Origin of the sequence: Achromobacter pulmonis (assembly GCF_902859765.1) — a bacterium.
In the GTDB taxonomy this organism is placed as follows: domain Bacteria; phylum Pseudomonadota; class Gammaproteobacteria; order Burkholderiales; family Burkholderiaceae_B; genus Achromobacter; species Achromobacter pulmonis.
The window spans coordinates 113,705-206,554 of record NZ_CADIJV010000006.1; the positions used below are offsets into that span (position 1 = coordinate 113,705).

92 protein-coding genes and 1 pseudogene (1 of these 93 running past the window's edge) are annotated in these 92,850 nt (G+C 66.1%); 65 read left to right on the forward strand and 28 right to left on the reverse strand.

What is annotated here, in order from left to right; genetic code table 11:
- Positions 1–135, forward strand: the final stretch of a protein-coding gene (locus tag HV701_RS07850) for a hypothetical protein (RefSeq protein ID WP_175132510.1). Its footprint begins 210 nt before the window's first position; only the last 135 of its 345 coding nucleotides appear in the window; its start codon lies off the left edge, out of view; it ends in the stop codon at positions 133–135.
- Positions 136–390: 255 nt separating this feature from the next.
- Entirely contained in the window at positions 391–1,674 is a 1,284-nt protein-coding gene (locus tag HV701_RS07855; RefSeq protein WP_175132511.1) for a TIGR03862 family flavoprotein, read from the forward strand.
- A 6-nt stretch (positions 1,675–1,680) separates the two neighbouring features.
- Here the strand turns inward: HV701_RS07855 and HV701_RS07860 are convergent, their stop codons facing one another.
- Positions 1,681–2,082: a hypothetical protein gene (locus tag HV701_RS07860; RefSeq protein ID WP_175132512.1), complete on the reverse strand. Its 402-nt coding sequence runs from the start codon at positions 2,080–2,082 to the stop codon at positions 1,681–1,683.
- Between the two features lie 53 nt (positions 2,083–2,135).
- Positions 2,136–2,495, reverse strand: a complete 360-nt coding sequence (locus HV701_RS07865) for a hypothetical protein (protein ID WP_175132513.1) — start codon at positions 2,493–2,495, stop codon at positions 2,136–2,138.
- Between the two features lie 146 nt (positions 2,496–2,641).
- Between HV701_RS07865 and HV701_RS07870 the strand changes: the two genes are divergently transcribed.
- The 5 genes from HV701_RS07870 to HV701_RS07890 all read left to right on the forward strand — a co-directional run bounded on the left by HV701_RS07870 (position 2,642) and on the right by HV701_RS07890 (position 6,680).
- On the forward strand, positions 2,642–2,773 hold the full coding sequence (locus tag HV701_RS07870; protein WP_006388387.1) for an entericidin A/B family lipoprotein: 132 nt from the start codon (positions 2,642–2,644) through the stop codon (positions 2,771–2,773).
- A gap of 128 nt (positions 2,774–2,901) precedes the next feature.
- Positions 2,902–3,327 carry a BPTD_2524 family lipoprotein gene (locus tag HV701_RS07875; RefSeq protein WP_175132514.1) on the forward strand — a complete coding sequence of 142 codons (426 nt, stop codon included), beginning with the start codon at positions 2,902–2,904 and terminating at the stop codon, positions 3,325–3,327.
- Positions 3,328–3,329: 2 nt separating this feature from the next.
- Positions 3,330–3,743 carry a hypothetical protein gene (locus HV701_RS07880; RefSeq protein ID WP_175132515.1) on the forward strand — a complete coding sequence of 138 codons (414 nt, stop codon included), beginning with the start codon at positions 3,330–3,332 and terminating at the stop codon, positions 3,741–3,743.
- 100 nt (positions 3,744–3,843) lie between these two features.
- Positions 3,844–5,136 (forward strand): aspartate carbamoyltransferase, encoded by a 1,293-nt coding sequence (locus HV701_RS07885; RefSeq protein WP_175132516.1) that lies wholly within the window; start codon positions 3,844–3,846, stop codon positions 5,134–5,136.
- A 131-nt stretch (positions 5,137–5,267) separates the two neighbouring features.
- Positions 5,268–6,680, forward strand: coding sequence for a diguanylate cyclase (locus HV701_RS07890; RefSeq protein ID WP_175132517.1), 1,413 nt, complete (start codon positions 5,268–5,270; stop codon positions 6,678–6,680).
- A gap of 67 nt (positions 6,681–6,747) precedes the next feature.
- Here the strand turns inward: HV701_RS07890 and HV701_RS07895 are convergent, their stop codons facing one another.
- The gene (locus tag HV701_RS07895; protein WP_175132518.1) at positions 6,748–7,647 is read right to left on the reverse strand and encodes a recombination-associated protein RdgC; all 900 of its coding nucleotides are present in this window, start codon (positions 7,645–7,647) and stop codon (positions 6,748–6,750) included.
- 151 nt (positions 7,648–7,798) lie between these two features.
- Between HV701_RS07895 and HV701_RS07900 the strand changes: the two genes are divergently transcribed.
- Positions 7,799–8,008, forward strand: coding sequence for a hypothetical protein (locus HV701_RS07900; RefSeq protein WP_175132519.1), 210 nt, complete (start codon positions 7,799–7,801; stop codon positions 8,006–8,008).
- 374 nt (positions 8,009–8,382) lie between these two features.
- Here HV701_RS07900 and HV701_RS07905 read toward each other — a convergent pair whose 3' ends face one another.
- The 3 genes from HV701_RS07905 to HV701_RS07915 all read right to left on the reverse strand — a co-directional run bounded on the left by HV701_RS07905 (position 8,383) and on the right by HV701_RS07915 (position 12,514).
- Complete coding sequence (locus HV701_RS07905) at positions 8,383–10,044, reverse strand: MFS transporter (RefSeq protein WP_419761624.1); 1,662 nt, start codon at positions 10,042–10,044, stop codon at positions 8,383–8,385.
- A 288-nt stretch (positions 10,045–10,332) separates the two neighbouring features.
- Complete coding sequence (locus HV701_RS07910; RefSeq protein ID WP_175132590.1) at positions 10,333–11,709, reverse strand: sensor histidine kinase N-terminal domain-containing protein; 1,377 nt, start codon at positions 11,707–11,709, stop codon at positions 10,333–10,335.
- Between the two features lie 115 nt (positions 11,710–11,824).
- Entirely contained in the window at positions 11,825–12,514 is a 690-nt protein-coding gene (locus tag HV701_RS07915; protein ID WP_006393745.1) for a response regulator transcription factor, read from the reverse strand.
- Between the two features lie 362 nt (positions 12,515–12,876).
- Here HV701_RS07915 and recA point away from each other — a divergent pair, with 362 nt between their 5' ends.
- Positions 12,877–13,941, forward strand: coding sequence for a recombinase RecA (gene recA / locus HV701_RS07920; protein WP_175132521.1), 1,065 nt, complete (start codon positions 12,877–12,879; stop codon positions 13,939–13,941).
- Between the two features lie 104 nt (positions 13,942–14,045).
- Positions 14,046–14,663 carry a recombination regulator RecX gene (recX, locus tag HV701_RS07925; protein WP_175132522.1) on the forward strand — a complete coding sequence of 206 codons (618 nt, stop codon included), beginning with the start codon at positions 14,046–14,048 and terminating at the stop codon, positions 14,661–14,663.
- Between the two features lie 59 nt (positions 14,664–14,722).
- Here the strand turns inward: recX and HV701_RS07930 are convergent, their stop codons facing one another.
- Complete coding sequence (locus tag HV701_RS07930) at positions 14,723–15,640, reverse strand: LysR family transcriptional regulator (protein ID WP_175132523.1); 918 nt, start codon at positions 15,638–15,640, stop codon at positions 14,723–14,725.
- Between the two features lie 206 nt (positions 15,641–15,846).
- On the opposite strand from HV701_RS07930, the gene metE reads away from it, so the two are divergent.
- The 13 genes from metE (at position 15,847) to ppa (ending at position 32,277) form a co-directional block, all read left to right on the forward strand.
- Entirely contained in the window at positions 15,847–18,144 is a 2,298-nt protein-coding gene (gene metE, locus HV701_RS07935; RefSeq protein ID WP_175132524.1) for a 5-methyltetrahydropteroyltriglutamate--homocysteine S-methyltransferase, read from the forward strand.
- Positions 18,145–18,334: 190 nt separating this feature from the next.
- Positions 18,335–22,306 carry a Pls/PosA family non-ribosomal peptide synthetase gene (locus tag HV701_RS07940; RefSeq protein WP_175132525.1) on the forward strand — a complete coding sequence of 1,324 codons (3,972 nt, stop codon included), beginning with the start codon at positions 18,335–18,337 and terminating at the stop codon, positions 22,304–22,306.
- 133 nt (positions 22,307–22,439) lie between these two features.
- Positions 22,440–23,042, forward strand: a complete 603-nt coding sequence (locus tag HV701_RS07945) for a DUF2889 domain-containing protein (protein ID WP_175132526.1) — start codon at positions 22,440–22,442, stop codon at positions 23,040–23,042.
- A gap of 10 nt (positions 23,043–23,052) precedes the next feature.
- A complete protein-coding gene (sucC, locus tag HV701_RS07950) occupies positions 23,053–24,213 on the forward strand; it encodes an ADP-forming succinate--CoA ligase subunit beta (RefSeq protein WP_175132527.1) in 1,161 nt (386 codons plus the stop codon).
- Between the two features lie 105 nt (positions 24,214–24,318).
- Positions 24,319–25,200, forward strand: a complete 882-nt coding sequence (sucD, locus tag HV701_RS07955) for a succinate--CoA ligase subunit alpha (RefSeq protein WP_006388410.1) — start codon at positions 24,319–24,321, stop codon at positions 25,198–25,200.
- 257 nt (positions 25,201–25,457) lie between these two features.
- The gene (locus HV701_RS07960) at positions 25,458–26,156 is read left to right on the forward strand and encodes a TerC family protein (protein WP_175132528.1); all 699 of its coding nucleotides are present in this window, start codon (positions 25,458–25,460) and stop codon (positions 26,154–26,156) included.
- Between the two features lie 116 nt (positions 26,157–26,272).
- A complete protein-coding gene (locus HV701_RS07965) occupies positions 26,273–26,992 on the forward strand; it encodes a TerC family protein (protein ID WP_175132591.1) in 720 nt (239 codons plus the stop codon).
- Positions 26,979–27,101 (forward strand): hypothetical protein, encoded by a 123-nt coding sequence (locus tag HV701_RS26945; RefSeq protein WP_049072475.1) that lies wholly within the window; start codon positions 26,979–26,981, stop codon positions 27,099–27,101. The genes HV701_RS07965 and HV701_RS26945 overlap by 14 nt, the downstream gene beginning before the upstream one ends.
- A gap of 9 nt (positions 27,102–27,110) precedes the next feature.
- The gene (hemC, locus tag HV701_RS07970; RefSeq protein WP_175132529.1) at positions 27,111–28,055 is read left to right on the forward strand and encodes a hydroxymethylbilane synthase; all 945 of its coding nucleotides are present in this window, start codon (positions 27,111–27,113) and stop codon (positions 28,053–28,055) included.
- Positions 28,055–28,852: a uroporphyrinogen-III synthase gene (locus tag HV701_RS07975; protein ID WP_175132530.1), complete on the forward strand. Its 798-nt coding sequence runs from the start codon at positions 28,055–28,057 to the stop codon at positions 28,850–28,852. The genes hemC and HV701_RS07975 overlap by 1 nt, the downstream gene beginning before the upstream one ends.
- A 37-nt stretch (positions 28,853–28,889) precedes the next feature.
- Complete coding sequence (locus HV701_RS07980; protein WP_175132531.1) at positions 28,890–30,083, forward strand: uroporphyrinogen-III C-methyltransferase; 1,194 nt, start codon at positions 28,890–28,892, stop codon at positions 30,081–30,083.
- 5 nt (positions 30,084–30,088) lie between these two features.
- A complete protein-coding gene (locus tag HV701_RS07985; protein WP_175132532.1) occupies positions 30,089–31,717 on the forward strand; it encodes a heme biosynthesis HemY N-terminal domain-containing protein in 1,629 nt (542 codons plus the stop codon).
- Between the two features lie 29 nt (positions 31,718–31,746).
- Complete coding sequence (gene ppa, locus HV701_RS07990; RefSeq protein ID WP_054433335.1) at positions 31,747–32,277, forward strand: inorganic diphosphatase; 531 nt, start codon at positions 31,747–31,749, stop codon at positions 32,275–32,277.
- Here ppa and HV701_RS07995 read toward each other — a convergent pair whose 3' ends face one another.
- From HV701_RS07995 to HV701_RS08010, 4 genes are all read right to left on the reverse strand, one after another.
- Positions 32,278–33,117, reverse strand: coding sequence for an IclR family transcriptional regulator (locus HV701_RS07995; RefSeq protein WP_175132533.1), 840 nt, complete (start codon positions 33,115–33,117; stop codon positions 32,278–32,280). It abuts the gene before it with no gap.
- A gap of 14 nt (positions 33,118–33,131) precedes the next feature.
- Entirely contained in the window at positions 33,132–33,896 is a 765-nt protein-coding gene (locus HV701_RS08000) for an SDR family NAD(P)-dependent oxidoreductase (protein WP_175132534.1), read from the reverse strand.
- Positions 33,893–35,104, reverse strand: a complete 1,212-nt coding sequence (locus HV701_RS08005; protein WP_175132535.1) for an ABC transporter substrate-binding protein — start codon at positions 35,102–35,104, stop codon at positions 33,893–33,895. Before HV701_RS08005 ends, HV701_RS08000 begins: the two co-directional genes overlap by 4 nt.
- Before the next feature lie 79 nt (positions 35,105–35,183).
- Entirely contained in the window at positions 35,184–35,582 is a 399-nt protein-coding gene (locus HV701_RS08010; protein WP_049072486.1) for a cupin domain-containing protein, read from the reverse strand.
- 220 nt (positions 35,583–35,802) lie between these two features.
- Here HV701_RS08010 and HV701_RS08015 point away from each other — a divergent pair, with 220 nt between their 5' ends.
- The 7 genes from HV701_RS08015 (at position 35,803) to HV701_RS08045 (ending at position 41,190) form a co-directional block, all read left to right on the forward strand.
- Positions 35,803–36,582 (forward strand): SDR family NAD(P)-dependent oxidoreductase, encoded by a 780-nt coding sequence (locus tag HV701_RS08015; protein WP_175132536.1) that lies wholly within the window; start codon positions 35,803–35,805, stop codon positions 36,580–36,582.
- Positions 36,583–36,592: 10 nt separating this feature from the next.
- A complete protein-coding gene (locus tag HV701_RS08020) occupies positions 36,593–37,354 on the forward strand; it encodes an ABC transporter ATP-binding protein (protein WP_175132537.1) in 762 nt (253 codons plus the stop codon).
- A complete protein-coding gene (locus HV701_RS08025; RefSeq protein WP_175132538.1) occupies positions 37,354–38,046 on the forward strand; it encodes an ABC transporter ATP-binding protein in 693 nt (230 codons plus the stop codon). The genes HV701_RS08020 and HV701_RS08025 overlap by 1 nt, the downstream gene beginning before the upstream one ends.
- A gap of 13 nt (positions 38,047–38,059) precedes the next feature.
- The gene (locus tag HV701_RS08030) at positions 38,060–39,937 is read left to right on the forward strand and encodes an ABC transporter permease (protein WP_175132539.1); all 1,878 of its coding nucleotides are present in this window, start codon (positions 38,060–38,062) and stop codon (positions 39,935–39,937) included.
- Entirely contained in the window at positions 39,937–40,239 is a 303-nt protein-coding gene (locus tag HV701_RS08035; protein ID WP_175132540.1) for a Dabb family protein, read from the forward strand. Before HV701_RS08030 ends, HV701_RS08035 begins: the two co-directional genes overlap by 1 nt.
- A gap of 82 nt (positions 40,240–40,321) precedes the next feature.
- Complete coding sequence (locus HV701_RS08040; protein WP_175132541.1) at positions 40,322–41,017, forward strand: fumarylacetoacetate hydrolase family protein; 696 nt, start codon at positions 40,322–40,324, stop codon at positions 41,015–41,017.
- Between the two features lie 41 nt (positions 41,018–41,058).
- Positions 41,059–41,190, forward strand: coding sequence for an entericidin A/B family lipoprotein (locus tag HV701_RS08045; protein ID WP_006388428.1), 132 nt, complete (start codon positions 41,059–41,061; stop codon positions 41,188–41,190).
- A gap of 124 nt (positions 41,191–41,314) precedes the next feature.
- Here HV701_RS08045 and HV701_RS08050 read toward each other — a convergent pair whose 3' ends face one another.
- The 3 genes from HV701_RS08050 to HV701_RS08060 are packed head-to-tail and all read right to left on the reverse strand — an operon-like array spanning position 41,315 to position 43,996.
- Positions 41,315–43,012: a PhoH family protein gene (locus HV701_RS08050; protein WP_175132542.1), complete on the reverse strand. Its 1,698-nt coding sequence runs from the start codon at positions 43,010–43,012 to the stop codon at positions 41,315–41,317.
- Between the two features lie 58 nt (positions 43,013–43,070).
- Entirely contained in the window at positions 43,071–43,535 is a 465-nt protein-coding gene (locus tag HV701_RS08055; protein ID WP_006388430.1) for a peroxiredoxin, read from the reverse strand.
- Positions 43,535–43,996, reverse strand: coding sequence for an Mth938-like domain-containing protein (locus tag HV701_RS08060; protein ID WP_175132543.1), 462 nt, complete (start codon positions 43,994–43,996; stop codon positions 43,535–43,537). Before HV701_RS08060 ends, HV701_RS08055 begins: the two co-directional genes overlap by 1 nt.
- Before the next feature lie 234 nt (positions 43,997–44,230).
- Between HV701_RS08060 and alaC the strand changes: the two genes are divergently transcribed.
- The 4 genes from alaC to HV701_RS08080 all read left to right on the forward strand — a co-directional run bounded on the left by alaC (position 44,231) and on the right by HV701_RS08080 (position 48,790).
- On the forward strand, positions 44,231–45,415 hold the full coding sequence (gene alaC, locus HV701_RS08065) for an alanine transaminase (RefSeq protein WP_175132544.1): 1,185 nt from the start codon (positions 44,231–44,233) through the stop codon (positions 45,413–45,415).
- A 179-nt stretch (positions 45,416–45,594) separates the two neighbouring features.
- Entirely contained in the window at positions 45,595–46,899 is a 1,305-nt protein-coding gene (locus HV701_RS08070) for a homoserine dehydrogenase (protein WP_175132592.1), read from the forward strand.
- A gap of 105 nt (positions 46,900–47,004) precedes the next feature.
- On the forward strand, positions 47,005–48,414 hold the full coding sequence (gene thrC / locus HV701_RS08075; RefSeq protein ID WP_175132545.1) for a threonine synthase: 1,410 nt from the start codon (positions 47,005–47,007) through the stop codon (positions 48,412–48,414).
- Positions 48,415–48,568: 154 nt separating this feature from the next.
- Complete coding sequence (locus tag HV701_RS08080; protein ID WP_175132546.1) at positions 48,569–48,790, forward strand: YgdI/YgdR family lipoprotein; 222 nt, start codon at positions 48,569–48,571, stop codon at positions 48,788–48,790.
- Between the two features lie 63 nt (positions 48,791–48,853).
- On the opposite strand, the gene HV701_RS08085 is transcribed toward HV701_RS08080, so the two are convergent.
- The gene (locus HV701_RS08085) at positions 48,854–49,873 is read right to left on the reverse strand and encodes a class 1 fructose-bisphosphatase (RefSeq protein WP_175132547.1); all 1,020 of its coding nucleotides are present in this window, start codon (positions 49,871–49,873) and stop codon (positions 48,854–48,856) included.
- 10 nt (positions 49,874–49,883) lie between these two features.
- Positions 49,884–52,589 carry an aminopeptidase N gene (pepN, locus tag HV701_RS08090; RefSeq protein WP_175132548.1) on the reverse strand — a complete coding sequence of 902 codons (2,706 nt, stop codon included), beginning with the start codon at positions 52,587–52,589 and terminating at the stop codon, positions 49,884–49,886.
- Positions 52,590–52,739: 150 nt separating this feature from the next.
- On the opposite strand from pepN, the gene HV701_RS08095 reads away from it, so the two are divergent.
- On the forward strand, positions 52,740–53,378 hold the full coding sequence (locus tag HV701_RS08095; RefSeq protein ID WP_175132549.1) for a DUF4136 domain-containing protein: 639 nt from the start codon (positions 52,740–52,742) through the stop codon (positions 53,376–53,378).
- A gap of 86 nt (positions 53,379–53,464) precedes the next feature.
- Here the strand turns inward: HV701_RS08095 and HV701_RS08100 are convergent, their stop codons facing one another.
- Complete coding sequence (locus tag HV701_RS08100; RefSeq protein ID WP_175132550.1) at positions 53,465–53,845, reverse strand: H-NS histone family protein; 381 nt, start codon at positions 53,843–53,845, stop codon at positions 53,465–53,467.
- A 792-nt stretch (positions 53,846–54,637) separates the two neighbouring features.
- On the opposite strand from HV701_RS08100, the gene tldD reads away from it, so the two are divergent.
- From tldD to glcF, 6 genes are all read left to right on the forward strand, one after another.
- On the forward strand, positions 54,638–56,098 hold the full coding sequence (gene tldD, locus HV701_RS08105) for a metalloprotease TldD (RefSeq protein WP_175132551.1): 1,461 nt from the start codon (positions 54,638–54,640) through the stop codon (positions 56,096–56,098).
- A gap of 303 nt (positions 56,099–56,401) precedes the next feature.
- The gene (gene aroG, locus HV701_RS08110) at positions 56,402–57,475 is read left to right on the forward strand and encodes a 3-deoxy-7-phosphoheptulonate synthase AroG (RefSeq protein ID WP_175132552.1); all 1,074 of its coding nucleotides are present in this window, start codon (positions 56,402–56,404) and stop codon (positions 57,473–57,475) included.
- A 98-nt stretch (positions 57,476–57,573) separates the two neighbouring features.
- A complete protein-coding gene (locus HV701_RS08115; RefSeq protein ID WP_175132553.1) occupies positions 57,574–58,983 on the forward strand; it encodes an FAD-binding oxidoreductase in 1,410 nt (469 codons plus the stop codon).
- Between the two features lie 269 nt (positions 58,984–59,252).
- Positions 59,253–60,752: an FAD-linked oxidase C-terminal domain-containing protein gene (locus HV701_RS08120; RefSeq protein WP_175132554.1), complete on the forward strand. Its 1,500-nt coding sequence runs from the start codon at positions 59,253–59,255 to the stop codon at positions 60,750–60,752.
- A gap of 12 nt (positions 60,753–60,764) precedes the next feature.
- Positions 60,765–61,868: a glycolate oxidase subunit GlcE gene (gene glcE, locus HV701_RS08125; protein WP_175132555.1), complete on the forward strand. Its 1,104-nt coding sequence runs from the start codon at positions 60,765–60,767 to the stop codon at positions 61,866–61,868.
- Between the two features lie 5 nt (positions 61,869–61,873).
- Entirely contained in the window at positions 61,874–63,103 is a 1,230-nt protein-coding gene (gene glcF / locus HV701_RS08130) for a glycolate oxidase subunit GlcF (protein WP_175132556.1), read from the forward strand.
- Positions 63,104–63,186: 83 nt separating this feature from the next.
- Here the strand turns inward: glcF and HV701_RS08135 are convergent, their stop codons facing one another.
- The 5 genes from HV701_RS08135 to HV701_RS08155 form a co-directional block, all read right to left on the reverse strand.
- On the reverse strand, positions 63,187–64,626 hold the full coding sequence (locus HV701_RS08135; protein ID WP_175132557.1) for an NAD(P)(+) transhydrogenase (Re/Si-specific) subunit beta: 1,440 nt from the start codon (positions 64,624–64,626) through the stop codon (positions 63,187–63,189).
- Positions 64,623–64,940 carry a proton-translocating transhydrogenase family protein gene (locus tag HV701_RS08140; RefSeq protein ID WP_175132558.1) on the reverse strand — a complete coding sequence of 106 codons (318 nt, stop codon included), beginning with the start codon at positions 64,938–64,940 and terminating at the stop codon, positions 64,623–64,625. Before HV701_RS08140 ends, HV701_RS08135 begins: the two co-directional genes overlap by 4 nt.
- Positions 64,941–64,944: 4 nt before the next feature.
- Positions 64,945–66,063, reverse strand: a complete 1,119-nt coding sequence (locus HV701_RS08145) for a Re/Si-specific NAD(P)(+) transhydrogenase subunit alpha (protein WP_175132559.1) — start codon at positions 66,061–66,063, stop codon at positions 64,945–64,947.
- Positions 66,064–66,245: 182 nt separating this feature from the next.
- Positions 66,246–67,121 (reverse strand): N-formylglutamate amidohydrolase, encoded by an 876-nt coding sequence (locus HV701_RS08150; RefSeq protein ID WP_175132560.1) that lies wholly within the window; start codon positions 67,119–67,121, stop codon positions 66,246–66,248.
- A 70-nt stretch (positions 67,122–67,191) separates the two neighbouring features.
- Entirely contained in the window at positions 67,192–68,181 is a 990-nt protein-coding gene (locus tag HV701_RS08155; RefSeq protein WP_175132561.1) for a Bug family tripartite tricarboxylate transporter substrate binding protein, read from the reverse strand.
- A gap of 189 nt (positions 68,182–68,370) precedes the next feature.
- Between HV701_RS08155 and gcvA the strand changes: the two genes are divergently transcribed.
- From gcvA to HV701_RS08170, 3 genes are all read left to right on the forward strand, one after another.
- The gene (gene gcvA, locus HV701_RS08160; protein WP_175132562.1) at positions 68,371–69,291 is read left to right on the forward strand and encodes a transcriptional regulator GcvA; all 921 of its coding nucleotides are present in this window, start codon (positions 68,371–68,373) and stop codon (positions 69,289–69,291) included.
- Positions 69,292–69,303: 12 nt separating this feature from the next.
- Complete coding sequence (mnmA, locus tag HV701_RS08165) at positions 69,304–70,422, forward strand: tRNA 2-thiouridine(34) synthase MnmA (protein ID WP_175132563.1); 1,119 nt, start codon at positions 69,304–69,306, stop codon at positions 70,420–70,422.
- 136 nt (positions 70,423–70,558) lie between these two features.
- The gene (locus tag HV701_RS08170) at positions 70,559–71,377 is read left to right on the forward strand and encodes a sulfite exporter TauE/SafE family protein (RefSeq protein WP_175132564.1); all 819 of its coding nucleotides are present in this window, start codon (positions 70,559–70,561) and stop codon (positions 71,375–71,377) included.
- A 60-nt stretch (positions 71,378–71,437) separates the two neighbouring features.
- Here HV701_RS08170 and HV701_RS08175 read toward each other — a convergent pair whose 3' ends face one another.
- Entirely contained in the window at positions 71,438–72,049 is a 612-nt protein-coding gene (locus HV701_RS08175; RefSeq protein ID WP_175132565.1) for a glutathione S-transferase, read from the reverse strand.
- Between the two features lie 161 nt (positions 72,050–72,210).
- Between HV701_RS08175 and purB the strand changes: the two genes are divergently transcribed.
- Both purB and HV701_RS08185 read left to right on the forward strand, forming a co-directional pair.
- Entirely contained in the window at positions 72,211–73,587 is a 1,377-nt protein-coding gene (gene purB, locus HV701_RS08180; protein ID WP_175132566.1) for an adenylosuccinate lyase, read from the forward strand.
- Positions 73,588–73,643: 56 nt separating this feature from the next.
- A complete protein-coding gene (locus HV701_RS08185) occupies positions 73,644–74,102 on the forward strand; it encodes a c-type cytochrome (protein WP_175132567.1) in 459 nt (152 codons plus the stop codon).
- A 92-nt stretch (positions 74,103–74,194) separates the two neighbouring features.
- Here the strand turns inward: HV701_RS08185 and HV701_RS08190 are convergent, their stop codons facing one another.
- The 3 genes from HV701_RS08190 to HV701_RS08200 form a co-directional block, all read right to left on the reverse strand.
- The gene (locus HV701_RS08190) at positions 74,195–74,887 is read right to left on the reverse strand and encodes a cytochrome b/b6 domain-containing protein (protein ID WP_175132568.1); all 693 of its coding nucleotides are present in this window, start codon (positions 74,885–74,887) and stop codon (positions 74,195–74,197) included.
- A gap of 98 nt (positions 74,888–74,985) precedes the next feature.
- Positions 74,986–75,267: a hypothetical protein gene (locus tag HV701_RS08195; RefSeq protein WP_175132569.1), complete on the reverse strand. Its 282-nt coding sequence runs from the start codon at positions 75,265–75,267 to the stop codon at positions 74,986–74,988.
- Positions 75,268–76,123: 856 nt separating this feature from the next.
- Positions 76,124–76,483, reverse strand: coding sequence for a hypothetical protein (locus HV701_RS08200; protein ID WP_175132570.1), 360 nt, complete (start codon positions 76,481–76,483; stop codon positions 76,124–76,126).
- Between the two features lie 131 nt (positions 76,484–76,614).
- Between HV701_RS08200 and HV701_RS08205 the strand changes: the two genes are divergently transcribed.
- From HV701_RS08205 to HV701_RS08220, 4 genes are all read left to right on the forward strand, one after another.
- On the forward strand, positions 76,615–77,127 hold the full coding sequence (locus tag HV701_RS08205; protein ID WP_175132571.1) for a GNAT family N-acetyltransferase: 513 nt from the start codon (positions 76,615–76,617) through the stop codon (positions 77,125–77,127).
- 153 nt (positions 77,128–77,280) lie between these two features.
- Complete coding sequence (locus tag HV701_RS08210) at positions 77,281–77,985, forward strand: DUF3053 family protein (RefSeq protein WP_175132572.1); 705 nt, start codon at positions 77,281–77,283, stop codon at positions 77,983–77,985.
- A 69-nt stretch (positions 77,986–78,054) separates the two neighbouring features.
- On the forward strand, positions 78,055–79,182 hold the full coding sequence (locus HV701_RS08215) for an AI-2E family transporter (RefSeq protein WP_236754912.1): 1,128 nt from the start codon (positions 78,055–78,057) through the stop codon (positions 79,180–79,182).
- A gap of 167 nt (positions 79,183–79,349) precedes the next feature.
- Positions 79,350–79,571 (forward strand): hypothetical protein, encoded by a 222-nt coding sequence (locus tag HV701_RS08220; RefSeq protein WP_175132573.1) that lies wholly within the window; start codon positions 79,350–79,352, stop codon positions 79,569–79,571.
- 83 nt (positions 79,572–79,654) lie between these two features.
- On the opposite strand, the gene HV701_RS08225 is transcribed toward HV701_RS08220, so the two are convergent.
- Positions 79,655–80,416 carry a S24 family peptidase gene (locus tag HV701_RS08225; protein WP_175132574.1) on the reverse strand — a complete coding sequence of 254 codons (762 nt, stop codon included), beginning with the start codon at positions 80,414–80,416 and terminating at the stop codon, positions 79,655–79,657.
- A 298-nt stretch (positions 80,417–80,714) separates the two neighbouring features.
- Here HV701_RS08225 and HV701_RS08230 point away from each other — a divergent pair, with 298 nt between their 5' ends.
- From HV701_RS08230 to HV701_RS08300, 15 genes are all read left to right on the forward strand, one after another.
- Positions 80,715–81,053, forward strand: a complete 339-nt coding sequence (locus tag HV701_RS08230; RefSeq protein ID WP_236754910.1) for a hypothetical protein — start codon at positions 80,715–80,717, stop codon at positions 81,051–81,053.
- 817 nt (positions 81,054–81,870) lie between these two features.
- Positions 81,871–82,464 (forward strand): phage neck terminator protein, encoded by a 594-nt coding sequence (locus HV701_RS08235; protein WP_175132575.1) that lies wholly within the window; start codon positions 81,871–81,873, stop codon positions 82,462–82,464.
- Positions 82,465–82,474: 10 nt separating this feature from the next.
- Positions 82,475–83,950 (forward strand): DUF3383 domain-containing protein, encoded by a 1,476-nt coding sequence (locus tag HV701_RS08240; protein WP_175132576.1) that lies wholly within the window; start codon positions 82,475–82,477, stop codon positions 83,948–83,950.
- Positions 83,951–83,963: 13 nt separating this feature from the next.
- On the forward strand, positions 83,964–84,404 hold the full coding sequence (locus tag HV701_RS08245; RefSeq protein WP_169537352.1) for a tail tube family protein: 441 nt from the start codon (positions 83,964–83,966) through the stop codon (positions 84,402–84,404).
- Positions 84,405–84,407: 3 nt separating this feature from the next.
- Entirely contained in the window at positions 84,408–84,857 is a 450-nt protein-coding gene (locus tag HV701_RS08250) for a phage tail assembly chaperone (protein ID WP_175132577.1), read from the forward strand.
- 26 nt (positions 84,858–84,883) lie between these two features.
- Positions 84,884–85,042 (forward strand): DUF6889 family protein, encoded by a 159-nt coding sequence (locus HV701_RS08255; RefSeq protein WP_236754908.1) that lies wholly within the window; start codon positions 84,884–84,886, stop codon positions 85,040–85,042.
- Positions 85,035–86,711 (forward strand): phage tail tape measure protein, encoded by a 1,677-nt coding sequence (locus tag HV701_RS08260; protein WP_175132578.1) that lies wholly within the window; start codon positions 85,035–85,037, stop codon positions 86,709–86,711. The genes HV701_RS08255 and HV701_RS08260 overlap by 8 nt, the downstream gene beginning before the upstream one ends.
- Entirely contained in the window at positions 86,704–87,303 is a 600-nt protein-coding gene (locus HV701_RS08265; RefSeq protein ID WP_175132579.1) for a phage baseplate protein, read from the forward strand. The genes HV701_RS08260 and HV701_RS08265 overlap by 8 nt, the downstream gene beginning before the upstream one ends.
- 9 nt (positions 87,304–87,312) lie before the next feature.
- A complete protein-coding gene (locus HV701_RS08270; protein WP_175132580.1) occupies positions 87,313–87,612 on the forward strand; it encodes a phage baseplate plug family protein in 300 nt (99 codons plus the stop codon).
- Positions 87,613–87,631: 19 nt separating this feature from the next.
- Complete coding sequence (locus HV701_RS08275) at positions 87,632–88,642, forward strand: phage protein (RefSeq protein WP_175132581.1); 1,011 nt, start codon at positions 87,632–87,634, stop codon at positions 88,640–88,642.
- A 34-nt stretch (positions 88,643–88,676) separates the two neighbouring features.
- Positions 88,677–89,420 carry a Gp138 family membrane-puncturing spike protein gene (locus HV701_RS08280; protein WP_175132582.1) on the forward strand — a complete coding sequence of 248 codons (744 nt, stop codon included), beginning with the start codon at positions 88,677–88,679 and terminating at the stop codon, positions 89,418–89,420.
- 8 nt (positions 89,421–89,428) lie between these two features.
- On the forward strand, positions 89,429–89,782 hold the full coding sequence (locus HV701_RS08285; protein WP_175132583.1) for a contractile injection system sheath initiator: 354 nt from the start codon (positions 89,429–89,431) through the stop codon (positions 89,780–89,782).
- Positions 89,779–90,960, forward strand: a complete 1,182-nt coding sequence (locus HV701_RS08290) for a baseplate J/gp47 family protein (RefSeq protein WP_175132584.1) — start codon at positions 89,779–89,781, stop codon at positions 90,958–90,960. The genes HV701_RS08285 and HV701_RS08290 overlap by 4 nt, the downstream gene beginning before the upstream one ends.
- Position 90,961: 1 nt before the next feature.
- Positions 90,962–91,627, forward strand: a complete 666-nt coding sequence (locus HV701_RS08295; RefSeq protein ID WP_175132585.1) for a DUF2612 domain-containing protein — start codon at positions 90,962–90,964, stop codon at positions 91,625–91,627.
- A 14-nt stretch (positions 91,628–91,641) separates the two neighbouring features.
- Positions 91,642–92,628, forward strand: a complete 987-nt coding sequence (locus HV701_RS08300; protein ID WP_175132586.1) for a hypothetical protein — start codon at positions 91,642–91,644, stop codon at positions 92,626–92,628.
- 2 nt (positions 92,629–92,630) lie between these two features.
- Here the strand turns inward: HV701_RS08300 and HV701_RS08305 are convergent.
- Positions 92,631–92,850, reverse strand: a pseudogene (locus HV701_RS08305) (phage tail protein); the annotation flags it as partial.

The window sequence follows — 92,850 nt, forward strand, 5'->3', positions numbered from 1 at the left end:
CGCCGCGCGCTGGGTCAGGCCTTGGGGTCCGGGTTGCTGCGTTCGGTGGGCGTCGATGGCGAATACCAGGAATTGCGCCTGCAGCTCGATGCCGAGCCCTGGCCGGGGCCGATGCGGGCCGCCGGCAACGCCTAGCGGTTACGCCCGGCGCGCTGAGGACGGGAAGCGAGGGGGCATCGTAGTTACCCACAGCGACTGTGGACAAGCCTTGGGATAGGCGCTGCGCATCTGCCAATATCGCCGCCATATCAATGGCTTGGCGGTGGCGATGAAAAAATGCTCCCCGCGTGGCACTGGCCTGTCCGGTTGCCGCAGGGGGGGGCGGGGACGCGTGCGACAATCGCAGCCCCGCCGGCGTGTCTCGCCCCGGCTTTTCCGAATCGTGTTTCCATGTCTACGCATCCGCATCCCCTCGATGTCGCCATCAACCTGTCCGGCAAGCGCGTGGCCGTCATCGGTGGCGGGCCGGCCGGCCTGATGGCGGCCGAGGGTCTGGCTGCGCGGGGCGCGCAGGTCGATGTCTACGACGCCATGCCGTCGGTCGGCCGGAAATTCCTGATGGCCGGCCGCGGCGGCCTGAATCTGACGCATAGCGAACCTGCCGCGCCGTTCCTGGCGCGCTATGGTGAACGCGCCGCGCAGATTGCCCCCTGGTTGCGCGAACTCGACGCCAATGGCCTGCGCCTATGGGCGCAGCAACTTGGCATCGAAACCTTCGTGGGGTCGTCGGGCCGCGTCTTCCCCGCCGAGATGAAAGCGGCGCCGCTGCTGCGAGCCTGGCTGGCCCGGCTGCGCGCCGCTGGCGTGCGATTCCACATGCGTCATCGCTGGCTCGGTTGGCCGGCGGCGGTGGCGCCCAGCGCGGCCGGGTTGCGCTTCCAGGCGCCGGACGGGGGTCTGGCACGGGATGCCGACGCCGTGGTGCTGGCGCTGGGCGGGGGCAGTTGGGCCAGGCTCGGATCGGATGGCGCCTGGCTGCCGGGATTGGCCGCGCACGGCATCGCCACGGCGCCGTTGCGCGCCGCCAATTGCGGTTTCGAGGTGGGCTGGTCGGAACATTTCCGCCAGCGCCACGCTGGCCAGCCGGTCAAATCGGTCACCCTGCGCTGTGTCGGCGCGGCCGGCCCCGGGCATGCCCGCCAGGGGGAATTCGTGGTCACGGAAAGTGGCATCGAGGGCAGCCTGGTGTATGCCTTGTCGGCCGGCTTGCGCGACCGGATCGAAGCCACCGGGCACGCCATCGCCTTGCTTGACCTGGCGCCCGGCTGGAGCGGCGAAAAAGTGCTGGCGGCGGTGACCCATCCGCGTGGTGCGCGCTCGATGTCGAGCCATCTGCAGAGCCGCCTGGGGCTGACGGGCGTCAAGGCCGGTTTGTTGCGTGAGTGTGCCGGGCCCGAGGCTTTCCGCGACCCGGCGCAACTGGGGAGGCTGATCAAGGCTTTGCCGCTGCGGCTCGAGCGTCCGCGGCCCATTGATGAGGCCATCAGCACGGCGGGCGGAGTCCGCTTCGAGGCACTGACGCCGGGACTGATGGTGCGGGCGGCGCCCGGGGTATTCTGCGCGGGCGAAATGCTGGACTGGGAAGCGCCCACGGGGGGCTATCTGCTGACCGCCTGCATGGCCAGCGGCGTGGTCGCCGCGGCAGGCGTGGCGGCGTTCCTGGCGGCGCGTTGAGCGGGTTCAGGAGCCGCGGGGATACGAGGAGGAACCCTGTGGCGGGCGTGGCGCCAGGTCGTTGACCACATGGCCGACCACCGCCGGGCCATCGGGCTGCGTGGCGATGCCGATCACCCGGGTGATGGCGCTGGCTGGCATGGCGGTGCCCTGGCCGGGGTCCTGCACCAACTGCCAGATCCTGGCTTCATTGGGCAGGTCGGCGGCATGCGCACCATCCGATCCATCGAGACAATCGCAAGCGAATACCGACCAGTCAGCGGCGCTGCAGGGCAGGCCGTGCGCGGTGGCCAGTCGCGCCAAGGCCAGAGGCGCATCCGCCTGGCTGGCGGCGTGCTGGGCGGCGGCGCCCAGCGAAACGTCCAGCGACAGCAGGCGGAGGAACTCTACGACATTGTCTGTATTCATTCTGCGGTCTCCCTTTCTGGTAGAGCTGTTCTGGAGGTACGTCCGATGCCGGGTCAGCCGGGGCCTTGTCCCAGCATCGCAACCAGCGATTGCTTCAGCCGCGCCGAAAAAATGGGTACCGTATGCGAGACGCCGTCACGATCGACGCCTTCCTTGAGCTGCACCGATTGGCCAAGGAAGATATCGGGCGCGGCGGCAATGCCGTTGTATCGGGCCAGCAGGTCGTCGACCTGCTGCTGGGCATCGGCCAGCGTGCTGCTGGCGGCAAGTTGGCCGGCCGTGTGTGCCTGGAGGATGCGGTGCAGATCGTCGATGAAGAGGGCCAATGCCGCCTGCCCCCGGCATTGCGGCTGTTCCCAGCCCCAGGGCTGGGGGGAGCCGCCGTTGTTTTCCGATACGTGTTTCTTGGTCATTTCCGCATCCTAATCCATTGCCGCCAAATACGCGACAGGCGCGCACTGGGGTGGGCGATCGCGTGGCCGCTGTGCGCGCGGCTGCGCAAATCGCGGCCTTTGCGGTATGCTGGCTTCGGTTTCCACGCCTCGATAGGAGATGTCCAATGAAGAACAAAGTGATTCTCGTCATGCTGCTTTCGATCGCTGCCATGTCGGCGGGGTGCAATACCGTTGCAGGGGCCGGCAAGGACATCCAGCGCGGCGGTGAAAAGATTGAGGGCGCCGCGACCAAATAAGGGGCTTGACGTCCCACGCGCCAAGGGCGCGACCAGGGCCACGCGGAAATGTTGCGGCATTTCGGGCGTGGCCTTTTTGTGGCCGCTGGCATAATCGCGGGAGTCCGAATCCGAAGGCAGGAAGAATCATGCGCAAGTCTGTATGGGTGGGTGTCACGTTGATGGCGGTGCTGGGCGGCTGCGCCAGCACCGGTGTCTATGAGTCGGACACCGTGGTGAAAGACACCTTCATCGTGGATACCAATTACCAGGCGGCGTTCCGCCGCGCCGGCGAATATGTGCGCACCTGCCACGTCAACGTGCAGCACCCGTACCACGTGACCTATGCCTGGAAACACGTCCTGGGCGAGAAGGGCGCCCCCGACGAAGTGCAGGTCTACAAGGTGGGTGAAACCGCCAAGATCCTCGAATTGATCTCGGCTGAAGCCGATGGCCCGGCCAAGGCCAAAGTGACGGTCACGGTGCTCGGCGAAGGGCGTTGGGACGCGGCCGAGATCGCCGCCGCGCGCGCCTCGATCCAGAGTGCCACGCCGGTCTGCCGCAAGGACGGCTAGGCATGGATCCGCGCGCCCCGCAGATGCGCGCCGCCGGCCTGCCGTTTGCGTTGCTGGCGGGCGCCTTTCGCTTTCTGGGCTGGCTCAACGGCATCGCGGCGCTGGGCCTGGCGGCGTTTGCGCTGGGCATGGTGGGCGGCGATATCGCCGCCCCCGACCTGCAATTGCCTTTGTTGTTATTGCTGGCTGGCCTGCTGGCGGCCTGCCTGGGTGTCGGGTTCGCCTACGTGGCGCAGATCAGCCTGTTGCGCCAGGGCTACACCGGTCGGTCGACGCGTGGCCACTTGCCGGCGCAATGGCTGGCCCTGCTTTGCTATCTGGCCAGTGCGCTGGCGTTCTGCGCCGGTTGCTGGCTGGCGGCCGGCCAGGCCGCGACGGATCCCGCGCAACAGTTGACGACCTACGCCCGGACCTGATTTTCCAGGGAAAACCCGTGTGCGCAAAAGTGTTGGACACGCACTTGCGTTGAGAATAATATGCGCAGTGCGTATATAAACCCTCTATCCGGGACCTGTCATGACCATTTCCCAGCAAGCCTTCCTGCGCGACGCCATGCGCCGCCTGAATCTCACGCGCGATGTCTTCGCGACCCGGATCGGCGTGAAGCGCCGCGCCCTGGATACCTGGCTGCTGCCGGAGGGGTCGCAGGAATTCCGCGCGATGCCGGAAGTGGTGCAGCGTTTTGTCAGCGAAATCGTGCAGAACGGCGTCTTGCTCGAAAAATATACGCAAAGCGTACAAGAGGGCCCGCTGCGTGATCGCATCGCCGTGGAGGGCAAGCATCAGTTGCTGTCGGTCGACCAGTTCACCCGCGATTCGGTCGAGGATCTGTTCCGCGTTGCCGACATGATGCAGCCCATCGCGCGGCGCCAGAAGGTCTCGCGCGTGCTCGAAGGCGCAGTGCTCGGCAACCTGTTTTTCGAGGCCAGCACGCGTACCCGTGTCAGTTTCGGCTCGGCTTTCTGCCGCCTGGGCGGCTCGGTCTGCGACACTACCGGCTTCACGTTCTCGTCGATGGCCAAGGGTGAATCCATCTATGACACCAGCCGCGTCATGAGCGGCTATGTCGACGCCATGGTGATCCGCCATCCGGACCAGGGTTCGGTCGCTGAATTCGCGCGGGCCACCAATATCCCGGTGGTCAACGGCGGCGATGGCCCCGGCGAGCACCCCAGCCAGGCCCTGCTGGACCTGTACACGATCCTGACCGAGTTCTCGCGCCTGGGCAAGCTGCTGGACGGCGCCCACATCGCCATGGTCGGCGACCTGAAATACGGCCGTACCGTGCATTCGCTGATCAAGCTGATGGCGCTGTACAAGAACGTCAAGTTCTCGCTGGTGTCGCCCAAGGGCCTGGAAATGCCGTCCTATATCATCGAGCAGGCCAGCCGCAACGGCAATGTCATCGAGCAGAAGACCTCGCTGGCAGAGGGACTGGCGGGCGCCGACGTGATCTACGCCACGCGCGTGCAGAAAGAGCGCTTCGCCAACGAAGAGAACGAAGGCTACACGCCCGACTTCCAGATCAACCGCGCCATCATCGACGCCTACTGCGGCCCGGACACCATCGTCATGCATCCGCTGCCGCGCGACAGCCGGCCGGGCGCCAACGACTTGAGCGTGGACCTGAACCATGATCCGCGCCTGGCGATCTTCCGCCAGACCGACAACGGCATTCCCATCCGCATGGCCATCTTCGCCGTGCTGCTGGGCGTGGAAGGGCTGGTGCAGCATTCGCTGCGTGACGTGACGTGGCAGCATCCGTCGCATATCGGTCCCGATGATTCGGTGTTCCACGGTCTGGAATAAGACGTCCGCGGGACAGCGTGGCACGGCCGCCGCGAGGGCCGTCGCCAGCGATTTCAAGCATAATCCGCGCTGGTTTTTCCTGTCGCGTGTCGTTCCGAGACACGCCGTGGAATCTTCGGTCGGATGGTCTTATGTCTTCGAGCAGTCGCGCAGTTCCGTCGTCTCCTGAGCCCGCCGGGCAGGCGTGCTACCTGAGCGCGTCAAACACCCATGCCTGGCAGGCGGTCTATTCCTCGGTCGATTCGTATACCCGAGGCCAGGTGGCGGCGGTGGTGTCCGACAGCGCCGACGAATTGGTCGCCGCTTTCTATTCCACCCTGCTGGCCGATGCCGAGGCTGGCCCGCGCCTGTCACACGAGATTGTCTCCTCCCGCCTGCATCAAGGCATGAAAGGCTGGCTCAGGGGCCTGCTATGCGTGCGCGACCAGGGCGACATCGCGGCGCTGATGGCAACGCAGAAGAAGGTGGGCGAGGTGCATGCGCGCGTGCACATCCCGATCCATCTGGTGATGGCCGGCGCCCGGGTCCTGAAGAACGAGATCGCCCAGCGCCTGCGCGCCAGTGACCTGGATGGCGTGGCGGCGTCGATCGCGACCCAATACGTCTGTAATCTGTTCGATCTGGCGATCGAGCAGATGAGCCGCGCCTTCATGCGCGATATCAACCGCGGCGCCCGCAACGACGAGGCCTACCGCCTGTTCGCGTTGGGTCAGAATATCGCGACCGAGCGCGAGCGCCAGCGCGCCGCGTTGCTCGAATGGAGCCAGGCGGTACTGATCGGCCTGCACTACCGCGCACCCGAGCAAGTGTTGCCACGGCTGGCGGCCTCCGAGTTCGGCCTGTGGCTGCAGCATAAGGGTGGGGTGCTGTTCGAGAGCGCCCCGGCGCTGCGTCAGATCACCGGCGCGGTGGCGCGGCTCGACGATGTGGTGCTACCCGCCTTGCTGCAAGGCGGCCCGCAGGCCTTGCCGGACCAGGTGCGCGAACTGCAGGAACTGGTGGCGCGCATCAAGCACCTGCTCAACGGCCTGTTCGACATGGTGGCCGAGATCGAGAGCGGCAGCGACCCGCTGACCCATGTGCTGAACCGGCGCTTCCTGCCGTCGGTGGTCGGGCGCGAAATCCTGATCGCCACGCGCGAGCACACGTCGTTCTCGGTGTTGCTGTTGGATATCGATCACTTCAAGGCCATCAACGACCAGCACGGCCATTCGGGCGGGGACCAGGTATTGCGCCAGTTCGCCGAAGTGGTGCACCAGTCCTGTCGCTCCAGCGATTTCGTGTTCCGTTATGGAGGCGAGGAGTTCCTGGTGGTGCTGGTCGACACGGGGCGCGAGGCCGCGCTGGCGGTGGCCGAAAAGCTGGGCGCGGAGATCCGCCGCCACACGTTCGTGATTCCCGAGGCGGGCAGCCTGCGCATCACCGCCAGTATTGGCGTGGCGACCTTCGATGGGCATCCGGATTATGCCTACCTGATCGAACGCGCCGACAAGGCGCTGTACCAGGCCAAGCAGTCAGGCCGTGACCGCAGCGTGGCCGCCTGAGGCGGGCGCCCAGCCATGAAAAAGGCCGCCCCCTCGGGAGCGGCCCATCGGTCAGCCCGCGCGTCGATCAGATCTTCTTTTCGCCGCCCAGCGCCTCGACCAGCTCGGCCAGCATCTTGGCCAGCTCGCCGGTCATGAGCATCATGTCGGAGTCGAACTTCTCGTCGTCATTGGCGGCGACGGTATCGTTGCCTTCCTTGAGCACGTCCAGCGGCGCGACGCGCTTGACGTCCAGGCCCTCGGTCAGCACGAACGAGATACGGTCGGCCCAGGTCATGGCCAGGCGGGTGCACTGTTTGCCGGCCTGGATGTGGCGGCGCACGTCGTCGGCATCGATCGAGTGCTTGACGTAGCGGATGGCCGCGCCGCTCTCGCCCGAGGAGCGCAATTCGGTGTCCTGGTCGATGCTGAAGTTGGACGGCGCCTCGTCCTCGGCCAGCCAGCCGGTCATGGCCGACGCCGGCGACTGCGCGACGTACAGGTTCTCGAGCGGGAACGGATCCACGCACTTGGCCAGCAGGCCGATGACTTCGTCGGCCTTGGCCGAAGCGGCGGCATCGATCACCAGCCAGTGGTTCTGCGGGTCGATCCAGACGCGGGTGTCGCGGTACACGCTGAAGGCGCGTGGCAGCAGCTCGTCGGTGACGCGCTCCTTGATTTCCTTCATCTGTTTGCGGCCCGGCTTGTAGCCCTGCTGCTCTTCGATTTCCTGGGCGCGCGCCTTGGCGACCTGGTTGATGACGGTGCTGGGCAGCAGTTTTTTCTCGGCGCGCAGATTCAGCAGGATCTGCCCGCCCACGACGTGGGCCAGCCCGCCGTTTTCGCGCGGCGGCACCCAGCCCAGGCTTTGCATTTCGAGGTTGTTGCCGGCTTGGTAGGCATGCCGCGCGAGCGTTTCTTCAAGCTGCTCGCCGGTCAGCGTCCACGGCGAGGAAAGACGGTAAATCTTGAGATTCTTGAACCACATGAGCGTCGGCCAAAAGGGTTGATTCTATACGACGCGGGCCCCTTTGCCGTCGCGGCGCAATACGATGGGGCGAGGCGACACGTTCTGTCACTGACAGGGCATCGGCCTTGAGGTAACGTCCGCGACATCCCTGTGCAATAGGAGAAGAAGCATGAAGATCGTCGGCGCCATCCTGATCGTGCTGGGCGTTGCCGCCCTGGCCTACAAGGGCTTTAGCTACAAGTCCGAGGAAACCGTGTTGCAGGTCGGCTCGGTCAAGGCCACGGCCGAGACCGAGAAGTCCGTGCCGATTCCGATGTGGGCCGGGATTGCCGCGATCGTGGCGGGCGTGCTGGTCATCGGGGTCGGCATGCGCCGTTGAGGCGTCTGGCCCGGAAATCGGGAGGCGGCCGGATTCCGGCCGCTTTTTTTTGCGCCGGCACTTCCGGCCGCGCAAAAAAAGCGGCCCGGCTCAATAGAGGCCGGGCCGGTACGGGAGCACACAATACCGCGTCATAAAAGGCTCGCGGGGAACGCGGTATCGGTGTCAGAACACTAGCCCTGCAATCGCCTGGCAGGGGGATCAATCGCCGGACGATGAGGCGCAAGGCCGTAATCTGAGGCGCCAGTCTAACGGTGAGGGTCTGACAGCGTCCTGAATCAGCCTGGCCCGCGCAGGGGGCAAAAAAAAAGCTCCCGAGGGAGCTTTTGAAAGGCCGGGCAGGCGCAGCAGTCCCGCCCGGCGGGGGATGGTCGTTAGGTGTTGATGTCGTTGTCCTTGGATTCGCGCACGAACAGCGTGCCGACAACCAGGGTCATGACCGCGATGATGATCGGATACCACAGGCCATCGTAGATGTTGCCAGTGGCAGCCACCACGGCGAAGGCCACCGGGGGCAGGAAGCCGCCGAACCAGCCATTGCCGATGTGATAGGGCAGGCTCATCGAGGTGTAGCGGATGCGGGTCGGGAACATTTCGACCAGCATCGCGGCGATCGGGCCGTACACCATGGTCACGTAGATCACCAGAATGGTCAGCAGGACCACGACCATGACGTTGTTGGTCTGCGCCGGGTCGGCCTTGGCCGGATAACCGTGGCTGCGGATCGCGCTGGTCAGGGCGGTGTTCAGTTCGGCGGTCTTGGCCTTGAAGTCGGCCGGCGCCATGCCCTTGCCCTCGAACGAGGGGAACTCGTCATTGCCGATCTTGACCTTGGCGACCGAACCGGCCGGGGCCGCTTCGTTCTTGTAGTTCACCGAGTTACGGGCCATGAACGACTTGACCACGTCGCAGGAGCTGGTGAATGAAGCCGTGCCTACCGGGTTGAACTGGAACGAGCAGGTGGCCGGGTCGGCGATGACCGTGACCGGGGCGCTCGCCTGCGCTTTTTCGAGCGCGGGGTTGGCGAAGTGCGTCAGTCCCTGGAAGATCGGGAAGTAGGTCGCGGCGGCGATGAGGCAGCCCGCCATGATGATGGGTTTGCGACCGATCTTGTCCGACAGTGCGCCGAATATCACGAAGAACGGGGTGCCGATCAGCAGCGCGACCGCGATCATGATGTTGGCGGTATTGGCATCGACCTTCAGGGTCTGCGTCAGGAAGAACAGGGCATAGAACTGGCCCGTGTACCAGACCACGGCCTGGCCGGCGGTCAGGCCCAGCAGCGCCAGCAGCACGACCTTCAGGTTCTTCCATTGGCCGAACGATTCGGCGATCGGGGCCTTCGAGCCCTTGCCTTCTTCCTTCATGCGCTTGAAGGTCGGCGACTCGTTCAGTTGCAGGCGGATCCACACCGAGATGCCCAGCAGCACGACCGAGATCAGGAACGGGATGCGCCAGCCCCAAGCCTTGAAATCGTCTTCACCCATGACCGTGCGGATGCCCAGGATCACCAGCAGTGACAGGAACAGGCCGAGCGTGGCGGTGGTCTGAATCCAGGACGTATAGAAGCCACGGCGGCCGTGGGGCGCGTGCTCGGCGACGTAGGTGGCGGCGCCACCGTATTCGCCGCCCAGCGCCAGGCCTTGCAGCAGGCGCAGGAGGATCAGGATGGCGGGGGCGGCCAGGCCGATGCTGGCGTAGCTGGGCAGCACGCCCACCAGGAAGGTGGACAGGCCCATGATCACGATGGTGACCAAGAAGGTGTACTTGCGTCCGACCAGATCGCCCAGGCGGCCGAACACCAGCGCGCCGAAGGGGCGCACCGCAAAGCCGGCGGCAAACGCCAGCAGCGCGAAGATGAAGCCCGCGGTCGGGTTCACGCCGGAAAAGAAGTGCTGGGCAATGATCGCGGCCAGCGAACCGTAAAGGTAGAAGTCGTACCACTCAAACACCGTGCCCAGCGACGAGGCAAAGATGACGCGGCGTTCATCCTTGGTCATCGGGCGCGGATCCGCGGATGGACCGCGGCCTGCCATGGTAGTTGTGCTCATGATGTCTCCTCGATTTTTCTGGCCGGCGGTTTTCCGCCGTGCTTGACCCTCCGCCGGCAGCACCGACATCGAGCTATGACAAGGTTGAAACGTGAGGCTGACTAGGTTCTGACGCGATCCTTACCTGAATCTTAAAATTGCAACAAAAAGAAACTTCATTAGGGAGAGTTAGGGATAGTCCTAGGGACGGAGTGGGGAACTCATGGCGGATGGTGGCGCGTTCCTCCGGCGGCGTGTGGCCTGTGTGGGGCGCCTTGTCGATAGGAACCGGCCTTAGTCGCCGGCGGCGCCGGCGGGCTCGGCATAGAGTGGGAACACCAGGCGGATGCGGGTGCCCGGCAGGTCGGAGTGGGGCGTCGGATGATCGCTGATGAGCACGGTCGCCTGGTGTTTCTGCGCGATCTCCCGGACGATCGCCAGGCCCAGCCCGCTGCCGTCCGACAGGGTGCCCAGCACCCGGTAAAAACGGTCGAAGACGCGCTCGCGTTCTTCCGGGGCGATGCCAGGGCCGGAGTCTTCCACTTCCAGAATGCCCTGTTCGCCCTGACGCTGCACGCGCACCGTGATGTGCCCGCCCCGCGGCGTATAGCGCAAGGCGTTGTCGATCAGGTTGTTGAGCAGCTCGGCCAGCAACAGCGGGTTGCCGTTGATCTGCACCGGCGTTTCAGAGCCCTCGAAGCCCAGGTCGGTGCCGAGCGACAGCGCCAGCGGCACCCACTGCATCGCCTGCTCGTAGGCGATGGCATTGAGGTCGGTCGCGGCCAGGCCGATGGCGCTGGGGTTTTCCGCCCGCGCCAGCAGCAGCAGTTGATTCACCAGCCGGGTGGCGCGTTCGGAGCCGGTCACCAACTGGCGCAGGCTGGCCTGCATCTCTTCTGGGCTGGCATCGCGCAGCGCCAGCTCGGCCTGGGTGCGCAGCCCGGCCAGGGGCGTCTTCAGCTGATGCGCGGCGTCGGCGACGAAGCGGCGTTGCGCCTGGACGTTGGCCGAGAGGCGGTCGAGCAGGTCATTCATGGCCGCCACCAGCGGCGCAATCTCGGACGGCGCGGCGCGTTCATCGATGGGCGAGAGGTCGTCGGGCCGGCGCGCCCGCAAGCGCTGTTGCAGCGCGTTCAGCGGCGCCACGCCGCGCGACAGGCCGAACCACACCAGCAGCACGGCGATCGGCAGGACCACGAACTGCGGGATGATCACGCCCTTGATGATGTCGTTGGCCAGTTGTGTGCGCTTTTCGACCGTCTCGGCCACGATCAGCAGCGCCGGCTGCGTATTGGGCAGGTTCAGATCGACCCAGGTGAACGCGAGCCGGACGCCGAAACCACGCAGGGTGTCGTCCTGGTACTGCACTTCGCCGGGGCGCGGCTGGCCGACCGAGGCCGGCAGAGGCAGAGCGCGGTCGCCGCCCAGGTACTCGCCGCGGCTGCCCAGCGCCAGCCAGAACACGCTGTCGGTCTCATCGGCGCGCAGTACGTCGCGCGCCGCATCGGTCATGCGCAGCACCGCGCGGCCGTCCTGCGCATGGACCTGGCGCGTCAGTACATGCAGATTGTTGGCTAGCGCGCGGTCGTACGGCACGTTGGCGATGTTCTGCGCCACCACGTAGGTGATGGCGACGCTCATGGGCCACAGCAGGAACAGCGGCGCCAGCATCCAGTCGAGGATCTCGCCCAGCAGCGAACGCTGCGGCGGCGCAAAGCTGGGGCCGCGGGCCCCGGCCCGCATCACATCCAGCGCTTCCTGGTTGAGCGCCTCCGGCTGTGGCGGTTCAGCTTGCGAGGTAGGCCGCACCCTGGTCCCGTTCGAGGCAATAACCCAGGCCGCGCACCGTCACGATCTTCACGCCGCTGGGTTCGAGTTTCTTGCGCAGGCGGTGCACGTAGACTTCGATGGCGTTGGTGCTGACTTCCTCGCCCCATTCGCACAGGTGGTCGACCAATTGGGTCTTGCTGACCATGCGGCCGCTGCGCGTCAACAGGATTTCGAGCAGGCTGACCTCGCGCGCGGACAAGTCGAGCGTCTGGTCATCGACCATGGCTACGCGCCCGGTCTGGTCGAACACCAGGCGGCCATGCTTGAGCAGCGTGGCGCCGCCGCCGGCGCCGCGCCGGGTCAGAGCGCGCACCCGCGCCTCCAGTTCGGACAGGGCGAACGGCTTGGCCATGTAGTCGTCGGCGCCCAGGTCCAGCCCCTTGACGCGCTGCTCGATGCTGTCGGCGGCGGTCAGGATCAGGACGGGCAGGGCCGAATTGCGGGCCCGCAACCGGCGCAGGACCTCCAGGCCAGCCAGTTGCGGCAGGCCGAGGTCCAGGATGAGCAGGTCGAAGGCCTGGGCCGCCAGCGCCGAGTCGGCGGCCAGGCCGTCGCGCACGGCATCGACCGCATAGCCGTTGTGGCGCAACGAGCGTGACAGGCCGTCGGCCAGGATACTGTCGTCTTCCGCGATCAGGATGCGCATGGGCTATCGAAAGAAGGAGAGCTCGCCGCGCCAGCGGCGCGCGTACGCCGCCCTGGGATGGATAGCCGGGGCGGCGGGCCGGGGGGGGGGCGCAATGGGGACATAGCGCCTGTTTTTTTCCCGATTCTGTCACACGGGGCCGGGCTTGCCCACTCAGGGAATACGTGGAAAACCCTGGCACACTGTTTTTTTGTACAGTACAATCCGATGCCATAATCTGCGCTATCGCTTTCTGATCGCAGCCTGGATCCACCGCTTCGACACCGTTTCGATCAACCCCTTGCGACAACCCGCGCTGACCGGTACCCGTGCCGCGCCCCGACATCCGATACGTTACAGACTCAGACCCGACAGGACACTACATGGACGACAAAACCACCAAGGCCGCCGCTTCGGAAAAAGCCAAGGCGCTGGCCGCCGCGCTCTCGCAGATCGAAAAGCAGTTCGGCAAGGGCTCGATCATGCGCTATGGCGACAACGAGGTCTCGCACGACATCCAGGTGGTGTCCACGGGCTCGCTGGGCCTGGACATCGCGCTCGGCGTCGGCGGCCTGCCGCGTGGCCGCGTGGTGGAGATCTACGGTCCCGAATCCTCGGGCAAGACCACGCTGACCCTGCAGGTCGTGGCTGAAATGCAGAAGCTGGGCGGCACCTGCGCCTTCGTCGACGCCGAACACGCCCTCGACGTGCAATATGCCTCGAAGCTTGGCGTCAACCTGGCCGACCTGCTGATCTCGCAGCCTGATACGGGCGAGCAGGCGCTGGAAATCACCGACGCGCTGGTGCGCTCGGGGTCGGTCGACCTGATCGTGGTCGACTCGGTCGCGGCCCTGGTGCCCAAGGCCGAAATCGAAGGCGAAATGGGCGATTCGCTGCCTGGCCTGCAGGCCCGCCTGATGAGCCAGGCGCTGCGCAAGCTGACCGCCACCATCAAGAAGACCAACTGCATGGTCATCTTCATCAACCAGATCCGCATGAAGATCGGCGTGATGTTCGGCAACCCCGAAACCACCACCGGCGGCAACGCGCTCAAGTTCTACTCGTCCGTGCGCCTGGACATCCGCCGCATCGGCTCGATCAAGAAGGGCGACGAGGTCGTCGGCAACGAAACCCGCGTCAAGGTGGTCAAGAACAAGGTCGCGCCGCCGTTCAAGCAGGCCGAGTTCGACATCATGTATGGTGCCGGCATCTCGCGCGAAGGCGAAATCATCGACCTGGGCGTGGCCGCCAATGTGGTGGACAAGTCTGGCGCCTGGTACAGCTACAACGGCAATCGCATCGGCCAGGGCAAGGACAACGTCCGTGAATACCTGAAAGAGCACAAGGCACTGGCCATCGAAATCGAGAACCGGGTGCGCGAGAACCAGGGCATCGTCAGCCGCGCCGCGGAATTCGTGCCCACCGCCGAAGACGATAGCGGCGAGTAATCCCGCCACGGCATCACCGGATTGCACCGGGCCCGTCAGCCCGGCGGCCGCCAGCGGCAGGCTCCCGTTCCGGGAGACCTGCCGCTGGCACATGGAGTAAGTGCATGAGCTGGAAACCGCCCGTCACGTCCGCCGACCGCTTGCGCGCCCGCCTGGACGATGAGTTCGAGACCGTGGCCAAGCCAGAGGGCCTGCGCCGCACGTCGGACCTGCGGCGGGCCGCCGACTCCACCGCGGCCGCCGACCAGGAGCCGGCCGCGGGCCAGTCACGCACGCCCCGCAAGGGGCCGTCGCTCAAGATGCGCGCGGTCGGCTATCTGTCGCGGCGCGAGCATGCCCGCGACGAACTGGCGCGCAAACTCGCGCCCCACGCCGAAGATCCCGACGAGGTCGGGCGCGTGCTGGATGCGCTGGAAAAAGAGGGATGGCTGTCGACCGAGCGCTTTGCACAAAGCCTGGTGCATCGGCGCGCTTCGCGCCAGGGCGCGGCGCGCATCGTGCGGGAACTGCGCCAGCACGGCGTGGATGACGCCCAGGTGTCCGAATTGCGCGAACAATTGCGTGCCACGGAATACGAGCGCGCGCTCGAGGTCTGGCAGAAGCGCTTCGGGGCCAAGCCCGAGGATCGCGCCGCGTATGCCAAGCAGGCCCGTTTCCTGGCCAGCCGGGGGTTCGCGCACGACGTCATCCGCCGCATCGTGGGGGCGGGCGACGACGATTGAGCCGCCCGCGCGCCCGGCGCGGCGCCAGGGTTCAGGCGCCGGTCGCTTCGGCTTTTCGCCTATTTCGCCGACTTGATGCCGTTCAGCGTCTTGAAGCAGACGTCACGCGTCAGCGTCAGGAACTCGCCGATATACGAGGCATCGGTGTCCTCGCTGCGCACGGTGGCGTACAGGGTACGCCACACCCCCTGCGGCCCCAGGCGGCACAGCCGCAGCCAACCCTGGTTCATGTATTCGGTCAGGGCCCAGTTGGGCAGGGCCGCTACGCCGCGGTTGCTCGCCACCAATTGCGCGATGATCGGCGTCAATTCCGCCTTGCGGATGGCTGCCGGCTCGACGTCGGCGGGGTCCAGGAATGCGGTGAAGACATCCAGGCGCTGCTTGTCGACCGGATAGGTGATGAGCGTCTGGTCCGCCAATTGGTCCGGCATGATGAACTTGTTGCCGGCCAGCGGATTGGATTCGGACACGGCCAGCACCAGTTCGTATTTGAACAGCGGCAGGTACTCGACGGCATCGAGCGGTTGGGGATCGGACGTAATGACCAGGTCCAGGTCGCCGCGCACCAGCGCCGGCAGTGGGGCGAACGAAAACGCGGCCGACAGGTCCAGCGCCACGTCCGGCCATTGCGCGCGGAAGGCGTCGAGCGCCGGCATCAGCCACTGGAAGCAGGAATGGCAATCGATGGCCAGGTGCAGGCGACCGGTGCGGCCGGCGGCCAGCCGCTGCAGTTCGCGTTCGGTGGCGCGGATGCGTGGCAGGACCTCATCGGCCAGCGCCAGCACGCGCAGCCCCGCGGTGGTCAGGCGGGCCGGCCGGGTGCGGCGGTTCAGCAGCGGCGTGCCGAGCCGGGTCTCCAGGTCTCGCAATTGATGCGACAGGGCCGACTGGGTCAGGTGCAGGCGTTCGGCGGCCTCTTGCAGGCTGCCCCCTTCTCGGATGGCGGTGAGCGTTTCAAGGTGGCGGATTTCCAGCATGGGGCGACGGCTGTGAAGGTGGCGCGGCAGGCCGGGCAAGACGGCGTGCGCGGGCGCCGGGGCTGTCCCGTCCCTGGGGGCGGGCGTGGAGCTTTATTGTATGAGATTTGCTCATATTATGGATGTAGACATTGATTTTGATTCATTTTGATTTGGCGGCAGAATAGCCTTCACATGAACAAATTTTGTACAACAACGGTGTTGCCATGACTACGATTCATAATTTGGGGTTCCCCCGCATCGGTGCCCAGCGCGAATTGAAGCGCGCGGTCGAAGCCTATTGGGCCGGCAAGCAGGGCGGCGATGCGCTGGAGCAGACCGGCCGCGAATTGCGCGCCCGGCACTGGCAGGTGCAGGCCGCCGCCGGCGTCAGGTTCGTCCCCGTGGGTGATTTCGCCTGGTACGACCAGATCCTGGAATGGACCACGCTGCTGGGCGCCGTGCCCGCGCGCTTTGGCCAGAAGGACAGCGAGCCGGTCTCGCTGGATACGCTGTTCCGCATGGGCCGCGGCCGCGCCCCGTCGGGCAAGCCCGCCGCGGCCTGCGAAATGACCAAGTGGTTCGACACCAACTACCACTACATCGTGCCGGAACTGGTGCCGGGCCAGACCTTCCGCATCGCCCGTGAATCGCTTTTCGAGCAGATCCAGGAAGCCCAGGCGCTGGGCCACGCCGTCAAACCGGTGATCCCGGGCCCGCTGACCTGGCTGTTCCTGGGCAAGGGCGATGCTTTCGCCGACGGCGCCGCCGACGCGGCCAAGCTGCAACTGCTGGCCAACCTGGTGCCGGTGTACCAGGAAGTGCTGGCGCGCTTTGCCAAGCTCGGCGTTGAGTGGGTGCAGATCGACGAGCCCATCCTGGTACTGGACCTGCCGCAGGCCTGGCGCGATGCCTTCAAGCAGGTATATGCCTCGCTGTCGGCGAGCCCGGTCAAACTGCTGGCGGCCACCTATTTCGATGGGCTGAAGGACAATCTCGGCACCGCCCTGGGCCTGCCGGTGGCCGGCCTGCACGTGGATCTGGTGCGCGCCCCCGAACAGTTGGCCGGGGTGCTGGCCGGCCTGGGCGCGGACAAGGTGCTGTCCGCCGGCGTCATCAATGGCCGCAACATCTGGCGCACCGACCTGGACGCCGCCCTTGCCACGCTGGCTCCGGTCAAGCAGCAGTTGGGCGAACGCCTGTGGCTGGCGCCGTCGTGCTCGTTGCTGCATGTGCCGGTGGACCTGGCCAACGAAACCGAGCTGGACGCCGAGCTCAAGAGCTGGCTGTCGTTCGCCGCCCAGAAGCTGGAAGAATTGAGCCTGCTCGGCCGCGCCCTGGACAGCGCCACCGAGCCCGGCGTGCAGGACGGCCTGGCCAGGCAGCGTGCCGCCCTGGCCGCGCGCCGCTCGTCGACCCGCATCCACAACCCGGCCGTGGCGCAGCGCATGGCGGCGTCGGCCGGCGTTTCGCGTGACCGCGCGCCGTTCGCCGGCCGCATCGCCCGCCAGCAGGAAGAACTGGGCCTGCCGGCATTCCCCACCACCACGATCGGCTCGTTCCCGCAGACCGCCGAGATCCGCGCGCTGCGCCGCGACTGGAAGTCGGGCGCGCTGACGGACTCGGCCTACGAGAGCGCCATCCGCAAGGAAATCGAGGAGGTGATCCGCTTCCAGGAGAAGGTCGGCCTGGACGTGCTGGTGCATGGCGAGCCCGAGCGCAACGACATGGTGGAGTACTTTGGCGAGCTGCTGGCGGGCTTTGCCTTCACCAGGAACGGCTGGGTGCAGAGCTACGGCTCGCGTTGCGTCAAGCCGCCGATCATCTTCGGTGACGTGGCCCGCCCCGCGCCGATGACGGTGGGCTGGTCCTCCTACGCCCAGTCGCTGACCGACAAGCCGGTCAAGGGCATGTTGACCGGTCCGGTCACCATCCTGCAGTGGTCGTTCGTGCGCGATGACCAGCCGCGCGAACAGACCTGCCGCCAGCTGGCGCTGGCCCTGCGCGACGAAGTGGTGGACCTGGAAGCCGCCGGCATCAACGTCATCCAGATCGACGAACCGGCCATCCGCGAAGGCCTGCCGCTGCGCCGCGCCGATTGGCAGGCCTATCTGGACTGGGCGGTGGACTGCTTCCGCCTGGCCACCGCCGGCGTGCGCGACGAGACGCAGATCCATACCCACATGTGCTATTCGGAGTTCAACGACATCATCGAGTCGATCGCCGCCATGGATGCGGACGTGATCACCATCGAGACGTCGCGCTCCAACATGGAACTGCTCAAGGCGTTCGAGGACTTCCGCTACCCCAACGACATCGGCCCGGGCGTGTACGACATCCACTCGCCCAACGTGCCGGAAGTGGACTGGATGGTCGGCCTGATGCAGAAGGCGGCCGCCCGCCTGCCCAGAGAGCGCCTCTGGGTGAACCCGGATTGCGGCTTGAAGACCCGTGCCTGGCCCGAAACCGAAGCGGCGCTGATCGGCATGGTGCAAGCCGCTCGCGCGCTGCGCGAAGCCGTCTGAAACGCGGCGGCCGGCCGGGCCGCCGCACGGATGCCGCCCGGCGGTCGCGCCGCCGTGGCCGGACCAGCCCATCTCCCTCTGTGTCGCGCGCCATGCGCGGCACGGGGGTTTTTTTCGTCCGCGCCGGAACGAAATCATGCGGCACGGGTCAATAGGCGAACATCCCATTTCCCGGCGCTGCGCCGTACCTATGATTCTCCAAGGCCCCTATCGGCCGGATCTGCTGCAAGCGGAAACGTTGCCCGATATTCTGGAAGCCACGATCCTGCGGTGTCCCGCCGCCATCGCCATCCATTGGCTGGATCAATCCCTGACCTATGAAGACCTCGGACGCCGCGCCGACCTGGCCGCGCACCACCTGATCGAAGCGGGCGTGCGGCCCGGCGATATCGTTGGCCTGTGCCTGCCGCGCGGCGACGAACTGCTGGTGATGCAGGCCGCCATCGCCAAGGCCGGCGCCGCCTGGCTGCCGTTCGAGTCCGACACCCCGCCCGAGCGCATGCTGGTCTGCCTGCAGGACGCCGGTTCGCGCGGCCTGGTGGCCGGGGGAGAGGTGCGCCTGGACGGCTTGGCCACCTGGACACCCTGGGAACTGTCGGCGCCGGTCGAGGGCGCCCTGTGCCGCCGGGCGGGGCTGTCGCCCGACCATCCCGCCTATGTGATCTATACCTCGGGCTCCACCGGCAAGCCCAAGGGCGTGCCGATCAGCCAGGCCAGCATTTGCCATTTCCTGCGCAGCGAAAACGAAGTGCTGGGCGTGCGCCACGGCGACAAGGTCTACCAGGGGTTTTCGGTCGCTTTCGACATGTCGTTCGAGGAAATCTGGATCAGCTACCTGGTGGGCGCCACCTTGTGGGTGGCGCCCAAGATGCTGACCACCGACCCCGAGGCCTTGCCCGATGCCCTGGCGCGCGAGGGCGTGACGGTGTTGCACGCGGTGCCGACGCTGCTGGCGCTGTTCGCGCGTGACGTGCCGGGCCTGCGCATCGTCAACCTGGGCGGCGAGATGTGCCCGGAGTTTCTGGTGCAGCGCTGGGCCACGCCCGGCCGGCGCCTGTTCAACACCTACGGCCCGACCGAGACGACCGTGTCGGCCAGTCTGGCCGAACTGCTGCCTGGCCAACCCGTGACCATCGGCACGCCGCTGCCCAACTACGGCATGCTGATCCGCGGCGAGGACGGCGCGGTGCTGCCGCAAGGCCAGACCGGTGAGCTCTGTATCACCGGCCCGGGCGTGGCCGGCGGCTACCTGGGGCGGCCGGAACTGACGGCCGAGAAGTTCCTGGCCAATCCCCGTCCCACGGGCGAGCACGACACCCGCATGTATCGCAGCGGCGACCTGGCGCGCATCGACGAGAACGGCCAGATCCAATGCCTGGGCCGCAGCGATGATCAGGTCAAGGTGCGCGGCTTTCGTGTCGAGCTGGGCGAGATCGAGGCCGCGCTGTACCGGCAGGCTGGCGTCGGCGCGGCCGCCGTGGTGTTGCGGGATCTGGCCGGCATCGAGCAATTGGTGGCGTTCCTGACGCCGGAGGGCGATGCGCGGCTCGATCCGCACGCGCTGCGCGCGGCGCTGGCGGCCGAACTGCCCGCCTACATGATCCCGGCCCGCTTCGAGCTGGTGGCCGACGTGCCGCGCCTGACCTCGGGCAAGATCGACCGCAAGGCCCTGAAGGCGCGCGAGCTGGCTACCGCGTCCGAGCCCAGCGGCGAGGACGACACCCCGGTTTCGCCCGCCGAACACGCCTTGTTCGAGGCCTTGCGGCCCTTGTTCCCGGGCCAGCCGCTGCGGCTGGCGAGCGATTTCTTCCGCGACCTGGGCGGCCATTCGCTGCTGGCGGCGCGGCTGGTGTCCTCGCTGCGCAAACATCCACAGTTCTCGGCGCTGACCATGCACGAGCTCTACCAGCATTCGGTGCTGGGGGCGCTGGCGGCCCGGCTGGACGCGCTGGCGGCCGAATCGGCGGTCGCGGCGGCGCCCGTCCAGCAGGCGCCGATCGAGCGCGTGCCGCAATGGCGCCGCTGGGCCTGTGGCCTGGCGCAGTTGGCGGCGTTGCCGCTGCTGATCGGCGTGCGCATGCTGATCTGGCTGACGCCATTCTTCACCTATCACTATTTCACCGGCGACGAGGGCGATTCGGTGTGGCGCGCGGTGGCGCTGTCGATCGCCAGCTACCTGGCCTGCAATCTGCTCAGTTTCGGCGTGGCGGTGGTCTGCAAATGGGGCATTCTGGGCCGGCTCAAGGCGGGCCGCTATCCGCTCTACGGCTGGACTTTCTACCGCTGGTGGCTGGTCGACCGCATCTTCGACATTCCGCCGGCGCACCTGCTGGCGGGGTCGCCGTTGCAGGCCTGGTATCTGCGGGCGCTGGGCGCGCGCATCGGCCGCGATACCGCCATCAGCCGCATTTCGGTGCGCGCCCCGGACCTGCTGACGGTGGGTGACGGGGCCAGCATCGGCGCCGCCGTGAACCTGGAGAACTTCGAGGTGCGCGGCGCGCACTGGGAAGTCGGGCCCATCACGCTGGGTGAGAATGCCTACGTCGGCTCCTACGCGGTGCTGCAGGGCGACGTCGTGATCGAGGCCGACGGCCGGCTCGAGGGCCTGTCATCGCTGTCCGCCGGCTCCCGCATCCCGGCGGGCCAGATCTGGACCGGGGCGCCGGCGCGGCAGGATCCGCAGGCGCGCGCCCCGGAACTGCCGCCGCGTCCGGCGCGCGAAGACCGTTGGGCGCGCCTGGACGTGTTGGCCTACGCGGCCGGCGGCACGCTGATCGCGGCACTGTTCTTCATGCCGGTGTTCCCGAGTTTCGTGCTGATCGACTGGATCGACGCGCGCTGGCTCGACCTGATGGGCTCACGGGTCTGGTGGCCCAACGCATTCCTGGCCTATCTGCTGCTGGCGCTGCCGGCCAGTGCTCTGCTGTTGTTGCTGACGGTGCTGGTGTCCGCGATGCTGCGCTGGGCACTGTTGCCGCGCCTGGCAAGCGGCCGCTGGCCGGTCTATGGCCAGATCTACCTGCGACGCTGGCTGACCAACCAGATCCAGGAGTCCAGCCTGAGCGTGCTGCACGGCCTGTATGCTTCCCTTTATGCCGGTACCTGGTACCGGCTGCTGGGCGCCAAGGTCGGGCGGGGTACTGAAATCTCTACCGCCATGGGCATCGTGCCCGACATGCTGACGCTGGGCCGCGATAGCTTCATCGCCGACGGCGTGATGCTGGGCGACGAGGAGATCGACCGCGGCTGGATGACCATGCGGCCCACCGTGATCGGCAACCGCAGCTTTGTCGGCAACGGCGCCTATGTGCCGGATGGCTCGGTGTTGCCCGACGACGTATTGATCGGGGTGCAGAGCCGGGCGCCGGCCAACGCCCGCATGGCCAGCGGCCAGACCTGGCTGGGCAATCCGCCGCTGGCGCTGCCGGCGCGCGAGCAGGCGGCGGGTTTTCCCCCGCACCTGACCTTCCGCCCCAGCCCGGGCCGCAAGGTGGCGCGCGGCGCCGTCGAGCTGATGCGCATGATCCTGCCGCTGGCGGTGGTCATCGCGGTGGGGTACCTGACGGTCATGAAGGTCATCCCGATCGCGGCGCGCGAGGGCTTCTTGGCCGCGTTCGACGAGTTGATGCTGGCCGGCGTGCTGTACGGGGTCGGCACCTTCCTGTTCCTGGTGTTGCTCAAGTGGCTGCTGATCGGCCGCTACCGGCCGCGCGCCGAGCCCATGTGGACGCCATTCGTGTGGAAGAGCGAAGCCGTCACCAGCCTGTACGAGTCGATTGCCGTGCCCAACTTCTTCAATTTCCTGCGCGCCACACCCTGGCTGCCGCTGGCGCTGCGCTGCATGGGCGCGCGCATTGGCAAGCGCGTGTTCATGGATACCACCGATGTCACCGAGTACGACTGCGTATCAATTGGGGACGATACTGTCCTGCATGCCTGGTCGGGGCCGCAGACCCATCTGTTCGAGGACCGCGTCATGAAAATCGGGCAGGTCCGGATCGGCAACGGAGTCAACGTCGGTCCGCGCAGCACCATCCTGTACGACACCCGGGTCGAGGACGGCGCGCGGCTGGGGCCGCTGACCCTGGTGCTCAAGGGCGAGAGCATTCCGGCCGGGCAGGCCTGGATGGGCAGTCCGGCCACCCCGTGGACGCAGCAGTGAGCTGGCCGATGCCGCCGCGGGAGCGCCCGTGGCGCGCACGTTGACGGTCGGGGCAGGGCGGGCTGCGCTATACTTTGAAGGTTTTGTTGCCGCGCACCATACGCCGGCCGTCTCTGCCCCGCAGGCCCCAAGCATGCCCTTGCCACCGCCGGATTGTCCTCGCCAGCCGCTGCACACGCGTTCCATACGCGTGCAGTCGTATGCGCGCGATGACGGCAACTGGGATCTGGAAGCCGAACTCATCGACGTCAAGGCGTACGATTTTCCCAAGCGCGACGGCGAGATGTTCAAGGCGGGGCAACCCATCCACCATATGCACCTGCGCATCACCATCGATGGCGATTTCACCATCGTGGCGGCGCAGGCCGTCTATGATGCCGCTCCCTATGGCGAGCATTGCATGGCCATCGAATCCGCCTACGCTGGCCTGATCGGCATGAACCTGCTCAAGGGGTTCCGCCGCCAGGTCAAGGAGCGCTTCGGCCATGTCGAGGGCTGTACGCACATGACCGAACTGTCGCAGGTGCTTCCCACCGCGGCGGTGCAGACCATGGCCAACCGCCGGCGGCAGGAAAGCAACCCGAACCGGCGTCCATTCCAACTGGACGGCTGTCATGCGCTGAGCACCGACGGCCCGGTGGTGGCTGAGCACTACCCCAAGTGGTACACCGGGGGCAGCGCTGAGGCATCGGCCGATTCGACCTCCGATTCACCTTCTCTTTCTCATACGTCCTGACAGGTAACACATGAAAATCCACGAGTATCAAGGCAAGGAACTGCTGAAGCAATTTGGCATCCCGGTGCCGCGCGGGATCCCCGCTCTTTCCGTCGACGAGGCCGTGGCTGCCGCTGAAAAGCTGGGTGGACCGGTTTGGGTCGTCAAGGCACAAATTCACGCGGGCGGCCGCGGCAAGGGCGGCGGCGTGAAGCTGGCGCGCTCGCTGGACGACGTGCGCAAGCTCGCCTCGGAAATCCTGGGCATGCAACTGGTCACGCACCAGACCGGCCCGGAAGGCCAGAAGGTCCGCCGCCTGTACATCGAAGACGGCGCCGACATCCAGAAGGAATACTACGTGTCGCTGGTCACCGACCGCGCCACCCAGAAGGTCGCCTTCATCGCCTCCAGCGAAGGCGGCATGGACATCGAGGAAGTGGCCCACGCCACGCCCGAGAAGATCGTCACCGAATACATCGACCCGCTGACCGGCCTGTCGGCCGAACAGGCCACCAAGATCGCCAACGCGATCGGCCTGCCCGCCGACTCGACCGCCCAGGCCGTTGACGTGTTCCAGAAGCTCTACAAGTGCTACATGGACACCGATGCCTCGCTGGTCGAAATCAACCCCCTGAACCGCGACAGCAAGGGCAACATCATCGCCCTGGACGCCAAGTTCAACTTCGACTCCAACGCCCTGTTCCGTCACCCGGAAATCGTCGCCTACCGCGACCTGGACGAAGAAGATCCGGCTGAAATCGAAGCCTCGAAGTTCGACCTGGCCTACATCCAGCTCGACGGCAACATCGGCTGCCTGGTGAACGGCGCCGGCCTGGCCATGGCCACCATGGACACCATCAAGTTGTTCGGCGGCGAGCCGGCCAACTTCCTGGACGTCGGCGGCGGCGCCACGGCCGAGAAGGTCACGGAAGCCTTCAAGATCATGCTCAAGAACAAGAGCGTGAAGGCCATCCTGGTCAACATCTTCGGCGGCATCATGCGCTGCGACGTCATCGCCGAAGGCGTGATCGCCGCGTGCAAGGCCGTCAACCTGAACGTGCCGCTGGTCGTCCGCATGAAGGGCACCAACGAAGAACTCGGCAAGAAGATGCTGGCCGATTCGGGCCTGCCGATCATCAGCGCCGACACGATGGCCGAAGCCGCCACCCGCGTTGTAGCCGCCGTCAAGTAAATATATGCCCCCACGCCGCGCCCCTTCGTGGCTTGCTGCCCCCCGAGGGGGCGCTTTGCACCTTGGGGCGGCCCGGCGGTACAAAGAAAATCCAAGGATTCACAAATGTCGATTCTGATCAACAAGGACACCAAGGTCATCACCCAGGGCATCACGGGTAAGACCGGCCAGTTCCACACTCGCATGTGCCGCGAGTACGCCAATGGCAAAGCCGCCTTCGTGGCCGGCGTGAACCCCAAGAAGGCCGGTGAGGACTTCGAAGGCGTGCCGATCTTCGCGTCGGTCAAGGATGCCAAGGCCGACACCGGCGCCACCGTGTCGGTCATCTACGTGCCGCCCGCCGGCGCCGCCGCCGCCATCTGGGAAGCCGTCGAGGCCGAACTGGATCTGGTGATCTGCATCACCGAAGGCATTCCCGTCCGCGACATGCTGGAAGTCAAGAACCGCATGAAGGCCAAGGGCAGCAAGACGCTGCTGCTGGGCCCGAACTGCCCCGGCCTGATCACCCCGGACGAAATCAAGATCGGCATCATGCCCGGTCACATCCACCGCAAGGGCCGCATCGGCATCGTCAGCCGCTCGGGCACCCTGACGTACGAAGCCGTGGCGCAAGTCACCGAGCTGGGCCTGGGTCAATCCAGCGCCGTCGGTATCGGTGGCGACCCCATCAACGGCCTCAAGCACGTCGACGTCCTGAAGATGTTCAATGACGATCCCGACACCGACGCCGTCATCATGATCGGCGAAATCGGCGGTCCGGACGAAGTCAACGCTGCCCAGTGGGCCAAGGACAACATGAAGAAGCCGGTCGTCGGCTTCATCGCCGGTGTCACCGCCCCTCCCGGAAAGCGCATGGGCCACGCCGGCGCGCTGATCTCCGGCGGCGCCGACACCGCCGACGCCAAGCTGGAAGTGATGGAAGCCTGCGGCATCCGCACCACGCGCAACCCCTCCGAAATGGGCAAGCTGCTCAAGTCGGTGCTGTAAGGTTGTCTGCTTGAAGAAGGCCCGCCTTGGCGGGCCTTTTTTTTGCCCGTTTCCTGCGGCTCCTAGGGAAATCCCGTGTCCATGATGCGGCCGATAAAACATACGGAAAGCTGAACGAAACTATAATGAAAGAAATTCAGCACGTACCCTGCAAGAATGCCGTCGGGCTCGCACCAAGACGGTCAGTACGTCTTTTTGTCTTTTCCACCCATTCATTTGGTTTGTCCTAGGGGGATCACGTCCTAGGAAAGAGAGGTATGGAACTCAGTTCAGCGGCATTCTGGTTAGCGTTGCTCCAGATCATTTGGGTCAACATTCTGCTGTCGGGCGACAACGCCGTGGTCATTGCGCTGGCGGCGCGCTCGCTGCCGCCGGCGCAGCAAAAGAAAGCGATCGTGATCGGCTCGGCCGCCGCGATCATCATGCGTATCGTGCTGACGCTGGTCGCCGCCAAGCTGCTGATGTTGCCGTGGCTCAAGCTCATTGGCGCGCTGCTGCTGGTGTACATCGGCGTGACGCTGCTGTTGCCGGAAGGCGAGGAAGAGGGCGGCGGCAAGAATCATGGCAACTTGCTGACCGCGATCCGCACTATCATGATTGCCGACTTGGTCATGAGCCTGGACAACGTGGTGGCCGTGGCCGCCGCGGCGATGGGCGACACGACCCTGCTGGTGCTGGGCCTGGCGATCAGCATTCCGTTGGTCATTTTCGGCAGCACGCTGCTGCTCAAGGTCATCGAGCGCTTCCCGCTCATCGTCTGGGTGGGCGCGGCGCTGCTGGGCTTCATCGCCGGTGAATTGCTGGTGGGTGATCCGGCCTTGCAGGAACCGGTGGCGCGCATCGACGCGGCGCTGGGCGTGACGCAGCACAGCTTTGCCCTCATGACTGGGGTGCTGGGCGCGGTGTTGGTGCTGGCGATAGGTAAAGTTTTGCTGATGCGCCAGAAAGCTGACTGAAAGCTGAACTACAATAATAAGTGGTTTTGAAGTAGGCCCGCCGCGTGCCTGGCGCGCGGCGGGCTGGCCGGCACGGGGCCGGCTTTTATTTTGATAAATGCCTTCGGGGGTTCAAATTGCTTGAGTTTTTCCAGACGCTGAGTTGGGCAGCGGTATTCCAGATCATCCTCATCGACATTCTGCTCGGCGGCGACAACGCGGTGGTGATTGCGCTCGCATGTCGCAACCTGGAGCCCAAGCAGCGCATGCAGGGCATTCTGTGGGGTACGGCGGGCGCCATCCTGTTGCGCGTGGTCCTGATCGCCTTCGCCCTGACCCTGTTGTCGATCCCGTTCCTGAAGGTGGTGGGCGGCGCGCTGCTGGTGTGGATCGGCGTCAAGCTGCTGATTCCGGAGGATGACGGCCACGGCAACGTCAAGGGCGGCACATCCATCATTGCCGCCATCAAGACCATCATCATCGCCGACTTCGTGATGAGCCTGGACAACGTCATCGCCATCGCCGGCGCGGCCCAGAACGCCCACGCCGACCATCAGATCGGTCTGGTGATCTTCGGCCTGGTCGTGAGCGTGCCCATCATCATCTGGGGCAGCACGCTGGTCCTGAAACTGATCGACCGCTATCCGCTGGTGGTGACTTTTGGCGCGGCGCTGCTGGGCTGGATCGCGGGCGGCATGCTGATCACGGACGTGTTTGTCGAAAGTCAATTCGGCGTTCAGCCCACTGCGGTTAAAATCGGCGTAGAAATTTTCGGCGCCTTGCTCGTTGTTGTCCTTGGACGGTGGCTGGCAAGCCGCAAAACCGCCTCCAAGGAATCCGTACATGAGTCTGCGTAGATCCGCCGATCCCCAGCAAACCGAATCAGGCCTGAGCCTTCTGCAGGGCCTGTTCGTGCTGGCCATCCTCGGGGTCGTGGCGACGGTCATCGTCTCCAACTTCGTTTGATGGCGCGACGTGTCGCTACCGCAACGCCTGGTCATCGCGACCCGCGCCAGCCGGCTTGCCTTGTGGCAAGCCGAGCATGTGCGCGATCGGCTGCGCACGCTGTACCCGGCGTGCGCGGTTGAACTTCTCACCCTGACGACCCGCGGCGACCAGATCCTCGACCGCACCCTGTCCAAGGTCGGTGGCAAGGGGCTCTTCGTCAAGGAACTCGAAAACGCCCTGCTCGATGGCCGTGCCGATCTGGCCGTGCATTGCCTGAAGGACATGCCGGTGGATCTGCAGGCGCCGTTCGAGTTGTGCGCCGTGCTCGATCGCGCCGATCCGCGCGATGCCTTCGTCTCCAATCGTCATGCCACGCTGGCCGACCTGCCGGCCGGCGCCGTCGTGGGCACCTCCAGCCTGCGGCGCGAATCGCAGATCCGCGCGCGTCATCCGCAGTTGGTGGTCAAGCCGCTGCGCGGCAACCTCGACACCCGTCTGGCCAAGCTCGACCGCGGCGAATACGACGCCATCGTGCTGGCGGCCGCCGGTCTGTACCGGCTCGGCCTGGCCGACCGCATCCGTGGCCTGCTCGATCCGGCCGATTGCCTGCCGGCGGCCGGGCAGGGCGCGCTGACCATCGAGATCCGCGATGACCGGGACGATCTGCGCGCCTGGCTGGCGCCGCTGAACGATGCAGGCGCCACGTCGATCGCGCTGGCCGAACGCGCGGTGTCGCGCCGCCTGGGCGGCTCCTGTCAGGTGCCGCTGGCGGCCTACGCCGAAATCGAGGGCGACCGCCTGAACGTGCGCGCGCTGGTGGCCTCGCCCGACGGCACGCGCATGCTGCGCGCTGAGCGTAGCGGTCCGGTGGTCCAGGCGCAGGCGCTGGGCGAAGCGGTGGCCGCCGAGCTGTTCGATGCCGGCGCCCAGGCCATCCTCGACGAACTGTTGCAAGACGCCGCGCCCGAGTGATGGACGGGGCCGTCGCCCAAGCGCCGCGCGTGGCCGTCCTGACCCGGCCCGCCGGTCGCAATGAGGCGCTGGCCCAGCGCCTGCGCGGCGCCGGCTGGACGACCTGCGTCCTGCCGGCCCTCGAAATCCAGCCGTTGCCCGCCGCCGCCGACCTGCCGCGGCCGGCGCACTTCGACCTGGTCATATTCGTCAGCGCCAACGCTGCGCGATGCTATCTCGATCAACTGGCGCAGGCCGGCGGTCCGCAAAGCTGGCCGCCGGCCGTCGTCGCCGCCACCGTCGGCCCGGCCAGCGCCGCGGGGCTGCATGAGTTGCCGGCTTTTGGCGCGAATACAACAGTGCTGCATCCAGGCGACCAGGCCCCCAGCCACGATTCCGAGGCGCTCTGGGACGTGCTTCGCGGCTTGCCGCGTCTGCCAGCCCGCGTCTTGCTGGTGCGCGGTACGCAGGGGCGCGATTGGCTGGGCGACCAGTTGCAGGCGCATGGCGTTGCCGTGACTCGTCATGCGGCCTATGCACGCCGGCCGGCGCCGTGGGACGCGTCCGAGTTCGCGCGCCTGCGGCGGTGGGCCGGGCAGGGGGTCAAGCCCACCTGGCTCATCACCAGTGGCGAGGGCGCCGACGCCGTGCGCAACCACCTGCTGGCGGCCGGGCTGGATGCCTGGTGGGCGGATTGCGGGTTCGTGCTGACGCATCCCTCCCTGGCCGGGCGCGTGCCTGACAGCGGTTCGCAAGCAATGGTAAAAATCTGCTTGCCCAACGACGAGTCGATTTTCCAGGCTTTTGTTGCCGCTTGATTCGTTGCACCGCACGGACACCGAATACAATCGCGTCATGACAGACAAGACTCTCGCTACCGATCCGGCCGTTCAATCGGCCGCCCCGGGCGCCAGCGCCCCCGCATCGGCTCCGGCCGATGCCGTCAAGTCCCGTGCAGCCAAGCGGGGCAGTGGCCCGCTGCTGACCGCCCTCATCATCGTCATCCTGCTGGCCGTGGGCCTGGGCTATGCCCTGTGGCTGCAACGCACCCAGTTCGTGAGCGCCGGCCGTGAGGTCGCGTCGCGCCTGGAGACGCTGACGACCGATGTGGCGCAGGCGCGCAGGGACACCCGCGAGGCCCTGGCCCTGGCGCAGGCCCAGGCCGGCCGCCTGGCCGACCTCGAGCAAAGCGTGCGCGAGACCCAGAGCCAGTACAACGCCTTGCAACAGGCCTGGCAGAACTTCAACGACAGCGCCAGCGACGAGCTGCTGGCCAACGACGTCGAGCGCCTGCTGACCATCGGCAGCCAGCAACTGCGGCTGGCCGGCAACGTCTCCAATGCCATTGTCGCGCTGGAGACGGCGCAATCGCGCCTGGCCCGCGCCGACCGTCCGCGTTTCTCCAGCCTGCAGCAAGCGATCAATGGCGACCTGGACCGCCTGCGCGCCGTGTCGACGGTCGACATCCCCGCCCAATCGGCCCGCATCGAGCGTCTGACCGCGCTGGTCGGCAAGGCGCCGCTGCTGGTGCCGGACGCCGCCGCGCCGGGCATCGCGCCCGCCGGCCAGACCCGTCCGGCCACGCCCGCGCCGGCGGCGGTCGATCCGCAGGCCGCGCTGCCGGCCGATGCGCCCTGGTGGCAACGTTGGCGCGCCGAGGTGGCATCCTGGCCCGGTCGTGCCGGCGCGGCGCTGGCGCATGAGCTGGGGGGCCTGATCACCATCCAGCGCGTCGACGAACCGGCCGCGCTGCTGCTGTCGCCGGAACAGGCCGACCAGGTGCGTGGCACGCTGCGCCAGCGCCTGCTGACCGTGCAACTGGCCATGCTGATGCGCCAGCCCACGGTCTGGAAGAGCGAGCTCGACAACGTCGGCACCACGCTGGCCAAGTACTTCGACACTCGCTCTCCCGATACCGTCGCGGCCCAAAACCTGGCGCGCGAACTGGCGCAAACCGACATCGCCGTGCGCATGCCCGACGTGTCCGACAGCCTGAACGCCGTGGCCGCGCTGCGCGCCGCCGGCTTCAAGACCAGCGAGCAGGACTAAGGCCCATGCGTACCTGGTTCTGGACTCTGCTGCTCGCCGTCATCGCCGTCACCCTGGCGGTGGTGCTGCGTTCCCATTCCGGCAATGTATTGCTGCTGGTCTGGCCATGGCGCATCTCGATGTCGCTGACGTTGGCCGTGCTGCTGATCGTGGCGGCATTCGTGGTGCTGTACGTGGGCCTGCGCCTGCTGGCCTGGCTGCTTGCCATTCCCGATCGTGTGCGCGCCTGGCGCGGCAAGCGGGCCCAGGCGCGCGATCACGAACTGCTCGAACGCGGCTGGATCGGCCTGCTCGAAGGCCGTTACTCGCACGCCGAGAAAGACCTGACGCGCCTGCTGGACCAGACCAAGGTGCAGACTCGCCGCGTGCTGGCCGCCCTGTCGGCCGCCCGCGCGGCGCATGGCCTGGGCGAATTCGATCGCCGTGACCGCCTGCTGGCCACCGCCCAGGAACAGGCGGGCGCCGAGCCCGGACTGGTGGAGGCCACCGCCACGGTCTCGGCCGATATGCTCCTCGACCAGGGCCACGCCGAGCGCGCGCTGGCGGTGCTGGCGCCATTGGCCGACGGCGGCGCGCGCCATCTGCACACCATGCGCTTGCTGCTGCGCGCGCATACCGCCCTGCGCCATGACGAACAGGTCTTCACGTTGGCCCGCGGCCTGTTGCGCCGCAATGCGCTGGCCCGTGGCGAAGGTGACCACCTGATCGACGTGGCGGGCGCGGCGCGGCTGCGCGCGGGCGCCGCCAACGGCGCCTGGCGCGCCGTCTGGAAGGATCTGAGGTCCGAGGAGCGCCTGCTGCCCGAGATCGCGCTGGCGGGCGCCGCCGCGTTCGAGGCGGCGGGCGAGGCCGGCGATGCGGCCAAGGTGCTCGAGGCGGCCATCGCCGTCAAGTTCAATCCCACCCTGGTGGCCGCCTATGCCCGTTGCGATGCCGAGCAGGTTTCGCGCCGTCTGGCCAAGGCCGAGACCTGGCTGCAACAGCGTCCCACCGACCCGGACCTGCTGACTGCGCTGGGCATGCTGTGCCTGAACGGCCAGCTGTGGGGCCAGGCCGAGCGCTATCTGCTGCGCAGCCTGTCGCGTCGCAATGATGCCCAGACCCATGCGCTGCTGGGCAGCCTGTACGATCGCCTCGACCGCCCGGCCGACGCCGTGCGCCATTGGCGCCTGGCAACCGCCGCCAGCATGGCATTGCCGGTGCTGGCCGCCGACGCGGCGCTGCCGGCCGCCGACACGGGTTCTGATCCCTATCGCCTGGATGCCGAAGGCGGCTATGCGGTGGGGCTGTCCGATGGCGATGCCGAGATCGGCGGCGACTATCCCTCCCTGCCACCGGCCGTGGCGGCGTCCGCCTCGGACTACGTGCTGGATCCGGATGCCCGCGTCAGCAAGGAACAGCAGGCGCGCGCGCTGGCGCCCGAAGAAGCCCCGCTGGCCGGAGGCACGTCCGACATCGACGAGTATTTCGACAGCGCGCCGATTCCCGCGGCGGCATTCGACAACCCCGTGCCCACCTATTCAACGGCCAGCAGCCCGGCCGCGCCCAAGCCGTCGGCGCCCGCGCCGGCCACGCCGGCCGCCGTGCCGGTGCCGACCACCAAACCGCCGTTCAAGGACGACGGTTCGCTTTGATCCTCTTTTCAGACTGACAAGGTTCAATCATGAGTTATGACCGCGTGTCCCCCGGCAAGAAGCTGCCGGAAGACTTCAATGTCATCATCGAGATTCCCATGAACGCCGACCCGGTGAAGTATGAGGTCGACAAGGAATCGGGCGCGATCTTCGTCGACCGCTTCATGCTGACGGCCATGCACTATCCGTGCAACTACGGCTACATCCCGCAGACCCTGTCGGAAGACGGCGACCCCGCCGACGTGCTGGTGCTGACCCCGTTCCCGATCCAGATCGGCGCCGTGGTGCGCTGCCGCGCCATCGGCGTGCTGGAAATGGATGACGAGTCGGGTGGCGACGCCAAGCTGCTGGCCGTGCCGATCGAGAAGCTGTATCCCCCGTACCGCAACATCAAGTCCTACGAAGACCTGCCGGCCGAAGACACGGCCCGCATCCAGCACTTCTTCGAACACTACAAGGACCTGGAAAAGGGCAAGTGGGTCAAGGTCAAGGGCTGGAAGGGCGTCGACGCCGCCCACGAGGAAATCGTCAAGAGCGCCGAGCGCTACAACAAGGCCTGATCAGGCCTTGCCGCGCCGCGCCGGTGTCGCACCGGCGGGCGCTTTCTGGCGGCGCGGCCGCGACGGCATGATGCCGATCGCCGCCGCGCCGTTGTCTTGCAGGCCCTGCAGGTTCTGGGTGACCTGCGCCGCCGCGGCCTGGATGCGTTCCCGCAGCAGCGCCAGCCGCGCGGGCGGGGTGCGCGCCTGGGCGGCGATGAACACCAGGCTGCCCACCACCTTCTGGTCCGGCGTGAAGATCGCCGAGCCGATGCCCATCAATCCCGGATCGACCTCGCCGTGCGACACGCACACGCCGGCCGCGCGCAACTGCTTGAGATTGGCGCGAAAGGCATCCCAGTCTTCGCCCAGCCCGGCCTCGCGGATTTCGCTGGCGTGCCACAGCATCAGGTTGCGCAGCTGGTAGGGCGGCAGGTTGGCCAGGATGGGCTTGGCGGTGGCGCCCCGGAACATCGGGAAGGGGCGGCCACGCGCGTAGCTCGACTCGATCGAGTGGTCGGTCCAGTAGCGGTCCACGCACATCACCTTGTCGCCGTAATAGCTGCACAGCATCAAGTTGGCGTTGAGCTCGTCGCCGGTGGCGCGCATCACCTCGCGCGCCGCGCGCATCAGCGGGTCGTGCTGGCGCAGGTGCCGGTCGAGCTCGATGATGCGTGAGCCGAGCACATAGGCGCCGCCCGCGGTGGGCGCCAGCAGGCCGCTCTCGGTCAGCGACTTGAGATAGCGGTAGGCCGTGGCGCGTGAGCAATCCAGATGCGCCATGACGTCCTCCTGGAACGCGGCGGTGGTGTCGTCGCGGAAGAGATCGAGAATGGACAACATGCGATCGGGAGTGCTCATTGCTGCTGACGCGCCTAGTGAATGTGGAAGCCGCCGTTGACGTCGACCACGATGCCGGTTGAGTAGGAGGACAGGTCCGAGGCCAGGAACAGAATGGCCCGCGCCACATCGGCCGGGGTGCCGAAGCGTTGCAGCGGAATGCCCTGTTTGAGTTCTTGCTCCCAATTTTCGCCGAATTTTCCCCGTGTCATGTCGGTCTCGATGATGCCGGGGGCGACGCAGTTGGCGCGCACCCCGCGCGGCCCCAGTTCCCGCGCCAGCGCCTTGGTGAAACTGATCACCCCGCCCTTGGAGGCGGCATAGTGCGAGCCGCCCAGCAGCCCGCCGCCGCGCAGCGCCGCGGTCGAGCCCAGGTTGACGATGGCCGGGCCGCGGTCGCTCTCCAGCAGGCGTGGCAGGGCGGCGCGGGTGACGTTGTAGGTGCCGGTCAGGTTGACGTCGATCATGCGGCGGAACTCATCCTCGGGCAGTTCCCAGATGCGGGTGGCGGCGACGATGCCGGCGTTGTTCACCAGCACGTCAATGCCGCCAAGCGCCTGCGCCGCCAGGCCGACGGCCTGTTCGCAGGAGGCGGCGCTGGCGATATCGCAATACAGGTTGACGCGGCCATGGGCAAGGGTGGCGTCGCCGGTTTCGGCATAGTCGCGGTCCAGCACGGCAACGCTGGCGCCTTGCGCCAGGCATTGCGCCACGACGGCCGCGCCGATGCCACGGGGGTTGGCGCCCCCTGTGACGACGGCCCGCTTGCCGGCCAGTAGTCCGAGCGGGCCGCCGCTCATCGTTTCACCAGCGCGCAGCCGCCCTGGTCCAGCGGGCGGAATGCCTGTTCGGCGGGGATCTTGCGCACCAGCTTGTAATAGTCCCAGTCGCGCTTGGATTCCGACGGCTTCTTCACCTGGAACAGGTACAGGTCGCGCATCACGCGGCCATCCTCTCGGATGCGGCCGTTCTCGGTCATGAAGTCGTTGATGGGCGTGTCGTGCATCTTTTTGAGCACCGCCTCGGAACCATCGGTGCCGGCGGCCTTGACCGCGTTCAGGTAGTGCATGGTGGCGCTGTAGTTGCTGGCCTGCACCATCGAAGGCATGCGGCCGGTGCGTTTGAAGAAGCGTTCGGACCATTGCCGCGCCTTGTCGTCCTGGTCCCAGTAGAACGGCTCCACCAGGTTCAGCCCCTGGGCGTATTCCAGCCCGACGCTGCGCACGTCGACGATGCTCATGAACAGGGCGGCGACGCGCTGCTTGCTGCCCATGATGCCAAACTCGAAGGCCTGCTTGATGCTGTTGATGGTGTCGCCGCTGCCATTGGCCAGGCCGATCACCTGGGCCTTGGAGGCCTGCGCCTGCAGCAGGAAGGACGAGAAATCGGCGCTGGCGATGGGATGGCGCACACTGCCCACCACCTGGCCGCCGTGGGCCTTGACCACCGCCATGGCATCGCGTTCGAGCGAATGGCCGAAGGCGTAATCGGAGGTGATGAAGTACCAGCTCTTGCCGCCATCTTCCATCACGCCGTTGGCCACGCCGGTGGCGTAGGCGTAGGTGTCGTAGGTCCAGTGCATGCCGTTGGGCGAGCAGGCCTTGCCGGTCAGGTCGGCCGAGCCGGCGCTGGTGAAGATCACCACGCGCTTCATCTGCCGGGTCAGGTCCTGCACGGCCAGGGCGATGGCCGAGTTGGGTACGTCCAGGATCAGGTCGACCTGGTCATTCTCGTACCAACGTCGGGCAATGGACACGCCGATGTCGACCTTGTTCTGGTGGTCGGCGGACACCACCTCGATCGGCTTGCCCAGCACCGTGCCGCCGAAATCCTCGACGGCCATTTTCACGGCCTCGACGCCGAACTTGCCGGACAAGTCGGCCATCATGCCGGACTGGTCGCCCAGCACGCCGATCTTGACGACGTCGTCCGATACCTGGGCCTGGGCCGACAGGGCTACCGCGCCCAGCGCGCAGGCGGCCAGGCAATGCTTGAAACGGATCTTCATGGTTTTGTCTCCTCGGGGGCTTATGTCTGGGCGCGCCGCCCTGTGCCGGACGGTCGCGCGGGTCTTGCCGGGGCGATGCCTATTCCAGCGTCTGGCCGGCGTAGGCGTCGATGAACAGATTGGGTTTCAGGAAGAAGCTCAGCACCAGCGCGCCATGCGGCGCGCGCGCCACATGGCGGTTGCCGCGCGGGCGCCAGACGTAGTCTCCGGCGCGCACTTCGCCTTCGGCGTCGACGATCGAGCCTTCCAGCACATAGGTCTGCTCGACCTCGACATGCTCATGCAGCGGCAACTCGGTGCCGGGTTGCCAGCGGAACAGGGCCGTCAGCAGTCCGGACTCCTTGTCCTGCATCAGCACCTTCATGTCGATGCCTTCGACCTGTGTGGGCTTCCAGGGCAGTTCGTCAACCTTCAGGAAGCGCGATGCCAGCGGCGGCAGCGCATTGGCCGCAGGGCAGCCAGGGGTTTCGAGGGCCATGATGTCTCCTAGCCAAAACTCGTTATGGAAGAAAAGATAAAAATCTTGTTATTGAGTGTTTAAAAAGAGTCGCGTATATTGAGATTTATGTCAATCACGTTTTCCCGCGATGAAAACGGAGCGACACGGGCCGGACCAGGGCGCCGCAATCTTCGGGATACCCCCCTTCCGAAAGCCGCGGCGCCGAGAGATCCGGTGCCTATAGAACAAGGAGACAAGCTTGAATCAGGACTATCTGGGCCAGACCTTCGGGTTGGCCGGGCGCACCGCGCTGGTGACGGGCGGCGCGCGCGGGCTGGGGTATGCGATCGCCGCCGGCCTGGGCCGGGCGGGCGCGCATGTGGTGATCAATGACCTGTCGCGGGACGCCTGCGACGCCGCCTGCGCCCAATTGGCCGCGGCCGGGATCGATGCGCGCAGCGCGGTGTTCGACGTGGCCGACGGCGCCGCCGTGGCCGAGGCCATTGCGCGGCTGCAGGCCGATGGCATCGCCATCGACGTGCTGGTCAGCAATGCCGGCAATCAGAACCGCAAGCCGGTGGTCGAGATGACGCCCGCCGAATGGCAGGCGTTGCAGAACGTCCACGTCAATGGCGCCTTCCATTGCGCCCGCGCGGTGCTGCCCGCCATGGCGGCGCGCGGCTTCGGCCGCATCGTGCTGATGTCGTCGGTCGCGGGCCAGGCCACCATGCCGAACATTGCTGCCTACGCCACCGCCAAGGGCGCGATCGCCGCGTTCACGCGCGCGCTGGCGGTCGAGTATGGCGGCCAGGGCGTCACCTGCAACGCGCTCGCGCCCGGGTTCGTGCGCACCGATTTCACCCAGGGGCTGCAGGACAATCCGCAGTTCCAGTCGTTCCTGGCGACGGCGGTGCCGGTGGGGCGCTGGGCCACGCCCGAGGACGTGGCGCCCGCCGTGGTGTACCTGGCCTCGCCCGGCGCCGCATTCGTCAACGGCCACGTGCTGGCGATCGACGGCGGCCTGTTGGCCCGCATGTAGGAGGACGGTCATGAACACCCAAGCGGTTCTGTCCGCCCAGGGGCTGGTCAAGCGGTTCGGCGGCTTCAACGCCGTCGACGGCGTGTCCCTGGCCCTGCGGGAAGGTTCCATTCATGCCTTGATCGGCCCCAACGGCGCCGGCAAGACCACCTGCTTCAACCTGCTGACCAAGTTCCTGGCGCCCGACCAGGGCGTGATCCATTATCGCGGCCGCGACATCACCGCGCTGGCGCCGGAGCAGATCGCGCGCCTGGGCATCGTGCGCTCGTTCCAGATCTCGGCGGTGTTCCTGGGGCTGACCGTCTTGCAGAACATGCGCGTGGCGCTGATGCGCCAGCACGGCGATGGCATGCGCTTCTGGCGCAGCCGCCGCAGCGTCGATCGTCTTAACGACCAGGGCCTGGCCTTGCTGGAGGCGGTCGGCCTGGCTGACCTGGCCGACACCACGGCGGCCTTGCTGCCCTATGGCCGCAAGCGCGCGCTGGAGATTGCCATGACGCTGGCCCTGGAGCCCGATGTGATGCTGCTGGACGAGCCCATGGCCGGCCTGGGCCAGGAGGACGTGGCGCGCATCGCGGCGTTGATCCGCCGGGTCTCGGCCAACCGCAGCATCCTGATGGTGGAACACAATCTGTCGGTGGTGGCGGACCTGTCCGATTCCATCACGGTGCTGGCGCGCGGCGCGGTGCTGGCGCAGGGTGATTACGCCACCGTGTCGCGCGACGAGCGCGTCATCACCGCCTACATGGGCGCCGACGAGGGGGATGACTGATGTTGTCGATCAAGGACCTCAACGCCTGGTATGGCGAATCGCATGTGCTGCATGGCGTCGACATCGAGGTGCGGCGCGGCGAACTGGTCACCATCCTGGGCCGCAATGGCGCGGGCAAGACCACCACGCTGCGCGCCGTCATGGGCATTCTGGACAAGCGCCGTGGCTCGATCCGGCTGAACGGCCAGGAAACCGTGGGTATGGCGCCGCACCGCATCCCACGCCTGGGCGTGGTGTATTGCCCGGAAGAGCGGGCGGTGTTCCGCAGCCTGGACGTGACCGAGAACCTGCTGCTGCCGCCGCGCCTGGCCGACGGCGGCATGTCGCTGGACGAGATCTACGCCCTGTTTCCCAACCTGCGCGAGCGCAGCGGCAGCTCCGGCGGCAACCTGTCGGGCGGCGAGCAGCAGATGCTGGCCATCGCCCGCATCCTGCGCACCGGCGCCCAGCTGATCTTGCTGGATGAGCCCACCGAGGGCCTGGCGCCGGTGATCGTGCAGCAGATCGGGCAGGCCATCCGCACGCTCAAGGAGCGCGGCTTCACCATTGTGCTGGTCGAGCAGAATTTCCGCTTCGCCACCAAGGTGGCCGACCGCCACTACGTGATGGAGCATGGCCGCGTGGTCGACCAGTTGTCGGCGCAGGAGGCGCGCATCGATCCCGAGCGGATCGCGCGCCACCTGGGTGTCTGAAGGGGAGAATCCTGTGTTCGAAATTTTTGGCGTGCCATCTTCGGCACTGTTCGGCCAGCTCCTGCTCGGCCTGATCAACGGTTCGTTCTATGCCTTGCTCTCGATCGGGCTGGCGGTGATTTTCGGCCTGTTGAACATCATCAACTTCGCCCACGGCGCGCAGTACACGGCGGGCGCCTTCCTGGCCTGGATGCTGTTGAACTACCTGGGCGTGAACTATTGGGCCGCGTTGGTGCTGGTGCCGCTCATCATGGCGGCCTTCGCCATCGTGGTCGAGCGCGCGCTGATCTCGCGCACCTACCGCATGGACCACCTCTACGGTCTGCTGCTGACCTTCGGCATCGCCTTGCTGATCGAGGGGGGGTTGCGCCAGGCCTACGGCGTGTCGGGGCTGCCTTACACCATTCCCAAGGCATTGTCGGGCGGCATCAACCTGGGTTTCATGTTCCTGCCCTGGTACCGCGGCTGGGCGGTGGTGGTGTCGCTGGTGCTGTGCCTGGCGGTTTGGGTGCTGATCGAAAAGACCCGGGTCGGCGCGATGCTGCGCGCCGCCACCGAGAACCCGACCATCGTGCGTTCCTTTGGCATCAACGTGCCGCTGTTGATCACGCTGACCTATGCGCTGGGCGTGGCGCTGGCCTCGGTGGCCGGGGTGATCGCCGCGCCCATCTACCAGGTCAGTCCGATGATGGGCTCGAACCTGGTGGTGGTGGTGTTCGCGGTGGTGGTGATCGGCGGCATGGGATCGATCATGGGGGCCATCGTCAGCGGTTTCGGGCTCGGCATCATCGAGGGGCTGACCAAGGTGTTCTATCCGGAGGCCGCCAATCTGGCGATCTTCCTCATCATGGTGCTGGTGCTGCTGTGCAAGCCGGCCGGCCTGTTCGGCAAGCCGCTGCAGGTGCAGAACGTACTGGCGGCCGAGGCCACGCGCGAGCCGGTGCAATTGGGCCGACGCGCCATGCGCGGGTGCATGGCGGGCCTGGCCGTGGTGGCGCTGGCCGCGCCCTGGTTCGTCTACCCCACGTTCCTGATGAAGGTACTGTGCTTCGCGCTGTTCGCCGCCGCGTTCAATCTGCTGGTGGGCTATGTCGGCCTGCTGTCATTCGGTCACGCGGCCTTCTTCGGCGCGGCGGCGTACGCCACCGGCATCGTCATGAAGCTGCTGGGCGCCACGCCGGAGCTGGGCCTGCTGGCCGGGGTGCTGACCGGCGGCCTGCTGGGGCTGGCGTTCGGCGCCATCGCCATCCGCCGCCAGGGCATCTACTTCGCCATGATCACGCTGGCCCTGTCGCAGCTGGTGTACTTCATCGCGGTACAGGCCGGCTTCACCGGGGGCGAGGACGGTCTGCAGAGCGTGCCGCGCGGCAAGCTGTTCGGCCTGTTCGACCTGGACAGCGTGATGCCGATGTACTACTTCACGCTGGCGGTGTTCGCGTTGGGCTACGCCTTCGTGTTGCGGGTACTGAATTCGCCGTTCGGCGAGGTGATCCGCTCGGTGCGCGACAACGAGCAGCGCGCCCGGTCGCTGGGGTATTCGACCTCGCGCTACAAGCTGCTGGCCTTCACGTTATCGGCTGCGGTGGCGGGCCTGGCCGGCGGCTTGAAGGTCCTGGTATTCGGCGTGGCGTCGCTGACCGACGTGCACTGGCACGCCAACGGCGAGGTGGTGCTGATGGCGCTGCTGGGCGGCATCGGCACGGTGTTCGGGCCGCTGGCCGGCGCGTTCACCTTCGTGTCGCTGCAGAATTTCCTGGCGCCGCTCGGCTCCTGGGTGCTGATCGTGCAGGGCGCCATCTTCATCCTCTGCGTCTTGTTGTTCCGCGACGGCATCATGGGTCTGGTGTCGCGCGCCTGGCTGGCCATGGCCAGCGCGAAAAAGGAGTCGTGATGTTCCTGCATGTGGTGATGTTGCAACTCTCCGGCGCCGCCGATGCGCGCTTCCATGAGCGGGTGCAGGGCTACTGCGCCCGCATCCTGGCGGAGTGCGACGGGGTGGCGATCTACGCTTTCCGGCCCAATGCGGCCAGCCGTTCGGATGGCCTGACCCATGCCGTGGTGGCGGGCTTTCTTGACGCTGCCGCGCACGAGCGCTACCAGGTATCGCCCGCGCACCAGGACATGAAAGCCTATATGGCCGGCTTCATCGAGCGCATCGTGGTGTACGACGGGGAAATCCCTACAAATCCCTGAATATTCCCGTTTCCGGAAAGGGCTACACTCGCGAATGATTTTTTGCCACCGGACCGTTCCACCCGTCATAGGTTGATAGATCATGGACTACGTATTGCCTCCCCAGCCGCAGACCGCGGTTCCCGTTGCCGGCAGCGCCGCATTGTTCCCGGTGCGCCGCGTCTACTGCGTCGGCCGCAACTATGCCGAGCACGCCAAGGAAATGGGTTTCACCGGCCGTGAAGATCCGTTTTTCTTCTGCAAGCCCGCCGACGCGGTGCTGAGCGTGGCCGACGGCGAGACCGGCAAGATGCCTTACCCGCCCAAGACCTCCAACCTGCACTACGAAATGGAGCTGGTGGTGGTGCTGGGCAAGGGCGGCCGCGATATCCCGGTGGAACAGGCCAACGACTGCGTCTGGGGCTACGCCCTGGGCCTGGACATGACCCGCCGCGACCTGCAGGGCGAAATGAAGAAGCAGGGCCGTCCCTGGGAAGTGGGCAAGGCCTTCGACCTGTCGGCGCCGCTGGGCCCGATCCATCCGCGCAGCGTGGTCGGCACGCTCGACAAGGGCGCCATCTGGCTCGACGTCAACGGCCAGCGCAAGCAGGCCAGCGATATCTCGCAGATGATCTGGAATGTGCCCGAGAGCATTGCCTACCTGTCGGGTCTGTTCGAGTTGCAACCCGGCGACATCATCTTCACCGGCACGCCCGAAGGCGTGGGCGCCGTGGTGCAGGGCGATGTCATCACCGGTGGGGTGGAAGGCCTGGGCGAACTTCGCGTCCAGATCGTTTAAAGTACGCCCGGGAACTGTTTCTTCACTTCAGGAGCGCCAGCATGCGCAGCAAGATCGTGCTGACCGCCTTCGTCGTGTTCGGCTTCGTGCTCGCCGGTTGCAATACCGTGGCGGGCATGGGCAAGGACATGTCGCGGGCCGGCAACGCCATCACCAACGCCGCCGACAAGTAATCGTCCGGCCGAGGCAATAAAAAACCCCTTGATCGCTCAAGGGGTTTTTCTTTGGCGGGCCCGGCGTTACAGCGTTTCCCCTTTTGGGGCAGCTAGTCCGCGGCTGTGGGCGCGGCGTGGGGGCTCACAGTACATCCCCCGCGTAGTCGGCCAGGCGCGAGCGTTCGCCGCGTTGCAGGGTCACGTGGCCCGAATGCGGCCAACCCTTGAACCGGTCGACCACGTAGGTCAGGCCCGAGCTGCCCTCGGTCAGGTAAGGGGTGTCGATCTGGGCGATATTGCCCAGGCAGATCACCTTGGTGCCGGGACCGGCGCGCGTCACCAGCGTCTTCATCTGCTTGGGTGTCAGGTTCTGGGCCTCGTCGATGATCAGGTACTTGTTCAGGAAGGTGCGGCCGCGCATGAAGTTCAATGACTTGACCTTGATGCGCGAGCGAATCAGGTCCATGGTGGCGGCGCGCCCCCAATCGCCATTGCCTTCGCCTTCGCCCATGTTGAGCACGTCGAGGTTGTCTTCCAGCGCTCCCATCCAGGGCAGCATCTTTTCTTCCTCGGTGCCAGGCAGAAAGCCGATGTCTTCACCGACCGGCACCGTGACGCGGGTCATGATGATCTCGGTGTAGCGCTTGGTCTCCAGCACCTGGGTGATGCCGGCCGCCAGCGCCAGCAGCGTCTTGCCCGTGCCCGCCTGGCCCAGCAGCGACACGAAGTCGCATTCCGGATTCATCAGCAGGTTCATGGCGAAGTTCTGCTCGCGGTTGCGCGCGGTGATGCCCCAGACGTTGTTCTTGCCGTGGGTGTAGTCACGCAGCGTCGCCAGCACCGCCATCTTGCCGCTGACCTCGCGCACCTGGGCATACAGGGGCATCTGGCCTTCGAAATAGACGAACTGGTTGACGACGAACTGCGAACACAGCGGCCCATGGATGCGGTAGAAGGTGGTGCCGCCCTGTTGCCAGGATTCGACGTCCTTGCCGTGCTTGTTCCAGAAGTCCTCGGGCAACTGCATCACGCCCGAGTACATCAGGTCCGAGTCTTCCAGGACGTGGTCGTTGAAGTAGTCTTCGGCGGCCATGCCCAGGGCGCGCGCCTTCAGGCGCATGTTGATGTCCTTGGACACCAGCACCACCTCGCGCTGCGGGTATTTTTCCTGCAGGGCCCGCACCACGCCCAGGATCTGGTTGTCGGCCTTGCCCATGGGCAGGTCCGAGGGCAGGGTGCTGTGGATGGCGGTGGTCTGGAACATCAGGCGCCCGGTGGCGTCCTTGTTGCCCAGCTTGGCCAGTTCCAGGCCTTCGTCGAGCTGGGTCGCGTCCTGTACCAGCGCGTCGAGCGAGCGGCTGACCTGGCGGGCGTTGCGCGCCACTTCCGACATGCCCTTTTTCTGGTGGTCCAGTTCTTCGAGCGTCATCATCGGCAGGAAGATGTCGTGCTCTTCGAAGCGGAACAGCGAACTGGGGTCGTGCAGCAGCACGTTGGTGTCCAGCACGAACAGCTTGCGCGGCTCGTTCTGGGCGCGCGGCTTGGCACGCCTGGCCGGGGCCGCGGCGGTCTTGGCCGGGCGTGCCTGGGCGCGCGGCGCCGGCGCGGCGGGCGGCGGCGGAACCTGGCGGGCCGGGATCTGCGCCTTGCGGCCGGGGGCGGCCATGCCGTCGAGTTCGGGCTGCACCAGCAGTTCGTTCTCGTCGTCTTCGGCCAGGGCGGCCTGGGTGTTCGACCGCGCAGCGGCGGTCTTGGTCGTGCGGGCCTGCGCCCGGGCGTTATCGCCCGAGGGGAAGGTCAGGATGGCTGCGGGGCGGGTGGGCAACTTCGGAAGCGGCATATGCGTCACTCTCCAGTATGGGCCGGCTATGGCACCTGACGGGTATTTCTGTGCACGGCTAACCGATGCTCTTGGCGGCCTGCAGGACTTCCTTGGCATGGCCCGGGACCTTCACCCCGCGCCACTCCTGCACCAGCACGCCATAAGCGTCGATCAGAAAGGTGCTGCGCTCGATGCCGCGCACCTGCTTGCCGTACATGTTCTTCTGCTTGATGACGCCGTACAGATTGCACACGGTTTCGTCGGCGTCGGAGATGAGAGGGAAAGGAAGCTCGTACTTGGCCTTGAAATTCTCGTGCGACTTCAGCGAATCGCGCGAGATCCCGACCACCACGGCGCTGGCCGACAGGAAGTCGGCATGCAGGTCGCGGAAATCCTGGCTTTCGGTGGTGCAGCCAGGGGTGTTGTCCTTGGGGTAGAAATACAGGATCACGGCGCGACCCTGGCATTGCTCCAGGCTGATCGGCCCGATCGTGCTTTCAGCGGTGAACAGCGGGGCGGGCTTGCCGATGATGGGCATCATCATGTCTGGGGTTCTCCGTTGGGGGGGATGAGGGCGACGACGACGCGCCGGCCCTCCGCCATCAGGATGTTGTAGGTGCGGGAGGCGGCGTGGGTGTCCATGATTTCCACGCCGATGCCCGCCGCCAACAGGGGACGCAGCACATCGGGACGCAGGAATTGCTGGCGGGCGCCCGTGCCCACCAGCAGCACTTCGGGCGCATTGGCCGGGCGGCTGGGGGTGGCTTCGGGTTCGTCCAGGAAAGCCAGCGGATCGCGCACGGGTTCGGACAAGCCGGCCGCCTGGCGCAAGAGGGTGGGGGTGATGTCGGCCGGCGACTGAACGGGCCAATGGGTCACTTCGCCTTCGGGGCCAAAAGCGACCGAGGAGGAAAAACGTACCTGGTTGACCTCGATATAGCCATCACCATAAGCGGTGACGGTGTTCAGGGCGGCCGTCGCAGGATCGGTATGCAGCTTCAATAAATACTCCGGCTTTATGGTTCCGATAATAGCGCATCAGGATGGCGGCATGTTGCACGGTTTCCACTGCGAAAATGGGGGCTTTTCCGTCCAATTTGCCGCCCAGGCGTCCTTGCGCTAGATTACAGGGTTTTGCTGCGCCGCAAACGTGTGCCGGCGCGGCTGTTGAGCCCGTTTCCCCTTCGCGCTGTCGCGCCCTGGATTTTTGCCCCTTCGCCCCTAAGGATTCCCATCATGAGGAAGTTCTCTCGCATTGAGCGTTTGCCCCCGTACGTTTTCAACATTACCGGCGAGCTCAAGATGGCAGCCCGTCGGCGCGGCGAAGACATCATCGACATGTCCATGGGCAATCCCGACGGCCCCACGCCCAAGCACATCGTCGACAAGATGGTCGAGGCCACCATCCGCCCGACCACCCATGGCTATTCGGTGTCCAAGGGAATTCCGCGCCTGCGCAAGGCCATCTGCGACTGGTACCAGCGCCGCTATGCGGTCGAGTTCGACCCGGATTCCGAAGCCATCGTCACCATCGGTTCCAAGGAAGGCCTGGCGCACCTGATGCTGGCCACCCTGGACCGCGGCGACACCGTGCTGGTGCCCAACCCCAGCTATCCGATCCACATCTATGGCGCAGTCATCGCCGGCGCCAACATCCGTTCGGTGCGCATGACGCCGGGAGTGGACTTCTTCGAGGAACTCGAGCGCGCCGTGCGCGAGTCGATCCCGAAGCCCAAGATGATGGTGCTGGGCTTCCCCAGCAACCCGACGGCCCAGTGCGTCGACCTGTCGTTCTTCGAGCGTGTGGTGGCCCTGGCCAAGGAACACGACATCCTGGTGGTGCACGACCTGGCCTACGCCGACATCACCTTCGACGGCTATGTGGCGCCCTCGATCATGCAGGTGCCCGGCGCGCGCGATGTCGCGGTCGAGTTCTTCACCATGAGCAAGAGCTACAACATGGCGGGCTGGCGCATCGGCTACATGGTCGGCAACCGCGAGCTGGTCGGCGCGCTGGCGCGCATCAAGAGTTATCACGACTACGGTACGTTCACGCCGATCCAGGTGGCTTCCATCGCCGCCCTGGACGGCCCGCAGGATTGCGTGAGCGAGATCGTGGCGCAGTACCAAAGCCGCCGCGACGTGCTCGCGCGCGGCCTGCATGAAGCAGGTTGGAATGTGGAAATTCCCAAGGCGTCCATGTACATCTGGGCGCAGATCCCCGAACCCTACCGGGCGATGGGCTCTTTGGAGTTTGCCAAGCGTGTCCTGTCGGATGCGAAAGTGGCCGTGTCCCCCGGGATCGGCTTCGGCGAGTATGGCGACGAATATGTGCGCTTCGCTCTTATCGAAAACGAGCAGCGCACCCGCCAGGCGGTGCGCGGCATCAAGGATATGTTCCGCAAGGACGGCTTGCTGTAAGTCCCCCCGAAGCGCTGCGCGCTTCCCCCTCAGAGGGGCATGCCTGCGGACCGGCGGAGCCGGATCCGCGGCATCCCGCTCGGGGAGGGCGCCCGTGGACTGTATGTAGCCGTTATTGCGTGAGTGTTTGGAGAAATGAAATGAATTCCCCTCAACGCCCGCCCGCCGAGGGCGCCGCGATGAATCCCATGAAAGTGGGCTTGCTCGGCCTGGGCGTGGTCGGTGGCGGCACCTGGACGGTGCTGTCGCGCAATGCGGAAGAGATCGCGCGCCGCGCCGGTCGCCGCATCGAAGTGACCCGCGCCGCCGTGCGCGACGTGCCCAAGGCGCGCGCCCGCGTCGGCGACACGCTGCCGGTGGATACCGACGTGCACGCGCTGGTGCGCGATCCCGAGATCGACATCGTGGTCGAGTTGATCGGCGGCGACACCCTGGCGCGCGAGCTGGTGCTGGAAGCCATCGCCAACGGCAAGCACGTGGTCACCGCCAACAAGGCGCTGCTGGCCAAGCACGGCAACGAGATCTTCGCCGCGGCATCCGAGCGCGGCGTGATGGTGGCGTTCGAGGCCGCCGTCGCCGGTGGCATTCCCATCATCAAGGCGATCCGTGAAGGCCTGACCGCCAACCGCATCCAGTGGGTCGCCGGCATCATCAACGGCACCACCAATTTCATCTTGTCCGAGATGCGCTCGCGCGGCCTGCCATTCGCCGACGTGTTGGCCGAAGCCCAGCGCCTGGGCTACGCCGAAGCCGATCCCACCTTCGACGTGGAAGGCGTCGACGCCGCGCACAAGCTGACGCTGCTGGCTTCGCTGGCCTTCGGTGTGCCGGTGCAGTTCGACCGCGCCTACATCGAAGGCATTTCGCAACTGGCGGCCGAGGACATCGAGCATGCCGAGCGCCTGGGCTACCGCATCAAGCTGCTGGGCATCACCAAGCGCCGTGCCGATGGCATCGAGCTGCGCGTGCACCCGGCGCTGGTGCCGGCCGAGCGCCTGCTGGCCAATGTCGAGGGCGCGATGAACGCGGTGCTGGTCAAGGGCGACGCGGTCGGCCCGACACTCTATTACGGCCAGGGCGCCGGCGAAGAGCCGACCGCTTCGGCGGTGGTGGCGGATCTGGTCGACGTGACCCGCCTGCATACCGCGGATCCTGGCAACCGCGTGCCGCACCTGGCGTTCCAGCCGGACGCCATGGCCGACACGCCGATCCTGCCGATCGAGCAGGTCAGCACCTCCTATTACCTGCGCCTGCGCGTGGACGACCAGCCGGGCGTGCTGGCCGACATCGCGCGCCTGCTGGCCGATCGCTCGATCTCGATCGGCTCGATGATCCAGCAGCCTTCGCATATCGGCGGCGCCGACATCATCTTCCTGACGCACGAGGCGGTGGAAGGCAACGTCAACCAGGCCATCGAGCACATCGAGACCTTGCCGTTCGTGCGCTCCAAGGTCACGCGCCTGCGCGTGGAGCACTTGCTATGAAGCCCCAGGGTGAGCCCTTCCCCGAAGCGCCTGCGGCGCTTCCCCTCAAGGGGGCGCTCGCGGCGGCCTGGCTGTGCGGGCGCAGTGCATTGTGGAGTCAATGACATGAAATACATTTCTACACGGGGGGGCATGGCGCCCCAGCCGTTTTCGGACATCCTGCTCGAAGGGCTGGCGCCGGACGGCGGCCTGGCCGTGCCGGAACAGCTGCCGCAGATCTCGGCCGAGACGCTCGAATCGTGGCGCGGCCTGCCGTATGCCGACCTGGCGTTCGAAGTGCTGTCGCGCTTTGCCACCGACATCCCGGCCGAGGACCTGCGCCGCCTGACCCGCGCCGCCTACACCTCGCAGATCTTCAACAGCGAAGACATCGTCCCGCTGCGTCCGCTGAACGACGGCCTGTCGCTGCTGGGCCTGTCCGAAGGCCCGACGCTGGCTTTCAAAGACATGGCGATGCAGTTCCTCGGGCAGGTGTTCGAGTACGTGCTGGCCAAGCGCGGCACCACGCTCAACATCGTTGGCGCTACCTCGGGCGATACCGGCTCGGCGGCCGAGTATGCGCTGCGCGGCAAGCGTGGCGTGGCCGTGTTCATGTTGTCGCCGCACGGCCGCATGAGCGCGTTCCAGCGCGCCCAGATGTATTCGCTGCAGGACGAGAACATCCACAACATCGCCGTGCGCGGCGTGTTCGACGAGGCGCAGGACATCGTCAAGGCGCTGGCCGGCGACCTGGCCTTCAAGGCCAAGTACCGCCTGGGCGCGGTCAATTCGATCAACTGGGCGCGCATCGCCGCCCAGGTGGTGTACTACTTCCACGGCTGGCTGCGCGCCACCGACAAGCCGGGCCAGCAGGTTTCGTTCACGGTGCCCTCGGGCAACTTCGGCAATATCCTGTCGGGCCACATCGCCCGCGGCATGGGCCTGCCAGTGCGCCGTCTGGTGCTGGCCACCAACGAGAACAACGTGCTGGAGGAATTCTTCCGCACCGGCATCTACCGTCCGCGTCCGGCCGAGCAGACCTACGCCACCTCCAGCCCGTCGATGGACATCTCGCGCGCCTCGAACTTCGAGCGCTTCGTGTTCGACCTGGTGGGTCGCGACGCCGACCGCGTCAAGGCGCTGTGGGCCGACATGGCGCGCGACGGTTTCTTCGATCTGTCGGCGCTCGAGCCGCAATTCGAGGCGCAGTATGGCTTCGTCTCGGGCGCCAGTTCGCACGAGGACCGCCTGGCTACGATCCGCTCGCTCTATGACCAGACCGGCGTGCTGGTCGATCCGCACACCGCCGACGGCGTCAAGGTCGCGCGCGAGCATGTCGAGCCCGGCGTGCCCATGCTCGTGCTGGAAACCGCCTTGCCGGCCAAGTTCTCGGAAACCATCGAGGCCGCGTTGGGCCGCCCGGCCACGCCGCCGGGCAACCTGGCCAACCTGGAATCGCTGCCGCAACGCGTCGAAGTCATGGATTGCGATGCCGCCGCGGTGCGCCGCTACATCGAGGCCCACGCCAAGGTGTAAAGGCAGCTTGCGGTTGTATGGGGTTGCAACCCCTCGCCGGTGTGAACCGCGAGGGGTTTTTTACGTTCTTACGCATTTTGGCCACATGCGGTCACTTCTTCCGGGCTGGCATCCGATACAGTGAATTCACCATTCACACTCGGAGAACACGCCCATGAATCTGAAGACCATGACGTTGGCCCTGGTGGTGACCGGAGTAGGGGTGCTGGCCGGATGCTCGTCGCCCTCGGTTATTCAGCAACGCGACGGAACCTCGACGGTGACGCCCGACGAGCCTACCTACGACAAGCAGTCCGGCATGTACGAGTATGACAAGGACGGCAAGAAGGTCCAGATCAACAAGGACGATGTGAAGTCGATCGAAGAGGTCAAGTAACCCTTCGCCAGACCACCATGAAAAACCCCGGCCGAGGCCGGGGTTTTTTGCTGGGCACGCGGCTTACTTGCCCGCATCCTCGGCGTGGTAGCGGCCCACGCGCTCGACTTCGTTCTTCGAGCCCAGGATCACGCTGACGCGCTGGTGCAGCTTTTCCGGCTGGATGTCCAGGATGCGCTGGGTGCCGTTGATCGCCGCGCCGCCGGCCTGCTCGATGAGCAAGCTCATGGGGTTGGCTTCGTACATCAGGCGCAGCTTGCCGGCCTTGCCCGGCTCGCGCGCGTCCCACGGGTACATGAAGATGCCGCCGCGGGTCAGGATACGATGCACGTCGGCCACCATCGAGGCGATCCAACGCATGTTGTAGTCCTTGCCCAGGGGACCGGTGGCGCCGGCCAGGCAGTCGTCGATGTAGCGCTTGACCGGGGCGGCCCAGTGGCGCATGTTCGACATGTTGATGGCGAATTCCTTGGTGTCCTCGGGCACGCGGATGTTCTCGTGGGTCAGCACCCACGAACCCATTTCACGGTCCAGCGTGAAGCCCACCACGCCGTTGCCGATGGTCAGCACCAGCATGGTCTGCGGGCCGTAGACGGCGTAGCCGGCCACCACCTGCTTGTTGCCCGGCTGCAGGAAATCGGCCTCGCAGACGGGCGCGCCCGACACATTGTGGGGCGCATGCAGCACCGAGAAGATGGTGCCGATCGACACGTTCACGTCGATGTTCGACGAGCCGTCCAGCGGATCGAACAGCAGCAGGTATTCGCCCTTGGGATAGCGGTTCGGAATCAGGTGGATGGTCTCCATCTCTTCCGACGCCATGGCCGCCAGGTGGCCGCCCCATTCGTTGGCTTCCAGCAGGATCTCGTTGGACAGCACGTCCAGCTTCTTCTGCACTTCGCCCTGCACGTTCTCGCTTTCGAGGCTGCCCAGCACGCCGCCGAGCGCGCCCTTGCTAACCGCGTGGCTGATCGCCTTGCAGGCGCGCGCCACGACTTCGATGAGCAGCCGCACTTCGGGGGCCAGGGCCTGCGCGGAGCGCTGCTGCTCCACCAGGTATTGGGTAAGTGTTTTACGTTTCAAAAGGTTCTCCCTATGCTGCGAATTCTAATGCCTTGGACACGATTTCCTGCACGTTGCGCGACAGCCCTTCGTGGGCGCGCACCTGCTGCAGGGCTTGCTGCATGGGGCCGCGCAAGGCCGGCACGTAGCGTGACCAGTTGTCCAGCGCGCGCGCCAGGCGCGCGGCGATTTCCGGATTGAGCGCGTCCAGCGCCAATACCTGGTCGGCCCAGAAGGCGTAGCCGGATCCGTCCGGATGGTGCATGCCGCGGGCGTTGTTCAGACAGAACTGGAAAATCAATGCCCGCGCCCGGTTCGGATTGCGCAGCGTGAACGCCGGGTGCGTCATCAGTTCGCGCGCCGTCTGCACCGTCGTGTAGCGCGCCGCCGCCTGCAGCGCGAACCACTTGTCCACCACCAGCGCGTTGTCGCGCCATTTGTCGTAGAACGCCGCCAGCGCCTGCTGCGGGAACTCGCCCTGGCCGTAGTTGATCAGGGCCGACAGCGCCGCCATGCTGTCGGTCATGTTGCCGGCGTGCTCGTACTGCTGCTCGGCCAGACGCTGCGCCTCGTGCTCGCCGGCGGCCATAAGGTGGCTGAGCGCCAGGTTCTTCAGGGCGCGCTTGCCGGCCGGTACCGGCGCGGGGCTGTACGCGCCCGGCGTCTGGTTGTCATCGAAGGCCTGGCGGAATTCCACCGCGAGTTGGCGGCCCAGTTCGGCGCGCAGGAAGTCGCGCGCCACCGCCAGCGCCGGCGGATCGATGGCCAGCATGCGTTCGGCCAGGGTCTTTTCCGACGGCAGCGCCAGGGCGCGCGCGCGGTAGGCGGCATCCAGCGCCGGGTCGGTCAGCAGCGCGCGCCAGGCGGCGATGAAGGCCGGGTCGGCGTGCAGTGTGCGGCCTGCCTGGCGGGCCTCGGCCAGCGCCAGGATCTGGCGGGTGGCCAGTTCCTGGCCGGCTTCCCAGCGCGCGAACGGGTTGCCGTCGTGCGCCGACAGCAGCGCCAGTTCTGCGTCGGTCCAGTCGTAATCGACGATCACGGGCGCGGAAAAATCGCGCAACAGCGACGGCACTGGCATCTCGTCGATGTCGTCGAAATGCCATTGCTGGCTCTGGGTCGTCAGTTCCAGCAGCGCGGTGTCCTGGACCGCGCCGTCGTGGCGCAGAGGCAGGGCGCGGCCTTGGCGGTCGAGCAGGCCGATGGCGAAGGGAATGTGGTACGGCGCCTTGACGAAGCCGGCGGGGGCCTTCTTCTCGACGCCGACCGGCAAGCATTCCTGCGACAGGGTCACGGTGCAGCGGCGCGCGGCGGCGTCGTGCGTCAGCTTGACCGTCACGCGCGGCGTGCCGGCCTGACGGTACCAGTTGCGGAACACGGACAGGTCGCGGCCCGGGTGCTGGCGCGTATAGACCGATTCCATGGCGGCGACGAAGTCGTCGCAAGTCACGGCCTGGCCGTCGTGGCGGCGGAAATACTCGTCCATGCCGGCGCGGAAACCGGCTTCGCCCAGCAGCGTGTGCTGCATGCGGATGACCTCGGCGCCCTTCTCGTACACCGTGGCGGTGTAGAAGTTGCCGATTTCCTGGTAGCTGTCGGGGCGGATCGGGTGGGCCATCGGGCCCGCGTCCTCGGGGAACTGCGCCGCGCGCAGCGTCACCACGTCGTCGATGCGCTTGACCGCGCGGGCGCTGGCCGCGGCGGTATCGTCCATACCTTGCGCCATCATGTCGGCGCTGAATTCCTGGTCGCGGAACACCGTCAGGCCTTCCTTCAGGCTCAACTGGAACCAGTCGCGGCAGGTGACGCGGTTGCCGGTCCAGTTGTGGAAATATTCGTGGCCGATGACCGATTCGATGCCCTCGTAATTGGCGTCCGTGGCGGTATCCGCGTCGGCCAGCACATAGGCGGCATTGAAGATGTTCAGGCCCTTGTTCTCCATTGCGCCCATGTTGAAGTCATGGACGGCCACCACCATGAAGCGGTCCAGGTCGAGTTCCAGGCCGAAGCGGGTCTCGTCCCAGCGCAGCGCGCGCACCAGGGAGTCCAGCGCCCATTCGGTCTTGGTCTCGGCGCCCGGGTCGCTATACACCTGCAACAGCACGTCGCGGCCGCTGGCTGTCTTGACGGTGGTTTCGCGGTGGGTCAGGTTGCCGCCCACCAGGGCGAACAGGTAGCAGGGCTTGGGGAACGGGTCTTCCCATTCGACTTCGTTGCGGCCGTCGGGCAACTGGCGCGAGGCGACCAGGTTGCCGTTGGACAGCAGCACCGGGTAGGCTGGTTCGGCGCGCAGGGTCACGCGATAGCGCGACATGACATCCGGGCGATCGGCGAACCAGGTGATGCGGCGAAAGCCCTCGGCCTCGCATTGGGTGAAGAAATTGCCGCCCGATACATACAGGCCCATCAGGGTCGAATTGGCGGCCGGTTTGCAGCGGCTGACGATCTCCACGGAGGCTTCGGCGGGCAGGCCGTACAGCGCCAGGCTCTGTTCGGACAGGTGGTAGCGGTCGGCCGGCAGGGCCTGGCCGTCCACGCCTACCGAGACGAGTTCCAGTTCTTCGCCGTCCAGCACCAGGGCGGCGTCGGCGCTGGCGTCGGTCTTGCGCCGCACCTGCATGACGCAACGCACCTCGGTGCTGTCCGGCGCCAGGTCGAAGGTCAGGCAGACGTGTGGAATGTCGTAGGGGTAGGGCTGGTAATCCTTGCGATATACGGTAACGGGCGTGTCTGTGCGCATGGGATTGCAGTCCTGTATGAACGAGAGTCCTATTGTAGTGGTTGGGCCGTGCCACGCCGACGCGGCCGGACGCGGCGGGCGTAAACTTTCGGCGGCCCATGTGGTCAAAGCTCAGTATGATGGGCGCCGTCGCGCAATGAGGAGTTGCATATGTTTCGTTCTTCCCCGCTCAATGCCGGCCGCTGGGCCGCCGTGCTGGCCGTTTTGGGGGCGCTTGTGCTGAGCGGATGCGCCACGCCCTCGGTCTCGGCGCGTGTCACCTCGTTCCAGCAATGGCCCACCGGCGTCGAAGGCCAGACCTACCAATTCGTGCCGGCCGATCCTTCGCAGGCCAATAATCTCGAATACCAGTCCTACCAGGATATGGTCCGCGCGGGTATCGGCGCGACCGGGCTGGTGGAAGCGCGCGCCGGCACCAAGGCCCGTTTCGATGTTTCCTTTCGCTATGGCACGACCCAGACCCAGGTGATGGTGCGGCGGCCCTATGACCCGTATTTCAACGGTGGCTACGGTTATGGCGGCTTCTATGGTCCGCGGCCCTGGGGCGGATACTACGGTTATTGGGGGCCGGAATGGGTCGACGTTCCGGTCGTGGCCCAGCGCAATACGCTCACCCTGCAGATCCACGACAATCAGCGCGGCGGGGCGGAGGTCTATCGTTCCAGCGCCTACATTCTCAGCGAGCAGGACAATTTCATGCGCATGATGCCCTTCCTGGTGCGGGCAATATTTGACAATTTCCCGGGAAATAATGGCGCTGAACGTGAAATCCAGTTTCCGTTGCAGTGAATTTTGCAGCCTTGCGCTGCAATCCTAAAATAAAAAAAGCGCACCATATTGGTGCGCTTTTTATCTTTCTTACTGAAAAATAGCTTTTATTCCTTGATCAGAAAACTGTCGCGCGTGGCGCCAGCGGCTTCTTCCGCGGCGAGCCAGCGCGGCGCCTTGCCGCGACCGCTCCAGGTTTCGCCGGTTTGGGGGTGGCGGTACTTGGGCGCCACAGCGCGCTTGACGGCGTTGGCGGGGCGGGCGGCGGCACCGGCCTTGCGGCGGCCACCTGCGGCGCGGACGGGTTTGCCGGCGCCATAGGCGGCGGCAATCTCTTCTGGGGTGATGTCGTATTCGCGCATGGAAGTGATGATCGAAGCGATCACCGGCTTACGGCGCTTGGTCTGTAGGACTTCAGCCTTCTTTTGGAGCTTGTTGATTTCCTTTTCGATCTTTGCTTGCAGAGCTGCGTAGGTTTCTCGGGCCATGGTTATTCCTGATTATGGAACTGCTTTAATCGCCGGCGGAGTTATGTTTATTTGTTGTGCCTCGCATAATACAGAAATTACCGCCCGCTTGCCGCGGTTCGGGACTAATTACTTTGTATCAAAACCGCCGGAGAGTCTTTAGGCACGCGGGTTCGCGCCATGAACAAGTTTTGGGAAGGATATTCCCAAATTTGGGACTAATTGAAACAAGGCTTGCTTTGGTTCATAGAACGGACGAATGCCGGGAATGTTTGTCTGATTTATAGGTCTTTGTTTCATGAAGTGAGCGGATGGCGGGCAGATCGAGAATTTTCAGCCCTAAGTCAGGACATTTTCCAGCAAGGCGGCAACGCATGGCGGGATTTATCGAAACTCGCGCCAAGAGGTCGGATGACCTGGGTCGGGCGCGTATTGCAGCGGTTTGCCTGGCTATGCGTATTTTCATTCCCACCCTTCGAGAATGTTATGCCGGCTTGCTTTCCCACATGTGAGGACCGGCTCGGGGCCTTGTTGCAGGCTTCGTTATTGCAGGCTTCGCTATTTTTGTTGTCGAGTTGTATGACAAGTTTGCGGCCGGGGGGCGAAGTAAGACAGCGGGGGTGGATGGATATGCGCGGCGGAACAGCCGTATTTTGTCGCGCGCGCCGCTTTTAGTTTGGGACCAGTCCCCAATTGGTTAACTTGCTAGTAAATATGTGCGGCGCGCGACGTCGTGCCCGTGTCGGCGGTACGATATAGCCTTGAGCGTCATGACAGCCGCGTGACCCCGCCGGCGCGCCCCAACAGAGTCCTATGAAAATCATCGATCCCGCTATTGCATCCCTGGCCACCGCCAAATCGCTGTTGCTCGACCCCTGGGGGCTGACCGAGGCCGACATGGCGCGCGCGCTCGGCGAAATCTTCACCCACAAGGTCGACTACGCCGATCTGTATTTCCAGTACACCCGCAGCGAAGGCTGGAGCCTGGAAGAGGGCATCGTCAAGACGGGCAGCTTTTCCATCAGCCAGGGAGTCGGTGTGCGGGCCGTGAGCGGCGAGAAAACCGCGTTTGCCTATTCCGATTCCCTGTCGCCCGAGGCCCTGCTGTCCTCGGCCCACGCGGTGCGCGGCATCGCCCGCCGCGGTGCCGGCAAGGTCAAGGTGGCAGCGCAGGTCGAGGCCGAAATCGGCCGCAGCCTGTATGCCGACATCGATCCGGTGGCGACACTGACCGCCCCCGAGAAGGTCGCGCTGCTCGAGCGCATCGAGCGCATGGCGCGGGCCCGCGACCCGCATGTGATCCAGGTCATGGCCGGCCTGGGCGCAGAGTACGACGTGGTGCTGGTGGCCGGCAGCGATGGCCGCCTGGCCGCTGACGTGCGGCCCTTGGTGCGCCTGTCGCTGACCGTGATCGCCGAGCGCAATGGCCGGCGCGAGATGGGCCATGCCGGCGGCGGCGGCCGCCTGGGGCTGGCGTATTTCACCGACGAAATGCTGCAGGGCTACGTCGAGCGCGCGGTGCACGAAGCCATGGTCAATCTCGAGGCCCGTCCGGCGCCGGCTGGCGAAATGACCGTGGTGCTCGGGTCGGGTTGGCCCGGCATCCTGCTGCATGAAGCGGTGGGCCACGGTCTGGAGGGCGATTTCAACCGCAAGGGATCGAGCGTGTTCTCGGGCCGCATCGGCGAGCGCGTCGCCTCCAAGGGCGTGACCGTGGTTGACGATGGCACCATTCCGGACCGCCGCGGCTCGCTCAATATCGACGACGAAGGCAACGCCACCCAGCGCAACGTGCTGATCGAAGATGGCATCCTGCGCGGCTACATGCAGGACACCCTGAATGCCCGCCTGATGAAGACGGCGGCCACCGGCAACGGCCGCCGCGAATCGTTCGCGCACCTGCCGATGCCGCGCATGACCAACACCTACATGCTGGCTGGCGACAAGGCGCCCGAGGAGATCATCGCATCCGTCAAGCGCGGCCTGTACGCGGCCAACTTCGGCGGCGGCCAGGTCGACATCACCAACGGCAAGTTCGTGTTCTCAGCCTCCGAGGCCTACATGATCGAGGACGGCAAGGTGACGTATCCGGTCAAGGGGGCCACGCTGATCGGCAACGGCCCAGACGCCATGACCCGCGTCACCATGATCGGCGACGACCTGAAGCTGGATTCGGGCGTGGGCACGTGTGGCAAGGATGGCCAGAGCGTGCCGGTTGGCGTGGGCATGCCCACGGTCCGCATGGAAGGCCTGACCGTGGGCGGCACCGCCTGACGCACCCGCCACGACTGCCCCGCGACCGGTCGGCGGGGGAGCGCTACGCCGCATTGAAAACCGGCGTGACGGTCCGAAAAAATTGTGCTAGAGTCTTTTTCCATGAAATTTGCGTCCCCCGCCTTTTACTTTTACTTTTATGGTTTTCTGAAGCCGCTGGCGGAGGAAGGGACGCGCTCAATCTGAAGTTTGGAAAGAATCCCCCCAAAAAAGCCGCCAGCGAACTGGCGGCTTTTTTTGTGCCGTCAGCTTGAGGAACACCCCGGGACCGATCCCGGTGGCGGGAAACCCAGGAGCAGTACCGTGTCACACAATACCGACGACCTTCGCATCCGAGAAATCAAAGAGCTGAATCCGCCCGCGCACGTGATGCGCGAATTCGCCTGCACCCAGCAGGCCTCCGACACCGTGTTCGCTGCCCGGCAGTCGATGCACCGCATCCTGCATGGCATGGACGACCGCATGATCGTCGTGATCGGCCCGTGTTCGATTCACGATACCCGCGCGGCGATCGAATATGCGAAGCGGCTCAAGCCGGTGCGCGACCGCCTGAGCGCGGACCTGGAAATCGTCATGCGCGTGTATTTCGAGAAACCGCGCACCACGGTCGGCTGGAAGGGGCTGATCAACGACCCGGACCTGGACGGCAGCTTCGACATCAACAAAGGGGTGCGCGTGGCGCGCGAACTGCTGTTGGACATCAACAGCCTGGGCCTGCCGGCAGGGTGCGAGTTCCTCGACATGATTACGCCGCAGTACATTGCGGACCTGGTGTCCTGGGGGGCGATCGGGGCGCGCACGACGGAAAGCCAAGTGCATCGCGAACTGGCATCCGGCCTGTCGTGTCCGGTGGGTTTCAAGAATGGCACGGATGGCAATGTGAAGATCGCGGTCGACGCGATCAAGGCGGCCTCGCAGCCGCACCATTTCCTGTCGGTGACCAAGGGCGGACATTCGGCCATCGTCTCGACGGCCGGCAACGAGGACTGTCACGTCATCCTGCGCGGCGGCAAGACGCCGAACTACGACGCCGCCAGTGTCGATGCCGCCTGCCAGGACATGGCCAAGGCTGGCCTGGCGCAGCGCATCATGATCGATGCCAGCCACGCCAACAGCAGCAAGAAGCCCGAGAACCAGCCGCTGGTGATCGAGGACGTGGCGCGCCAGATGGAAGCCGGCGACGCGCGGCTGGTTGGTGTGATGGTCGAAAGCCACTTGCTGGGCGGCCGCCAGGACATGGTGCCGGGCACGCCCCTGGTGTACGGCCAGAGCATCACCGATGGCTGCATCGACTGGGATGCTTCGGTGGCCGTGCTCGAACGCCTGGCGCACGCCGTGCGGGAGCGCCGCCGCGTCGCGCTGACCTCCGGCAAGTGAGCCGGACGGGCCGCAAGCCGTCCGCACGGGCGGTTTGCGGTGCAGCATGGCGGGCGGCGTAGAATAATCGGATTACCCAATCCGAGAATCCGCTGATCATGAACGCTCCCTTGCACGCTGAATCGCTGCGCCGCGCGGTGCCGGCCGCCTGTCTCGAGGCCTTGCGCGCCCGCTTTGGCGATCGTTTCTCCGAATCCTCCGCGGTGCGCGAGCACCATGGCCGCGACGAATCGCCATATCCGGCGATGCTGCCCGACGCCGTGGTCTTCGCCCAGAGCACCGAAGAGGTCGCCGAAGTCGCCAGGCTGTGCAACGAACACCGCGTACCGCTGATTCCCTATGGCGCGGGGTCATCGCTGGAAGGTCACATCCTGGCGATCCAGGGCGGCATCAGCCTGGATCTGTCGCAGATGAACAAGGTGCTGGCGGTCAACGCCGAAGACCTGACCGCCACCGTGCAGGCTGGCGTGCTGCGCAAGCAGCTCAATGAAGAGATCCGCAGCACCGGCCTGTTCTTCCCGATCGATCCGGGCGCCGATGCCAGCCTCGGCGGCATGGCCGCCACGCGCGCCTCCGGCACCAACGCCGTGCGCTACGGCACCATGCGCGAGAACGTCATGTCGCTGACCGTGGTCACCGCCGACGGCCGCATCGTGCGCACTGCCGGCCGCGCCCGCAAGTCGTCGGCCGGCTACGACCTGACCCGCATCTTCGTCGGCAGCGAAGGCACGCTCGGCATCATCACCGAGGTCACCGTGCGCCTGTACCCGCAGCCCGAGGCCGTGTCGGCGGCGGTCTGCAACTTCCCCACGCTGGACGCCGCAGTGCAGAGCGTGATCGAAATCATCCAGATGGGCGTGCCGGTCGCCCGCGTCGAGTTCATGGACGCGGCCAGCGTGCGCGCCGTCAACCTGCATAGCAAGCTGACGCTGCGCGAGACGCCGCTGCTGGTGTTCGAATTCCACGGCAGCCCGGCGGGCGTGCAGGAGCAGGCCGAGACCGTTCAGGCCATCACCGCCGAGCACGGCGGCATGGACTTCGAATGGGCCGAGCGTCCCGAGGACCGCAGCCGCCTCTGGACCGCGCGTCACAATGCCTATTTTGCCGGCCTGCAACTGCGCCCGGGCTGCCGCGCCAGCACCACCGACGTCTGCGTGCCGATCTCGCGCCTGGCTGACTGCGTGCGCGAGACTGTCGAGGAACTGGACCGGGCCAGCTTCCCATACACCATCGTCGGCCATGTGGGCGACGGCAACTTCCACGTGCTGATGCTGCTGGATGCCGACAACGAGCGCGAATGGCAGGAATCCGAGACCATCAATCACAACCTGGTGCGCCGCGCGATCGCCGCCGATGGTACCTGCACGGGCGAGCATGGCGTTGGCCTGCACAAGATGCAGTTCATGGCCGAAGAGCATGGCGATGACGCCCTCGACCTGATGCGCAGCCTCAAGCATGCGTTCGATCCCAATAACATCCTCAACCCGGGCAAGATCGTGTCCTGGTAAGTCGCCGTCAGGGCGCACGGAAGAGGCCGGTGGGGCAACCCACCGGCCTTTTTCGTCGGCGCGTCGCGCGGCCCGCGGTCGCGGTTGACAATCATTCTCAAGCGATGGGAATGGGCTGGCCGCCCGGCCCAGCGCGTGCCGGTGCCCTCCGTTCACCCGATGCTTTACGGCTGGTTACGTCTGCGGCACCGCGCGGCCGTTGGATGTACGCAAGGATGCGGGTAAATCCCGGCCTGCGTCCAGCCTGCGGTCGCGCTATTGTTGCGCTCATGAATTCACTGGTCGAAACCGGCCTGGCACAAGTGCAGGCGCCTTATTCGTTGCAGCAACTCGTCGAGGCGTTGGCGGCCGCGCTGCCGTCGCATTGCGTGCTGTTTCGTGAAGAGGATACCCGTCCGTACGAGTGCGACGGGTTGTCGCTGTACCGCGCCTTGCCCGCCGTGGTGGTGCTGCCCGAGACCGAGGAGCAGGTACAGGCGGTCATGCGGATCTGCAAGCGCTTCAACGCGCCGCTGGTGGCGCGCGGCGCCGGCACCGGCCTGTCGGGCGGCGCCATGCCGCACAGCCAAGGCGTGCTGCTGGGCCTGTCCAAATTCAATCGCATCAAGCATATCGACCTGGCCAGCGCCACCGCGGTGGTCGAGCCGGGTGTGCGCAATCTGGCCATTTCGGAAGCCGCGGCCCCCTACGGGCTGTATTACGCGCCCGATCCGTCGAGCCAGATCGCCTGTTCGATCGGCGGCAACGTCGCCGAGAACTCGGGGGGCGTGCATTGCCTGAAGTACGGCTTGACGGTGCACAACGTGCTGCGCGTGCGGATGATCACGATCGATGGCGAGGTGGTGGAGCTCGGCTCCGAGGCGCCGGACGCGCCGGGGCTGGATCTGCTGTCGGTGTTCATCGGTTCCGAAGGCATGCTGGGCGTGGTGACCGAAGTGACGGTCAAGCTGATTCCCAAGCCGGCCTGCGCGCAGGTGGTGATGGCGAGCTTTGCCAGCGTCGAGGCCGCGGGCAATGCGGTGACGCAGGTGATCGCGGACGGCATCATTCCCGCCGGCCTGGAGATGATGGACCGGCGCGCGACGCACATGGTCGAACCCTTTGTGCGCGCCGGCTACGACATGGACGCGCAAGCCATCCTGCTGTGCGAGTCGGATGGCACGCCCGAGGAAGTGGCGCACGAGATCGCGCGCATGGAAGCTATCTTCCGCGCGGCCGGCGCCACCCGCTGCCAGGTGTCGGCGTCGGAAGCCGAACGGCTCAAATTCTGGGCGGGGCGCAAGAATGCGTTTCCCGCCGCCGGGCGCGTGTCGCCCGATTACTACTGCATGGACGGCACGATTCCGCGCCGTCATCTGGCCCGGGTGCTGGGCGCCATCGAGCAAATGGAAGACGAGTTTGGCCTGCGTTGCGCCAACGTGTTCCATGCGGGCGACGGCAACCTGCATCCGCTGATCCTGTTCGATTCGAATAAACCGGACGAAGTGGAACGCGCCGAGAAATTCGGCGCGGCCATCCTCGAACTGTGCGTGCAGGTAGGAGGAACCGTGACTGGAGAGCACGGTGTGGGAATGGAGAAAATAAATCAAATGTGCGTGCAATTCTCTCGCGAAGAACTCGACGCGTTCCTGGCGGTCAAGCGGGCATTCGATCCGCCGTGCCTGCTCAATCCCGAAAAGGTCATACCTACGCTGGCCCGTTGCGCGGAATACGGCAAGATGCACGTACACGCGGGCGAGCTGCGCTTCCCGGATCTCGCTCGCTTCTAGGACGTCTCCCCTATGGACTTCGTCCTGTCGGAATTGTGCGACCAGGTCATGACGGCCCGCGCCGGTCACAAGCCGCTGTTCGTCATGGGCGGCGGCAGCAAGGCGTTCTATGGCAACTATCGGCCGGTGACGCCGCAGGATGGCCATTGCCTGCTGGATATGACTCCGTATCGCGGCATTGTCAGCTATCACCCGTCGGAACTGGTGGTGACGGTGCGGGCCGGTACGCCCTTGGCCGAACTGGAAGCGGCGCTCGCCGAGCGCGGCCAGATGCTGGCTTTCGAGCCGCCGCATTTCTCTCCCGCCGCCACCGTTGGCGGCTGCGTGGCCGCGGGCCTGTCGGGGCCGCGCCGCATGAGCGCGGGGGCGTTGCGCGATTTCGTGCTGGGCGCGCAACTGCTGGATTCGGATGGGCGAGTGCTGTCGTTCGGCGGCGAGGTCATGAAGAACGTGGCCGGCTATGACGTCTCGCGCCTGCTGGCGGGCTCGCACGGCATCTTCGGCGCCATACTGGAAGTGTCGCTGAAGGTCGTTCCCCGGCCGCAGGAGGAACTGACGCTGGCGCTGCCGGCGACGCAGGCGCAGGCCTTGGCCAGCTTTGCCCTGTGGCGCGGCAAACCCCTGCCGATCTCGGCCACCAGTTGGGCGGGCACCGCCGGCCAGGAAGGCCTGATGCATGTACGCCTGTCCGGCGCGCCCCCCGCCATTGCCAGCGCGCGGCAGGTGATTGGCGGCGATGCGCTGGCGCCCGAGGCGGCCGAGTCCTGGTGGGCCGGATTGCGCGAACAGACCCACGCTTTTTTTGCGCCGGGCCAGCCTGTGTGGCGCCTGGCCTTGCCGCCAACCGCGGCCGCGCTGGGCAGCGGGCAGGCCCTGGTGGAGTGGGGCGGTAGCCAGCGCTGGCTATCGGGCCCGCAGGATGCGGCCGAACTGCGCGAACTGGCGCAGCGGTTGGGCGGGCACGCGACGCTGTTCCGTCCGGCCGGCATCAGGCCGCCGGCCGATGGCGTGTTCCATCCGCTGTCGCCGGGCGTGGCGTTGATCACGCGCCGTCTCAAGCAAGAACTCGATCCGGCCGGGCTGTTCAACCCGGGCCGGTTGGTCCTGGAGCTATAGGCATCATGCAAACCAATCTCGCGGCCTGGGCCCGCGATACCGATCTGGGCAATGAGGCCGATGCGATCCTGCGGCGCTGCGTGCATTGCGGCTTCTGCACGGCGACCTGTCCCACATACCAGGTGCTGGGCGATGAACTCGACAGTCCGCGCGGCCGCATTTACCTGATCAAGCAGGTGCTGGAAGGCGCCGAACCGACCCGCTCGACCCAGCAGCATTTGGACCGATGCCTGACTTGCCGCAATTGCGAAACCACCTGCCCGTCAGGCGTGCAATATGGCCACTTGGTGGATATCGGCCGCCAGGTCGTCGAAGAACGGGTGCCGCGCCCCTGGGCCGAGAAGGCCAAGCGCAAGATGTTGCGCCGGGCCATGCTGTCGCCGCTGTTCGGGCCCGCCATGCGGGTGGGGCAGGCGGTACGCGGCGCCTTGCCGGAAGCGCTCCGGCGCAAGGTGCCGCAGCGTCGTCCCGTCGGCGCCTTGCCGCCGGTGGCGGGACATGCGCGGCAGGTGCTGATGCTGGCTGGCTGCGTGCAGCCGTCGATGATGCCGACGATCGATGCCGCCACCATCCGGGTATTGGACGCCATCGGCATCGGCGCGCGCATCGCGCCGGGCGCGGGTTGCTGCGGCGCGGCCAGTTTCCATCTGGACGCGCAGGCGGCGGCGCTCGACCAGATGCGCGCCAATATCGATGCCTGGTGGCCATTGGTGCAGGATGGCGCGATCGAGGCCATCGTCATGAATGCATCGGGTTGCGGCGCCATGGTCAAGGAATATGCGCATCACCTGCGCCATGACCCGGCCTATGCCCAGCGCGCCGCGGACATCGTGGCGCGGGTCAAGGACGTGGCGGAGATCGTCGCGCCGCATGCGGGACAACTGCGCGCCCGGTTGGCCGACAAGGGCACGCGGGCGGCGTTTCATCCGCCCTGCACGCTGCAACATTGGCAGGGGCTGCGGCCGTTGTCCGAGCAATTGCTGGTCGACCTGGGCTTCGCGCTGCAGCCGTTCGCCGAGCCGCACCTGTGCTGCGGCTCGGCGGGCGCGTATTCGGTGCTGAACCCCGAGATCGCGCTGGCGCTGCGCGACCGCAAGCTGAGCGCCATCGCGCCGGGCGCGCCGGACGTGATCCTGTCAGCCAATATCGGCTGCATCGGTCATTTGCAGAGCGGTACCAGCACGCCGGTGCGGCACTGGATCGAAGTGGTGGACGAGCGGCTGGCTGCCCCCTAGTGGGCAACGGCGTCAGGCCCGTCGGGCGCGCCGGCGCATCGCGGGCATGCCCCGCGAGGCCCGGGCCTCGCGGGGCTGGCGCCTCACTCCACGGCCTTGACCATGTCTTCGAGCACCTTCTTGGCGTCGCCGAAGACCATCATGGTGCGGTCCATGTAGAACAGTTCGTTGTCCAGGCCGGCGTAGCCGGAGGCCATCGAGCGCTTGTTCACGATCACGGTGCGGGCCTTGTAGGCTTCCAGGATCGGCATGCCGGCAATCGGCGACTTGGGATCGTTCTTGGCGGCCGGGTTGACCACGTCGTTGGCGCCCAGCACCAGCACCACGTCGGTCTGGCCGAACTCGCTGTTGATGTCGTCCATCTCGAAGACCTGGTCGTAAGGCACTTCGGCCTCGGCCAGCAGCACGTTCATGTGGCCCGGCATGCGGCCGGCGACCGGGTGGATGGCGTATTTGACGGTGACACCGCGTTCGGTGAGCTTTTCGGCCAGCTCCTTGAGCGCGTGCTGGGCGCGCGCCACCGCCAGGCCGTAGCCCGGCACGATGGTGACGCTTTCGGCATTGGTCATCAGGAACGCCGCGTCGTCGGGGCTGCCCGACTTGACGCTGCGCTGCTGGCCGCCGCCCGCCGCCGCGGCTTCGCCCGCCTGACCACCGAAGCCGCCCAGGATGACGTTGAAGAACGAGCGGTTCATCGCCTTGCACATGATGTACGAGAGGATGGCGCCGGACGAGCCCACCAGCGAGCCGGCGATGATCAGCATCGGGTTGTTGAGCGAGAAGCCGATGCCCGCCGCCGCCCAGCCCGAGTAGCTGTTCAGCATCGACACCACCACTGGCATGTCGGCGCCGCCGATCGGGATGATGATCAGCACGCCCAGCACGAAGGCGATCAGCGTCATGATGATGAAGGGCGTCCAGGCCTGCGTCAGCATGAACCACACGCCCATCGCCAGCATCAGCAGCGCCAGCGCCAGGTTCAGCATGTGCTGGCCGGCGAACACCACCGGCGCCCCCTGGAACAGGCGGAACTTGTACTTGCCCGACAGCTTGCCGAAGGCGATCACCGAACCCGAGAAGGTAATGGCGCCGACGAAGGTGCCGATGAACAGCTCGAAGCGGTTGCCGGTGGGGATCAGTGTGCCGGCGGCGACGATGCCGAACGCATGCGGCTCGGCCACCACGGCCACCGCGATGGCCACTGCCGCCAGGCCGATCATGCTGTGCATGAACGCCACCAGCTCGGGCATCTTGGTCATTTCGACGCGCTTGGCCATCAGCGTGCCGATCGAGCCGCCGACCAGCAGGCCGAGCACTACCCAGCCCAACCCGATGCCGGCGGCGCCGCTGCGCGCCAGGCCGACGATGAGCGCGCCAGTGGTCAGTACCGCGATCGCCATGCCGGCCATGCCGAAGGCATTGCCCAGGCGCGAGGTGGTGGGATGCGAGAGGCCCTTGAGCGCCTGGATGAAGCAGACCGAGGCAACCAGGTAGAGCAGCGTGACAAGGTTCAGCGAGATCATTTCGCATCCTCCTTGGCCGCCTTCTTTTCCTTCTTCTTGAACATCTCCAGCATGCGTCGCGTGACCAGAAAGCCGCCGAACACGTTGACCGCGGCCAGCGCCACGGCAAACACGCCCATGCCGCGCGCCAATCCGCCTTCGGTCAAAGCCGCTGCCAGCATGGCGCCGACGATGATGATGGCCGAGATCGCGTTGGTCACCGCCATCAGCGGGGTGTGCAGCGCGGGGGTGACGTTCCAGACCACGTGGTAGCCGACGTAGATCGCCAGCACGAAGATGATGAGATTCATCAGGGTAGGGTTGATCGCTTCCATGCCTTTAGCTCCCGCGCGTCACAATGCCGCCTTCGCATACCAGGCAGGCCGCCACGATTTCATCGTCGCGCTGGATTGCCAGCGCGCCGTCCGCATTGATGATGAGTTTCAGGAAGTCGAGGACGTTGCGGGCGTAGAGCGCCGACGCGTCGGTCGCCACCAGGCCGGGCAGGTTGGTCAGCCCCACCAGGGTCACGCCGTGCTTCTCGACCACCTTGCCTTTCTCGGACAGCGGGCAGTTGCCGCCGCGCTCGACCGCCAGGTCCACCAGCACCGAGCCGGGCTTCATGGCCGCGACGGTCTCGGCCGACACCAGCGTGGGCGCGGGGCGGCCGGGGATGAGGGCGGTGGTGATGACGATGTCGGCCTGCTTGCAGCGTTCCGACACCAGCGCCGCCTGCCGCGCCATCCAGGCCGGCGGCATGGGGCGCGCGTAGCCGCCCACGCCTTGGGCGATCTCGCGTTCTTCGTCGGTCTCGAACGGCACGTCGATGAACTTGGCGCCGAGCGATTCGACCTGCTCGCGCGCGGCGGGCCGCACGTCGGAGGCCTCGACCACCGCGCCCAGGCGCTTGGCCGTGGCGATGGCCTGCAGGCCGGCGACGCCGGTGCCCAGCACCACGGCGCGCGCGGCCTTGAGCGTGCCGGCGGCGGTCATCATCATGGGGATCAGGCGGCCGTAGTGGTGGGCCGCCAACAGCACCGCCTTGTAGCCGGCCAGGTTGGCCTGCGACGACAGCACGTCCAGGCTCTGGGCGCGCGTGATGCGGGGCGCGGCTTCCAGCGCGAAGCCGGTCAGGCCGGCGGCGGCCATCTGCGCCAGGCCGTCGGCGTCGAACGGGTCGAGCATGCCGATGACCACCGCGCCGGCTTTCATCTGCGGCAGTTCGGACGCGGAGGGGGCGCGAACCTTCATGACCAGCTCCGCCCCGAGCGCCTCCTGGGCGCTGCCGAGCGTCGCGCCCGCGGCCTCGTAGGCCTCATCCAGATAGCGTGCCGCGCTGCCTGCGCCACGCTCCACGACAACGGTGTGTTTGCCGCCTACGTACTTCTTGACGGTTTCCGGTGTTGCTGCGACACGGGTTTCCCCGTCTCGGGTTTCCTTTGGTATCCCGATGTGCATCGACGCCTCTCCTCAGAAGGTTCGCCGTAGTTATAACGGATATACGCCCGGGACAGGAGTTTCCACGCCGCCCAAAAGAAAGCCCCATGGGGTTAACCATGGGGCTTGGGGCTTGCGCCCCGGTCACACCGGCCAGACTGACAACGGACTGCTGGCCGGCACTGGCGCGCAGGCGTCCGGCGTCAGGCCGTCTGCGCGCGAGTCCAGTCGATCAGCGCGGCGGTCAGGTCGCGCAGGTCGGCTTTGAGGCGGCCGTAGTTGGCCGATGGACGCAGGCTGACCTCGTCCATGTAGAGCTTGCGGTTGATCTCGATCTGCAGGCTGTGGCGGCCTTGTTCGGGGCGGCCGAAGGCGCGCACCAGTTCGACACCCTTGTAGGGATCGTTCACCGTCACGTCGTAGCCGCGTTCGCGCAGCCAGGCCGCGACGAATTCCCGGAATGCCGGATCGCTGGTGCTGCCGTCGCGGTCGCCCAGCACGAAGTCCGGGTGGACCAGGCCGGGGCGGTCGGTGGCGTAGGCGCCGGCGACGCTGGGCATGGAGTGGCAGTTGATGTGCCAGACCTTGCCGAACTTCTGGTGGGCGCTGTCGAGCACCTGGCCGAGCGCCGCATGGTACGGCTTCCAGCAGGCCTCGATGCGGTGCGTCACTTCTTCGACGCTCAGCTTGCGGTCGTACAGCGGCGTGCCGTCGTCCAGCATGCGCCAGATCAGGCCCTTGCCCAGCTTGACCTTGGGCGAGGCGTTGACCGCGCCGGGCCACGACTGCTCCAGCAGCAACTCGTCGATTTCATCGGGGGCGCGATTGGCATCGATGTAGGCGCGCGGAAAGCTCGCGGCGACCATGGGCACGCCCATGTCGATGGCGTCGCCCCACAGATCGTCAACCCAGGTGTCCTCGGCCGTGCGCAGTGCGCCGAAATCCACCGCGGGCGCGAAGTCGGGCGGATAGGTGGTGCCGCTGTGCGGGGAGTCCAGCACGAGCGGGGCCGAAGGCGCCGAGTTCGGGTATTGCAGCGGAAGGTCGAGCCGGTAGGACAGGGGTTGGGTGATTCGCATATGGGGGTGTTGCGTTCGTGAATCGGAGCCCCCCGCGCGCCGCGCGGGCGCGGCGGGGGTCGAAGATCGCTTAGTCGATCTTCACGTTGGCTTCTTTGGCGATGCGCTTGTTCTTGGCGATTTCAGCCGAGATCTGCTTGGCGAACGCTTCCGGCGTGTTGGCGGCGGGTTCGGCGCCCAGCGCTTGCAGGCGCGACTTGACGTCGGCTTCGGCGCTGACCTTCTGCACGGCGGCGTTCAGCTTGGCCAGGATCGGCGCCGGCAGCTTGGCCGGGGCGACCAGGCCGAACCACGAGGCGTCGTTGACGGCAGGCAGGCCGACTTCGGCGAACGTGGGCACGTTCGGCAGGCTGGCCACGCGCTTGGGAGCGGCCACGGCCATGGCGATCAGGCGGCCGGACTGTACGTGCGGCAGGGTCGAGGGCAGGTTGTCGTACATGACATCGACTTGGCCGGCCAGCGCGTCGTTCAGCGCCGGGCCCACGCCGCGGTACGGCACGTGCATCAGGTCGGTGCCCGACGCCATCTTGAACAGTTCGCCCATCATGTGCGAGACCGAGCCGTTGCCGGCCGAGGCGTACGTCAGCTTGCCCGGCTGGCTCTTGGCCAGCTTGATGAACTCGGCCATGTCCTTGGCCTGCACCTTCGGGTTGATGGTCATGATGTTCGGCACGGCGGCCAGGTTCGAGATCGGCGTGAAGTCCTTCTCGCCATCGAACGGCAGGTTCGGATAGATGGCCGGGTTGATGCCGTGCGTGCTGACGGTGGCGATGCCCAGGGTGTAGCCGTCCGGCGCGCTGCTGGCGACGAAGGCGCTGCCGATCGAGCCGCCGGCGCCGCCGCGGTTTTCCACCACGACGGTCTGGCCCAGTTCCTTGCCCAGCTTGTCGGCGAACAGGCGGCCGACGATGTCGGTGGTGCCTCCCGGCGGGAACGGCACGATCAGGCGGATCGGCTTGCTCGGATAGGCGTCGTCGGCATGGGCGATGCCCGAGGTCAGCGGCGTGGTCAGCGTCGCGACGGCGACGCAAAGACCCAGGACTACATTACGGCGTTGCATGAATTCCCCTATGAATTGAAACGCGGATGCGCAAAAGGCAGACGCAAACAGGCAGATTCTTTCTTGCAAGGCCAGTTTGCACAAACGAAAGTTTCTCCTTAAGCTATGACTTTTTTTCATGCCTCTTTTGCGGCGAAGTTTCATTATGTAACTTCAGGCCCGTCGAACCCGGCATCGAGGCCCGCTTCCATGAGACGCTTCTGTCCTTCACTCACCGACCTGCAGGCCTTCGAAGTGGCCGCCAGGCACAGCAGTTTCACCCGCGCCGCGCAGGAGCTGTGCGTGACGCAGGGCGCGGTGAGTAAGCAAGTGAAACACCTGGAGGAGTTCGTCGGCGTCGAACTATTCCTGCGCATCAGGCAAGGCCTGGTCCTGACCGAGGCCGGCCGTGGCTACCTGACCAAGATTCAGGCCGGGTTGGGCCAGATCGAGGCGGCCACGGTCGAGCTGATCGCGCATCAGGGGCAGGGGGGCACTCTCAACCTGACCTGCATGCCGACCTTTGGCGCGCGCTGGCTGATCCCGCGCCTGACCGCCTTCATGCGGTTGCGCCCGGACATCCATGTGGAATTCCTGCCGCACCGCCAGGGCTACGATTTTTCGTCGCCCGAACTGGACGCCGCGGTCCGTTTCGGCGAAGGCATCTGGCCGGGCAGCGGCGCCGATTACATCGTCGGCCGCGAGATCCTGCCGGTCTGCAGCCCGCGCCTGATCCCGGGGGGCTGTAGCACGCCGGCGGACCTGCTGGCCTACCCCCTGCTGCACCACACTTCGGCCCTGGAAGGCTGGCGCGACTGGTTCGAGCAGGCTGGCTGCGATACCCGGCGCAGCCTGGAAGGCGCGCGTTTCGACCAGTACGCGCTGCTGTCGCAGGCGGCCGCGGCTGGTTTCGGCGTGGCGCTGATCCCGCGCTGCCTGATCGAGGACGAACTGCGTGACGGCAAGCTGATGGTGGCGATCCAGTTGCCGATCCGCGCGCGCATGGGCTATTACCTGTGCTATCCCGACCAGAAGGCCAACCTGCCCACCTTGCAGGCATTCCGGACCTGGTTGATGGAGGTCTCGCGGGCGGCCGAGCCGCAACCCGAGGCAGAGGCCAGCCCGCAGTAAAATGGCGCAATCATGAGTCAAAAATCCACCAAGAAGGGCCGCGTTGTCGTCGGCATGTCCGGCGGGGTCGATTCTTCGGTCACCGCCTGGCTGCTCAAGCAGCAAGGCTATGAGGTCGTCGGCCTGTTCATGAAGAACTGGGAAGACGACGACGATTCCGAATACTGCTCCACCCGGCAGGACCTGCTGGACGCGGCCAGCGTGGCCGACCTGGTCGGCGTCGAATTCGAATATGTCAATTTCGCCGCCGAATACAAGGACCGCGTATTCGCCGAGTTCCTGCGCGAGTACTCGGCCGGCCGCACGCCCAACCCCGACGTGCTGTGCAATGCCGAAATCAAGTTCAAGGCGTTCCTCGATCACGCCATGGCGCTGGGCGCCGAGCACATCGCCACCGGCCACTATGCCCGCGTGCGCGAAGTGTCGGCCGAAGGGGGCGGTTCGCGCTTCGAATTGCTCAAAGCGCTGGACGGTTCCAAGGACCAGAGCTATTTCCTGCATCGCCTGAACCAGGCGCAACTGTCGCGCACCCTGTTCCCGCTAGGGGAGATCCACAAGACCGAGGTGCGGCGCATCGCGCACGAGATCGGCCTGCACAACGCCGCCAAGAAGGACTCCACCGGCATCTGCTTCATTGGCGAGCGGCCGTTCCGCGAGTTCCTCAATCGCTACCTGCCGACCGAGCCGGGCCCGATCCTGACGCCCGAAGGGCAACAGGTCGGGCGCCACGAGGGCCTGTCTTTCTACACGCTGGGCCAGCGTAAGGGTCTGGGCGTGGGCGGCGTGAAAGGCCGCCAGCGCGATGACGGCACGGCCGAGGCCTGGTACGTGGCGCGCAAGGACCTCGAACGCAACGTGCTCTATGTGGTGCAGGGGCATGACCATCCCTGGCTGCTGTCCGGCTCGCTGCGGGCGCAGGACGCCAGTTGGGTCGCGGGGCAGGCGCCGGCCGCCGGGATGTACGGCGCCAAGACGCGCTACCGTCAGGCCGACGCGGCCTGCCGGCTCGGCGATGCCACCGACGCGGGCTTCGCGCTCGACTTCACCGAGGCGCAATGGGCGGTCACGCCCGGGCAGTCGGCGGTGCTCTACGATGGCGACGTCTGCCTGGGCGGCGGCATCATCGTCTAGGGGCGGTTCGCCCGGCAAGACGCCTTCGGGCGGGCCGCGCTACCGATAGCCGTGCCAGCCAGGCCCCGCGGGCATCGCGTCCGCGGGGCCTGATTCATGAAAAAGCGGCACAAAAGCCGGCAACGAGGAGAGGGAAGTGGACGTAACGATGGTGGTTTGCCTGCTGGCGCTGGGTGCGCTGGCAGGCTTCGCGGCGGGCTTGCTGGGGATCGGCGGTGGCATGCTGCTGGTGCCGTTCCTGACGATGCTGTTCACCTGGCAGGGCATGCCGGCCGACCTGGTGGTGCACGCCGCCATCGCCACGTCGATGACCTCGATCCTGTTCACCTCGATTTCCAGCGTGCGCGCGCACCAGCAGAAGGGCACGATCAAGTGGCGCATTGTCTGGGCCATGGCGCCCGGCATCATCCTCGGCGGCCTGTTGTCCGGGGGCGCGGTGTTCGCGGCGCTGAGCACTTTGTGGCTGTCGCTGTTCTTCGCGCTGTTCGTCGGCTATTCCGGCTGGAACATGCTGCGCAACAAAAAGCCCAAGCCCAGCCGCCAGATGCCGGGCGTCCTGGGCACCAGCGCGGCCGGGGCCGGCATTGGGTTCCTGTCGGGGTTGGTGGGGGCGGGCGGAGGCTTCCTGTCGGTGCCGTTCATGGTCTGGTGCAACGTCGCGCTGCACAACGCGGTGTCGACCTCGGCGGCGCTCGGCTTTCCCATCGCGCTGGCCAACAGCATCGGCTACGTGGTCTCGGGGTTGAACGAAGGCGCCACGCGGCCCGGCATGTTGGGCTACATCTATTGGCCGGCCCTGCTGGCATTGGTGTGCGTCAGCGTCCTGACCGCGCCGCTGGGCGCGCGCATGGCGCACCGGCTGCCGGTGCAGACGCTCAAGCGCGTGTTTGCCTGCCTGTTGTTCGCGCTGTCGGCTTACATGCTCTTCAAGGCGGCGCAGGCAGTGCTGGCCTGAGCCGGAAGCGAAACCGGCCGCGCGAGGCGGCCGGAGCGGGATCCGGGGTGCCGGAACGCCTCAGGCCGTCTTGGGAACGGTGTCCAGGAACGATTGGCGCTGCGACAGCTTGTCGTACAGGCGCGCCAGATTGGCGTGGTCGGCGCGCCAGTCCAGTTCGGCGAAGCGCAGGTCGAGGTAGCCCAGGGCACAGCCCACGGCAATGTCGGCCAGGCTGTAGTTGATGCCCATGCAATGGGCGTTCTCTCCCAGGCTCTTGTTCATGGCATCCAGGCTGGCGTGGATCTTGCCGTATTGGCGCTCGATCCATTCCGGACTGCGCTGCGCCTCCGGGCGCTGCTTTTCCTTGACGATGGTGACGCAGGCGTCCAGCACGCCATCGGCGATGGCTTCCCAGCACTTGACGGCCGCGCGGTCGCGGCCCGGCTGCGGAATCAGGCGGGCGACGGGCGACAAGGTGTCCAGGTATTCGACGATAACGCGCGAGTCGAACAGGGCGCCGCCATCTTCCATGACCAGGCAGGGCACTTTGCCCAGCGGGTTGTACGTTTGGATCTGCGTGTCGGCGGACCAGACGTTTTCGAGTTCAAGCCGATAATCCAGCTTTTTCTCGGCCATGACGATACGCACCTTGCGCACGTATGGACTGGTAAGCGAGCCGATCAGTTTCATGGATTCACAAGCGGAGTCGGAAAGCGGCCGAAGTATAGCAGGCCGCATGACGGCCAAACCGTCCGCGGGACGGAATCTCGCCCAGTTTGCCACAATGTTGCGTGGCCCTGAATGATAAAATCGCCGGGTTTTCCCCTCCGCAGCTTTTTCTTTCCCAGACCATGCAAATCGCCGACCAGCTTAGCCAACTTAATGCCCTTTCGCCACTGGATGGCCGATACGCCTCCCGCGGCGACGCGTTGCGCGGGCTGCTCTCCGAGGCCGGTTTCATGGCCCACCGCGTCGAAGTCGAGGTGGCCTGGCTGGTGGCCCTGTCCGATGCCGGCCTGCCGGAACTGCCCGCCTTTTCCCAGGAAGCGCGCGCCCGCCTGCAGCAGTTGGTGCGCGATTTCTCGGAAGCAGACGCCGCCCGCATCAAGGACATCGAGCGCGTCACCAACCACGACGTCAAGGCGGTCGAGTATTGGCTCAAGGAAAAGGTCGCCGACCACGCCGAACTGGCGACCGCCGCCGAATTCATCCATTTCGCCTGCACCTCCGAAGACATCAACAACACCTCGCACGCGCTGATGCTGTCGCGCGCCCGCAACGAGGTGGTATTGCCGCGACTGCGCGAAATCGCGGCCAAGCTCAACGACATGGCCGTGGCCCAGGCCGACCAGCCGATGCTGTCGCGCACGCACGGCCAGCCGGCCAGCCCGACCACGCTGGGCAAGGAATTCGCCAACGTCGCGGCGCGCCTGAACCGCGCCATCGCCGCGGTCGAGGCGGTCGAGCCGCTGGCCAAGCTCAATGGCGCCACCGGCAACTACAACGCCCACCTGTCGGCCTACCCGGAAATCGACTGGCCCGCCTTCAGCCAGCGCGTGCTGGCCGGCCTGGGCCTGACGCAGAACCGCCACACCATCCAGATTGAACCGCACGACTGGATGTCGGCGCTGTTCGACGCCATCGTGCGCGCCAACATCATCGTGCTCGACCTGGATCGCGACATCTGGGGCTACGTGGCCCTGGGCTACTTCAAGCAGCGCCTGAAGGAAGGCGAGGTCGGCTCGTCGACCATGCCGCACAAGGTCAATCCGATCGACTTCGAGAACTCCGAAGGCAACCTGGGCCTGGCCAACGCCGTGTTGCGCCACCTGTCCGACAAGCTGCCGATCTCCCGCTGGCAGCGCGACCTGACCGACTCGACCGTGCTGCGCAACCTGGGCGTGGGCCTGGGCTACTGCCTGGTGGCGTGGGATGCCTGCATGCGCGGCCTGGGCAAGCTGGAAGTCAACACCGCCGCGATCGACGCCGACATCGACGCCTGCTGGGAAGTGCTGGCCGAGCCGGTGCAGACCGTCATGCGCCGCTATGGTCTGCCGCAGCCCTACGAGCAGCTCAAGGCCTTGACGCGCGGCAAGGGCATCACCGAGGAAGCCCTGCGCGAGTTCATCCAGGGCCTGGCCCTGCCGGATGAGCCCAAGGCGCGCCTGCTGGCGATGACCCCGCGCTCGTACATCGGCCTGGCGGCGGATCTGGCCCGGGCGGTATAGTCGCCTTGCCGCGCGCGCTGCGCGCGGCATTCTTGTCGTACTTACGGGAGATTGCAATGAAGAAGTTGTCCACGCTCGCCGCGCTGGCCTGTATGACCGTCGGGTCGCTGCTGGCGACCTCGGCCCAGGCGCAGTTCGCCAAGCCCGAAGATGCCATCAAGTACCGCCAGTCGGCACTGACGCTGATGGCATCGCACTTCGGCCGCATGGTGCCGGTGGTCAAGGGCCAGGCGCCCTACGACGCGGCCCAGATCAAGGCCAACGTCGAGGTGCTCAAGACCTTGTCGGCGCTACCGTGGACGGCTTTTGGCGCGGGGACCGAAGGCGGTGACGCGCGTCCGGAAATCTGGAGCGATGCGGCCGGCTTCAAGCAGAAGCAGCAGGCGTTCCAGGACAATATCGTCAAGCTGTCGGCCGCCGCGGATGCCGGCGACCTCGACAAGCTGCGCGCCGCTTTCGGCGACGTGGGCGCGAGCTGCAAGGCCTGCCACGACAGCTATCGCAAGAAGAAGTAAGCCGGCCCACGCGCGGGACATGCAAAAAAGCCCTTCAGGATCGCTGAGGGGCTTTTTCATTGGGCGCCCGCGCGGCTGCGGTCGCTGCCGGGCTATGAGAATGACATGTCGGCCGCGATCTCGAGCGAGCGGATCCAAAGCACCAGCCCGGTGACACAGGCGCCCAGCAGCAGCGCGCGCAGCCACACCGCCAGTCCGTCCTGTGTTGGCACGGTGCCCGGCGGCACGTCCTTCGGATCGACGTTGCCGGTGATGATGGCGCGCACCAGGCGCTTGCGGCGCACCAGGGCGTACCAGGCCACGGCCAGCAGGTGCAGGGCTACCAGGCCGATGATGACCCATTCATTGAGCTTGTGCCATGAGGTCAGCAGGCTGGCGGTGGATTCACTCACATGGCCGAACAACGGCCCCTGCGTCATGATGTCGTCGGTGGTGAACAGGCCGCTGACGGCTTGGAAACCGATCACCAGCAGCAGCGCCAGCACCGATAGCGCGCCCAGCGGATTATGCCCGGCGGGCGCGGCCGCGCCTTTGAGGTAACGGGCTACCGCGAGCGGGCCGCGCACGAATTGGGTGAAGCGCGCGTAGCGCGGACCGATGAGGCCCCACAGCACGCGGAAGATGATCAGGCCGAGCGCGGCACAGCCAAAGCGCACGTGCCAGTCCATGTACAGGCCGCCGAGTTTCACGCTGACAAAGGCGCCGACGATGCAGACCACCAGCGCCCAATGAAACAGGCGGGTAGGAAGGTCCCAGATGCGGATGGCTAGGCGATTGTTTTGCATGGTGAGGGCGGCGTGACTGCGTTGCCCGCGACTTTATCACGCACAAATGAAGCCGCCACGGCGCGGGCCGTGGCGGTGGGGTGGCAAGGAGCCGGGGCTCAGCGAGCGGCGCGACGCACCGGCTCGATGCGATGCACGTGCTCGTGACGGAAGCGGATACGCTGGCCGGGGACCTTCTGCGCGGCGTTTCCGCAGGGCACGACTTCCGTGGTGTAGGTGGTCGTGCCATCGATCGGCGCATTGAAGATGACGGTCGCGCGGATGGCCGGGCCATGCGCCGGTTGCAGGTAAACGATGTCGCCGATGTGAATCGGCATGTCGTCCAGCTTGGTGTGGGCAGGGCGTCGGATCAGGTCCGAGGTGGTGAAACGAGTATTCATGATGTGTTCTCTTTCAAGTTCTTGTTATGGAATTGCCGTGTCGTGCTTGCCGCGAATTCGGGGCGGGGGCGTTGCCGCTCCTCGCGCCGCGTCCTCGCGCCGGGTCATGCATGACACTAACGCATATCCGCCACCAGTCCTTTGCGCATTCTCATGGTTTGCGGTCGCGCCGGACGGGGTGCGGGGTGCGGCCCCCGGGTCTGGACCTGGGGTTCGCTGCCGGGACCGCCGGCCATCAGTGTCTGGCGGCGGCCTGGCGGGCGATGGCGTGGCAATGCCATCGCGGATTCAGGGCGGTGAATCGTCGCCGGGTCTGCGTTCTTGGGGTTGTCTGTCGCAGAACCGTACGAAAACCCGGCCCGTAAAGGCTATTCAAGGAAATCCCGCGCCTGTGCGATACCGCGAGCGTGGGAAGCTAATCCTGTCTGTCCGGGCAAGGTCTGAACCTTGAACCCCGGCGGGGAGCATGTCGTTGTCTCGGCGCTTGCTTTTTTGCTTTTCATGCCACCGCGTGTTTCATCACGCATCTGGCTGGCGCCTGGCAGCCGTTGATTTGCTGGCTGCCATTTGATTGATATTTGATTGATGTTTGACCGCCTGAGGCCACGGCAGGGGAGTATTGCTGTCGTGTATCGCTGCCTTTGCGGTTTGCCTACCCGGTTTTCCCACGCGTTCTTATTGGGTGCGTAGTCTGGTATGGCAGGCTTAACCAAAAATTATACGGCCAGGATGGCGATCCTGCAAGGGTTTTGTTTGTCCCGAGCTTAAATCCGCATACGGCCGGCACGCTTGCCTTGCGGTGGATCCCCATCGCGCGGGGTGGTGGGCCCCGCGATGGGCGCCTGCGACGGCAGGTTCAATGGGTGGCCGGGCGGGCCTGGCGCTGGGCTTCGATGATCAGCGCTTCCAGTCGCGGCGACATGCGCAGGGCCACTTGCGCGGCGGTCGAGCCGTCGGGGCGGGTGTCGGTTTCCAGCGCCAGTTCGATGCGCTCGCCGTCGAAGGCTTCCGGCGCGGCCTGGATGTCGACATAGCGTTGCAGCAACGCGTCGACAGCCTTCTGCGCGTCGGCCAGGGCTTCATCGCCCAGATGGCCGGGGCGCAGATACTGGTTGGCCACGCGCGCCAGGTCGTCCATGAAAAACAACAGGGCGGCCGCGCCGCGGCAATCGGGATGGGCAAAGCCCCAGGTGTCGGAAGAAGCGTCTTGGGTCATTCGTTGGCAAGCTGGGAAAGTTGACAGGGGCCGCTGCCGGCCGGCATCCCGGCATTTTAGGGGCTATGGGCCCGGGGGGGGGGCTGCGGGCGCCGCCTGTTGCCGTTCCGCTTGGGGCATACTGGGCCCCCATGATAAGACTCGCACGCCCGGCCGACCTGGCCTTCCTGCCCGATATCGAACGTTCCGCCGCCGCGCGCTTCCTGGGGACGCCCATGGCCTGGGTCGCCGCGTGCGAGCCTGTGCCGCAGGCCGAACTGGCGCGCGCGACCGCTGCCCGCCAGCTGTGGGTGGCGGCTGGGGACGACGATCGGCCGGCGGGGTTCGCCCTGGCGCGGCCAATGGACGATGATCTGTACCTGGCGGAAATGTCGGTCACCCTGGCCATGCAGGGGCGCGGCCTGGGGCGCGACTTGCTGCGGACAGTGATCGCGCACGCGCGTGGCGCAGGCATTTATCGAGGCGTGGTGTTGACCACGGATCGCGAATTGCCGTGGAATGCGCCTTTCTATCGGCGGCAGGGCTTTGCCGAGGTGCCTGCGCCGCAACTGGCGCCGGGCTTGCGGGCCCGTCTCCAGGCCGAGGCCGCCGCCGGGTTCGACCCCGCGCGGCGCTGTGCCATGCGCCTGGCGCTGCCGGCGTGAGCCGTGGCGCTGGCGCCTGTGTCATATCGATTCGATGGCAACAAAATCCGGCGGTTGGCGGCGGCTTGCGCCGGCTCCGGGATAATCTTCAGGGAAGGCGTCGGCCATCGGCCGGGGTGCCTGGCGCAATGTTTCACGCGAAGGGGAAAGGGCATGGCTCTGCTGCGGATCTGCCTGGCCGGCCTGGCGGCGGCTTCGGTGTTGGCACTGGCGGCTTGCGGCAATCGCGAACCCCAGGAGCGGGCCGCGTTCATCGGTCTGTTGCAACACCGTATCGCGGCGGGCGCGCTGGTGCCGATTGGCGCGCTCAGCGAGGCCGAGAAAAGCGCGGTGGGCCGTTACGATGATGCCTACGCGGTGATCGCCGATTTCCAGGCCGCCCTGGCCCAGGCGGCAACCCCGCTGCTGCCGATCCTGGCGGCCGAGCGCATTCAATCGGCGCAGGACATCATGCAGCGGCGCGAGGCGCTGGCGGCGGCGCGCAAGACGCTGGCCCATAGTGCCGGCATGTTGCAGGAGGCCAAGGCCCGCGCCGACGAGGCGCGCGGCGCGCTGGAACTGGCGCCGGATCTTGCCCCGATCTACGACGGCGTATATGACGAGGCGGTCACGGCGCCGGCGGCCGAATTGATGGACGCCGCCGCGCGCCTGGATGCGATCGCGCGTGACGCGCTGGACGTCGCCGACCTCATGGCCGCCAACCCGGCCGGCATCACGCTCGAGCAAGGGCAGGCCAAGGTCGCCACCCCTTCGCTGCAGCAGCGGCTCAATGCGCTGCTGCAGCAGTTGAATGCGCAGTCGGAGGCGCTGGAACAGGCGCGCGCGGTCGTGTCGCGCCTGGCGGCGGCCGCGCGCTGAGTGTGCCTGGGCGCGGCGCCGCTTTGTACAATGCAGGTCTCGCGGCGCACGCCGCGCCTTGGACGGAACATGAGCCAATCTTCCAGCTTGCACTACCGTACCTTTCTGCTTCTCCTGATCGCCGCTTCCGTGGCTTTCGGCTGGCTGCTATGGCCCTTCTATGGCGCGGTGTTCTGGGGCGCGATTCTCGCCATCCTGTTCGCGCCGCTGCAGCGCCGCCTGGTGCGGCGCATCGGCGGCCGGCGCAATCTCGCGGCATTGATCACGCTGACGCTGGTATTGCTGCTGGTGATCCTGCCGCTTGTGGTCATCAGCGGCTCGCTGGTGCGCGAAGGCGCCAATCTGTACCAGAACATCAAGTCCGGGCAGGTCAACTTCGGCGCCTATTTCCAGCAGGCCATGGAGGCGCTGCCGCCGTCGGTGCACGATCTGCTGGCACGGTTCGATCTGGCCGATATCCCGAGCTTGCAGGAAAAGCTCAGCGCCGGCGCGATGCAGGCGAGCCAGTTTCTGGCAACGCAGGCGCTGAGCATTGGTCAGGACACTTTCCAGTTCGTGATCAGCTTCGGCATCATGCTGTACCTGCTGTTCTTCCTGCTGCGCGATGGACCGCAGCTGGGCCTGCGCATCAAGCGCGCCATGCCGCTGAGCGACACGCACAAGCATCACCTGTTCCGTAAGTTCACGACGGTGGTGCGCGCCACGGTCAAGGGCAACATCGCGGTGGCGGCGTCGCAAGGAGCGCTGGGCGGCATCATTTTTTCCATCCTGGGTATCCAGGGCGCGCTGCTGTGGGGCGTCATCATGGGTTTCCTGTCGCTCTTGCCCGCGGTTGGCGCGGGCTTGATCTGGGCGCCCGTGGCGATCTATTTCCTGCTGACCGGCGCGACCATCAAGGGCGTGGTGCTTATCGCGTTCGGCGTGTTGGTGATCGGCATGGTCGACAACGTGTTGCGGCCGATCCTGGTGGGCAAGGACACCAAGATGCCCGACTATGTGGTGCTGATTTCGACCCTGGGCGGCATGGCGCTGTTCGGCCTGAACGGTTTCGTCATCGGCCCGTTGATTGCGGCACTGTTCATGGCCTGCTGGGATCTGTTTTCGCCGCCCGATGAAATTCCCGTGGCGCCGCCGGGCCCGGCAGCCGTCACGCCGGTCGAGCCGTCGTCCGAGGCGTCATCCTCCAAGGCCGATTGAGGCGGCGGCCACGGGACCGGCGCGGCCTGTTCTCGGTCAAGGCGGCGTCAGCGCGGCGGGTGTAAGGTGGAAGGGCATCGGCTCGCGAGGGCCGGCGTCCTGGGTCCGCGGCGTTGCCGGCCTGTGCCGGCCGCGCCGCTCAATTTCCTTATGAGGAGCACGTCGGAATGGACTGGAAACTGCACAAGTCAGGCTGGATCGAAGAGCGCAACTTCGACATCGAATTCGCGGAAACGCCAGAGGGCTACCATGCGCGGGTGCGCGTTTTCGGTTTTCCCGTGCTGGAGGACACCAAGCACGTGTTTCCGAACGAGGCGCTGGCCGAGAAGGGTGCGCTGACGCTGCTCAAGAGCCAGTTCGCCGGCACGCCGGACCTGGAACGCCAATAGCGTGAACGCTGGTTCCCCCCGGCCAGTTCATCCGTTGCCGGACCCGGCACCGCCGTGGCGGGCGGAACGAAGGGGCTAGGGGGTTAGAAGTCCTCGCTGCGCCAGACCTTCAGTACCCGGCCGAAGACCTCGAAATCCATGCCTTCGGTGATGTCCCAGGCATCGTATTTGGTGTTTTCGGACTTGGCCCGCACCACCAGCCCGGATGCGGTGGGAATGCGCTGCAGCCGCTTGATGAAGCCTTCGCTGCCGACGCGAAAGAAATAGATGGCGTCGTATTCAACCGCCTGCACGCCACGGTCCACGATCAGGGGATCGCCGGGATTGAACATGGGGCGCATGGAGTCGCCGAATCCCGTGACGATGCACAGGTTCTTCGAGGACGAAAAGCCCCGGACGTTCTTCTGCAGCCATTCGGGACTGACGCTCCAGCTCTGGATGACGCCGGGCTGGTCGCGCAGTTCCAGCCCGTTGCCCATCGCGCCTCCGGTATCGAACTGGGCAATGCGCACATTGCCGTGAGTGGCGCCGCCGAGCCGCGCGGGCGGAACGGAAACGAGTCCCCCCTGCGGGGTGTCGGCCATGAGGTCCGCAGAGCATTCGCGCCACAACTCGGGGTGGGGCAGGTCCATCCAGTGGGCGGCCTGGCCCAGGGCCACGGAAAGCCTGGCGGCCAGCGCGTCGCCGACGCGGCGCGGGTTCTTGTCCCGCTTGCCTTGGAAACCCTGGAGTATCTGGTCGAGGTACTTGCGGCTGACGCCGGCGCGTTCGGCCAGGCGTTCCACGCCGCCGGCGTCGTACACGGCGTACCTGAGGTTGTTCAGTCGTATCGAGCGGATGTCCATGGTAGCGATCGTAGCAATCCGCTACCCGGAAGTACAGCAGCGATTCGCTGTTGATTTTTTGGTAGCGACTAGCTACCATGATTCCTGTCCCCAAGATAGTCGTGCCAACCGCAGCCCTCACCGGTCGGGGTGGTACCGGGGGCTCATCCCGCCGGTCGTGGCCAGGGCCTCCGGCAACCAGTCCCTAGTTCGCTACCGCAGTAGCGATTCGCCACGGCCGGCAAGCGGGATGACGACGAACCGCAGGCTTGGAACAAGGAAAAAGCATGGATAAGCATCTTGTCCGGGGGGCATCCCGATGAAATATGCAACCGAGGTATTGGATCTGATGGCGGCTGCGCCAGGACGTCCCTGGCGCATGGCCGAGCTGGTGCGCGGCGCATCCGGTGCGCGCGACCTGACGCGGCGTGAACGCAACGCGATGCGACAGGCGATCCTGCGGGTGCTCGAAACCCTGCACGAAGGCGGCCAGGTGGCGCGCATCGAGCATGCGCGCAATTCGCTCAGCTATGTCTGGAGCGACGTGCGACACGGTGGGATTGCCTGCGCGCCTGATGCCGCGAGACAATGCATCCATGTCGTCGCGCCCGCCGCCGACCCGCCAAATTGCCAAAGCATTGCAGCACTGCTGCGCTGAAGCAGCAGAACATAATGGAACATGAAGGCCCGCCCAGCGCGGGCCTTTTTTATGAGAGGGTACGTTTCGTTAGAAGGTGCTTTTCGTGAGGAGGTACTTTTCGTGAGGAGGTACTTTTCGTGAGGAGGTACTTTTCGTTAGAAGGTGCGCTTCATGAGAAGGCGCTTTTCATGAGTGCGCTCGGCTCACGCGCCAGCACGGCGCGCCCGGTGCGACATGTCGGGATTGCTTCGGCGGTGGATCTTGCGCAACAATTCATTCATGCCGTCGCGGTTCTCTCCGAAGACCTTCCCAGGCACCGGGGAACGGACTGGAAGCCGCCGCCAACGAGCACGCAATAACCCGCACGCATCAACAAGCAAACCAGGCCCGCCGAAAGCGGGCCTTTTTTATGAGAGGGTACGTGTGCCCGGCCGACAGGCCGGATGGCGGATGAATCGCCTGATGCACATATCTTTCGTGTTCTTTGATGTTTCCCGGACAGGCTCGCCACAGGCGGGCCTTTTTTGTTTGCGCGCCCCGCGTTCTCTTCGAGAGCGCGGGGCGTTTCATTTGGCGCCGCCCGCGAGGCGGGGCCCAGCGGCCTGCCGCCTCGCCTTTGCCTGCATGAGCGGACCTGTCTCCCGTCCGCGGTGACCAGCAAGGGCTTGAGGCGGCAGCCCGGTGGGCGACAGCCGGAACCCGCCGCATATCGGCCGCACGCAACACGCAACGCGGCATGGCGCCCTGTGCGCACCAAAGTCGGCGATCCGCCTCCAGGCAGCTGGATTCCCCCAAAACCGCCTTCGGGCATCTCAACACGACAAAGGAGCTACGCATGGCGAACAGTTCGGCCACTGGCGGCTACCTGGCGCCGATCGCTATTTCTCCGCCCCTGGAGGATGCCGAACTCGAGGCGCTGTTCCAAGGGTTCATCGCCGGCGTGTCCGGCCTGCCCCTGGACCTGGTTCGTACGCGCTGGCTTGCCGCCGGCGTGGAACCGCCCGCGCAGACCGAGACCTGGTGCCTGATGGACATCCGGTCGCAAACCGCGGACGCCGGTCCGGTCATCACGCATGACCCGGCCGGAGAAGGATCTGATTCATACGTTCGGCACGAAGACACCGAGGTGCTTTGCTCGATGTTCGGCCCCCGGGCGCTGCGCCATGCGGCGCAGCTGCGCGATGGCGCCGCCGTGCCGCAGAACCGCGAAGCCTTGCTGGCGCAAGGCATGGCGGTCAGCGGCATCGGGCCGATCATGGCCATGCACGAACTCGTGAATCAGCAGTGGATACGGCAGTTCGACATGACCCTGCGTTTCAAGCGCCGGATCATGCGCAGCTATCCGGTCCTGAATCTTCTGTCGGCGCAAGTCACGACGCATGCCGCGTCGCTGGCCCCGACGGACAACACCAACCACCTTGCAGATTAAGGGATTTACCATGGCTAATGGATTGCCGGTATCACGCCTGATCAACGTCACGATCAATATGTCGCCGCTCGCGGCGCAGGGCGCGAGCCTGAACACGGCGCTGCTGTTGGGATCGTCCGCGATCATCGACACCGGCGAGCGCATGCGCTCCTATGGTGGCATCGATGCCGTCGCCGCCGATTTCGGCACCGCCGCGCCGGAGTACCGCGCGGCCTTGCTCTACTTCCAGCAGACGCCCCAGCCTTCGCAGCTGTACATCGGCCGCTGGGCCAAGGGCGCCACCTCGGCCACGCTGCGCGGCGCCGTGCTGTCGGCCGCCGAGAAGCAGATGGCGGCCTGGACCGCGGTGACCGCGGGCGCCTTCACGCTGTCGGTCGACGGTACCGCCAAGACGGTCAACGGCCTGGACTTCTCCGGCGCCACCAACCTGAACGGCGTCGCCACGATCATCTCGACGGCCCTGGTTTCGGCGTCGGTGCAGTGGAACGGGGCGCAGTTCGTGGTCACCTCCAACACCTCGGGCGCCACGTCGACGCTGGGCTACGCCTCGGCCGCCGGCGCCGGCACCGACATTTCGTCGATGCTGGGCCTGACCGCGGACAAGGCCTCGGCGCCGGTCGCCGGCATGGCGGCCGAAACGCCGGAGGACGCCGTGTCGCTGTTCCTGGACCGCTTCGCCAACAAGTTCCTGGGCGTGGCCTTCGCCGATGCCGACGTCACCGACGCGCAGCACCTGGCCGTGGCCGGCCTGATCGAAGCCGATCAGCGCCACCTGTATGGCGTGTCGACCCAGGCGCCGCAGGTGCTGGACCCGACCAACCAGGACGACATCGCCAGCCAGTTGAAGGCGTTGAAGTACAAGTACTCGATCGTGCAGTTCTCCAGCGCCAGTCCCTTTGCGGTGGCTTCGCTGCTGGGCCGCATGCTGACGGTGAATTTCAACGCCAACAACACCACCATCACGCTGATGTACAAGCAGGAGCCCGGCATCGTCGCCGAGACCCTGACCAGCAGCCAGGCCGACACGCTGGCGGCCAAGAACTGCAATGTGTTCGTCAACTACGACAACGACACGGCCATCATCCAGTACGGCGTGACGCCCAGCGGCATCTTCATCGACTCGGTCTACAACGCGATCTGGTTCCGCAACCGGGTCCAGACCGACGTCTACAACCTGCTGTACACCAGCCCCACCAAGGTGCCGCAGACCGACGCCGGCAACCAGTTGATCGCTTCGGTGATCGAGGCCGCGTGCGAGGCCGCCGTCAACAACGGCTACCTGGCCCCGGGCGTGTGGAATTCGGCCGGCTTCGGCGCTCTCAAGCAGGGCGACACGCTGGCCAAGGGCTACTACGTCTACGCGCCGGCCATCGCCACGCAGTCGCAGGCCGACCGCGAGGCGCGCAAGGCCGTGCCGTTCCAGGTCGCCGCCAAGGAAGCCGGCGCCATCCATACCGTCGACGTTCTGGTCACGGTCAACCGCTAAACAGGAGTAGCAGATGTCTACCTATTCGTTCGCTGATATCAGCGCCAGTCTCGTGGGCCCGGGCGGGGCGATTTCCCTGGGCTCCGGCTCGGGCGTGGCCGATGAAGGCATCGCCATCGCCGCCAAGGGTGAAAAAAGCGCCATGACGGTGGGTGCCGATGGTGAAGTCATGCACACGCTGCGGGCCGACAAGAGCGGCACCGTGACGCTGAGCTACCTGAAGACTTCGCCGGTCAACGCCCAGCTGCAGGCCCTGTACGACGCCCAGTCGCTGGACAGCCGTCTCTGGGGCAAGAACCTCATCACCATCACCAACCCGGCTACCGGCGACGTGACGGCCTGCCGTTCGTGCGCGTTCAGCAAAAAGCCCGATCTGACCTACAAGAAGGACGGCGACGTGGTGAAGTGGACGTTCGACGCCGCGAAGATCGACACGATCCTGGGAATCTACTAAGCCATGGCACAGGAACTTGATCTGAACGGCCACCGGTACTCCATCGGGAAACTGAGCGCCAAGCAACAGTTCCACGTGTCGCGCCGCATCGCTCCGATCGTTCCTACGCTGATCCCCGTGTTCGTCCGCCTCGCGGCGGGCGGGCGCGGGATCACCGAGGATCCGGGCGGCATGGCCGATGTCCTGCAGCCGCTGGCCGATGGCCTGGCGGCGATGAAGGACGAGGACGCCGACTACGTGCTGGACACCTGCATGCAGGCGGTGCAACGCCGGCAGGAGCATGGCTGGACGGCCATCTGGTCGGCCAGCCAGCACGTGCCGATGTTCCAGGACATCGACCTGTCGGTCATGTTGCCACTGGCTCTGCGCGTCATCGTCGGAAGTCTCGGGCCTTTTATACAAGGGCTGCTTACCAGCCAGAGCGGCAGCCCAGAGGCGACACAGGCTGGCTGAAGAGCCTGCCCGGTGGCGAGGATTGGTTGCTGGCGCCCGTCCTCGAGGGGCTCTGCAAGTACGAGTCCCTCAAGGACGGCTCCCTGGACCTGGCCGACATCGCGCTCCTGAACGACGCGCTGTCGGTCCGGGCAGACAACAAGGCGGAAGCGTACCGCCGCCACATGGCAGAAAAAAATGGCTAATACAACAATCATGCCCATCGACCTGTCGGGGTTGATGGGCCCATTCAAGATCGACAAAGACGATCTGAATGACCTCAAGAAGACCATCGGCGACTCGCGCAAACAGAGCCTGTCCGATGCGCTGGCGGTGTTCGCCGGACGGGCGAAGAGTGTGGTCGACTTTGCCGAGAACAAGATCGCTCAGTTCGAGCAGGGCTATTTCGCCGCCAAGCTGGGCGGCACCACGGGCCGCGACATGCGGGCGCTGGAAGCGGTGGCGCAGGACTTCGGCCTTTCCGTCGGGGCGATGCGCGACGGCGTCCAGGCACTGCACCGCAACGCGCGCGACGATCCCGCCACGGCTGCCCTGCTGGAAAAGCTGCACATCACGTCGAACGATGGCGCCGGCGGCCAGCGTAACAGCGCCGACCTGATGCTGGCGTTGAGCGACGTGCTCAAGGGCATGGACCCGAACCAGGCCCGCGAGACGGGCAAGGGTCTGGGGCTGGAAGCCGACGTCATGGAGGCGCTGCGCAATCCCGAATTCGGTCAACGCCTTTCCGTGCAGCGCGACGCCGAGGAAAACAGCAGGATCGAGGCGGCTGGCGAGCGCGCCCACCAGTTGATGACGACCGTGCGTCAGTTGAGTGGCTCCGTCGACGCGATGTTCGCGCAGGCGCTATTGACCATGGGGCCGAAGCTGCAGCAGACGCTCGATGGCATCGCGGCCTGGTTCAAGGAGAACGGCGAGACGGCGGGCACGCGGCTGGGCGAGGTCGGCAATTTCGTCCTGTCGCTGATGTCGCTGCTGGGACCGGTGGTCAGCGTGATGACCTGGCTGGATGACGTCACCGGCGGGTTGAGTTCCCAGGTCATGTTGCTGGTGGGCGGATTCCTGATGCTGGGCGGCGGCGGCGTGGTGAGCGCCCTGGTGGGGCTGGTGTCGAAGTTCGATGGCCTGCGGTCGCTCGTGCGCAGGCTGGGCCCCAGCCTGGGTTCCATGGCCAGCACCATCGGCGGCCACGTGCGAAACGCCTGGTCGGCAACCAGCGGCTTCGTGCGCGGGGTATTCGGCAGGATGACGGCATTTGGCCGCGCGGCCGTGACGCAGCTCGGCGGCATGGCGGGCGCGGCCTGGTCCTGGCTGGGCAACATGGCGGCGCGCGGCGGCGCCCTGGTGGTTGACGGGGTCAAGGCGGCGGGGCAGACCGCGCTGCAGTGGGGCAAGTCCTTGTGGGAGAGCGCAGGCTCGTGGATCGGCCGTATCGCCGATGGCGCCAAGTCCGTGATCCGTAGCGTGGCGAGTTCGCCGACGGCCGTGGGCGCGGGGCTGCTCTTATACCCCAGGTCGTTGGGCGATGGCACGTTGAAAGGGCGGGAGGGCACGCCGGGCTTTCCGGCCGAACAACCCGTACCGCGGTTGAACCCGCCCGACACCGGTATCCGGCCCGAGCACATGGATGGCGTCCAGGTCGAGCCGTGGCGCTATTACCCCTCCGGCTTCGCCACCGACGCGGCCGCGGGCGCCGCATTGGTGCCGCCCGCGGCCGCGCCGGTTTCCATCAATGCCACCACGACTATCCACGTCAATGGATCGACCGATCCGAGAGCGACCGGAGAAGCCGTGGCCAATCAACAAAGCCGGGTCAACGCAGACCTGACGCGCAACCTGCAGGGATCTTATGGCTGACTTGAAAATCGCGGGCGCCGACATGATCGGCCTGCTGTCCAAGAAAATCGGCGACATCGTGGTGGAAGCGACCCTGAGCGAGTCTCATGACGACGCGCTCAAGATCACCAGCCACCCGGTGGAGTCGGGCCCGTATGGCAAATCGGCGATCAGCGATCATGCGTTCAAGCAACCGCTGTCGCTGACCCTGAAGTGCGCCTGGAGCAACGCCTCGTACGAGGCGTTGGCGGGCGCGCAGGCCAAGGATGTCGCCAATGGCAAGGCCGCGGCCGACGACTACGCGACCGCCATCTATTCCCAGTTGCTCAGCCTGCAGGAATCGCGCGAGCCGGTGACCGTGGTTACCAGCCGCCGGCGCTACAGCGACATGTTGATCGAGAAGATCTCGGTCGAGACCAGCAGGAACTCCTTGGGCGCCGTGTTCGCGACGGTGATGTTGCGCGAAGTGGTCGTGGTGCAGACCCGCAGCACATCGCTGCCGCCGTACGCGGACCAGAAAGAGAAAGAGAAGACCGCGGACAAGCAGAGCCTGGGCGCAAAAACCCCCCGGCCCGCGACGCCTTTCGGCGGCGGGTCGCTGTATTGGACATAGGAGATACGCATGAACTACTTCGAGATACCCGTGTCGCCGATTCCGCAGGTGTTCGCGATATCGCTGGGCGGCGACGACTATCGGTTGACCTTGCAGTATCGCGACGGCTGGATCCTGGACGTGGCCGATGATCTCGGCCAGGCGCTGGTATCCGGCATCCCGCTGGTGACGGGCCTGAACCTGCTGGGACAGTATCGACACCTCGGATTCACCGGGGGGCTGCGGGTGACGGGGGCGGAATCGCCCGACGATGCGCCGACGTTCACCGACCTGGGCCGTGGCGCCAAGCTCTACTGGGTGGCGGACTGACATGGCCGGGACCACGACAATGGAACCGATCGCCGTGTATGGCGATCCGGTGGACGACGACGAAGGCGTGCGCCAGTGGGGCAGGAAGGTGTCTCTGATCGTTGGCGACGAAGAGGCCATCGACCTGTCGGCGCTGAGCTTCAGCTTCTCCATCAAGCGCAACGACGCCAAGTCGCCCAATACCGCCACCATCAAGGTGACGAATGCCAGCCGCGAAACCGCCAGCATGGTCCAGCGCGAGTTCACCCGTGTGGTGCTGCAGGCCGGCTATGAGGGCAATTACGGCGTGATCTTCCATGGCAACGTGGTGCGCGCCAAATGGGGCGGCTCGGGCGATACCGAGACGACGCTGGAAATCACGGCGGCGGACGGTGACAAGGCCTACAACTTCGCGGTGGTCAACGCCACCCTGCCCAAGGGCAGCAGCCGCGCCGACAAAGTTCGGTTGCTGTGCTCGGCCATGAATCCCTATGGCGTCAGGCAGGGCTACGCCCCCGACCTGGGCGGCAAGAAAGCGATCCGCGGGGCGGTGATGTCCGGCATGGTGCGCGACTACCTGCAGGATGTCTGCGGCAGCGCCAACACGCTGTGGAGCATCCAGGACGGCAAGGTGGTGGTCGTGCCCGAAACCGCCTACGTACCGGGTTCGGTGCCAGTTGTGTCCCACGACACAGGCCTGGTCGGCATGCCCGAGCAGGTCGAGAAGGGCATCAAGATCCGCATGTTGCTGAACCCCAGCATCCGCGTGGGCGGCCTGATCAATCTGGACAACAGCCGCATCGCCGAATACGGCTTCGAGGATCGGACCCAGAGCAAGGACGCGGCCGAGATCGACCGCAGCGAACAGCGCCGTATCAGCAGCGACGGCTACTACTACGTGATGGAAGTCGAGCATCGCGGCCATACCCGCGACAACGAATGGTACACGGAGGCCCTCTGCCTGGCCACCGATGCCACGCTGTATCCGGGCGACCTGGGACGGGCGGGCACGCAGGACGATGCGGCCAAGCCGGCCAGTGTCGTCAAGTAGCGGGCCGTCCGGCTTCATTTCAGCAGGATGATTCATGAACCGACTAGAGAACTTGAACGATCCGGGAACCGCGATCGGCGCCGCGCTGCGTGGCGCGTTGGCACAGACCTGGACCGCCATGCCGGCCATCATCGGTGAGTTCGATCCGGTGGCAATGACATGCACCGCGCAACCGGCCATCCGGGCGCGCGTCACCGCACCCGATGGGCAGCAGTACAGCAAGGCGTTGCCGCTGCTGGTGGACTGCCCCGTGTATTTTCCGTCGGGCGGCAATTGCACGCTGACGTTTCCGGTGGCGCCGGGCGACGAATGCCTGGTGGTGTTTGCATCGCGCTGCATCGATGCCTGGTGGCAATCGGGGAAGGTCCAGGACCAGGCCGAGGTGCGGATGCATGACCTGTCCGACGGCTTTGTCTATGTAGGGGTGCGATCGCAGCCGCGGGTACTGCCCGCGGTCAGCACGACCACGACCCAACTGCGCAGCGACGATGGCTCGACCTTTCTGGAACTGGATCCGGCCGCCGGCAAGGTGAAGATCGTGGCGCCGGGCGGCTTCGAGGTGGTGGCGCCGGTGTCCGAGTTTTCCGGACAGGTGCTGGTCAACGGCCTGTTGCGCTACCTGGCCGGCCTGGTCGGCAGCGGCGGCCAGGGCGACACCGCCCAGATCAGCGGGGTATTGAATGTGATCGGCCAGATCCTGGCCAACGGCAAGCGGGTGGACGATACCCACACCCATATCGCCCAGGGCGCCAACGCGGTGACCACGCCGCCCAACTGAGGATTCCTATGCGTTATCGAAAACTGGACGCCGCTGGCGACTATGCATTTGGCTCGTCACGGGCCGACTTCCACCGCGACACGGCCGAGACCGTGGCGCAGGCCGTCAAGACGCGGCTGATGCTGGCGCGCGGCGAATGGTTCCTGGACGTGACCGAAGGCACGCCCTGGAACGGCGAGGTGCTGGGCAAGCAGCCCAGGGCCGGCTACGACTGGGCCATACGCCAGCGCATTCTGGGCACGGCCGGTGTGACCGGCCTGGCCGAGTATTCGAGCCGGCTTGACCCGGATACCCGTGGCTTGAGCGTGACGGCTTCCATTTCAACCCTTTACGGCACGGCCCTTGTGCAGGCGGCATTATGACGATTCTTTCCACGGCCCCGGTCATCGACGCCGCGGGCATACGCGCACCGAGCTACGGCGAGGTGCTGGAGTATTTCAAGCAGCAGTACCGTGGCATCTACGGCGCGGATACGTATCTGGAGGCGGACAGCCAGGACGGTCAATTGCTGGCCGTGTTCGCCCTGGCCATCCATGAGGCCAACACGGCGGCGATCAAGGTGTACAACGCGTTCTCGCCCGCCACCGCTGCCGATGCGGCGCTGTCGAACAACGTCAAGATCAACGGCCTGGCTCGCGGCGTGGCGACACGCTCGTCGGTGGACCTGCGTATCGTGGGGCAGGGCGGCGTCACCATCGTCGATGGCGTGGCCACCGATGCCAACCGCGGACGCTGGCAATTGCCGCCCAGCGTGACCATCCCGCCGGGTGGCGAGATCACTGTCACGGCGCTGAGCCAGACGCTGGGCGCGGTGACGGCGGCGGCCGGCAGTATCAACCAGATCGGCACGCCGACGCTGGGCTGGCAGTCCGTCGAGAATCCGGCCGCCGCGACGCCGGGGGCACCGGTCGAGAGCGATGCTGCCCTGCGGGTGCGGCAGGCCATATCGGTGGCTCTGCCATCGCGCAGCGTGCTGGAAGGCACCATCGGCGCGGTGGCATCGGTGCCGGGCGTGTTGCGCCACGCTGCCTTCGAGAACGATACGCCGGTGGCCGATGCTCATGGCCTGCCGCCTCACAGCATCGCCCTGGTAGTCGATGGCGGCGACGCGGCGCGGATCGCACAGGCGATCGCCGCCAAGAAGACGCCCGGAACCGGCACGCACGGTACCACCACGGTGGTGGTGACGGACATCTACGGCATTGCGCATCTGATCCGCTTTTTCCGGCCCACCCTTGTGCCGCTCTCGGTGGCGGTGCAGATGCGTGCGTTGCCGGGCTACACCACGGCTATCGGGCAGGCGGTGCGGCAGGCGATCGCCGACTACATCAATGCTGTGGCCATCGGCGGCGGCGCCAGCGCCTCTGTGGAATGGGCCGACGCCATCTCGGCGGCAAACGGCGTGCCGGGCAATGGCACGTTCAAGATCACCGGCCTGACCCTGCGCGGTCCGGCCGGCAACGGCGCGCCGGATGTGGCGCTGGCCTTCAATGAAGCCGCCGCGGCGATGCCGGACGACGTGACGCTCACGGTGACCTGACATGGCCAACTCTGACGACTACATCGCGCGGCTATCCGCGTACCACCGCGCCAAGCCCCGTTTCAGCGCCACCGTTGCCGCCCTGTGCGGCGCGGCGGCGGGCGTGCGCGAACTGTACGGCGGCATGCCGGCGGCTTTTGACCTGGACCGCGCCATTGGCGCGCAGTTGGACGCCGTGGGGCATTGGGTGGGACTCGACCGCAAGGTCAGTACACCGATCGCCAATGTCTATTTCTCGCACGACATCGACGGCCTGGGCTTCGACCAGGGCGTGTGGCAAGGCCCCTTCGATCCGGACAGCGGCCTGACCGAGCTGGACGACGATACCTACCGGCTGTTGTTGCGCGCCAAGATCGGCGCCAACCACTGGGACGGCACGCTGGAGGCCTCGGCCGCCATCCTGGACCGCATCTTCGGCGGCGGCACCCACGTGTTCATTCAGGACAACGGCGACATGTCGGTTGACATCGGTGTCGCCGGCACGCCGCCGTCTGCGTTGTTCCTGGCACTGCTGACGGGCGGGTACATCCCGCTCAAACCGCAGGGCGTACGCATCAGTTATTACGTCATCCCCTCGCAAGAGGGGCCTCTGTTCGGTTTTGACGTTCAAAACCAATACATCTCGGGGTTCGACGGCGGACTCTGGGGTTCGCTTTTTGCCGGTTGAATAAGGACAAATCCGTGGCTATCAATCAAATTCTTCCTTTCGGCACCGTGCCCGGCGCCAACGTGCTCGCTCCCGCCGACTATCAGGCCCTGGCCGCCCGGCTGGCCGGTTTCTCGGCCGGCATGGCCAAATCCAGGGAACTCAACACCGTCTGGCGCCAGGCGTCCTTCGTGGCCGCCATGATCGGCCAGTACATCGCCGACAAGGCCGGCCAGGACGTGCTGGACAACGGCGACCTGGCGGCGCTGCAGGAGCAATTCGTGGCGGCGCTGGCGGCATCGCCTGCGCTGACGGGTACTCCGACGGCGCCGACGCCGGCAGCCAGCGACCAAAGCACCCGCATTGCGACGACCGCATTCGTGGCGGGCAACTTTCCCCGCATCTATTCGATCAGCGCGCTGCCGACGCAGGATGTGGGGCCCATCATCGTGGCGGAGTGCGCGGAAGTGTGGAACTGGGTTTCCGGACAGTATTTCACTGGCTACCGTTCGCCGTTATGCGGCCGCCCCTTGGATGGCCATACCAATCTGCCGCTGGCCAGTGAAGTCGATGCCACCGGCGGGCTGTTGTCGAAGGCCGATTACGCCGCGCTGTGGGGCTATGCGCAGGAGCAGGGGCTGGTAAAGACAGAGGCCCTGTGGTCGGCGAACCGCGGCAGTCACTGGTTCTCGGACTATTCGGCAACGCAGTTCCGGGTGCCGGATCTGCGCGATATGTTCCGTCGATTTACCGGAACTGACGCTGACACTGCAAATGCAAGGTCACTGGCGAGCCACCAGGCTGATGCCCTGCAGGGGCATGGGCATGACCTTTGGTATCCCTTCACCGGGACGACTTCTGGTGGCGGTTCCCTGACTGTCTCGTTGTCGACAAACCCCGCCTCCGGAATATCGATGAATTACGCATCAGGGATCCTTAGAGATGGTGGGCGCGGTACGCCCCGCGTCGCCACGGAGACCCGCCCTGCGAATACCGCTTACCCCCCGCGCATTCACGTATGAAATTAGGCATGAATTCGTGGGGGATAGGCGACGTTGCGCGGACGCGTTTCGGCGGTGCCGGCGTCGGGGAACAGGCTGTCCATCTGGGATATGCCCTGCGACTCTCCGCCAGGCAGCGCATAGGTGGCAGCGTCCGAGTCCGTTCCAATAATTCGCCAGGTCTTGCTCTTGACCCGTACCTGCGCGGCCTGCCTGCTGCCGAGCACTCTCGCATTTGCAGTG

Excerpts from the sequence above, each read along its gene's own strand:
- HV701_RS08185 (WP_175132567.1), top strand. The coding sequence starts at position 73,644 with ATGAAGAAGTTGTCCACGCTCGCCGCGCTGGCCTGTATGACCGTCGGG.
- HV701_RS08280 (WP_175132582.1), top strand. The coding sequence starts at position 88,677 with ATGAACCGACTAGAGAACTTGAACGATCCGGGAACCGCGATCGGCGCC.
- thrC (WP_175132545.1), top strand. The coding sequence starts at position 47,005 with ATGAAATACATTTCTACACGGGGGGGCATGGCGCCCCAGCCGTTTTCG.
- gcvA (WP_175132562.1), top strand. The coding sequence starts at position 68,371 with ATGAGACGCTTCTGTCCTTCACTCACCGACCTGCAGGCCTTCGAAGTG.
- HV701_RS08135 (WP_175132557.1), bottom strand. The coding sequence starts at position 64,626 with ATGATCTCGCTGAACCTTGTCACGCTGCTCTACCTGGTTGCCTCGGTC.
- HV701_RS08285 (WP_175132583.1), top strand. The coding sequence starts at position 89,429 with ATGCGTTATCGAAAACTGGACGCCGCTGGCGACTATGCATTTGGCTCG.
- HV701_RS08250 (WP_175132577.1), top strand. The coding sequence starts at position 84,408 with ATGGCACAGGAACTTGATCTGAACGGCCACCGGTACTCCATCGGGAAA.
- HV701_RS08010 (WP_049072486.1), bottom strand. The coding sequence starts at position 35,582 with ATGGCCCTCGAAACCCCTGGCTGCCCTGCGGCCAATGCGCTGCCGCCG.
- HV701_RS07995 (WP_175132533.1), bottom strand. The coding sequence starts at position 33,117 with ATGAGCACTCCCGATCGCATGTTGTCCATTCTCGATCTCTTCCGCGAC.
- sucC (WP_175132527.1), top strand. The coding sequence starts at position 23,053 with ATGAAAATCCACGAGTATCAAGGCAAGGAACTGCTGAAGCAATTTGGC.
- HV701_RS07870 (WP_006388387.1), top strand. The coding sequence starts at position 2,642 with ATGAAGAACAAAGTGATTCTCGTCATGCTGCTTTCGATCGCTGCCATG.
- HV701_RS08120 (WP_175132554.1), top strand. The coding sequence starts at position 59,253 with ATGAATTCACTGGTCGAAACCGGCCTGGCACAAGTGCAGGCGCCTTAT.
- HV701_RS08215 (WP_236754912.1), top strand. The coding sequence starts at position 78,055 with ATGAGCCAATCTTCCAGCTTGCACTACCGTACCTTTCTGCTTCTCCTG.
- HV701_RS08150 (WP_175132560.1), bottom strand. The coding sequence starts at position 67,121 with ATGCGAATCACCCAACCCCTGTCCTACCGGCTCGACCTTCCGCTGCAA.
- HV701_RS08145 (WP_175132559.1), bottom strand. The coding sequence starts at position 66,063 with ATGCACATCGGGATACCAAAGGAAACCCGAGACGGGGAAACCCGTGTC.
- HV701_RS07865 (WP_175132513.1), bottom strand. The coding sequence starts at position 2,495 with ATGACCAAGAAACACGTATCGGAAAACAACGGCGGCTCCCCCCAGCCC.
- HV701_RS08205 (WP_175132571.1), top strand. The coding sequence starts at position 76,615 with ATGATAAGACTCGCACGCCCGGCCGACCTGGCCTTCCTGCCCGATATC.
- HV701_RS08290 (WP_175132584.1), top strand. The coding sequence starts at position 89,779 with ATGACGATTCTTTCCACGGCCCCGGTCATCGACGCCGCGGGCATACGC.
- recA (WP_175132521.1), top strand. The coding sequence starts at position 12,877 with ATGGACGACAAAACCACCAAGGCCGCCGCTTCGGAAAAAGCCAAGGCG.
- HV701_RS07930 (WP_175132523.1), bottom strand. The coding sequence starts at position 15,640 with ATGCTGGAAATCCGCCACCTTGAAACGCTCACCGCCATCCGAGAAGGG.
- HV701_RS07910 (WP_175132590.1), bottom strand. The coding sequence starts at position 11,709 with ATGCTGGCGCCGCTGTTCCTGCTGTGGCCCATGAGCGTCGCCATCACC.
- HV701_RS07940 (WP_175132525.1), top strand. The coding sequence starts at position 18,335 with ATGATTCTCCAAGGCCCCTATCGGCCGGATCTGCTGCAAGCGGAAACG.
- HV701_RS07885 (WP_175132516.1), top strand. The coding sequence starts at position 3,844 with ATGACCATTTCCCAGCAAGCCTTCCTGCGCGACGCCATGCGCCGCCTG.
- HV701_RS07900 (WP_175132519.1), top strand. The coding sequence starts at position 7,799 with ATGAAGATCGTCGGCGCCATCCTGATCGTGCTGGGCGTTGCCGCCCTG.
- metE (WP_175132524.1), top strand. The coding sequence starts at position 15,847 with ATGACTACGATTCATAATTTGGGGTTCCCCCGCATCGGTGCCCAGCGC.
- HV701_RS07980 (WP_175132531.1), top strand. The coding sequence starts at position 28,890 with ATGACAGACAAGACTCTCGCTACCGATCCGGCCGTTCAATCGGCCGCC.
- glcF (WP_175132556.1), top strand. The coding sequence starts at position 61,874 with ATGCAAACCAATCTCGCGGCCTGGGCCCGCGATACCGATCTGGGCAAT.
- HV701_RS08025 (WP_175132538.1), top strand. The coding sequence starts at position 37,354 with ATGTTGTCGATCAAGGACCTCAACGCCTGGTATGGCGAATCGCATGTG.
- HV701_RS08045 (WP_006388428.1), top strand. The coding sequence starts at position 41,059 with ATGCGCAGCAAGATCGTGCTGACCGCCTTCGTCGTGTTCGGCTTCGTG.
- HV701_RS08050 (WP_175132542.1), bottom strand. The coding sequence starts at position 43,012 with ATGCCGCTTCCGAAGTTGCCCACCCGCCCCGCAGCCATCCTGACCTTC.
- HV701_RS07985 (WP_175132532.1), top strand. The coding sequence starts at position 30,089 with ATGCGTACCTGGTTCTGGACTCTGCTGCTCGCCGTCATCGCCGTCACC.
- HV701_RS08270 (WP_175132580.1), top strand. The coding sequence starts at position 87,313 with ATGAACTACTTCGAGATACCCGTGTCGCCGATTCCGCAGGTGTTCGCG.
- HV701_RS08040 (WP_175132541.1), top strand. The coding sequence starts at position 40,322 with ATGGACTACGTATTGCCTCCCCAGCCGCAGACCGCGGTTCCCGTTGCC.
- HV701_RS08240 (WP_175132576.1), top strand. The coding sequence starts at position 82,475 with ATGGCTAATGGATTGCCGGTATCACGCCTGATCAACGTCACGATCAAT.
- HV701_RS08260 (WP_175132578.1), top strand. The coding sequence starts at position 85,035 with ATGGCTAATACAACAATCATGCCCATCGACCTGTCGGGGTTGATGGGC.
- HV701_RS08080 (WP_175132546.1), top strand. The coding sequence starts at position 48,569 with ATGAATCTGAAGACCATGACGTTGGCCCTGGTGGTGACCGGAGTAGGG.
- HV701_RS08195 (WP_175132569.1), bottom strand. The coding sequence starts at position 75,267 with ATGAATACTCGTTTCACCACCTCGGACCTGATCCGACGCCCTGCCCAC.
- HV701_RS08100 (WP_175132550.1), bottom strand. The coding sequence starts at position 53,845 with ATGGCCCGAGAAACCTACGCAGCTCTGCAAGCAAAGATCGAAAAGGAA.
- HV701_RS07915 (WP_006393745.1), bottom strand. The coding sequence starts at position 12,514 with ATGCGCATCCTGATCGCGGAAGACGACAGTATCCTGGCCGACGGCCTG.
- HV701_RS08210 (WP_175132572.1), top strand. The coding sequence starts at position 77,281 with ATGGCTCTGCTGCGGATCTGCCTGGCCGGCCTGGCGGCGGCTTCGGTG.
- HV701_RS08095 (WP_175132549.1), top strand. The coding sequence starts at position 52,740 with ATGTTTCGTTCTTCCCCGCTCAATGCCGGCCGCTGGGCCGCCGTGCTG.
- HV701_RS07905 (WP_419761624.1), bottom strand. The coding sequence starts at position 10,044 with ATGGCAGGCCGCGGTCCATCCGCGGATCCGCGCCCGATGACCAAGGAT.
- HV701_RS08175 (WP_175132565.1), bottom strand. The coding sequence starts at position 72,049 with ATGAAACTGATCGGCTCGCTTACCAGTCCATACGTGCGCAAGGTGCGT.
- ppa (WP_054433335.1), top strand. The coding sequence starts at position 31,747 with ATGAGTTATGACCGCGTGTCCCCCGGCAAGAAGCTGCCGGAAGACTTC.
- pepN (WP_175132548.1), bottom strand. The coding sequence starts at position 52,589 with ATGCGCACAGACACGCCCGTTACCGTATATCGCAAGGATTACCAGCCC.
- tldD (WP_175132551.1), top strand. The coding sequence starts at position 54,638 with ATGAAAATCATCGATCCCGCTATTGCATCCCTGGCCACCGCCAAATCG.
- HV701_RS07880 (WP_175132515.1), top strand. The coding sequence starts at position 3,330 with ATGGATCCGCGCGCCCCGCAGATGCGCGCCGCCGGCCTGCCGTTTGCG.
- HV701_RS08020 (WP_175132537.1), top strand. The coding sequence starts at position 36,593 with ATGAACACCCAAGCGGTTCTGTCCGCCCAGGGGCTGGTCAAGCGGTTC.
- HV701_RS07890 (WP_175132517.1), top strand. The coding sequence starts at position 5,268 with ATGTCTTCGAGCAGTCGCGCAGTTCCGTCGTCTCCTGAGCCCGCCGGG.
- sucD (WP_006388410.1), top strand. The coding sequence starts at position 24,319 with ATGTCGATTCTGATCAACAAGGACACCAAGGTCATCACCCAGGGCATC.
- HV701_RS08200 (WP_175132570.1), bottom strand. The coding sequence starts at position 76,483 with ATGACCCAAGACGCTTCTTCCGACACCTGGGGCTTTGCCCATCCCGAT.
- HV701_RS07875 (WP_175132514.1), top strand. The coding sequence starts at position 2,902 with ATGCGCAAGTCTGTATGGGTGGGTGTCACGTTGATGGCGGTGCTGGGC.
- HV701_RS08000 (WP_175132534.1), bottom strand. The coding sequence starts at position 33,896 with ATGAGCGGCGGCCCGCTCGGACTACTGGCCGGCAAGCGGGCCGTCGTC.
- HV701_RS08220 (WP_175132573.1), top strand. The coding sequence starts at position 79,350 with ATGGACTGGAAACTGCACAAGTCAGGCTGGATCGAAGAGCGCAACTTC.
- HV701_RS08155 (WP_175132561.1), bottom strand. The coding sequence starts at position 68,181 with ATGCAACGCCGTAATGTAGTCCTGGGTCTTTGCGTCGCCGTCGCGACG.
- HV701_RS08245 (WP_169537352.1), top strand. The coding sequence starts at position 83,964 with ATGTCTACCTATTCGTTCGCTGATATCAGCGCCAGTCTCGTGGGCCCG.
- HV701_RS07975 (WP_175132530.1), top strand. The coding sequence starts at position 28,055 with ATGGACGGGGCCGTCGCCCAAGCGCCGCGCGTGGCCGTCCTGACCCGG.
- HV701_RS08230 (WP_236754910.1), top strand. The coding sequence starts at position 80,715 with ATGAAATATGCAACCGAGGTATTGGATCTGATGGCGGCTGCGCCAGGA.
- mnmA (WP_175132563.1), top strand. The coding sequence starts at position 69,304 with ATGAGTCAAAAATCCACCAAGAAGGGCCGCGTTGTCGTCGGCATGTCC.
- HV701_RS08295 (WP_175132585.1), top strand. The coding sequence starts at position 90,962 with ATGGCCAACTCTGACGACTACATCGCGCGGCTATCCGCGTACCACCGC.
- HV701_RS08140 (WP_175132558.1), bottom strand. The coding sequence starts at position 64,940 with ATGGAAGCGATCAACCCTACCCTGATGAATCTCATCATCTTCGTGCTG.
- alaC (WP_175132544.1), top strand. The coding sequence starts at position 44,231 with ATGAGGAAGTTCTCTCGCATTGAGCGTTTGCCCCCGTACGTTTTCAAC.
- HV701_RS07945 (WP_175132526.1), top strand. The coding sequence starts at position 22,440 with ATGCCCTTGCCACCGCCGGATTGTCCTCGCCAGCCGCTGCACACGCGT.
- HV701_RS08070 (WP_175132592.1), top strand. The coding sequence starts at position 45,595 with ATGAATCCCATGAAAGTGGGCTTGCTCGGCCTGGGCGTGGTCGGTGGC.
- HV701_RS08190 (WP_175132568.1), bottom strand. The coding sequence starts at position 74,887 with ATGCAAAACAATCGCCTAGCCATCCGCATCTGGGACCTTCCTACCCGC.
- HV701_RS08035 (WP_175132540.1), top strand. The coding sequence starts at position 39,937 with ATGTTCCTGCATGTGGTGATGTTGCAACTCTCCGGCGCCGCCGATGCG.
- glcE (WP_175132555.1), top strand. The coding sequence starts at position 60,765 with ATGGACTTCGTCCTGTCGGAATTGTGCGACCAGGTCATGACGGCCCGC.
- HV701_RS08225 (WP_175132574.1), bottom strand. The coding sequence starts at position 80,416 with ATGGACATCCGCTCGATACGACTGAACAACCTCAGGTACGCCGTGTAC.
- HV701_RS08265 (WP_175132579.1), top strand. The coding sequence starts at position 86,704 with ATGGCTGACTTGAAAATCGCGGGCGCCGACATGATCGGCCTGCTGTCC.
- recX (WP_175132522.1), top strand. The coding sequence starts at position 14,046 with ATGAGCTGGAAACCGCCCGTCACGTCCGCCGACCGCTTGCGCGCCCGC.
- HV701_RS07895 (WP_175132518.1), bottom strand. The coding sequence starts at position 7,647 with ATGTGGTTCAAGAATCTCAAGATTTACCGTCTTTCCTCGCCGTGGACG.
- HV701_RS07960 (WP_175132528.1), top strand. The coding sequence starts at position 25,458 with ATGGAACTCAGTTCAGCGGCATTCTGGTTAGCGTTGCTCCAGATCATT.
- HV701_RS08235 (WP_175132575.1), top strand. The coding sequence starts at position 81,871 with ATGGCGAACAGTTCGGCCACTGGCGGCTACCTGGCGCCGATCGCTATT.
- HV701_RS08005 (WP_175132535.1), bottom strand. The coding sequence starts at position 35,104 with ATGAAGATCCGTTTCAAGCATTGCCTGGCCGCCTGCGCGCTGGGCGCG.
- purB (WP_175132566.1), top strand. The coding sequence starts at position 72,211 with ATGCAAATCGCCGACCAGCTTAGCCAACTTAATGCCCTTTCGCCACTG.
- HV701_RS08275 (WP_175132581.1), top strand. The coding sequence starts at position 87,632 with ATGGAACCGATCGCCGTGTATGGCGATCCGGTGGACGACGACGAAGGC.
- HV701_RS08055 (WP_006388430.1), bottom strand. The coding sequence starts at position 43,535 with ATGATGCCCATCATCGGCAAGCCCGCCCCGCTGTTCACCGCTGAAAGC.
- HV701_RS08115 (WP_175132553.1), top strand. The coding sequence starts at position 57,574 with ATGAACGCTCCCTTGCACGCTGAATCGCTGCGCCGCGCGGTGCCGGCC.
- HV701_RS07855 (WP_175132511.1), top strand. The coding sequence starts at position 391 with ATGTCTACGCATCCGCATCCCCTCGATGTCGCCATCAACCTGTCCGGC.
- HV701_RS07860 (WP_175132512.1), bottom strand. The coding sequence starts at position 2,082 with ATGAATACAGACAATGTCGTAGAGTTCCTCCGCCTGCTGTCGCTGGAC.
- HV701_RS26945 (WP_049072475.1), top strand. The coding sequence starts at position 26,979 with ATGAGTCTGCGTAGATCCGCCGATCCCCAGCAAACCGAATCAGGCCTG.